Annotated in this window: 101 protein-coding genes, 1 tRNA gene, 1 other RNA gene, 1 pseudogene and 1 riboswitch (2 of these 105 only partly in view); of the genes and pseudogenes, 68 read left to right on the top strand and 36 right to left on the bottom strand. The window is 58.1% G+C overall.

The features are described 5' to 3' along the window. The 5 genes from orn to EKH79_RS04820 all read left to right on the top strand — a co-directional run. Positions 1–93, top strand: partial view of an oligoribonuclease gene (gene orn, locus EKH79_RS04840; RefSeq protein ID WP_126672651.1) — the 3' end only. The gene continues 468 nt to the left of window position 1, outside the view; 93 of the gene's 561 nt are visible here — the last part of the coding sequence; the start codon falls outside the window, past its left edge; its stop codon occupies positions 91–93. 6 nt (positions 94–99) lie between these two features. Beyond that, entirely contained in the window at positions 100–1,005 is a 906-nt protein-coding gene (folP, locus tag EKH79_RS04835) for a dihydropteroate synthase (protein WP_199754144.1), read from the top strand. 14 nt (positions 1,006–1,019) lie between these two features. Next, positions 1,020–2,378 (top strand): phosphoglucosamine mutase, encoded by a 1,359-nt coding sequence (gene glmM / locus EKH79_RS04830; protein ID WP_126672649.1) that lies wholly within the window; start codon positions 1,020–1,022, stop codon positions 2,376–2,378. Between the two features lie 120 nt (positions 2,379–2,498). Further along, on the top strand, positions 2,499–3,446 hold the full coding sequence (locus EKH79_RS04825; RefSeq protein WP_126672648.1) for an isopenicillin N synthase family dioxygenase: 948 nt from the start codon (positions 2,499–2,501) through the stop codon (positions 3,444–3,446). 123 nt (positions 3,447–3,569) lie between these two features. Next, positions 3,570–4,277: a VIT1/CCC1 transporter family protein gene (locus EKH79_RS04820; protein ID WP_126672647.1), complete on the top strand. Its 708-nt coding sequence runs from the start codon at positions 3,570–3,572 to the stop codon at positions 4,275–4,277. Positions 4,278–4,281: 4 nt separating this feature from the next. On the opposite strand, the gene EKH79_RS04815 is transcribed toward EKH79_RS04820, so the two are convergent. Then, positions 4,282–5,088: an SDR family NAD(P)-dependent oxidoreductase gene (locus EKH79_RS04815; RefSeq protein ID WP_126672646.1), complete on the bottom strand. Its 807-nt coding sequence runs from the start codon at positions 5,086–5,088 to the stop codon at positions 4,282–4,284. Between the two features lie 159 nt (positions 5,089–5,247). Between EKH79_RS04815 and EKH79_RS04810 the strand changes: the two genes are divergently transcribed. The 10 genes from EKH79_RS04810 (at position 5,248) to EKH79_RS04765 (ending at position 12,864) form a co-directional block, all read left to right on the top strand. After that, positions 5,248–5,793 carry an AAA family ATPase gene (locus tag EKH79_RS04810; protein WP_126672645.1) on the top strand — a complete coding sequence of 182 codons (546 nt, stop codon included), beginning with the start codon at positions 5,248–5,250 and terminating at the stop codon, positions 5,791–5,793. A 66-nt stretch (positions 5,794–5,859) separates the two neighbouring features. Then, positions 5,860–6,609, top strand: a complete 750-nt coding sequence (tpiA, locus tag EKH79_RS04805; RefSeq protein ID WP_126672644.1) for a triose-phosphate isomerase — start codon at positions 5,860–5,862, stop codon at positions 6,607–6,609. Between the two features lie 27 nt (positions 6,610–6,636). Next, positions 6,637–7,119 (top strand): preprotein translocase subunit SecG, encoded by a 483-nt coding sequence (secG, locus tag EKH79_RS04800; protein WP_126672643.1) that lies wholly within the window; start codon positions 6,637–6,639, stop codon positions 7,117–7,119. A 16-nt stretch (positions 7,120–7,135) separates the two neighbouring features. Next, a tRNA-Leu gene (locus EKH79_RS04795) sits at positions 7,136–7,220 on the top strand. A gap of 356 nt (positions 7,221–7,576) precedes the next feature. Beyond that, complete coding sequence (locus tag EKH79_RS04790) at positions 7,577–8,041, top strand: hypothetical protein (RefSeq protein ID WP_126672642.1); 465 nt, start codon at positions 7,577–7,579, stop codon at positions 8,039–8,041. Between the two features lie 65 nt (positions 8,042–8,106). Then, the gene (locus tag EKH79_RS04785) at positions 8,107–8,634 is read left to right on the top strand and encodes a GNAT family N-acetyltransferase (protein ID WP_126672641.1); all 528 of its coding nucleotides are present in this window, start codon (positions 8,107–8,109) and stop codon (positions 8,632–8,634) included. 18 nt (positions 8,635–8,652) lie between these two features. Continuing rightward, entirely contained in the window at positions 8,653–10,563 is a 1,911-nt protein-coding gene (locus tag EKH79_RS04780; RefSeq protein ID WP_126672640.1) for an ATP-dependent nuclease, read from the top strand. 215 nt (positions 10,564–10,778) lie between these two features. Further along, entirely contained in the window at positions 10,779–11,222 is a 444-nt protein-coding gene (locus tag EKH79_RS04775) for a nuclear transport factor 2 family protein (protein ID WP_126672639.1), read from the top strand. 100 nt (positions 11,223–11,322) lie between these two features. After that, positions 11,323–12,021, top strand: coding sequence for a hypothetical protein (locus EKH79_RS04770; RefSeq protein ID WP_126672638.1), 699 nt, complete (start codon positions 11,323–11,325; stop codon positions 12,019–12,021). A 573-nt stretch (positions 12,022–12,594) separates the two neighbouring features. Continuing rightward, positions 12,595–12,864: an XAC0095 family protein gene (locus EKH79_RS04765; RefSeq protein WP_126672637.1), complete on the top strand. Its 270-nt coding sequence runs from the start codon at positions 12,595–12,597 to the stop codon at positions 12,862–12,864. 107 nt (positions 12,865–12,971) lie between these two features. Here the strand turns inward: EKH79_RS04765 and EKH79_RS04760 are convergent, their stop codons facing one another. From EKH79_RS04760 to EKH79_RS04750, 3 genes are all read right to left on the bottom strand, one after another. Next, positions 12,972–14,105, bottom strand: coding sequence for a CHASE2 domain-containing protein (locus EKH79_RS04760; RefSeq protein ID WP_233590189.1), 1,134 nt, complete (start codon positions 14,103–14,105; stop codon positions 12,972–12,974). A gap of 66 nt (positions 14,106–14,171) precedes the next feature. Next, on the bottom strand, positions 14,172–15,824 hold the full coding sequence (locus EKH79_RS04755) for a FecR family protein (protein WP_126672636.1): 1,653 nt from the start codon (positions 15,822–15,824) through the stop codon (positions 14,172–14,174). Positions 15,825–16,014: 190 nt separating this feature from the next. After that, positions 16,015–18,885 (bottom strand): hybrid sensor histidine kinase/response regulator, encoded by a 2,871-nt coding sequence (locus EKH79_RS04750; RefSeq protein WP_233590187.1) that lies wholly within the window; start codon positions 18,883–18,885, stop codon positions 16,015–16,017. A 165-nt stretch (positions 18,886–19,050) separates the two neighbouring features. On the opposite strand from EKH79_RS04750, the gene EKH79_RS04745 reads away from it, so the two are divergent. Both EKH79_RS04745 and EKH79_RS04740 read left to right on the top strand, forming a co-directional pair. Further along, positions 19,051–19,770, top strand: a complete 720-nt coding sequence (locus tag EKH79_RS04745; RefSeq protein ID WP_233590185.1) for a response regulator — start codon at positions 19,051–19,053, stop codon at positions 19,768–19,770. Between the two features lie 552 nt (positions 19,771–20,322). Continuing rightward, a complete protein-coding gene (locus tag EKH79_RS04740; protein ID WP_158621201.1) occupies positions 20,323–21,735 on the top strand; it encodes a sensor domain-containing diguanylate cyclase in 1,413 nt (470 codons plus the stop codon). Positions 21,736–22,112: 377 nt separating this feature from the next. On the opposite strand, the gene EKH79_RS04735 is transcribed toward EKH79_RS04740, so the two are convergent. Beyond that, positions 22,113–22,367, bottom strand: coding sequence for a GlsB/YeaQ/YmgE family stress response membrane protein (locus EKH79_RS04735; RefSeq protein ID WP_126672634.1), 255 nt, complete (start codon positions 22,365–22,367; stop codon positions 22,113–22,115). 321 nt (positions 22,368–22,688) lie between these two features. Between EKH79_RS04735 and EKH79_RS04730 the strand changes: the two genes are divergently transcribed. From EKH79_RS04730 to EKH79_RS04720, 3 genes are all read left to right on the top strand, one after another. Beyond that, on the top strand, positions 22,689–24,131 hold the full coding sequence (locus EKH79_RS04730) for an MFS transporter (protein ID WP_126672633.1): 1,443 nt from the start codon (positions 22,689–22,691) through the stop codon (positions 24,129–24,131). After that, positions 24,128–24,568 (top strand): MarR family winged helix-turn-helix transcriptional regulator, encoded by a 441-nt coding sequence (locus EKH79_RS04725; RefSeq protein WP_199754143.1) that lies wholly within the window; start codon positions 24,128–24,130, stop codon positions 24,566–24,568. The genes EKH79_RS04730 and EKH79_RS04725 overlap by 4 nt, the downstream gene beginning before the upstream one ends. Positions 24,569–24,706: 138 nt before the next feature. Then, the gene (locus EKH79_RS04720; RefSeq protein ID WP_126672632.1) at positions 24,707–24,937 is read left to right on the top strand and encodes a hypothetical protein; all 231 of its coding nucleotides are present in this window, start codon (positions 24,707–24,709) and stop codon (positions 24,935–24,937) included. Between the two features lie 40 nt (positions 24,938–24,977). Here the strand turns inward: EKH79_RS04720 and EKH79_RS04715 are convergent, their stop codons facing one another. Further along, on the bottom strand, positions 24,978–26,660 hold the full coding sequence (locus tag EKH79_RS04715) for a DUF4231 domain-containing protein (protein ID WP_126672631.1): 1,683 nt from the start codon (positions 26,658–26,660) through the stop codon (positions 24,978–24,980). 282 nt (positions 26,661–26,942) lie between these two features. Between EKH79_RS04715 and EKH79_RS04710 the strand changes: the two genes are divergently transcribed. Beyond that, the gene (locus EKH79_RS04710; protein WP_126673064.1) at positions 26,943–29,153 is read left to right on the top strand and encodes a toll/interleukin-1 receptor domain-containing protein; all 2,211 of its coding nucleotides are present in this window, start codon (positions 26,943–26,945) and stop codon (positions 29,151–29,153) included. A gap of 35 nt (positions 29,154–29,188) precedes the next feature. Continuing rightward, positions 29,189–29,632 (top strand): hypothetical protein, encoded by a 444-nt coding sequence (locus EKH79_RS04705; protein WP_126672630.1) that lies wholly within the window; start codon positions 29,189–29,191, stop codon positions 29,630–29,632. An 8-nt stretch (positions 29,633–29,640) separates the two neighbouring features. Here the strand turns inward: EKH79_RS04705 and EKH79_RS04700 are convergent, their stop codons facing one another. The 3 genes from EKH79_RS04700 to EKH79_RS04690 form a co-directional block, all read right to left on the bottom strand. Beyond that, positions 29,641–30,420 carry a DoxX family protein gene (locus EKH79_RS04700; protein WP_126672629.1) on the bottom strand — a complete coding sequence of 260 codons (780 nt, stop codon included), beginning with the start codon at positions 30,418–30,420 and terminating at the stop codon, positions 29,641–29,643. 181 nt (positions 30,421–30,601) lie between these two features. Beyond that, positions 30,602–31,171 carry a hypothetical protein gene (locus EKH79_RS04695; protein ID WP_126672628.1) on the bottom strand — a complete coding sequence of 190 codons (570 nt, stop codon included), beginning with the start codon at positions 31,169–31,171 and terminating at the stop codon, positions 30,602–30,604. Between the two features lie 245 nt (positions 31,172–31,416). Beyond that, positions 31,417–32,109 carry a type 1 glutamine amidotransferase domain-containing protein gene (locus EKH79_RS04690; protein WP_126672627.1) on the bottom strand — a complete coding sequence of 231 codons (693 nt, stop codon included), beginning with the start codon at positions 32,107–32,109 and terminating at the stop codon, positions 31,417–31,419. Between the two features lie 483 nt (positions 32,110–32,592). On the opposite strand from EKH79_RS04690, the gene EKH79_RS04685 reads away from it, so the two are divergent. After that, positions 32,593–33,111 (top strand): PH domain-containing protein, encoded by a 519-nt coding sequence (locus tag EKH79_RS04685; RefSeq protein ID WP_126672626.1) that lies wholly within the window; start codon positions 32,593–32,595, stop codon positions 33,109–33,111. Positions 33,112–33,196: 85 nt separating this feature from the next. Here the strand turns inward: EKH79_RS04685 and EKH79_RS04680 are convergent, their stop codons facing one another. Beyond that, positions 33,197–35,293, bottom strand: coding sequence for a phosphocholine-specific phospholipase C (locus EKH79_RS04680; RefSeq protein ID WP_126672625.1), 2,097 nt, complete (start codon positions 35,291–35,293; stop codon positions 33,197–33,199). A 317-nt stretch (positions 35,294–35,610) separates the two neighbouring features. Beyond that, positions 35,611–35,883, bottom strand: a complete 273-nt coding sequence (locus EKH79_RS04675) for a hypothetical protein (protein ID WP_126672624.1) — start codon at positions 35,881–35,883, stop codon at positions 35,611–35,613. A 273-nt stretch (positions 35,884–36,156) separates the two neighbouring features. On the opposite strand from EKH79_RS04675, the gene EKH79_RS04670 reads away from it, so the two are divergent. The 3 genes from EKH79_RS04670 (at position 36,157) to EKH79_RS04660 (ending at position 39,596) form a co-directional block, all read left to right on the top strand. Further along, entirely contained in the window at positions 36,157–37,014 is an 858-nt protein-coding gene (locus EKH79_RS04670) for a DUF2306 domain-containing protein (protein WP_126672623.1), read from the top strand. Between the two features lie 186 nt (positions 37,015–37,200). Next, on the top strand, positions 37,201–37,578 hold the full coding sequence (locus EKH79_RS04665) for a hypothetical protein (RefSeq protein ID WP_126672622.1): 378 nt from the start codon (positions 37,201–37,203) through the stop codon (positions 37,576–37,578). Positions 37,579–37,919: 341 nt separating this feature from the next. Continuing rightward, positions 37,920–39,596 (top strand): PQQ-dependent sugar dehydrogenase, encoded by a 1,677-nt coding sequence (locus EKH79_RS04660; RefSeq protein ID WP_199754141.1) that lies wholly within the window; start codon positions 37,920–37,922, stop codon positions 39,594–39,596. 201 nt (positions 39,597–39,797) lie between these two features. On the opposite strand, the gene EKH79_RS04655 is transcribed toward EKH79_RS04660, so the two are convergent. Both EKH79_RS04655 and EKH79_RS04650 read right to left on the bottom strand, forming a co-directional pair. Next, positions 39,798–41,174 carry an FAD-containing oxidoreductase gene (locus EKH79_RS04655; RefSeq protein WP_126672620.1) on the bottom strand — a complete coding sequence of 459 codons (1,377 nt, stop codon included), beginning with the start codon at positions 41,172–41,174 and terminating at the stop codon, positions 39,798–39,800. A 46-nt stretch (positions 41,175–41,220) separates the two neighbouring features. Further along, positions 41,221–41,682 carry a GNAT family N-acetyltransferase gene (locus EKH79_RS04650; protein WP_126672619.1) on the bottom strand — a complete coding sequence of 154 codons (462 nt, stop codon included), beginning with the start codon at positions 41,680–41,682 and terminating at the stop codon, positions 41,221–41,223. A gap of 227 nt (positions 41,683–41,909) precedes the next feature. Between EKH79_RS04650 and EKH79_RS19025 the strand changes: the two genes are divergently transcribed. Then, complete coding sequence (locus tag EKH79_RS19025; protein ID WP_148108999.1) at positions 41,910–42,143, top strand: hypothetical protein; 234 nt, start codon at positions 41,910–41,912, stop codon at positions 42,141–42,143. A 280-nt stretch (positions 42,144–42,423) separates the two neighbouring features. On the opposite strand, the gene EKH79_RS04645 is transcribed toward EKH79_RS19025, so the two are convergent. Then, positions 42,424–45,366, bottom strand: a complete 2,943-nt coding sequence (locus EKH79_RS04645) for a bifunctional diguanylate cyclase/phosphodiesterase (protein WP_126672618.1) — start codon at positions 45,364–45,366, stop codon at positions 42,424–42,426. A gap of 498 nt (positions 45,367–45,864) precedes the next feature. Between EKH79_RS04645 and EKH79_RS04640 the strand changes: the two genes are divergently transcribed. Continuing rightward, the gene (locus tag EKH79_RS04640) at positions 45,865–46,170 is read left to right on the top strand and encodes a hypothetical protein (protein ID WP_126672617.1); all 306 of its coding nucleotides are present in this window, start codon (positions 45,865–45,867) and stop codon (positions 46,168–46,170) included. A 77-nt stretch (positions 46,171–46,247) separates the two neighbouring features. Here EKH79_RS04640 and EKH79_RS04635 read toward each other — a convergent pair whose 3' ends face one another. Both EKH79_RS04635 and EKH79_RS04630 read right to left on the bottom strand, forming a co-directional pair. Further along, positions 46,248–46,637, bottom strand: coding sequence for a nuclear transport factor 2 family protein (locus EKH79_RS04635; RefSeq protein ID WP_126673063.1), 390 nt, complete (start codon positions 46,635–46,637; stop codon positions 46,248–46,250). Positions 46,638–46,736: 99 nt separating this feature from the next. Then, a complete protein-coding gene (locus EKH79_RS04630; RefSeq protein ID WP_126672616.1) occupies positions 46,737–47,762 on the bottom strand; it encodes an aldo/keto reductase in 1,026 nt (341 codons plus the stop codon). Between the two features lie 436 nt (positions 47,763–48,198). Between EKH79_RS04630 and EKH79_RS04625 the strand changes: the two genes are divergently transcribed. Together EKH79_RS04625 and EKH79_RS04620 are read left to right on the top strand one after the other, a co-directional pair. Further along, positions 48,199–50,085, top strand: a complete 1,887-nt coding sequence (locus tag EKH79_RS04625; protein ID WP_158621200.1) for a S1 family peptidase — start codon at positions 48,199–48,201, stop codon at positions 50,083–50,085. 246 nt (positions 50,086–50,331) lie between these two features. Continuing rightward, on the top strand, positions 50,332–50,550 hold the full coding sequence (locus EKH79_RS04620) for a PspC domain-containing protein (protein WP_126672614.1): 219 nt from the start codon (positions 50,332–50,334) through the stop codon (positions 50,548–50,550). A 91-nt stretch (positions 50,551–50,641) separates the two neighbouring features. Here EKH79_RS04620 and EKH79_RS04615 read toward each other — a convergent pair whose 3' ends face one another. Together EKH79_RS04615 and EKH79_RS18855 are read right to left on the bottom strand one after the other, a co-directional pair. After that, entirely contained in the window at positions 50,642–51,070 is a 429-nt protein-coding gene (locus EKH79_RS04615; RefSeq protein WP_126672613.1) for an H-NS histone family protein, read from the bottom strand. A 309-nt stretch (positions 51,071–51,379) separates the two neighbouring features. Then, positions 51,380–51,736: a hypothetical protein gene (locus tag EKH79_RS18855; RefSeq protein WP_158621199.1), complete on the bottom strand. Its 357-nt coding sequence runs from the start codon at positions 51,734–51,736 to the stop codon at positions 51,380–51,382. A 490-nt stretch (positions 51,737–52,226) separates the two neighbouring features. Here EKH79_RS18855 and EKH79_RS04600 point away from each other — a divergent pair, with 490 nt between their 5' ends. Further along, positions 52,227–52,439, top strand: coding sequence for a cold-shock protein (locus EKH79_RS04600; protein ID WP_126672610.1), 213 nt, complete (start codon positions 52,227–52,229; stop codon positions 52,437–52,439). Positions 52,440–52,485: 46 nt separating this feature from the next. Here EKH79_RS04600 and EKH79_RS04595 read toward each other — a convergent pair whose 3' ends face one another. The 3 genes from EKH79_RS04595 to EKH79_RS04585 all read right to left on the bottom strand — a co-directional run bounded on the left by EKH79_RS04595 (position 52,486) and on the right by EKH79_RS04585 (position 54,187). Continuing rightward, positions 52,486–52,965 (bottom strand): YaiI/YqxD family protein, encoded by a 480-nt coding sequence (locus tag EKH79_RS04595; RefSeq protein ID WP_126672609.1) that lies wholly within the window; start codon positions 52,963–52,965, stop codon positions 52,486–52,488. A gap of 236 nt (positions 52,966–53,201) precedes the next feature. Continuing rightward, the gene (locus EKH79_RS04590; RefSeq protein WP_126672608.1) at positions 53,202–53,519 is read right to left on the bottom strand and encodes a YkgJ family cysteine cluster protein; all 318 of its coding nucleotides are present in this window, start codon (positions 53,517–53,519) and stop codon (positions 53,202–53,204) included. Next, positions 53,516–54,187 (bottom strand): class I SAM-dependent methyltransferase, encoded by a 672-nt coding sequence (locus tag EKH79_RS04585; RefSeq protein WP_126672607.1) that lies wholly within the window; start codon positions 54,185–54,187, stop codon positions 53,516–53,518. The genes EKH79_RS04590 and EKH79_RS04585 overlap by 4 nt, the downstream gene beginning before the upstream one ends. Before the next feature lie 384 nt (positions 54,188–54,571). Between EKH79_RS04585 and EKH79_RS04580 the strand changes: the two genes are divergently transcribed. Continuing rightward, on the top strand, positions 54,572–55,516 hold the full coding sequence (locus EKH79_RS04580) for an alpha/beta hydrolase (RefSeq protein ID WP_126672606.1): 945 nt from the start codon (positions 54,572–54,574) through the stop codon (positions 55,514–55,516). 19 nt (positions 55,517–55,535) lie between these two features. Here the strand turns inward: EKH79_RS04580 and EKH79_RS04575 are convergent, their stop codons facing one another. Both EKH79_RS04575 and EKH79_RS04570 read right to left on the bottom strand, forming a co-directional pair. After that, positions 55,536–56,885 carry a hypothetical protein gene (locus EKH79_RS04575; protein WP_126672605.1) on the bottom strand — a complete coding sequence of 450 codons (1,350 nt, stop codon included), beginning with the start codon at positions 56,883–56,885 and terminating at the stop codon, positions 55,536–55,538. Positions 56,886–57,106: 221 nt separating this feature from the next. Beyond that, entirely contained in the window at positions 57,107–57,523 is a 417-nt protein-coding gene (locus tag EKH79_RS04570; RefSeq protein ID WP_484481980.1) for a GFA family protein, read from the bottom strand. Positions 57,524–57,813: 290 nt separating this feature from the next. On the opposite strand from EKH79_RS04570, the gene EKH79_RS04565 reads away from it, so the two are divergent. From EKH79_RS04565 to EKH79_RS04555, 3 genes are all read left to right on the top strand, one after another. After that, positions 57,814–58,581: a TIGR00266 family protein gene (locus EKH79_RS04565; RefSeq protein WP_126672604.1), complete on the top strand. Its 768-nt coding sequence runs from the start codon at positions 57,814–57,816 to the stop codon at positions 58,579–58,581. A gap of 263 nt (positions 58,582–58,844) precedes the next feature. Beyond that, positions 58,845–59,981, top strand: coding sequence for an L-lactate dehydrogenase (locus EKH79_RS04560; RefSeq protein ID WP_126672603.1), 1,137 nt, complete (start codon positions 58,845–58,847; stop codon positions 59,979–59,981). Positions 59,982–60,355: 374 nt separating this feature from the next. Further along, the gene (locus EKH79_RS04555) at positions 60,356–61,009 is read left to right on the top strand and encodes a hypothetical protein (protein WP_126672602.1); all 654 of its coding nucleotides are present in this window, start codon (positions 60,356–60,358) and stop codon (positions 61,007–61,009) included. A 128-nt stretch (positions 61,010–61,137) separates the two neighbouring features. Here the strand turns inward: EKH79_RS04555 and ssrA are convergent. Beyond that, positions 61,138–61,489: a transfer-messenger RNA gene (gene ssrA / locus EKH79_RS04550) on the bottom strand. Between the two features lie 184 nt (positions 61,490–61,673). Further along, positions 61,674–62,168 (bottom strand): SsrA-binding protein SmpB, encoded by a 495-nt coding sequence (gene smpB, locus EKH79_RS04545; protein WP_126672601.1) that lies wholly within the window; start codon positions 62,166–62,168, stop codon positions 61,674–61,676. 78 nt (positions 62,169–62,246) lie between these two features. Between smpB and EKH79_RS04540 the strand changes: the two genes are divergently transcribed. After that, entirely contained in the window at positions 62,247–62,678 is a 432-nt protein-coding gene (locus EKH79_RS04540; protein ID WP_126672600.1) for a type II toxin-antitoxin system RatA family toxin, read from the top strand. Next, positions 62,671–62,946 (top strand): RnfH family protein, encoded by a 276-nt coding sequence (locus EKH79_RS04535; RefSeq protein ID WP_126672599.1) that lies wholly within the window; start codon positions 62,671–62,673, stop codon positions 62,944–62,946. The genes EKH79_RS04540 and EKH79_RS04535 overlap by 8 nt, the downstream gene beginning before the upstream one ends. A gap of 39 nt (positions 62,947–62,985) precedes the next feature. Here EKH79_RS04535 and EKH79_RS04530 read toward each other — a convergent pair whose 3' ends face one another. Then, complete coding sequence (locus tag EKH79_RS04530) at positions 62,986–63,477, bottom strand: outer membrane protein assembly factor BamE (protein ID WP_126672598.1); 492 nt, start codon at positions 63,475–63,477, stop codon at positions 62,986–62,988. An 80-nt stretch (positions 63,478–63,557) separates the two neighbouring features. Here EKH79_RS04530 and fur point away from each other — a divergent pair, with 80 nt between their 5' ends. Continuing rightward, the gene (gene fur / locus EKH79_RS04525; RefSeq protein ID WP_126672597.1) at positions 63,558–63,974 is read left to right on the top strand and encodes a ferric iron uptake transcriptional regulator; all 417 of its coding nucleotides are present in this window, start codon (positions 63,558–63,560) and stop codon (positions 63,972–63,974) included. A 322-nt stretch (positions 63,975–64,296) separates the two neighbouring features. On the opposite strand, the gene EKH79_RS04520 is transcribed toward fur, so the two are convergent. After that, complete coding sequence (locus tag EKH79_RS04520; RefSeq protein ID WP_126672596.1) at positions 64,297–65,889, bottom strand: MASE1 domain-containing sensor histidine kinase; 1,593 nt, start codon at positions 65,887–65,889, stop codon at positions 64,297–64,299. Between the two features lie 58 nt (positions 65,890–65,947). Here EKH79_RS04520 and EKH79_RS04515 point away from each other — a divergent pair, with 58 nt between their 5' ends. Then, positions 65,948–66,583, top strand: coding sequence for a response regulator (locus tag EKH79_RS04515; RefSeq protein WP_126672595.1), 636 nt, complete (start codon positions 65,948–65,950; stop codon positions 66,581–66,583). A 291-nt stretch (positions 66,584–66,874) separates the two neighbouring features. Here EKH79_RS04515 and recN read toward each other — a convergent pair whose 3' ends face one another. Further along, positions 66,875–68,548, bottom strand: coding sequence for a DNA repair protein RecN (gene recN, locus EKH79_RS04510; protein ID WP_126672594.1), 1,674 nt, complete (start codon positions 68,546–68,548; stop codon positions 66,875–66,877). 151 nt (positions 68,549–68,699) lie between these two features. On the opposite strand from recN, the gene hrcA reads away from it, so the two are divergent. The 7 genes from hrcA (at position 68,700) to EKH79_RS04475 (ending at position 76,371) form a co-directional block, all read left to right on the top strand. After that, the gene (hrcA, locus tag EKH79_RS04505) at positions 68,700–69,752 is read left to right on the top strand and encodes a heat-inducible transcriptional repressor HrcA (protein WP_126672593.1); all 1,053 of its coding nucleotides are present in this window, start codon (positions 68,700–68,702) and stop codon (positions 69,750–69,752) included. Positions 69,753–69,832: 80 nt separating this feature from the next. Beyond that, positions 69,833–70,366: a nucleotide exchange factor GrpE gene (gene grpE / locus EKH79_RS04500; protein WP_126672592.1), complete on the top strand. Its 534-nt coding sequence runs from the start codon at positions 69,833–69,835 to the stop codon at positions 70,364–70,366. Between the two features lie 120 nt (positions 70,367–70,486). Further along, complete coding sequence (gene dnaK / locus EKH79_RS04495) at positions 70,487–72,418, top strand: molecular chaperone DnaK (protein ID WP_126672591.1); 1,932 nt, start codon at positions 70,487–70,489, stop codon at positions 72,416–72,418. A gap of 62 nt (positions 72,419–72,480) precedes the next feature. Further along, entirely contained in the window at positions 72,481–73,059 is a 579-nt protein-coding gene (locus EKH79_RS04490) for a TMEM175 family protein (protein ID WP_126672590.1), read from the top strand. After that, a complete protein-coding gene (gene dnaJ, locus EKH79_RS04485) occupies positions 73,056–74,177 on the top strand; it encodes a molecular chaperone DnaJ (protein ID WP_126672589.1) in 1,122 nt (373 codons plus the stop codon). The genes EKH79_RS04490 and dnaJ overlap by 4 nt, the downstream gene beginning before the upstream one ends. A gap of 87 nt (positions 74,178–74,264) precedes the next feature. Beyond that, positions 74,265–75,080: a 4-hydroxy-tetrahydrodipicolinate reductase gene (dapB, locus tag EKH79_RS04480; protein WP_126672588.1), complete on the top strand. Its 816-nt coding sequence runs from the start codon at positions 74,265–74,267 to the stop codon at positions 75,078–75,080. A 52-nt stretch (positions 75,081–75,132) separates the two neighbouring features. Next, positions 75,133–75,362, top strand: a riboswitch (yybP-ykoY riboswitch). Between the two features lies 1 nt (position 75,363). Next, the gene (locus EKH79_RS04475; protein WP_126672587.1) at positions 75,364–76,371 is read left to right on the top strand and encodes a sodium:calcium antiporter; all 1,008 of its coding nucleotides are present in this window, start codon (positions 75,364–75,366) and stop codon (positions 76,369–76,371) included. A gap of 12 nt (positions 76,372–76,383) precedes the next feature. Here EKH79_RS04475 and EKH79_RS04470 read toward each other — a convergent pair whose 3' ends face one another. Next, positions 76,384–77,088, bottom strand: a complete 705-nt coding sequence (locus EKH79_RS04470; protein ID WP_126673061.1) for a 2OG-Fe(II) oxygenase — start codon at positions 77,086–77,088, stop codon at positions 76,384–76,386. 216 nt (positions 77,089–77,304) lie between these two features. Between EKH79_RS04470 and carA the strand changes: the two genes are divergently transcribed. Genes carA through greA form a run of 3 tightly spaced genes read left to right on the top strand, consistent with a single transcriptional unit; the run spans position 77,305 to position 82,134 of the window. Then, positions 77,305–78,432 carry a glutamine-hydrolyzing carbamoyl-phosphate synthase small subunit gene (gene carA, locus EKH79_RS04465; protein ID WP_126672586.1) on the top strand — a complete coding sequence of 376 codons (1,128 nt, stop codon included), beginning with the start codon at positions 77,305–77,307 and terminating at the stop codon, positions 78,430–78,432. A 1-nt stretch (position 78,433) separates the two neighbouring features. Beyond that, positions 78,434–81,661, top strand: coding sequence for a carbamoyl-phosphate synthase large subunit (gene carB, locus EKH79_RS04460; protein ID WP_126672585.1), 3,228 nt, complete (start codon positions 78,434–78,436; stop codon positions 81,659–81,661). After that, positions 81,658–82,134: a transcription elongation factor GreA gene (gene greA / locus EKH79_RS04455; RefSeq protein WP_126672584.1), complete on the top strand. Its 477-nt coding sequence runs from the start codon at positions 81,658–81,660 to the stop codon at positions 82,132–82,134. The genes carB and greA overlap by 4 nt, the downstream gene beginning before the upstream one ends. A 142-nt stretch (positions 82,135–82,276) precedes the next feature. On the opposite strand, the gene EKH79_RS04450 is transcribed toward greA, so the two are convergent. Continuing rightward, on the bottom strand, positions 82,277–83,056 hold the full coding sequence (locus EKH79_RS04450; RefSeq protein ID WP_126672583.1) for a CPBP family intramembrane glutamic endopeptidase: 780 nt from the start codon (positions 83,054–83,056) through the stop codon (positions 82,277–82,279). 129 nt (positions 83,057–83,185) lie between these two features. Between EKH79_RS04450 and EKH79_RS04445 the strand changes: the two genes are divergently transcribed. Further along, a complete protein-coding gene (locus EKH79_RS04445; RefSeq protein ID WP_158621198.1) occupies positions 83,186–83,764 on the top strand; it encodes a TetR family transcriptional regulator in 579 nt (192 codons plus the stop codon). 80 nt (positions 83,765–83,844) lie between these two features. Here EKH79_RS04445 and ykgO read toward each other — a convergent pair whose 3' ends face one another. The 4 genes from ykgO to EKH79_RS04425 form a co-directional block, all read right to left on the bottom strand. Continuing rightward, positions 83,845–83,970 carry a type B 50S ribosomal protein L36 gene (ykgO, locus tag EKH79_RS04440; RefSeq protein WP_008215056.1) on the bottom strand — a complete coding sequence of 42 codons (126 nt, stop codon included), beginning with the start codon at positions 83,968–83,970 and terminating at the stop codon, positions 83,845–83,847. Positions 83,971–84,033: 63 nt separating this feature from the next. Beyond that, positions 84,034–84,945, bottom strand: coding sequence for a LysR family transcriptional regulator (locus EKH79_RS04435; protein ID WP_126672581.1), 912 nt, complete (start codon positions 84,943–84,945; stop codon positions 84,034–84,036). Positions 84,946–85,178: 233 nt separating this feature from the next. Further along, on the bottom strand, positions 85,179–87,197 hold the full coding sequence (locus tag EKH79_RS04430) for an NADPH-dependent 2,4-dienoyl-CoA reductase (RefSeq protein WP_126672580.1): 2,019 nt from the start codon (positions 87,195–87,197) through the stop codon (positions 85,179–85,181). Between the two features lie 82 nt (positions 87,198–87,279). Further along, the gene (locus EKH79_RS04425) at positions 87,280–87,537 is read right to left on the bottom strand and encodes an acyl-CoA-binding protein (protein WP_126672579.1); all 258 of its coding nucleotides are present in this window, start codon (positions 87,535–87,537) and stop codon (positions 87,280–87,282) included. A gap of 108 nt (positions 87,538–87,645) precedes the next feature. Here EKH79_RS04425 and cmk point away from each other — a divergent pair, with 108 nt between their 5' ends. From cmk to EKH79_RS04365, 12 genes and pseudogenes are all read left to right on the top strand, one after another. Next, the gene (cmk, locus tag EKH79_RS04420; RefSeq protein ID WP_126672578.1) at positions 87,646–88,326 is read left to right on the top strand and encodes a (d)CMP kinase; all 681 of its coding nucleotides are present in this window, start codon (positions 87,646–87,648) and stop codon (positions 88,324–88,326) included. A 161-nt stretch (positions 88,327–88,487) separates the two neighbouring features. Further along, entirely contained in the window at positions 88,488–90,161 is a 1,674-nt protein-coding gene (gene rpsA, locus EKH79_RS04415; protein WP_126672577.1) for a 30S ribosomal protein S1, read from the top strand. 41 nt (positions 90,162–90,202) lie between these two features. Further along, positions 90,203–90,529: pseudogene (locus tag EKH79_RS04410) on the top strand (integration host factor subunit beta); the annotation flags it as partial. A gap of 151 nt (positions 90,530–90,680) precedes the next feature. Continuing rightward, complete coding sequence (locus EKH79_RS04405; RefSeq protein WP_126672575.1) at positions 90,681–90,941, top strand: DUF1049 domain-containing protein; 261 nt, start codon at positions 90,681–90,683, stop codon at positions 90,939–90,941. Then, positions 90,938–92,113 (top strand): lipopolysaccharide assembly protein LapB, encoded by a 1,176-nt coding sequence (gene lapB / locus EKH79_RS04400; RefSeq protein WP_126672574.1) that lies wholly within the window; start codon positions 90,938–90,940, stop codon positions 92,111–92,113. Before EKH79_RS04405 ends, lapB begins: the two co-directional genes overlap by 4 nt. Then, positions 92,106–93,152 (top strand): MraY family glycosyltransferase, encoded by a 1,047-nt coding sequence (locus EKH79_RS04395; protein ID WP_126672573.1) that lies wholly within the window; start codon positions 92,106–92,108, stop codon positions 93,150–93,152. Before lapB ends, EKH79_RS04395 begins: the two co-directional genes overlap by 8 nt. Beyond that, positions 93,139–95,034 (top strand): nucleoside-diphosphate sugar epimerase/dehydratase, encoded by a 1,896-nt coding sequence (locus EKH79_RS04390; protein ID WP_126672572.1) that lies wholly within the window; start codon positions 93,139–93,141, stop codon positions 95,032–95,034. The genes EKH79_RS04395 and EKH79_RS04390 overlap by 14 nt, the downstream gene beginning before the upstream one ends. Continuing rightward, complete coding sequence (gene galU / locus EKH79_RS04385) at positions 95,035–95,904, top strand: UTP--glucose-1-phosphate uridylyltransferase GalU (protein ID WP_126672571.1); 870 nt, start codon at positions 95,035–95,037, stop codon at positions 95,902–95,904. It begins immediately after the preceding gene. Positions 95,905–96,145: 241 nt separating this feature from the next. Further along, positions 96,146–102,190 (top strand): MG2 domain-containing protein, encoded by a 6,045-nt coding sequence (locus tag EKH79_RS04380; RefSeq protein ID WP_126672570.1) that lies wholly within the window; start codon positions 96,146–96,148, stop codon positions 102,188–102,190. Between the two features lie 56 nt (positions 102,191–102,246). Beyond that, positions 102,247–104,643, top strand: a complete 2,397-nt coding sequence (gene pbpC, locus EKH79_RS04375; RefSeq protein WP_199754140.1) for a penicillin-binding protein 1C — start codon at positions 102,247–102,249, stop codon at positions 104,641–104,643. Between the two features lie 63 nt (positions 104,644–104,706). Then, complete coding sequence (locus EKH79_RS04370; protein ID WP_126672569.1) at positions 104,707–105,996, top strand: NAD(P)/FAD-dependent oxidoreductase; 1,290 nt, start codon at positions 104,707–104,709, stop codon at positions 105,994–105,996. Then, entirely contained in the window at positions 105,993–106,346 is a 354-nt protein-coding gene (locus EKH79_RS04365) for a tRNA-binding protein (RefSeq protein WP_126672568.1), read from the top strand. Before EKH79_RS04370 ends, EKH79_RS04365 begins: the two co-directional genes overlap by 4 nt. A gap of 38 nt (positions 106,347–106,384) precedes the next feature. On the opposite strand, the gene EKH79_RS04360 is transcribed toward EKH79_RS04365, so the two are convergent. Continuing rightward, positions 106,385–107,314, bottom strand: coding sequence for an MBL fold metallo-hydrolase (locus EKH79_RS04360; RefSeq protein WP_199754138.1), 930 nt, complete (start codon positions 107,312–107,314; stop codon positions 106,385–106,387). 378 nt (positions 107,315–107,692) lie between these two features. On the opposite strand from EKH79_RS04360, the gene EKH79_RS04355 reads away from it, so the two are divergent. The 4 genes from EKH79_RS04355 to EKH79_RS04340 all read left to right on the top strand — a co-directional run bounded on the left by EKH79_RS04355 (position 107,693) and on the right by EKH79_RS04340 (position 113,031). After that, positions 107,693–111,148, top strand: a complete 3,456-nt coding sequence (locus EKH79_RS04355) for a hybrid sensor histidine kinase/response regulator (RefSeq protein WP_126672567.1) — start codon at positions 107,693–107,695, stop codon at positions 111,146–111,148. Positions 111,149–111,245: 97 nt separating this feature from the next. Continuing rightward, the gene (locus tag EKH79_RS19020) at positions 111,246–111,593 is read left to right on the top strand and encodes a hypothetical protein (protein ID WP_233590181.1); all 348 of its coding nucleotides are present in this window, start codon (positions 111,246–111,248) and stop codon (positions 111,591–111,593) included. Between the two features lie 153 nt (positions 111,594–111,746). After that, positions 111,747–112,514 carry a sulfite exporter TauE/SafE family protein gene (locus tag EKH79_RS04345; protein ID WP_126672566.1) on the top strand — a complete coding sequence of 256 codons (768 nt, stop codon included), beginning with the start codon at positions 111,747–111,749 and terminating at the stop codon, positions 112,512–112,514. Positions 112,515–112,659: 145 nt separating this feature from the next. Then, on the top strand, positions 112,660–113,031 hold the full coding sequence (locus tag EKH79_RS04340; protein WP_126672565.1) for an HU family DNA-binding protein: 372 nt from the start codon (positions 112,660–112,662) through the stop codon (positions 113,029–113,031). A gap of 85 nt (positions 113,032–113,116) precedes the next feature. On the opposite strand, the gene EKH79_RS04335 is transcribed toward EKH79_RS04340, so the two are convergent. Continuing rightward, the gene (locus tag EKH79_RS04335; RefSeq protein ID WP_126672564.1) at positions 113,117–113,821 is read right to left on the bottom strand and encodes a class I SAM-dependent methyltransferase; all 705 of its coding nucleotides are present in this window, start codon (positions 113,819–113,821) and stop codon (positions 113,117–113,119) included. Positions 113,822–113,938: 117 nt separating this feature from the next. Here EKH79_RS04335 and EKH79_RS04330 point away from each other — a divergent pair, with 117 nt between their 5' ends. Then, on the top strand, positions 113,939–115,111 hold the full coding sequence (locus tag EKH79_RS04330; protein ID WP_199754136.1) for an MFS transporter: 1,173 nt from the start codon (positions 113,939–113,941) through the stop codon (positions 115,109–115,111). A gap of 40 nt (positions 115,112–115,151) precedes the next feature. Next, positions 115,152–115,343 carry the 5' portion of an HdeD family acid-resistance protein gene (locus EKH79_RS04325; protein WP_126672563.1) on the top strand. It continues 1,197 nt past the right edge of the window, so only the first 192 of its 1,389 coding nucleotides appear in the window; it begins with the start codon at positions 115,152–115,154; its stop codon lies off the right edge, out of view.

The raw sequence follows: 115,343 nt of genomic DNA, 5'->3' as shown, positions 1-115,343 counted from the left end.
TCGGCGCATACGGCCCTCTCGGATATTCGCGATTCCATCGACGAGCTGCGTTACTACCGCCAGTTCATGGGCCAGCTCGGCGGCGCGGAGTAAGTGAGCATGTCGACGGATCTGTTTGCCACGGTGCTTGATTGCAATGGCCGCGCGTTGACGCTCGATCGTCCGCGCGTGGTCGGCATCATCAACGTGACGCCGGATTCGTTTTCCGACGGCGGCCAGTTTGCCGACGTGGAGGCCGCGGTCGCTCACGGCCTGCGCCTGGCAGAAGAGGGCGCGGATATGTTCGATATCGGCGGCGAATCAACCCGGCCCGGTGCCGACGATGTTTCCGTCGATGACGAACTCAAGCGCGTCATTCCGGTGATCGAACAACTTGTCGCGCGTACATCGCTACCCATCGCCATCGATACGTCCAAGCCGGAAGTGATGCGCGCTGCCGTCGCTGCCGGCGCGGGCATGATCAACGACGTCTATGCCTTGCGCCGCGAAGGCGCGATGGACGCGGTGGCCGAATTGCGCGTGCCGGTCTGTCTGATGCACATGCAAGGCGAGCCACGCAGCATGCAGGACGCGCCGCACTACGACGATGTTGTCGGCGAAGTGCATCGGTTCCTGACCGATCGACTGTTCTCCTGCGAAATATCCGGGATCGACCGGCGCAAGGTGATGGTCGATCCGGGCTTCGGCTTCGGCAAAGACCTGGAGCACAACCTGGCACTGCTGCGCCGGCTGGAACGTTTTGCCGATCTCGGTAGCGGTGTTTACGTCGGTTTGTCGCGCAAATCCATGATCGGCACGCTCACCGGCCGCAAGGAGCCCGCCGATCGCGCTGCAGGTTCCGTGGCTGCGGCGTTGATCGCCGTTCAGCGTGGCGCACGCATGGTACGCGTCCACGATGTGGCCGCCACGGTGGATGCGCTGAAGGTGTGGCATGCCGTGCAATCGGGCGACAAGCCCGAACGCCGCGACGCGCCCAATGTGCCGCGCTGGCCGGACGACGAATAACAAGCAGGTAAGTCATGACACAGCGTAAATACTTTGGTACCGATGGCATTCGCGGCCGCGTTGGCCAATGGCCCATCAGTGCGGATTTCATGTTGCGTCTTGGACGCGCGCTCGGCGTGGTGCTCCGTCAGCAGAAGAAAACGCCGGGTCATCCGCTGGTGTTGATCGGCAAGGACACGCGCGTGTCCGGCTACATGTTCGAATCCGCACTGGAAGCGGGGCTGGCCGCTGCGGGCGTCGACGTGCGTTTGTTCGGCCCGATGCCCACGCCTGCCGTCGCCTACCTTACGCGCAGCCTGCGTGCCGATGCGGGTTTGGTGATCAGCGCGTCGCACAACCCGCATCACGACAACGGCATCAAGTTTTTTTCCGCCCACGGCGAAAAACTTTCCGACGAGATCGAGCACGCGATCGAGCGTGAAGCCGATGCGCAATTCACCACCGTCGATTCCGACGATCTGGGCAAAGTGGTGCGCGTAACCGACGCCGTCACACGCTACGCCGAATTCTGCAAAACCACCGTGCCGGAAGATTTCACGCTCGCCGGCATGAAGATCGCGCTCGATTGCGCGCATGGCGCCACGTATCAGGCCGCTCCCAAGGTTTTTGCGGAATTGGGCGCGCAGTTGTACGTCATCGGCGATAAGCCCGACGGCTTCAATATCAATCACGATGTGGGCTCGATGCACCCGCAAGCACTGCAGCGCGCGGTGCTGGAAAACAAGGCGGATATCGGCTTTGCGTTCGACGGCGACGGCGATCGCGTACAGATGGTCGATCGCAACGGCGTCATCGGCGATGGCGATGACATGCTCTATGTGCTCGCGCGCAGCTGGCACAAACGCGGCATGCTCAAAGGCCCCGTCGTCGGCACGTCGATGAGCAACTTCGGTTTGCAGCAGGCCTTGACCGAATCCGGCATCGATTTCATCCGCGCCAACGTGGGCGATCGTTTCGTTCTGCAGAAGCTGAAGGAACACGATGGCGTGCTCGGCGGTGAAACCTCCGGTCACATGCTGTGCATGGACCGCGCGACCACTGGCGACGGTATTGTCGCGGCGCTGGCCGTGCTCGAAGCCCTGAAATTCGACGGCCAGGATCTCGTCGCCGCGCGTCAGGGGCTGCACAAGATGCCCCAGGTCATGATCAACGTCCGCGCCAAAGGCGCACGCGAAGCACTCCATAGCGAGGACGTGAAGAAAGCGCTTGCCGAGACCGAACAGGCCTTGCATGGCCGTGGCCGCGTCGTGCTGCGTGCGTCCGGCACCGAGCCGATGGCTCGGGTCACCGTAGAAGCGGCTGACGAAGCGGAAGTGAAACAATTGGCGCAAAAGCTGGCAGACGTCGTAAAATCCGTAGCCGAACGCTCGTGAACCAGCGGGGCCGATGCCCCGCACTCAGGTACCCAGGTCGCCAAGGAACAGGCCCGACGTGCAACGCCCCTGCGGTGGCGGAACACACATTGACCGCACGCCAATACCTGTGGAAAAGCTATGGACATTGCAACCAAACGAGTTCCGACTCTCGATATCCGTCGATTCGACACTGACCGCGACGCGTTCGTCGCCGAACTGGGCGCCGCCTATCGCGAGTTCGGTTTCTGCTGCATCAGCGGTCACGGCATCAATCCCGAATTGATCGACGGCGCGTACGACGCCTTCGCGCGTTTCTTCGCGCTACCTGCCGAAACCAAGATGAAGTACCACATGCCTGGTACAGGCGGCGCGCGCGGCTACACGCCCTTCAAGATCGAAACCGCCAAAGACAGCCGCTATCCAGATCTGAAAGAGTTCTGGCACATCGGCCGCGAAATCGATCGCAATTCGAAATTTGCGGACGTCATGCCGCCGAACATCTGGCCGGCCGAAGTCCCCGGTTTTCACGAATACGGCTACGAACTGTTCGAGGCGCTCGATTACCTTGGCAGCCGCGTATTACGCGCGCTGGCGCTGCATATCGATCTGCCGGAAGAGTACTTCGAGGGCAAGATCAACGAAGGCAACTCCATCCTTCGTCCGATTCACTATCCGCCGATCGCCGAAGCAAACATTCCGAACGTACGCGCCGGCGCGCATGAAGACATCAACTTCATCACGCTGCTCGTCGGTGCCAGTGCGGAAGGTCTGGAAGTGCTCACGCGCGAAGGCAACTGGCTGCCTATTACCACGGAAGGCGATGCCATTGTGGTGAACATCGGCGACATGCTGCAGCGCCTGAGCAACCATGTGTATCCGTCCACGACGCATCGCGTGGTGAATCCGCAGAACGCCAACGCACGCAAGCCGCGCTATTCGGTGCCGTACTTCCTGCATCCGAATCCGGATGTGATGCTCGACCCGTTGCCCCAATGCATTACCACGGACAACCCGCGCCGCTACGACACCGCCATCAGCTCGCATGAGTATCTCATGCAGCGCCTGCGCGAGATCAAGCTGATCTGATCGTTGCCATGCCTGTCTTTCGCATCACGTAACCGTGGTGCGAAAGACAATGCGTGTGTTTCTCATTGCCGCGTTTTTCGACGCTTGCCGTTAAAGTGGCGCGCGTCACAGGGAGCGTTTGCCATGTCACCCAAGCATCATCACCATCATACGGAACGCCATTTCATGGCCTCCGATGTCGTGCGCGACCTCGTCATCGGTATGGCTGACGGCCTGACGGTTCCGTTTGCATTGGCCGCAGGCCTTTCCGGCGCAGCCGTTGCCAGCCGTGTCGTGGTGGTGGCGGGCGTAGCGGAAATCGCAGCCGGTGCGATTGCGATGGGCCTTGGTGGCTATCTCGCGGCACGCGGCGATGCCGATCACTACGACGCCGAACGACGCCGCGAACTGCGTGAAGTGCGCGAACTGGCGCGCGAAGAAGAAAACGAAATCGTGCAGATTTTTGCGCAATACGGCCTGACGCGCGACGCATGCAAGCCGGTACTGGAACACTTCCACAACGATCACGAGGCGTGGGTGGATTTCATGATGCGCTACGAGCTCGGGCTGGAAAAACCACAACCTGGCCGCGCATTGCGCAGCGCATTGACCATTGGCGGTGCCTACATCGTCGGCGGCCTTGTCCCGCTGCTGCCGTACATGTTGATCGATGGGCTGCAGCCAGCGCTGCACCTGTCCGTCATCTGCACGCTGATCGCACTGGCGATTTTTGGCGCGGCCAAAGCCCGCTTCACCGGCATCAGCATGTTGCGTGGCGCACTGCAGACCGTCTTCGTCGGCGGCCTCGCATCGGCCGCGGCGTTCTTTCTCGCACGTTGGATCAGCGCGTAGCGAATTATTCCTGCGCGCGATACCGGCGCGACTGCTTCGCCGATATCCTCAAGGCGAGCTTGTCCGGCATCAATTTGAAGAGGCCTTTGACCGTACGATTGAAGCGTCCCGTCACGTGCACCGCTTCACCGCGCTCGACGGCCCGGATGCCTTCCTCGACGACATCCTCCGCGTTTTGCCACATGAAGCCCGGCATCTTGCTGACCAGCGGGCGCGTGCCCGTCACGTCGTGAAATTCCGAACGCGTAAAGCCGGGGCACAATGCCGATACGTTCACGCCGGTTTCCAGATTCTCCAGCGCCAGTGACTGCGAGAACTTGATCAGATACGCCTTACTCGCGGCATAGAGCGTATGTCCTGCCGAGCCAGGTACGTGCCCGGCTAGCGATGCGACATTGACGATGCGTCCGTAACCACGCTTGCGCATGCCGTGGATGAGACGCCATGCCAGCTCCGTCGGCGCCGTCATCAGCACACGAATGAAATCGGCATGGACTTGCCAATCGTTCGCATCGAAGCGGCCGGGCACGCCATAACCCGCGTTATTGATCAGCCAGTCGACGTGCAAATCCTGCTGATCCAACGTCTGGCACAACTGCTCCACCGCATGCGGATCAGCCAGGTCGGCAGTGAGCACCGTGCAACGTGTACCGTGCTCACGTTGCAGATCGTCAGCCAATGCTTGCAGACGATCCGTGCGGCGCGCCGTCAGCACAAGATCATGACCGCGCGCGGCGAGTGCGCGTGCAAAGGCAGCGCCGATGCCAGCCGATGCACCGGTAATCAAACTGAGAGGGCGCTCTTTGCTCATGAATGGCAGATCCTGGGGCTGTGAACAGGCAAGTTGGCTACGATAGACGTTCGCAGGTCGTTTTCAACCATCGGCCGTGTCGGATGCATGGGTCTTGAGTGTGTCACGACTCACGCGGATGATGCGCCGATGTAAACCGCTGGCTTTCGCGGAGGCGACGTGACTGATCGTTTGGGTACCGTCATCTATCTGGCTGGACCGATCGGCGCCGGCAAGACCACGGTTGCGCAGGAGTTGGTAAAGCAGCTCGCCGGCCCGCTCACGCATATCGAAGGCGACAAGTTCTGGCGTTTCATCGCCACACCCGCCGGGAAAGATCGACGTGAGCATTTCACGTTGCTGATGCGCTCGATGACGGCGGCAGCCTTACCCTTCGCAAAAAGCGGTTACACCGTACTGATCGACTTTTCGATACCGCCGCACTTTCTTCCCACCGCGCGGAAAATTCTCAAAGACATTCCGCTGGACTATGTCGTGCTGAAACCCGACCTGGATGTATGCGAAGCGCGCGCTGCGAATCGTGCGGAGGGAAAGATCGAGAATTACGCCCCTTATCACGACTTCTACGCACTATTCGATGCCCATCCGCGCCACGTCTTGAGCAGCGACAACGTCGATGCACGAAGCATGGCCACGCGCATCAAGGAAGAACTGGACATGGGCGCATTCCGCGTTCCCTCAGACGGTCTTCCATCCCAGGAATAGGGCGAACGTTGCTCCTATCGTTTCCGCTGGCTAAGCTGGCGCGTTTTCGCCGGGTGGGATGCTGCTATGCGCAAGAAGCTGGTCGCGGGTAACTGGAAAATGCACGGCAGCCGCTCGATGGCCGAAGGGCTCGTGCAAGAGATCGTGGAGGGCATGCCGGCCGGTATCGACGTGCTGGTGTTCCCGCCGTTCCCCTACATTGCCGCACTCGCCGCTGCGCACGTCGGGTCTGGTCTGGGCTTCGGCGCCCAGGACGTGAGCGAGCATGAGGGGCAGGGCGCCTATACCGGCGAAGTCTCCGCAGCGATGATCGCGGACGTGGGGGCAAAGTGGACGCTGGTGGGGCACTCAGAGCGCCGCCACCTTCACCGCGAAAGCGACGAGCGTATCGCCCGTAAATTTGCTGCCGCGCGCGCAGCCGGCGTTACCCCCATTCTCTGCGTCGGCGAGACGCTGGAACAGCGCGAGGCAGGCGAAACCGAAGCCGTCATCGCCCGCCAATTGCAGGCCGTGCTGGCGCTGAACGGCGTCGCCAGTTTCGACACCGCCGTGATCGCCTATGAACCGGTCTGGGCCATTGGTACAGGCCGCACCGCGACGCCCCAGCAGGCGCAGGAGATGCACGCCTTCATCCGTAGCCAACTCGCGCCTGAGGATGCTATGATTGCCCGTCTGACCCGGCTGCTTTATGGCGGCAGCGTCAAGGCGGCCAATGCTGCAGAGCTCTTCGCGCAGCCGGACGTAGATGGTGGTTTGATCGGGGGCGCCTCACTCGTGGCAGCCGATTTCCTGGCCATTTGCAACGCCGCTCACTGAGCAACACCCGACCCTACGCGAGACACCATGTTCGTCATCTTCAGTGTGTTCTACATCCTGATCGCTGCGGCCATGATCGTGCTGATCCTTATGCAGCGCGGTGCTGGTGCAGATGCAGGTTCCGGCTTCGGCGCCGGCGCCTCTGCAACGGTCTTTGGCGCCCGCGGTTCGGCCAACTTCCTGTCGCGTTCCACCGCGGTGCTGGCGGCGCTGTTCTTTGCGCTCAGCCTCGCCATGGGCATCTACCTCAAGATGCACGGCGGCCAGATTCAGCCCAAAGCCGCCAATGCCGATCTCGGCGTGATGGCAAACCTTGGCAACAACGCCGCCAAGCCGCAAAATGCGCAGCCCGCAACCCCGGCTCAGCCCAATGCGGCCGTTCCGGCAGCAGCTCCCGCCGCTCCGGCAGCAGGCAACGGCGACGTGCCAGCCGCCCAACCGGCGCCGGGCTCGGCCAAGACGCAAGGTGACGTTCCGGCGGCAACGCCAGCACCCACCGGCAAGCACTAAAAACGAAAAAACACCTGCCCAGGTGGCGGAATTGGTAGACGCACTACCTTGAGGTGGTAGCGACGCAAGTCGTGGGGGTTCGAGTCCCCCCTTGGGCACCAACAGAAGTTTTCGCTGGTAGGCATGGCGAAAACGTAGAGAAACCCACCGAGAGGTGGGTTTTTTTATGGGCGGCAGAGTGCGTTGTAGAAAAAAGGGCTCTGACCCCTTTTCTCGTTTTCTCGCTTTTCTCGTGTCAGGCACCAGCGGTTATCTTCTGAAAAGGTCTGCTTCCGACCCAGCGCGGACCTCCAGCGCCGGTAATCGACGTCAGCTTTTGCGCTTGATTGTTAGCCGGACGTGGGGCGAGTAAAGCTTAAAGAGCACAGTGCTTTTTGGGCTGCATTCAGCAAATGTGGGTAGGTGTATAACCGGACCTGCACGTCCGTCTATTGGGTAGTTAGCCTCAGGGGAAAACATGGATCTCGATTTGCTCACCTCAGTGCTTGCAGCGGTGTTGAGCATGGTTGCGGGAGGCGTTGCTTCAACCGAATTCATCCAAAAAATCCTAAGGACTGTTCTCAAACGTCCCGAGCCGCGGAAATCGTACAGCGAGCAATTGAACGAACTTACCGAAGCTCTTTCTGCAGCCTCGAAGAAGGTCGACGCAATTCTCGCTGAAATGGCGCAGGTTGCTAGTCAGCGCGAGAAAACAGTCCAGGGGTTGGAGGCAAGCCTTTTGGAGTTGGAATCGAAAGAGAAAGACGCCAGGCAGAGAATCGAGCAACTCAAGAAAGTGCCGCTTCCAGCGGCGGAATACTTCGCCGAGCTCATAGAGGCGGGCGAAAAGCGCAGCGCGTGGAGAGATTATTGGCTCTTCGGTGCCGGCGTTGTTGTCAGCACAGTCATTGCAATCTGCCTTAAGCTTTTGGGGATTGGTTAATCGGGCTAACAATTCGTTCAAGGCGGACGGCTTCGCCGCCGCTTAACTCAGGCGTCAGGCGGCACATGGACTACATTGGAAAGCCGGAATCCAAATCTCCAAGTAACTGCTCCGACGCAGAGATTGCTGATTTTATGGTGCTCGTTCTCGCTGGTGGCGAAGTGACGCAGCAAGGCCTTGAGAATCGCGTTAGATCAGCCGTGCGGTTGAGCTTTCTCCGTGAAGGTGAAAGTCTTGTAGGTGTTGCCGCGCTCAAGCGGCCGAATAGCGAATACCGTTCGAGCGTCGCGTCAATGGCCGGTTTCGCGCTACCCAGCTCAAATTTCCCCTACGAGCTTGGCTGGGTGTTCATTCTGCCTAGCGCTAGAGGTAAAAAGTACTCGTTGCTTATTTCAAAAGCTCTTCTTGCTTCTGCCGGCACTGAAGGTGTCTTTGCCACCTCCCGCGCTGACAATCCTTTGATGCATCGCACTCTTGGGAAACTTGGTTTTTCGAGTTCAGGCAACGCGTACTCTTCACGACGCGGCGGGTACAAGCTTCAACTATTCGTACGTGAGCCGCCTATTGGATATTTTCTCACCATCGATGGATAAGAAAAATTTGGGGGCGTAATGCTTCGGCTATCTAGCTGCAATTTCGAAGGCTTGAAAGGCTTTGAAAAACTTGAACTCACTGATTTGAAACGAGTGACCACGTTAATAGGCCCTAATGGAAGTGGAAAGAGTACGACTCTTCGCGCAATCCGTCTCGCCTTCGAGATTCTTAAAAAAAGAACTTGCTGCGACGAGCTTCCGGACCACGAAGATTGGTACCGGTTCTCCAAAGCGACACTCTCGTTCACTTACGATGAGCCCGCTTTCGGAAAGCTGGTTACAGATATCTTTTCAGGAGAAGAAGGACCGATCACCGTAGTCATTACGTGTGACGAAAAGACATCATTAATTGAATCGCTTACTGTCCGTGGCGTTTCAATGTCTTCGCCGCAATCCATTCCTACGAAGACTAACCTAAGTAAGGTTGAATCGGAGATAAGTCAAATAGAAGATGAGATAAAGAAAAACCAAGCCAGCATTCAGCAAAACCAACAAGCACAGCATATGATCAGCCAAGTCCAGGCATGGAGGGCGAACGCAACAACTCTTCAGAGCAATTTGGAGAGTGCGAAATCGCGGTTTAATGAATTTAATAAACTTGAATTTGAATTCAGTGATTTACGGCCAAGTCGTGAGTTGACGCGCGAACAGGCTGATCTTCTTCTTGGAGAAATTGGCTTTCCGATGTTTCGATACATTGGTACTGACGCAAATCACAATGATCGTATCCAAGGACTAGTCGATCATTTATTTGTTCAGAAGTCATCCCAGCGAAAAGAGTTCGATAAATACTTAGATGCTATAGAGAAGCTTAAGCACGTCCTTCAAGCGCAAGTCGATGTTTACCAAAGACATGGTAAAAATTTCCTAACCGTCAACGACATAGAGTATCGAAAAGCATCAGCGGGAACTTTAGTTGCGTTGTCGTTCTATGGCGTCACAAGGCTTGATGAAAGTAATTGCGTTGTTCTGTGGGACGAACCCGAAAATGGTTTGCATCCGACCCGCAGACACAGGTTGCTTGAATTGATGTTTGAGGATTCGAGACAATTCATCGTAGCGAGTCACGCTCCGGAATTTGCCCCGGTTTTCAATAACGACGGGCGAGTATTTCGCTGCACGTCCGCTTTCGACGATGCAAATGTCAAATTGTATGCAGAACGTATCGCCAATCGGCGCGATGCGTTCGACGCTCTCGAAATCCTAGGTGTTCATCCGGCCAGGACGCTTTTCACGGCCAATGTCGTAATCTGGGTGGAAGGACCTACTGAGCTTTTGTTCTATCGACATTGGCTTACGCCGCGTTTGAGCAGCCACAATTTGCATGAAGGATTTCATTACACGTACATGCAATATGGCGGAGCTCTTATCAACTACTTGTCTGTTGCAGATCATGATCAATTTGAGTCGACTTTTGATCTGTTAAGCGTTTGCCGACACCCAATTGTTTTGGTTGATTGGGATCGCGACTCTGGCCCCGGCGCCACTCCGATTCGTGAATTGTTGAAAACAGGCGCGCAAAAAATGCACGATGGAATCGCATCGATGAACAAAGATCGGGCGGAAGCAGGTTGCTTCCTGATTACGCAAGGCAGAGAGGTTGAAAACTATCTACCAAATGCTTCCATCAAACACGCCATGATATCGGTCTGGAAGTCGTCGAAGGACCATCACCAAAAGCTAGGGTCGACTGACTTCGATGTTGGTCAGTACGAATCCTTTGATGAGGTGTTAGATGAATACCTGGTGTCTCAAAGTATTACGAGCGCAGATGGAAAATCACTTGGTAAGAGTTTGTGGACAAACAAAGTTGCCATAATGCAAAGCGCACTCGAATTTCCTGGTCTAAAAGAAGAAGATTTGCGCTGGAAGTGCGTTGAGCACTTACGGGAAATTGAGCAATTTGTTCTTAAGAAAAGCCGGCCCTAGGTAAAACTGGATTCAGAGTGCACTTTCTGTCGTATCGCAGGGTTCAAAACAGGAAATGCACTCTGACCTCTGTTTTTGACCCCTGTTTTTGAAGTTTGTGTGCGTTGCCGAAGTGGGACGCTTATCACCTCATCCGAGGTTGCTTGCGTCAACGGTAATTTGTTGGGTTACGCTGCGCCAACCCATGACCAGCTGAGCGCAAAAGGACGTCTGCCATGAACCTTCGTTTATTCGTCTTCGCTGCCGCCGCGCTAGGGTGTGCATGGAGCTGTAGCGCGGCCGATCAAAACACCCAGGTGATGGATCCGGTGCTGCGTTTTTTCGAGGCCCTTAGCAAACAGGACAGGACCGGCTTGCTGGCCGTGGTCGCGCCGAATATCGAAATCACGAGCATGCACGAAAATGAATTGCATCGACTGAGTATTGAAAAGCTGGCCGATGCCATAGCGGCACACAAAAGTGGCCCCATCGCCGAACACATCCATGATCCACAGGTACACGTCGACCAGAACCTCGCGGTCGTGTGGGCGTCTTACACGTTCACCATCAATGGCCGCGTGGATCATTGCGGGACAGACGTGATCACTCTGGGCAAGCTTCAGGATCGCTGGGTCATCATTGGCTTGTCCGACAACGAGAGAAAAGAAAGTTGTCAGTGAGTTAAAAAAAGGGCGGAGGTAGTTAAGTACGATTTGCTCAATTACCTCCGTCCCCTTTTTCCGCAATGACACCAAGCGGTAAGACGATCTCGGGGGCGACATGAAAGCTTATCTTTACCGCTGGGCAACTACGCACATTGGGGCGTGCGCTATTGGAATCTTGATTGGTTGCGCAGTTTTTCATTTACCGCAATTCGCCTGTGGTCCGTTCCGCACTGAACAATTCCCTATCTGGCTTGCGGGGATTGGTGGCATTGCTGCGGCTATCGCCACCTTTCAAGCAGCGTGGGCCGCGCTCCACTCTGCTTCCATAGAGCGCACCGATAAAGTAAGGGAACTCAAGCTTAAGCAACAAGCTATAGCTTCGGCTTACCTCAATCCGATCTACGTCTTGGCATCTAACGGCGAGGCTTGGAAGATACTCGCAAAAGACTCAAGAATTACTCTCTACAACTTAGCCAGACGCTTGGCTATTTACGACACGTCGATGCTCGATTCGCTTCTCTCGAAAATAGATATTTTTGACGCCAACGAGGCTAGGATTTTTGGTCAGGCATACACGATGATTAACTTTCTATCGCTTCAAGCCAAAGCCATTTATGAAGAAATTCCAAAATGGCCAGATCCTAAGAAACAACAGCAGAGAGATTTCTTGGTGTCGGAACTAACGGATTTAGCTGACTATGCTAGGCATGCGTGGCTTGCCTTCAATAAGCTCGGCGAAGATCAGCCGCCGCTTAAGGATCCTGTAGTTCACGGACAGGAATACGCAGCACGTGAACTGTCTGCTACGACTTGATGAGAACTGGGGTCAGGTTAACTCTCCAAGTGTGCCGCGCCAATCTGTCATTCCCGCGAAGGCGGGAAACACTTTACAACGGCGCATGCCGGTCATCCGGTGTCTTTGCATATCAAGGTTAGAAATCGCGAACCGATGCAGCAGTCAAAGCACAGCCAATCAGCTTTCCCGTCAACACCAATCCGCGTCCCCTGACAGATGATCGCGTCGCATTTATGCGATGGTGCTTTCGTCGGGCGTGCCCATCCGAGCTTGATGAGCACGACACGCCCGACATGAGTGAAGTAGCGCGGATCGCCTGGGCTGGCACCCAAACGATCCGCTGGCCACAACCAACTACGGAAAAGTTGACCATGGTTATGCTCGATCATACGGCACGCACGCACATGCGTGCTCCCACCAAGCCGATATTTGTCCTGCTTCACCGCCGCTCATACTGCGCGGCGTCGAGCGATAGTGGGCAAACGTAGAAAACGAAATCAGAAAGTCCCATTTCTACGTGCAGGGTTTTTCCTGCAAGCCCTTCGCGCCACGCGCAATACGTGGCGCGACCTAACGTGATGGAAAACGTCCATGAATCAGAAACCCCACGAGCTGTTCCACCCGGCAAGCTTCGTGCTATCCCGCGATCACTACGACGAACTGTGCACGATTCGCGACAAGCTTCTGCTGATGGCACAACTCGCCGGCACCGCCACATCCAATGGCGATCACGACACGTTGCTTTTCATTCGCCGCAGCCTGATCGGCCAACTCTTCGGCGACCTGAGTTTTCAGATTGATGATGTATTGGAGGATGTCGCCAAGACCATGCCGTGCATGGATCACGTACAAGCGCATTGATTGACGATAAACAGTGAAATACGGATCAGGGTGCACCTTCTGTTTTGATATGCGATAGAAAGTGCGCTCCGCCCCTCTGCTTTTTTTAATGCGCGAGCGGTTGCCGTTTATACAGCGCGCGATGGGCCTCGGATAAACACGCTCCACGCTAGAAAAGCGATGCCGATGATGGATAGGCATGTGGTGGGTGGCCACCACAAATAGAAAACGCGAAGCAATACCACGCATACGGTGAGTGCCACCAGCGCCGAAAGCAGCAGCAATTGCCAGTTGCGTCGTAGCCCGGGCAATCCGTACAACAACAGCGGGATGACGAGTGCGACGCTCGCCACCACAAGTTGTGCGATGAAGTTGAGCGGCGTGACCAGCAGGCCGCGATGCAGGGATTCCAGCACGTTGGCTTGGTATTCCACGCCGGGCATTGGCGAATCGGGCGTCTGCAGAATATCGCCCAGGCCTTCCGCTGTTGCACCGATCAACACCCAGCGTCCTTTGAGCAAGGAAGCGGGAACGTTGCCGTTGAGAACATCGGTGAAGGATAGACGGCCGAACGTGCCGTCCCCGCCCGCGTAGCGCAGCAGGACATAATTGTCGCGCATCCAAAGATACGGCGAAGCATCATTGTCCAGCGGATCGCGCAGTCCGGGCAGGGCGGTAGGTGCGGTGTGATCGAGTTGTTGCAGCGCCAACGCCAGTGACGGCCAATATGCGCTGCCCAGGCCGGCTTTCAGATACGCGCCACGAACGATTTCATCCGAATCCTTGGCGACATCGACCTGGCCGAGCGCGGCAACGTTTTGCGCAATCGGCGGCACCGGCAGTGCTTCCTGCAATGCGCCGCCTAAGGCAACCGCTTCGGCGAACACCGGCATCACGACCTTGCCGTTGCGACGCATGGCATCGGCGAGCAGTTGATCGTTGTGCGGGTTGTCGGACTCGGGTGTGGACATGGTCACGTCCATGCCGATGCCGCGCACGCCATCGGCGGTCAGACGGTCGATGACTTGCGCGTACACGGAGCGCGGCCAAGGGAAGCGACCCACTGCATCGAGGCTCTTGGCGTCGATGGCTATGATGACGACGTCGTCATCTGGCGTGTAACGCCAGATGCGTGCGTGCAGATCGTAGATCGCGTTGTCGACGGGTGTTGTCACACCGCTGATCAGCAACAAGACGAGCAGGCCGGTGGCGGCCATCCACATCATGCTGCGCACGAGCCACGCGAAGGCGCTGTTGGGCATCAGCGCCTCGCGATCCGCGATGGATGGGGGCAGCAGGAATGGTTGTCGGTAACCCTCATGCCATCCTTATAGCAAGATCCACAACACCACGGCGCCACCGCCTGCGACGGCGGCGATGCGGCAGGAGATGCAGGCGATGTGGATCTTCTGCACTTCGCCCCAGGGGCCTGCATAGCCGTCCGTATCGATGGTCTGCACGCGCACGAACCACGTGCCGGAACCGGGCTTTTGGATTTGCAGGACAGGTTGATCCAGCGTCTGATCCACTTGCGGATGCGTAAAGTGGGAATCGCGATCCAACTGGATGTGATAACGCTGACCGGGTGTGCCTGTCTGCCAGCCCAGGCTCACCTGATGATGTGATGACGTCGATTTGCCAACCTCCGGCGCAGGCGGTTGCGGCACCAGATCGAAGGGCATGGGATCGCTGAAAGGCCCTTGTTTTCCGTTGCTGTCGCGACTGGCAATGCGCCAGTAATAGCGGCCGTATGGTAACGCTTGCGAGGCGCGCACGTTGTCGCCGGTGACTTTCGTTTCCGAATCCAGCAACTGGGTGAATTGCGTATCGCTGGCGAGCTGCCACACATACGAAATGGCCTGCAGGTTTTCGGTCCAGCGGAAACGTGGACGCGTATCGCGCACCTTGCTGCCAGGCAGCGGTTCCATCACCAGCGGCGGTTGCGGATGGCCGCTGATGTGCAGCACGCAGATGCTGTCCTCGCCTTCGAGTTTACTGGCGTCGATACCACGCACACGCACGGCGTAATCGCTATCCGGTACATCGGGCAACGCCGCTTGCGGCGAGCTGGTGATGTGATCGAGCAGCAAGGCTTCGAAGCGATCGTTGACGGCCATCTGCACGCGATAGTTTGTCGCGCCAGCGAGCGGCGCCCACGCAAAGGCATAGGGCAGTTGATTGATCGGTTGCGCGGGGCAGTGCAGGTCGGGCGCGGCGAGTAGCGGTTGTGCCTGTGTCGGGCGCGAACCGTTGGCAACGGCGACGCCGAGTCCTTTCTGCACGAGTACGCCCGCGTGATCACCCGCGACTTCGACGCGTCCGGTGATTACTTCCGTTTGCGACGTATCGGCATCCGCCGCCACGCGGAAATGCGTGCCGCGCACGCTTGAGACCGTGCCGGGTGTTTCCACGCTGAAATGCGCGGCGGCGCCGGTCATTGGTGTCACCGCGCTGGACACACGGCCGTGTTGCAGGCGCAGCCTTGTATCCACCATGCCGGTGCGTCCGTATGCTCTCATCTGATCGAGATCGAGCTCGCTGTTGTCCTGCATCAGCACGCGCGAGCCGTCGGCGAATTGCAGGGATAGGCTGGCGTTGGCGTCGGTGTTCAAGTGCGCGCCGTAGGCCAGCGTCATGCCCGTCGTTACGGGAACGGATTGCGTCTGGCCGGGCAGTTGTACGTGCGCGTTGCCGATCACCGCAATCACTTGCGCGTTGGCTGGTTGCACGCGCAACCATTCGATCGGCACATGCAGTGTCATGCCGGGCGGGAGGTGATACGGATCGGCGACCTTGTTGTAGTCCTGCAGCTTCTGCCACGGCACGTCGGGCTTCAGATAGCGGCTGGACAGATCCCAGATGTTGTCGTGCAGGCGAACGCGATAGGTCCAGTCCGCAGCCGAAACCATCGGCATGATCGACAAGATGAAAAGCATGAGGGCAAGCCGCTGCCATAGCAGCTTGTTCCGGGTGGGATGCATGGTGTTTCCCCCTGAAATCCCGTGCGGTGCGGAAACCGCACTAGCGAGACGCCCCCTACGTCACGGATCGATCGTCGACAGGTGACCTTGGTCCGGGGGTCAGCCAGTGTGGATCGAATGGATTGGGGCTAATTTTGATGCAGTTGCAGCACAAATACCAATGCGGCTGAAAGAGGGCCGCGGCGTTGATTCACGAAGCGGTGGTTTCTTGCGCCAACCTGACCAGGACGTTTCGCAGGTTTTTGAGATAGGCGGGCATCTCGCGAAGCGCTTGAGCGGCATCGTCACTGCTCAAACGTTCCAGCCAGGCGCGTCCATCGGCGATCACCCGGTCAGCGGTGAACAGTTGCAGCGCGCCCAGCAAGCGATGCAGCGCCTGCGTCGCTTGACGGCTGTCGCCATCGGCCACGGCTTGTTCGAGTTTGCGCAGGTCCGTATCGCCGGTCTGGACCAGCATCCGCAGCATCTCGGCGCGCATTTCCTGCATGCCGGGTTCGGCGAAGACGTCGTCGTGGTTCGGTGCCGTTGCCGGGTCTGTTGTGGCACGGGGCATCCACGACAGGATCTTTTCCTCGAGCTGGCGCAGTTGCACGGGCTTGCTCAGATGATCGTCCATGCCTGCTTCGCGGCAGCGTTCGATCTCGCCGTCGAGGGCGTTGGCCGTCATCGCGATGATTGGCAGGCGAGTGTGGCGGCGACCTTCTGATTCATGCAGGCGCCACGCCTTCGCCAACTCGTAACCGTTCATCAGCGGCATGTGGCAATCGGTCATGAGCATCGCGTACTCGCCAGCGCAGAGCGCGTCGTATGCGGCGCGGCCATCCGCGACGACATCGCAGGACCAGCCCAGCAGGTCGAGTTGGCGGCGTATCAACGATTGGCTGATGGGGTGGTCTTCTGCGACGAGAATGCGTCCGGTTTTGGGTGCGGGAGCGGCGATATTCGCAACAGCATCGATTGCCGTCGCAGGCAATCTGTCGTGCGTTGCGGCGCTGAGCGGCCTGAGCGCTTGCAGACAAACCCGCACGACGGCTTGCCATTTCAGCGGATTGGCATTGAGCCAGATGCGTTCGTCGTCGAGGTGACCGCTTGGGCTGCCCGCTTGCGTGTCGACCAGAATCGCTTGTGCCGCGATAAGCCCCGCGCTTTGCGAATCATCAGGATCAATGAACAGCACGTTGGCCGCAATGCCGCGCCGCATCGGTTGCTCCGGCGGTATCTGTTCGACAGTGAAACCCAGTGCGGTCAAATGCGCGGCCAGTGCGTTGGCGGTATCGATGGCTTTCAGTCGCACGATCGCGTGCCGGCCGGCGAATTCGGTGGCCTGTTCGATATCGCGCTGGGCGATCGGCAGGCGCAACTCGATCACCACCTTGGTGCCTTCGCCCAGGCGGCTGCTCAGTTCGATGCTGCCGTCCATCAATTGCACCAGATGGCGGCAGATCGCGAGGCCAAGGCCAGTGCCGCCGTAGCGGCGCGTGGTCCACGACTCGGCTTGCGAGAACGGCGTAAAGAGATTGGCTTGTTTGTCGGCGGCGATGCCGATGCCGGTATCCGTGACGCTCAAGCGTAGGCGCTGGAAATGACCGTCGTCACCGACGACACGCAGACTCACCGCCACGCCGCCACGCTCCGTGAACTTGCTGGCGTTGTTCAGCAGATTGAGCAGGATCTGCCGTATGCGCACACTGTCGCCCAGCAGCTTTCCGGCCAGTGCCGCGTCGGCGCCGACGTCGATCTGCAACCCTTTCTTGTGCATCGAGCCGGTCATCATGCCGACCACGTTGTCGACCAGCGTGCGCAGATCGAACGGCGCATCGTCCAGACGAAGATTGCCCGCTTCGAGTTTGGAAAAATCCAACACATCGTTCAGCACCTGCATCAGCACACCGGCCGAATCTTCGACCGCGTGCACCAGTTCGTGCTGCTCTGAATCGAGCGGCGTGCGGCCCAGCAATTCGAGCATGCCGATCACGCCGTTCATCGGCGTGCGGATTTCGTGGCTCATGGTGGCAAGAAAATCCGCCTTGGCCTTGGAGGCGCGTTCGGCTGCGTCGCGCGCAGCCACCAGTGCTTCGTTGTGCGCATTGATGCTGGTGGTGTCGATGAAATAGCCGATCCACTCTACGCCGTGGTCGGGCAGACGGCGCGCGCCCATCACGAGATGGATCCAGCGCAACCCATCGGCGCCATACGCGCGGAAATCCAGCGTCGAGGTGCGCATATGCCGCCTGGCGTGCTGCAGCTGCCGCCGCAATGCGGGGGCATCTTCGGCATGCACGCGATCATGGAACGGCCAATCGCGCAGTACGTCGCCCGTTTCAACCAGGTCCGATGTTTCCAGGCCAAACAGCGCGTGCAGGTTGCCGGCGATGAAGGCCAATCGCTGCAAACGGTCGTTGCCGCGGCGTACCGCAAAAACCACCACCGGAATGCGCCGCGTGATATCGCGCAGACTTTGCTCGGTGGCGCGGGCCTGGAGTTCTATCTGGCGATATTCGGTGATGTCGAGCAAGACGCCGGCCGTGCCGGTGAGGGCGCCGTTCGCTGCGTGGGTGGGTGATTCGAGGAATAGCCCGGTGCGCTGTTGGCCATCGGCACTGAGGTAGTCGAGTTCGCAGCGTTGTACCTTGTCGTCGCGCAAGGCGTCCAACCCCAGCTGATGCAGGCGTTGCATGACCGGCGTGCCGTCAGCCAGCGGAAGCCAGCGATGCGTATCCAGCCCCAAGCTTGTCTGTCCGATGGCCTGCGCCGTCGCAATGCCCAGCCTGCGATCGCACGCGGTGTTGAGCGCGCGATAGGTCGAGGTGGTGTCCTTGATCAGGATGGGAAACGGAATCGCGTCCAGCATCGCCTGCATCGCGGTTGCCTGCTGGTGCAAGGCCTGCTCGGCCTGCGCCAGTTTTTGGCGTTGCAGAAAGGCCATGCGAAGAATCAGCAACGCCAGCAGCGCGGTAAGGCTCAGCAAACCGGCAAGCACCGCCACGGTGACGGAAACGGACAGCGGGCCAGCATCGAACCAGCCCGTTTCTGCGGCACGAATGATGATGGCTAGGTGCACGACAATGGTTCGATCAAGTCAGCCGGATGCGTGGAAAGACCGCCTCGGCAATTGGGCGGCCACGCCGTTCATCATGCCTGTTTGACGCGCAAGATCAATCGATGCGCGAAATCACTGGAATGCAGCGCGTTTGGGTAGACTCTGGCCAAACAGGGGGCGCGATGCGTGCCGCCGGTTCTGGAGTCTGTAGCGACCTTGGCCATATCACACAGCAATCCGACCACCCGGATCGTCATCGCCGATGATCATCCCGTCGTGATGCTCGGCGTTCAGGCCTTGCTGAAGGGCCGCGGCAATATGGAAGTGGTGGGTGAGGCGAGCAGTGGTGCCGAATTGGTAGCCCTGCTTGCATCCACGCCCTGCGATTTGCTGATCACCGATTTTTCGATGCCCTACGAAGACGATGCCGGCGACGGCCTCTTGCTGCTGCGCAGGTTGCGTCGCGATCACCCGGCGTTGCCGATCATCGTGCTCACCATGGTGCATAACCCCGCATTGGTTCGCGGCATGCTGGCCGCGGGCGTCAATGGCATGGTCGGCAAGGTCGCGATGATGAAAGAGCTGCTGCTGGCGATCGGCGCGGTAATGAATGGGCGCATGTACATCTGCGAGAGCATGCGCGAGGACGTCGGCGACCGCGTGATCTCACGCACGCAGGCCGACGCGTCCCAGCCGGCGGCGAGCAACGATCCGGCGATCCTGTCTCAGCGTGAGGCCGAAGTGGTGCGGCTGTATGCGCAGGGGCTTACCGTTACGCAGATTGCCGAACACGTTCACCGCAGCGTCAAGACGGTCAGCCAGCAGAAGAACGATGCGATGCGCAAGCTTGGCATCACCAGCAATACCCAGCTATTCGAATACGCGCGGGCGTACGGATTGTTGTAGCGACTGTGCGGGTTACCGCGTGGCGCGACACCTCGCTTCATCATCGGTTTCCCCTGCAAAGCCGGTGCCTGGTGCATGCCAGGATGATGCGGCACCGAATTTTTAGGAATCGTCCGATACAGACGCCCCTCGCCGGGTCGCATTCTGCTTACCCATGAAGCGGTGTTTATCGGCGGTGTTTCGGGCGATTCGTCCGTTCCCAAAAGATGTTCATCCGGGTCTTCCCGTACGCCTATGGAAGGGTGTGTGTCGGCGAGTCTACGTCGGCAGCAGGCATGCAGCCCCCCTGTGTGACATGCCTGTTGGGATTCAGTTGTAGAAAGGGATCGGGCGTGAAGTGCCAGGACGCGGTGTGTCTATGCACATGGAAGTGACCAAGCGATGTACGCGCATTGCTTTGCATAAGCAGCATGGAAGACATGACCAAGACCGCCTCGGCGCGCAGCCCGGGCGGTCTTGGTCATGTCGCTCATCCGATGTGCCGAAGACCTTCGTTATGGTCGAGCCGTGGGTGTGATCGGCGGCGTAGTACGGCAAGGAGGTTGTAAATCCATGGCCCATGCAGCGACGCAAGCATTACGCGAGCGCATTGCACTGAAGCAAAGCCGCAGTGACAGCGTTACGAAGTTATCGCACATCACGAGACGTCCGATGTTTCCCGTACAGACCAAAGAGGGACTCGACCGGCTGCAGCAACTGATTCGCACTCATCCCGAATGGCGCTGGCAGGTCGACAAACAGTATCGCTACACCGACGTCGCGCAGAGTCTGCTGGCTTTGCTTGGCCGCGAACGCGATGACGTTCTGGGCAAGCACGTCGTCGACTTCATGACGCCGGAGGAAGCAGCACGCGTTTCCCGTCTGCTTCACGCGAAGGCGGGCTTGCCGTATTCCGGCGCGATCTCGCACCACCTGCGGCCGGACGGCACCACGGTGGCGATCGAATCGTGCGCCGTGCCCATGCACGACGACAACGGCGCGCTGCAGGGTTACTACGGCATCGCACACGCCGTGGCGCATTTCGATCCGATGGAGAGCGAAAGCGTGTATCGAATGAAAGCGATCTACGACACAGCGCCGGCTGCGCTATGCCTGGTCGGGCGCGATGGACGTTACCTTGCGGCCAACACCGCGTACGCATCGATCTACGGTCTGTCATCCGAAGCCTTGGTCGGGCGAAAAATGGAAGAACTCCAGCCCGGTGCGGCGGATTTCATCCGAAAAGATCTCAAATGCATGGATGCTGGTGTGGATGTGCCGGCGCACGAGATCATCTATCGCAGCAAGGTGTATCAGGTGTCGGTCAAGCCGTTGCTCAACCTGATGGGGCAGGTGACCGGTATTACGACGGCACTGATGGATATCACCGAACGCAAACGTGCGGAACAGGCGCTGGCCGAGACCAATCGGCAACTCGAGCACTACGCCATGCACGACTATCTGACGGGCCTGGCGAATCGTCGTCATGTCGATAGCATGCTGGTCGAAGAAGTCGGGCGCGCCGTACGCGACCGGCATCCGCTATCGCTGCTGATGGTCGATGTGGATTTCTTCAAGCGCTACAACGACCGCTACGGTCACCTGGTTGGCGACGAGTGCCTGCGCACGGTCGCGGCGCAGCTGAAGAGCGTGCTGCATCGGCATGGCGATTTCGTGGGGCGTTACGGTGGCGAGGAGTTCGTCGCCATCCTGCCGGGTACCGATGTGGTCGGTGCGGTGAAGATCGCCGAGTCGGTGCTTGAAGCAACCGCTGACATGAATATGCCGCATCCGGAAAGCGAGTACGGACGGGTCACACTCAGTATCGGCGTGGCGACGCTCGATCCATTCTCCGCGTCATGGGGACTGCTCGCCGACGCCGAAGCGCTCTTGTACGTCGCCGACCAGGCGCTTTATGCCGCCAAGCTTGCGGGCCGCAACACCGTCTACAGCCATTCGGTGGAAGGGGCGCTGTTCAATGCTTAATGCGATCGCAGGTGATCCGCACAGATACATGCCAACGGTTAGCGCAACGTCGCTTGTGCACCGCGTTGTGATCGGCCGGAGGCGCTGATTCGCCTATGTTCCAACGACAGGTGACACACGCACCGGGACTCTTCGCTGCGTGCGCGGCGTGTAGAAAAGAGCCACGCCATTACACGGCGCACGGAAGCGCCCGCCATGAGTGGCCAACCTTCGGAAACATGGATGACAGGCACCAGTTGGAATGCGTGTGCGAGCGGCGCACGGGTTGGTGCAGCAGTCTGGCCGAAGCCGTCAAAACGTGGGGCGAACTGGGCGAAACGTTGCCGCCCGCCAATGCGGACGGCAACGTGCATTACATCTGGCGAGCGGCGCGTTGCTCAGGCTCGCTTGAACAAGCGCACGATAAAAATAAGGATGATCGCGCCGATCGTGGCGGTGATGATTGATGCGATCCAGCCTGCACCCAGACTGATGCCCAGCACGCCTGCCAGCCAGCCACCGATAAAAGCGCCGACGATGCCGACGATGATATCGACCAGCAATCCGAAGCCACTGCCTTTTACAAGCTTGCCGGCAAGCCAGCCGGCGATGGCACCGATAATCAGCCAAGCAATGATGTCATGAGATCCCATTGACGCTACTCCGAAAGGGTTCGAACGGTGGGTACTACCCCATCGCCGGCGGCGAGGGACGAAAAGCGCGCACAACCACCGCCGACTCCGCAGGCGACAAAACCGGTAATGGCCTGCGCGCGACGGAACTCTAGTGCCCCCGGCCACGAATGGCCTTCAGACAATTCCTAGCCGAGTCATGCCTCGTCGCCAGAACCATTCAAACGGCGAAGGGAGCACGCGTGCAGCTTACGCGCATCGGCGTCGGCAAGGTCAAGCATGTCATTCGCGAGTCGCGGCCAGCCCGTTGACCGGAAATAGTTGTCAATCTACAATAGTTGTATGAACACAACTATTCGCGACGCCAGACGGGCTGAGGCCCATCCAAACCTGATTCTCGGCATTTGCTGCCTCAGCCTGCTGATGGTTGCGATGGACGCCACCATCGTCAATGTCGCGCTGCCGTCGATCCGGCACGATCTTGCCGCGTCGATATCGGGGCTGCAGTGGGTGATCGACGCCTACACGATGGTGGTGGCAAGCCTGCTGATGCTGGCCGGGTCGATGGCCGACCGGTTTGGGCGTCGCCGTGTGTTCCAGACCGGCATGGCGCTGTTTATGCTGGGCTCGCTGCTGTGCAGTCTTGCACCAAATATTCATGGCCTTGTGGCATTTCGCGTTGTGCAGGCGCTAGGCGCGACCATGCTTAATCCGGTCGCCATGTCGATCATTGCCAACACCTTCCACGAACCGAAAGCACGCGCACGCGCCATCGGCATCTGGGGGGCGGTCGCTGGTGTATCGATGGCGCTGGGTCCGGTCATCGGCGGAGCGCTGACAGAAAGCGTTGGCTGGCGCTCGATCTTCTGGGTGAACCTGCCTGTCGGTGCTGCGGCGATGCTGCTGGCTGCGCGCTACATTCCGGAATCCAAGGCACCGCATCCGCGGCGCGTCGATCCGATCGGGCAATTGCTCGTGTTTGCGCTGTTGGCGATGGTCACGTATGCGGTGATCGAAGGCCCGCATGCTGGGTGGAATTCACCGACGATCATTGGCCTGTTCGCGGCTGCCGCGTTTGCGCTGATCGCGTTGCTTGTCTACGAACCTCGCCGCCATGAACCGTTGATCGATGTGCGGTTCTTCCGCAGTGCGCCTTTCAGCAGCGCAACCGTGATCGCGGTGTGCAGCTTCTCGGCATTCTCCGGCTTCCTGTTTCTCAATGCGCTGTACTTGCAGGAAGTGCGTGGACTGTCGGCGTTCCAAACCGGTTTGTGCACGTTGCCGCTCGCATTGGCGACGATTCTCTGCTCGCCACTCTCCGGGCGGCTGGTCGGCACACACGGCACACGACCTTCATTGCTGACCTCCGGCACGGCTACGCTCGTCAGCGCGCTGATGATGACGCAGCTGACGGCCACGACGCCGCTGCCATTTCTGTTGTTGACGTATGTGATTTTTGGTATTGGTTTCGGCATGGTGAATGCACCGATTACCAACACGGCTGTGTCGGGCATGCCCAAGGCGCAGGCGGGTCTTGCGGCGGCGGTTGCTTCCACCAGCAGGCAGATCGGCGCGTCGCTCGGCGTAGCGCTCGCGGGCACCATCCTGGGTGCACACATCCATAACGGTTTCGCCGAGGCGTCGCATCCGTTCTGGTGGTTGATTACCGGTGGCGGCGCAACCGTGTTGTTGCTGGCGTGGTTGTCCAACACGCGCTGGGCGCATGACACCACCCGACATGCTGCGCACTTGCTGGAAGAAACGACGGTTGGAGCGACGACGTGATCGGGCGCACACCTAGTGGTAGCGAAGCCGATCGCATCTGGCAGATGATGGTTGCCCTGGTGTGGGAAACCCGCGGGGAGTGGCGCCGTAAAGTCATCGACGTCACCGGTTTGCCCTTCAGCCGCGCACGCATACTGTGGCGGCTGCTCGATGAGCCGAAGACCTTGACGCAGATTGCGTATATCACCAGTAGCGACGCACCCGCCACCACCGTCGCCATTAACGATCTTGAAAATCGCGGACTGGTCGAACGCAATCCCCATCCCGACAACCGGCGCACAAAACTGGTGTCGCTTACGTCCGCAGGCAAGGAGCTTGTCGAGTTGTTACAACGCACAGTACGCGACGATGCGCCGCCTGCGTTCCAGCACCTTTCCAAGACCGACCTTGCACACCTTCGCCGCATTCTCGCGCGAGTAAGCAGCCACGAGGGCTGATTCCATTCTCCGTGCACCCACGCGGGAAAACCATTTCAGCGCGGCGACCGCGTTGTTGTCGCTGTCTAAATGCTTGAGCTTCAGTTTTTGAACACGAACAGAAAGTAGGTAGTGATCATGCGTAATGCACGAGTGCAGATGAAACGTGATGAGAGTACACGCTCCGTATGGCCAGCAGTGCCGCAACGGCGCGATGTCCTTCGTCTGGCCTTGATGATCGACCGTGACAGCGGCCGGGTGCGCCGGTGGTATCGCGCAGAAACCATCGCCGAGTTTGGCGGCCGCACACCGCAGGAGATGTGCGCGTGTGGGTTCGGCGGACTGGTGGTGTATTACCTTGAACAGATTTTGCACGGAAACAGGGGTTAGTGCAGCAAGCACTCCCACGCCTTTTGCAGTCGTCGCGACGCTATAACTTGCTGTGCTCCACCTGCCGTTCGCGGTGCATCAATGTCCACTCGGCGTGTTCGGTGAGTGCGGCGTCGCCGAGTGACCGTAGAATGTCGCGTTGTTCGGCGGGTTCGCTGGTGCGGTCGAGCGCAGCGCGCGCACTGCTGAAAATGCGCTGCATGAATCGATATTGCCGGATCAACTCCTTGTCCGCTTTGCGATAAGCGTAGGCCTCGCGGACGGCCGCCATGATGGAAAGCACCGCCATGATCAGCACCAGGATCGTCTTGGTGCTTTCTGGAAGCCGCAGCGCGAACACGGCGAGAAATACGCTGATCGAGATGCCGCCCCACAGGCTGATAGAGCCGATGGTCTCGGTGATGTGATGCAAACCCGTGCGTTCGACCGTCTTACGTTCGAAATAATGAAGCTGCCCCGATTTCCCCGATTCGCCGACCCATTCCGCAATCACTTCGGCGAGTGCATCGGGTAACGGCTTGGCGGGTGGGTGCAAGCCAACCGTGCGCATGACGTTGCGGATCCATCCAAGCTCGATGTTCTGCCGCTGTAAGAAGTTGTCGTGCGCAAACTCATGATCGCTGCTGGTCGAAATACCAGCGCGGCGCCAGTACGACTGAATGCGCAAACCTTCTGCCAAAGCGCGGTAATCCAGATACTTGCGATGCCAGTCGCGGCGTCGGGCGACGATGGCAACGAAACCGCCGATCGCAAAAAGCAGCAGAAAGAGGTAGATCAGATTGTTCTGCGCGGCGAGATGCGCGTAGAAGGCGAAGGCGATACCCATCAGGGCCGCAAGCGTGTACGTCGCGCGCAGGGCTAACAACACGCGCCGCTGAAAATGGATGGCCAGCCAGTCGGCGCAGCGAAAAAGGTGTTCGACGTTATCGGGCGTTTCCGGTGAAGGATCGTGGTGCGCGCGTGCCGCATCCGCGATGTCGTCGCGATACTTCTCGCAATCGTCATTGAACTCCGCCATATGCTTGAACATCAGGCGGAATTCATCGGGTGTATCGCTGTTAGTGGAAAGCGTGTCGCTGGTGCGCCATATCGTCTGCAATGTAGAAAGACCTGGCGCGACGGTGGCATCGGCACCTTCGCGCGAACAGACGATGTGGTAGAGCAAGTGCTCATCGCCGACGGCGATCACATGACGCGCCTCGCGATGCCGCTCGATCAGTCCAGGCATCGCGCCGCTGAGGTAATACTTCACAATCTGCGCCGTGCCACCAAGCCGGCCGGAATCCTTGCCATCCCACATGGTCAGCAAGATATGGCAGTGACTGGCGATAAATACGCCGGCTTTTGCATACTGCCGGTCGCGTTCCAGCCCATGCGATTCGATATCGGCGCGCGAGTGGCCTTTCAGCAGCGGTAATCGAATGATCTCGGCCTGCTCGCACAACGCTTCGAATTCGCGAAGCACTGTTGGGTCGGTAAAGTCGTCGAGATATAAATCCTTCGGCAGCGGCAGCGGCACAACCAATCGCGCACCCGCTATCAGCGCCTCGGTTGCAAACAGCTGATCGCCGCCTTCGGCCAATGCAGACAATGCCACTAACGGGAGGGTGGGACATTCGTGTTGAATCAAGGAGAAGAAATCGCGAACGCGCTGCCGGATCGGCTCGATCTCGGACGCGGCGATATTGCGATGGCTGGTGACGCCGATGATCAAAGGAGTCATGGCCGCTTCCGAGCGAGATCGCAGAAAGGTCAGCCATCCCTTGCACGGAATCCCTGTCCATCGGACAGCAGACCAGTCGCTACCGGCCCGGACGTCCCATGGCTTGTCGCCGGGGAGGGTACCACGCGAAATGTGATCTACGTCACACTTTCTGTGGTAGGGTGCCCCTAGAAGGGCTCCCGATACAGCCCTTTGGCGGGATCGGCACCTGATCGCCGGTCGGATGAAACGGGCATTTCCTGGCAATGGAGGGCTGTGGCCCCAGCGGGAGTGCAATGCGTGATGACGCAGGCCCCCGTGGTATCGGTTTTCAGATACCACGCTTTCATCAGCTACAGCCACCAGGACAAGGCCTGGGCCGACTGGTTGCATAAGGCACTGGAAACGTATCGCGTTCCCGCGCGCCTGGTGGGTACGCAAACGGCCGCAGGTACCATTCCGCGCCGCCTCACACCGATTTTCCGCGACCGCGATGAATTGGCCAGCGCAACCGATCTCGGGCGCAAGGTCAACGAAGCGCTGGAACAAGCCGCGAATCTAATCGTGATCTGCTCGCCACGTTCGGCGGCTTCGCGCTGGGTGCAATCGGAAGTACAGGCGTTCAAACAGCTGGGTCGCAGCGAACGTATTTTCTGCTTGATCGTCGATGGCGAACCCAACGCCAGCGATGTGCCCGGTCGCGAAACGGAAGAGTGCTTCGTATCAGCGCTGCGTTTTCGTCTGGATGCAAACGGGCAACCCACTACCGAGCGCACAGAACCCATTGCCGCGGATGCGCGTGCTGGCAAAGATGGTCGTCGCAAAGCCAAGCTGAAACTGATTGCCGGCATGCTCGACATTGGTTTCGATAGCCTTAGGCAACGCGAGCTGCAACGTCGCAATCGACGAATGACTGCGATTACCGCGCTGGCGCTGATCGTGATGGCAGCGACGACCACACTGGCCATCGCCGCGCTGTTTGCACGTCACGCCGCCGACGTTGCGCGCATCGATGCCGAACGCCGTCAGAAACAAGCCGAAGACCTGGTCGATTTCATGCTTGGCGATCTCAACGACAAGCTATATCAGGTCGAACGCCTGGACATCATGGAGGCCGTCGACGACAAGGCGATGGCCTATTTCGCCTCGCTGCCTACGAAGGACGTGACCGATCAGGCGCTCGAGCAGCGCGCGAAGGCGTTCGAAAAAATCGGCAAGGTGCGGCAGTTGCAAGGGCATCTGCCCGAAGCCCTGACATCGTTTCAAGCCGCCGCCAAAATTGATAGCGCCCTGGCCGCGTCGGCACCTGCAGATACGGCCAGACAGTTGCACTACGCGCGCACGTTGTCGTTCATTGGCTATACGTATTGGTATCAGGGGCAGCTCGACGCAGCACAAAAGGTTTTTGACCAGGCGCAGAGCATCCTGTCGCACGCGGCCCAGCACGCTCCCAACGATCTGGCGTTGCAGTTTGAGCTTGAGATGCTCGACAACAACATCGGTCATGTGATGGAGGCGCGTGGTCAGCTCGATGAATCCGCGGTGCCTTACGGCAGCGCGCTTGCTTTATCCAAGAAACTGGTTGCGGCCGATCCGAACAACAGCCAATGGGCGGTGGAACTCGGCGGCGCGCACAACAACCTGGGAAAACTCGCGCTTCTGCATGGCGACCTTGCTACCGCCATCGCTGAGTACAGCGCAGACGACGCTATCGAATCCAGATTGTCGGCGCGCGATCCGAAAGACAACAGCCAGCGCGACACGATGCTTACCGTTCACGCGATTCTCGGGCGCACACTCGCACTCGCAGGGGAAGATGCCACCGGCATCCGTTATCTGCAGCAGGCCGTCGACATCGCGGCTGGCCTTATCAAGGACAACCCCGACAATAACGATCTGCGTGAAGATCTCGCCCGGTACATACAGCAGCTCGCACGGCTGAAACGTCTCAGCGGCGACCTTGATTCGGCGCGGGCACTCACCGCACAGGCGTTGTCGATGTTTACGGGACTCGTGCGAATCGCACCCAGCAACGCGGAATTGCAACGCGAGCTGGCCGAAGCACAAACGGAGCAGGCGGCTGAGTTTCTTGCTGTCGGAGACATTGAGGCCGCACGCACGCAAGTACAGGTCGCGCAGAGCACGCTTGATCATTTGCTGGCGCAAAAACCTCACGATCGCGCGACCTTGCTCGCCACGATGACCGCGCAGCTATTGTCCGCAAATGTCAGTACCGATTCACGCGTGGCCATGCAGCTACGCCGCGACGTCGTTAGAGAGGCGACTGCGCAATCGAGTGGGCGTAGCGATCCACGCCTGCTTTCGCTGCAGGTCGAAGCGACGTTGGCACTCGGCAATGTTTCCGATGCGAAACCACTGATCAGGCTGCTCTGGAATAGCGGATACCGTGACGCCGGGCTAATCGCCTTGTTGAATCGCGAGCACATCGACTACCCGGTGAATACGGCACTTCAAAGTCGCTTGCTGGCAGTAAGTGGCGAGCGTGATCGCTGACGCGGCATCCATCCCATCTCCGGTAGGAGTTCATCATGAGCAATAGCGGCGAGAAGCATATCGAGCTTAGTGTCGAGCTGGCACACGATTTTCGCGATGGCGGGGAAGACAATCTGCTGGTCGTCAACAGTGGAAATCACCACCAGATTTTTGAAAAAATCAAAGATGCCAATCATGCGCATACGATCACCTGGACGCTTACAGGTAACGCCAGTGGGGGTGAATTTTGTGCGCTTGATGAGGCCGACAATCCGGGGTTTCTATGGCTGGTGAGAACGCCTCGCGAAAAAATTTTTCACAAACTTCATTTGATCGGAAAGACCAAGTTGACCATCCATAACCATCACTACGACAAGAGCAGTGAAGGTCTATGGCAGTACCAGCTTTTCGCGAGATTTGGCGGCAAGGTGTACGGCGTGCCGCTGACATTCTGCTGCGGCGGGATGAACAGCCCGAATCCGTCGATCAAGAACACTTAGGTGCGGAATCAGCGCTTGCCGATAGCCAGCCACGGCATCCCGCGATAAGAATTCGCGACGACCCAGCCGCATGCCGTCAACGTCCAGGAGTCAACGCATTCGCTCCATTGGAAGGCATTAGCGCCAGTCATCACAATAGGTAGCCAGACAAGCAACGTGAGCGCGGCCATCTCCCACGCAGAAAGTGTCGCCGCCAAACGTGCATGCACGCCTATGAGCATCGCGATGCCGGTGGCGATATACGCACCGCCGGTGAAGGCCGCCCATCCTGCATGCCAGGGCAACCACGCAGGCACCAGGGATACGGTCTCATTGAAATAGATGAAGTGCCCCAGTCCGAAGAAAATCATCGCCAACGCGTACAGCACTCTGGCAATACGCACGCCGCTGTTGCCGTTAATGAAACGAAGAAGCGATGGCATCTTCCAGTTTGTTGCGAACCAGGCGAATAACACCCAGGTGGCGGCTATATACACCGCGCATTCGGCGATACCGTACCAAGGACCGGCGGTGGCGAGGGCCGCAAAGAGGATGGGTGCTCTGAACAGCAGCAGCCACGCCAGAAAATACACAAGTAACGTGAGCGCGGCGTCTGCCCGCTGCCAAAGCAGACCTATGCCGCATCCCAGCGTGATGAGGGCACACAGATAAGGCAATGCCGCGTTACCGGGAGCGCTAAGATCGAGCGGTTGCCAGAGTGCTGCGTAATGACCTGTGATCAGACACTGGATGCCCAGTGCGATCATGGTAACGGCGAAGACTGCGTGCCCCACGCTTGCGATGCGCATCCATCCGCCCCCTCTGGTGATGTTCGCCAGTGTAGGGGTTTCAGTGGGCGGCTTCAGAGGCCAAATAGTGTGTTTCGGAAGTAGCCAATTGGGGTTGATTCGCGTGGCTTTCACGGCCCGATTTGTTCCGTGCCTCAGCGCGGGGCCTTGTTCTTCAGGCGAAAGCGACTCGACGTGTTGATCAATCCCAACGCGTGTCCGCAAGCGATTTGGCGAGCTGATCGATAGGACGGACTTTTAAGGCTTCAAGATCCGAGGCAAGCATTTGCGCTATCGCGAGGGTGTCTTCTCTGGCTTGCCGACGCTCCGCCACAAACAGGCGCATCACCTTGCTCCACAACCGGGATTGCGCTTGAAGCTCGAACACTACGACCGCTGCAGCCAGGCGAGCCAGATCCGCGGTCATGCCGAGGTCGATGGCGGCCCGCGCCACTGCTTGCAGCCTCCCCGGCGAAACCAGGCGATTTACGCGTTTTTCAATGGACTGCGACTTCGATCCGCGTAGATCGGGTGACTCATGCAGGGAATGATAGAGAAGGGCCCATAGAACGCGCTCCAACCGCCTGGCCAGACGGCGATCCTGGGGCTCGAGATCAACGGTGTTTTTTCTCGCGGAAGGTGTGCCTACGATCCATGATCGTGAAAACGGCGCACTCGTCGTGCGTGTGTCGCGTCCGCGGAAGGGAAACGGCACGACGTTGCTCGGTGTTCCGTCGTCAGACGGTTCGGCAACGAATGGCAATGTCGTCATAACTCCCCCACGAACCGCATGTCTCAATTGGCGCTATGTAGTGGGTATCGACAAAATGCTGCGACTCTTGAATGTGAGGGGTATCGAGGAGGCGAGTGACGACGGTATCTCCACATTCTTCAAGCGATTGAAACGTATCGTATTGGCGCGAGCATCGAACGAGCTCACGCGTGCAAAAAAGAATCAGAGCACCTTTCCCAGATAGAAAAAGCACCCTGACCCTTTTCTCTCCGCCACGCAGTGGCTCAGGCTGCGGCTTTGTGCGCGTTCATTACACTCATCAGAGCCTTGGCCGAAGCTTCCGACGATGCGGGATTCTGCCCGGTGATAAGACGGCCATCGACGATGGCAAAGCTCTGCCAATCGGCAACCTTTTCAAATTTGCCGCCAAGACGCTTGAGCTCGTCCTCGACCAGGAACGGAACGACTTTTGTGAGCCCTACCGCTTCTTCTTCGGTATTGGTGAACCCCGTCACCCGTTTTCCTTTGACGATGGGTTCACCCTTGTACTTCACATGGTGAAGGACACCAGGCGCATGGCAAACCGTCGCGACGGGCTTGCCGCTGTTGTAGAAATCTTCGATCAATTTGATCGAGATGGGATCCTCTGCAAGATCCCACATGGGGCCGTGGCCGCCGGGGTAGTAAACCGTATCGTAGTCTGCTGCCGATACGGTGCTTAGAAGGCGGGTGTTGGCCAATACGTCCTGTGCCTTCTTGTCGGCCTTGAAACGAGTCTGTGCCGGCGTCTGGTTGTCGGGTTCGTCGCTCTTGGGATCGATCGGCGGTTGGCCGCCCTTGGGCGAGGCAACCGTCACCTCTGCGCCGGCGTCGGTAAATACATAGTAGGGAGCTGCAAACTCCTCCAACCAGAACCCGGTTTTTCGACCAGTACTGCCCAGCGTGTCGTGGGAGGTCAGGACCATGAGAATTTTCACTTCGGTTCTCCTGAGGTTGATTTCGAAACGGCGTACGGCACCCGTTGCCCCCAATTCGTCGACCGACTAACGCATATCGCACCGCCTAAGCGCGCACCGAAAAAGCAACAATGCCGCCAACGCCGACAGGTCCCCTGCGTTTGGCTGCAGACAACGGATGCCTAAGCGTCCGATAGTTCGCAGGCAAACACTTTTCTCCCGACCTTATTGAGCACGCGCAACTTAACTCGCTTTGTGTGTAGCCCCACAGCTCGACAGAGCTTGACGAGCGACCAGTAAGAGCGAGCAGCAAAGAGTTATGCGACTTGGTGCGTTACGTACACGCAAATAGTCCGTCAAGTAGGCATTTGCCAACGCAATGAATCACTTAAATGCTAGGTGGCGCATGATTCACGCGCCTTAGATGTTTGTGTGCTCGGGCTTCAACGTTGGTTCGGCCAATCTTCGATACGCTTGGTCACATTATTGGCCTGAAGGATCGTTATGGCAGCAAATATGAAGGCGTGTCCGGCATGTGCAGAGATGATCCAGGGGGCGGCGCGTAAGTGCCGCTATTGCGGGACGGACCTGGATGCGTACGTGGCTGCGCGGGAAGTGGTGGCGGAGCGCACTTTGTTTTCGGGTCACCCGAAGGTGATTTATACCTTCAGCCAATACTTCTTCGTCGTCATCACCGTTGGTATTGCGCTGCTCGTTTATTGGATACGCTCTCTCGCAACCACTTACGTCATCACCAGCCAGCGCATCCGTATCGAGCGCGGGGTGTTTTCCAAGGTGCAGAACAATCTCGAGCTATTTCGGGTCGATCACTTTGACGTCGTGAAACCTTTCGGCATGAAAGTGCTTGGTCTATGCGAGGTGCATTTGGACTCGTCCGACGAGGACATGCCGAAGGTGGTTCTCTATGGCATTCCCGATCTCGAACGTATGGCCGACGAGTTGCGCGATTGCTCGTTGCGGGAGCGCACGCGTCGGCGCGTCATGCCGGTGGAGCGTATGTAGCGAACGAGCCCGATGGTGATTTCCCAGCTGTATGACGAAACCCCGGCTTTTCGCCGGGGTTTTTCGTGCGAAGCTCGCAACGATGTCAGCCCGTCACCGATGCACTGCCGTTTTCCAGATGGCCCGTATAACGCCGAATCCAGCTGGAGTCGCCGCTGAGGGTCAGCGTGAAGTCATACCAGCCGTTCGTGTTTGCTACGGCCGAGAAATACGTATTGACGGTCGCGCCCGCTCCGACGGAGTACGTCCATGGGCCATCGGTCGTGTAGTTGTTGGAGGTGATGGTGAAGGTAACGGCTTCGCTACCCGTATTCGTCAAGGCGAAATAAATCGCGAGTTTTCCAGATACGGGATCGACGGCGTACGACGACGTAACGCTGCACATTTTACCGGAGTTATTGACGTCTCCCGCGAAGCGGCGCAGAAAACGGTTTGGCCCGACAACGGTCAGATCGTAACTGCCGCTCCCGTAGCCCGATCCGATATTGAAGAAATCGCTGACCGAACCGTTCGTGCCGCTGCTGTACGGGGCGACGGTGTATTGCCATGGTCCTCCGTTTCGGTAGGCATTGGCGTAAATCGCCAGCGGAATGGCGCTGGTTGCGATGGCGCCCACGTTGAGCATTTCTATCCACACTAGGATTTGACCGTTCGAGCCGTACTGGAACGACGAGATATTCGCATCGGGTTGATAAGGAAGCGCGCACGCAGTGCGTGTACCGGTTTCCTGTGACGGCAAGCTATTGGACGCGTTGCTGTCGGTGGGATTGGGCAACGGGTTGCAGGTGGTGGTCTGACTGATAACGGTCGTTGCGGCCGGCAGGTTTGCCGGCAAGCCATATACAGGGTTGGCAAAGTCGAAAGCGCCGGTGAGGTTGCCGCTCACCTGACGACGCCATGCACTGATGTACGAACACACGGCGGGCGTTCCCAGTGCGGACGTCCACGTCTCCAGGAATTGAATCACCGATGTGTGATCGTACACCTGCGAAGCGACGTTGCCGCCGCGCGTCCACGGCGAGCAGACAATCATGGGCACGCGAAAACCCATGCCGATGGCTTGCGTCACACCATCCACCGTAATGAATTCACCGGTCGTGCCACTTGGCGGACTGGGCGGCGGTACGTGATCGAAGAAGCCGTCGTTTTCATCGTAATTGAGCAGGAGGACGGTGGAGTTGAAGGTCTCTGTGTTCGCAGCCAGGGCCTGCAAGATCAGGTTGATGAAATACGCGCCGTCATCCGGCGGTGCGTCGGGATGTTCGGAGTAACCCTGGCTTGCAACCACCCAGCTGACTTGCGGCAACGTGCCGTTGATCACGTCATTTTGGATCGCCAACGCAATGTCGTTGGGCGTGGCGTTATCCACATTGGCAACGGAATCCATACCGTTGATGAAGAGCGGGCTGGATGTCGATGCATTCTCGAATTGGCTGAAATACGCCAGGCCGTTGTCGCTGAAATTATCGGCGGCATTCTGGTAAACCTTCCACGTCACGCCCGCAGCTTGCAGCTCCTCGGCGTAGGTTTCCCAGGTGAGTCCCGATTCATCGCCGCCGTCGTAAGCCGGGCCGCCGTAATCACCGGACGGATCGATCATGCCGCCCCAGAGATAGGTGCGGTTGGGGCCGGTCGAGCTGAGAATCGACGAGAAGTAGTGATCGCAGATGGTGTATGCGTCGGCAAGCGCGTAGTGGAAAGGAATGTCCTGCCGCGTGAGATAGCCGAGCGTGCGAACGCTGGCTTTCGCGGCGACCCAGGAATCCATTTTTCCGTCGTTCCACGCCGCATGTTGCGTGGCCCATGAGTGATCGAGGTTGCCGTCGCATTGCGTGAGCACTTCGCTGGTCTGGCCCGACGCAGGCGAGGTTGTATTGAATGCCCACGGATACTGGCGTGCCGATCCGTTGGGTTGATTGAACACCGAATAGCCACCCGAAAGCGTGATGCCGGCTTTATCGCCAAAACCGCGTACGCCCTGCAGGCTTCCGAAATAATGATCGAAGCTGCGGTTTTCCTGCATGAGGATAACCACATGCTTCACATCCGCGATGGTTCCGGTTGCCTTGATCGTTGCGGCTTGTGCAGGTTTGAGCACGCCGCCAACGGTGTATCCGGTGATGCCCAGTGCAGCGGCCTTGATCGACAACGTAAGAAATTTACGGCGATTGAGCTCGATCATGTGGAACCCATCCGTATGGTGTGGTGTTGCCGGAACGTATGGATGGTGTGTGCCACTTTGATGACGTTGAAGTGACGCGCATCACTTCAACTGCAAATTCTTGAAGCAGTCGGTAAAAAAACGCTTCTCAAAGAAACGGGGACAGGTTGCGGCTTAGCGCACACAACGTTGGCAAAAATGAAAGCGATGTGTACGTGTCAATCATGCATTGATCCGGAAATAGCAAAATCGCGGCGCCGCCATGCGATGTTTAGCCGCCCGGTTTATGGGAGTCCCTGCTCTGTAATGAATCCAGGGCATGCGTTCATGCGAGGGGGTCAGTGTTGCGACCCAGCGCGTTGCATCGGTTCGTTCAGTATGGGCGACAAGCTGCTATCGAATGTGCGCCATTGTCCGTCGAGACCTTCGATGCTGATCATCGCGGACTTGTCGCCAGCTGCGACGGCTTTGCGGCATTGATCGGTCGCAAAGGCAAGCGCTTCGCGGCGCGAGTGGAAGGTAAACGCCTTTCCATTGGCATAGAGCGACCAATCGGAAGATTCACTGGCGGAATAGGGGAGATAGAATTTTTTCAAGGTTGCAGTCCACATCAGGATTCCACTATGGAAGTTCATACGTGGAAAGCGCGTAGACGTTTGGGCGGAAAAGCTCTCTTTCGTGCCGAAAGCGTTGCGTTGCCGAGCTGGCCGTACTTTTTTTGTCTTTGGTCTTAACAGTTGCTGTTGCAACGTTCAGAATAGGCAGAAACGTAAATGAACGACTTTACCGTTTCTTGGGGCGCGTCAACATTTAGACGTCTAATTCAGTAGGTGCCGGCTGCGTGTACGCATGGTTGCGATGGCAAGGTATGGGGGGAGGACGTTATGGAAGACGCTAACGCGTTGACGATCGAAGAAGCGAAACAGTCATCGGCAAAAGTGACGCTTCCTTCACGCCTGTTCGGTTTCAGCAGCTACGTGCTTGCGGCGGTCACGTGGATCAGCTGCGGCCTGTTTGGGCTATATATCCTGATTTTCTATGCAGGCGCTTTGGTTTCGGGCACGGCATCCAGATGGAATGGCGTGCTGCCGGGCCTCTACACCGCGTCGAGCACGGCGTCGACTGTAGGCATCGGTCTGCACTTTGCCGCGGGCGGTGTGATTCTGGCCTTGGGTTTCATGCAATTGCTGAGCGCGATTCGGCAGCATGTCCCTGCGGTACATCGTTGGCTGGGGCGCATCTACGTCACCGCTGCTGCCGTGGCAGGTGTGGGTGGGCTTACCTTTATTGCCGTCACCGGCACGATTGGCGGCCTGGCGATGAACATCGGGTTTGGACTTTACGGTGTCTTGATGGTGCTGTGCGCTGTTCAGACGTATTGGTACGCACGTCGCCGGGAACTCGAAACGCACCGTAAATGGGCCATCCGCCTGTTCGCGTTGGCCATAGGTTCGTGGCTGTACCGCATGGAGTACGGCTTCTGGTTTTTGATGACGCACAAGCTTGGCCATACACATGATTTTCACGGGCCGTTCGACGTCGTGATGGCGTTCTTCTTCTACCTGCCCAATTTGCTCGTTGCCGAGGCGTATCTGCGGGGACGTTCGGAGCGGGCGAGCGCCGCGACCAAACTATTGGGGGCGGCGATCATGGGGATCGCCGTGTGCCTTTTGGTTGTCGCGACCTATTTTTTCGCCATGCGGTACTGGTGGCCCGCCATTGTCACTGGCGCCGCAACCTGACGTTCTTCGTCACATCAATCACTTAGGTCGACGCGCCGCCTCAGCGCGAAATTCCCTAAAGCTCTGTGCCAAATAGCCGATAAGACGTGCAGGTGGCAAGCGTCCTGCCGTTAGGCATGGACTATGCAAGGACTTTTAGACGGTGAGTTCTGCCTAGACGTACGTGCGGGGCTCTGGAGGTGCGACATGGGAAAGGCGCAGCTTGAGCATGCGATGCGGGGCGCGTTGGGATGGGTGCTTTGGTTAATTGGCGTGTCCCTGAATGTGGTGGCCATTTGCTGGCTGGGATTCCAGACGCTTCGCTGGTTGCAGACCGGCAACTGGATGAATCAGCCGACGTTGTTCTCCTGGGTGGGTGAAGTCTGCCCGGGAGCGTGTACGTTTGCGACGAACCCGCATTCGTGGTTCGGCGCGGCGAAACTGATCCGTTTGCTGCAGGAAATTCCGAGCGGCCTGGCGCTGGCCATTGTCGGCTTCGCGTTTGCAATCCTCAGCGTCTCGGTGACGGACAACCGGCCCGAGCCGCCGCCGGTCCGGAAGCCGCGCACGTTGCCGTCGTTCTGATTCGTCGCGACAAGTTTTGACTTGGTTTGGCCGTCCATCCGGGATGACGGCCAAACACGCCCGACTTTTGTTACCACGAAGTCCGTATCTGTCCATAACGCCCAGATCGGATGATTGGGCAACGATTCCGCAGCTTTGATCAGCCGTCCATCGATCGGCCACCCGACAATGCATGCGAGACTTTTGGCGCTGTTTCACATCGCCTGAATCTGTCACGGTATACAGGTTCAATACCCCTTGAGCGCAGACCACGATGAAAGATGTTGCGAACGTGGTTCGGCGCTCACTGCGTCAGCGATGACATTTCCCCGTTACTGACATCACGCGAGTGGAGACAGATCTTGGCCGCCCAATCGTTCGTGTTTTCCCCTTCATCCCGCCTGTCCATCGCCACCGTTTGTGCGATTGGTTTGCTCACTTCTGTAACGTGCAGTGCTGCGGATAACGCGGCATTTCACGGTGCGCCCGCGAGCGCATCGTCAGTCGCCAATCCGTATAGCGGTCAAGCCTCGGCCGTTAACGCAGGGAGTGCGCTCTATGCCGCGCATTGCGCGAGTTGCCACGGTGCCAGCGGGCAGGGCACCGGCAATATCCCATCGCTATCGCACGGCGACGCGCAACTGGCCACCGACGGCGCATTGTTCTGGTTCATCTCGAAGGGCGATGTAGCCAACGGCATGCCGTCGTGGGTATCGCTACCCGAGCAGCAACGCTGGCAGATCGTGTCGTATCTGAAGGTCTTGCCGACTGCCAAGCCGGTACAGGTCGCACAAAACCCGGCGATGGCATCACCGATTACTACGCCGCCTCCGCAACCGCCGTTTACCGACTTCCGCTACGAGGAGCCGGGCCGGTCGCGCAAGATCACGATTGCCGATTTACCTGCACCGTATGCCACCAGCTCTGCTGGCAATGCGCCGACGTTGGTGGCACGCCCTGAAGGTGCGATACCCAAGGCTCCGGCCGGATTCAAAGTGAATCTTTTTGCGGAAGGTTTGAATACGCCGCGCGTGATTCGCGTTGCGCCGAACGGCGATATTTTTCTTGCGGAAAGCGGTAACGGACAGATCCGCATCTATCGTGGTATGACAGCGGACGGCAAGCCGAAGCAAACAGCGGTGTTCGCCACGCATCTGGATCATCCTTACGGCATCGCGTTCTATCCGCTCGGCGCGAATCCGCAATGGGTTTATATCGGCAACACGAATGCCGTTGTGCGCTTCCCGTATCACAACGGCGATTTGCAGGCGCGCGGACCGGCGCAACATGTCGTCGATCTTCCGCACGGTCCCGGACATTGGACGCGCGACGTGGCGTTTTCGCTGGACAACAAAACCATGTACGTCGCGGTAGGCTCCGGTTCGAATGTGGATGATCCGGACACCACGCCGGCTGAAAAAGACCGTGCGGATATTCTCGCTTTTCATCCGGATGGCTCGAATATGCGCATCTACGCGTCGGGCATTCGCAATCCGTCCGGCATCGCGGTCGATCCGAACAACGGTCAGCTGTGGACAACGGTGAACGAGCGCGATGGACTGGGCGACAATCTGGTGCCTGATTACATTACGTCCGTGCGCGAAGGCGGTTTTTACGGATGGCCATGGTGGTATATGGGCGGTCATCAGGATCCGCGTCACGAGGGCAAGCATCCGGAATTGAAGGACAAGGTCATTACGCCGGATGTGATTCTGCAGCCGCATAACGCATCGCTGCAGATTACGTTTTATGAAGCCCATCGATTCCCGAGCGACTATCAGGGCGACCTGTTTGCGGCCGAGCATGGTTCATGGAACAAGGCGACGCGCGTAGGGTATGAAGTGATTCGCCTGCCACGTCATCATACGGACAAGGCAAGCGGCGATTACGAAGATTTTCTCACTGGCTTCGTGCTGCCCGATGGACGCGTGTGGGGTCGGCCTGTCAGCGTGACCGCCGCGCCGGATGGCTCGCTGCTGGTCACCGACGATGGATCGAATTCCATCTGGCGCGTGGATTACGTCGGCAACGCGCGTTAGCAATTCTGGTTACACGCAGCCTTACGCTCCCTCTACCCTCCGGGGAGAGGGCTGGGGTGAGGGGCAAATCTTGCGAAAAGGCATCAAGTAGTTCGCGAATTCTTTGCAGAATTTGACCGCGAAAAAAATTCTCCGCGCAGGTCTCGCACCCCTCACCCCAACCCTCTCTCGGAAGGGGAGAGGGAGCAAAGTGCGTTGCAATCAAATAGGCTGCAGATCGCCTACTAGCGTCGGCAACAATTCCGAGACGGTCGGATGAATCGGCACGGCCCATTTCAATGTTTCGTAGGGCTGATCGGCATTCATCAGATCGAGCACGCCATGGATTGCTTCATCACCGCTGATGCCAAGAATGGCGGCGCCGAGCATGCGGTGCGTATCGGCGTCGGCAATGATTTTCATGAAGCCTTGCGTTTCGCCGCGTTCGACGGCACGGCCGACGCGCGTCATCGGGCGCTTGGAAATCATCAACCGCTTGCCGCTCGCCCGTGCCTGGGTTTCGGTTAGCCCGATGCGGCCCAGCGGCGGGTCGATGTAGAGCGCATAACCCACGATTCGCGACGAAACCTTGCGGTTGTCCTTGTCGAGCAGATTGGCGGCGATGATTTCGTAGTCGTTATAAGCAGTGTGTGTGAAGGCGCCACGACCGTTGCAATCGCCCATCGCCCAGATGCCGGGCACATTGGTGGCGAGCGTGTCGTCTACAACAATGTCGCCACGCTTATCGGTGTGAACCCCGGCCTTGTCCAGCCCGAGGTCGTCGGTGTTGGGGCGGCGTCCGACCGCCAGCAATACATGGCTGGCGACGATTTCCGGCGCACCCGATGTGCAGTCCACTTTGACGGTAGCACCGTCCGGATGTTTGGCAAACGCGATGCATTCGGCGTCGGTGCGCACGTGAATGCCTTCTGCTTCCAATATCTGGCGAATCGTGACCGACACGTCTTCGTCCTCGCGTGCGATCAATCGCGACTGCTTTTCGACAACGGTGACTTCTGAGCCGAGGCGGCGAAAAATCTGTGCGAATTCCAGTCCGATGTAACTTCCGCCGATCACGGCAAGGTGGCGGGGAAGCGTGTCCAGTTGCAGGATCGACGTGTTGGTCAGGTAGGTGATGTCATCGACGCCAGGCATGGCAGGCACTGCCGCGCGGCCGCCGACATTGAGGAAGACGCGCGGCGCGGAAATCGTTTCATCGTTTACGCGCAGCGTATCGGCGCTTTCAAAGCGGGCGTGACCGCGCAGCACGGTCAGACGATCCATGCCGCCCAACCAGCGCTCGATATTGCCGCGCGAGTTCATCGTTACGGTGTGCGCACGTGCCATGGCGCGCGGAAAATCGATGGTCACGCCAGCGGGAACGTTCACGCCGTACTCGGCGGCGCGTTGTACCTGATGCGCCACTCGTGCGCTGGCGACCAGGGTTTTCGTCGGCATGCAGCCGGTGTTGACGCAGGTACCGCCGAACCAGTGGCGTTCAACAATCGCCACATTCATACCGGCGGCGGTAAGGCGGCCGGCGAGGGAAGGGCCGGCCTGTCCGGCGCCGACAATGATGGCATCGAAGCTACGGTTCATGGGAATCCTTCACCGAGCAGGGGATTGAGCGAAAAGGCGTCGTCAACTATGTCAGATCGAGTGTCATGAAAACGCTATGCGGATCGGCCTTGTAGTCGCCAAATGGTGGGCATTCGATAAAGCCGTGGTGTTGATAGAACGTACGCGCGGGAATGAAGTAGTCCCACGAGCCGGTTTCAAGACTCAGGCGTGTCATGCCGTTTTTGCGAGCGCTTTCAATGATGTGACGCAACATGGCGCTGCCAGCGCCGCGCCGGCGTGTGGACTGCGAGGTGTGCATCGACTTCACTTCACCCTCAGTGGGCGAGAGTTGTTTCAGTGCGCCGACCCCGAGCAGTTCGTCGTCTTCCCAGATTGCCCAGAAAAGGACATCGGGCGATTGCAGTCCAGTAAGGTCCAGCGCATGCGCACTGCCGGGTGCGGTTTGCGCCCGGGCACTGGTCACGTGGGTGTCAAGCAACGCGACGATACGCGGGTCGCTGAAGTCGCCGGGGACGATACGCAGCATCTTTACACGGCCTCATTCGTTACTCTGTAACCAGTCTACGGTGCCCGCAAAGTGGCGCCAATACTTGCTGGAAACGTTTTCTCTTGCGAAGGGTGCGCGTGACATTGTTTTTTCGTAACGGCGCCCATGCTGCTGCCGTTACGAATGCCTAACGAGCCGTAGCGCACATTGAATGTCCGGGCAGAGAGACGATCCTGCTGCGGGTAACCTTAGCGTGGAGGCCCAGTATGAATGCACCAGGCGCACCCCATTCTCCATGGCAGTTCAGCGTGTTATCCGACTACATCGCGCGCATCGTTCACCCGCATGGGAAAACATCGGTGCAGCAAGGGTCGGTCAGGATGACTCGCCGACAGGAACTGCTGGCTGCGCAGGAACAGAAACGACGCGAGCAGCGCGCACATGTGCTGGAGCTATTGCGCGAGGTCAAGGAAAAGCATCAACACGTTTCGCATGTTTGAGCGGTTGCGCAACGTTGTAGCGATCGATTCGCTCTGAATAACCCATTTGTTTCGGACGCCGGCCATTCTTTAGGAACGGTCGGCGTTTGCATGTCTGTTTGATCTTTTTGCTCGTCATTCCCGCGAAAGCGGGAATCCAGTGACTTTGAATCTTGTGAAATGCACAGACGCTAGATTCCCGCTTTCGCGGGAATGACGAGCAGGAATTCGGAGGATCTCGCACTTTTGGATGAGTTTTCGGGTCAGCGTCACTCTGTTAGTGCACTTTGCAAAACGACAACTACTCCGTCGTTTGCGGACCGACCCAGTGCTGTAGCGGCAGCGGATGGCCAAGCAGATAACCCTGTCCCATTTCGCAACCCATGCTCAACAGCGCGTTGCGCTGTGCCTGCGTTTCAATACCTTCCGCGATCACCTGGATATTGAGCGCGTGCGCCAGAGCGAGGATCGCAGCAACCACGGTGGTGCTATTACTGCTACCGGGTTTGTCTAGCTCTTGCACGAACGCACGGTCGATCTTCAGCATGCGCAAGGGCAGCGAGTGCAGATAGCTGAGCGAGGAATAGCCCGTACCGAAGTCATCCAGCGCGGCGCCGACGCCGGCGCTTCGTAAACGCTCCAGTGTGGCGCGCACACTCTCCGGATTATCCAGCAACGCACCTTCGGTGACCTCTGTAATAAGCCGCGAAGGATCGAGGCCCGCGCGCTCAAGCATTTTCAGAACGCGGATATCGAAGTCGACATGACGTAGATGTAGTGCGGAGACGTTGAAGGTAATGAACGGATCCTGCGGCGCTATTTGCACCAACAGGCGGCAACTCTGTTCGAAAAGACGCCAATCGATCGCTTCGATCAAACCGCTGTCCTGAGCAATCTTGACGAAATCGTGCGGTCTCAAAAGTCCGCGCTGCGGATGGTTCCATCGGATCAAGGCTTCGTAGCCCATCACCTTGCCATCGTTGAGCCGGCAGATGGGCTGGAAATAGGGCTCGAACTCGTTTTGCCGCAACGCCTTGCGAAGCTCGCTTTCCATGGCGAGTACGTCCACCATGTCCTTCGCCAGGGCTTCGTCGAATACGACAAAACGTTTGCGGCCCATCTGCTTGGCCTGATAAAGCGCCAGGTCCGCATCGCGGATCAATTCGTCTGCGTCCAGATAGGTGGCATCGCCGCACGCGATGCCTACGCTGACGGAAGGCTCCAACTCCTTACCGGCGATGCGCAGCGGTATCGCTACGGCTTGCAGCACGCGATCGGCAATCGCCGTGGCTGTAGCGGTGACTTCGATATCTTCGAGCAGAATGGCGAATTCATCGCCCGATAGTCGAGCCACCATGTCCGGCTCGCGCACGTGTGTCAGCAGACGCATGGCGATAGCTTTGAGAAATTCGTCGCCGGCGAGATGACCGAGGCTGTCGTTGATGACCTTGAAGCGGTCGATATCCAGATACAGGAGCGCGCAGCGTCGATTACGTTCGTGTTGGATCCGGTTGAGGATGCTGTCAAGGCGTTCGCGCAGGCAACCGCGGTTGGGCAGTCCCGTCAACGGATCGTGCATCACCTGATGATGCAGCTGCTGTTGCATCTGCTCGCGGCGTGCAATCTCGGCACGCAGCTCGCGCGTGCGCTCTTCTACACGGTGTTCCAGTCGCAAGTTCGCCTGATGCAGCGCCGCTGCCGAGCGTCGGCGATAAATACTGTTGGCAATCTGCAACGCAACGAAGCTCAGCAGTTCCTGATCGGATGCACTGTAGCGGGCGTCTTCGTCGTAGGTTTGAACGACGACAAGACCGATGACATCGTCATCCACTTTGAGCGGAACGCCGAGCCAGCTGGCGGAAGGTTGGCCGATGTGGCGTGGAACGACCTCGCCGGTCTGGGACAGCGCAATGATGTCCTCGCTCGTGCCCGACCACGCCTGACCACGCCGCATGACGTATTCGCTGAGGCCGCGGCCAACCGGCCGCGTGTGCCTGCGATGTTCGCCGGCGTCGATGTAGTAAGGGAATTCCAGGTTTGCGTGATCGTCGCTCAATAGCGCGATGAAAAAATTTCGTGCATCCAGCAAGCCGCCGACGACATCGTGGACGCGTTCGTAGAACGACTTTTCATCGATGTCCGCGGTGGCCAGCTGGGCGACTTTGAATAGCGCCTCCTGCAGTCGTTCGGCGCGCAGGCGCTCGCGCACTTCCTGGCGCAATCCCCGGTTTACCTGATCGAGTTCTTCGGTGCGTTGCCGTACACGGCGCTCCAGCTCGTCCTTGCTTTCCTTGCGTTCCAGCGATGTAAGAATGTGGCTGCCGACGAATTCAAGCAGTGAGAGATCGTCACGTGTATAAAGTTTGTGATTGCCGTAACTCTGCACGACCAGCGCGCCGTGCACGACGCCGCTGTGTAGCATCGGCACACCCAGCCAGTCTTCGCTATCCGGGCCGGAAATTCTAAGCGGGCCGTATTCGATCTGTTCGAGCAGCTGCTCGTTGCTGCCCATTAACGGCGCGCCCCGAGTCAGCAGATACCAGGTCAGGGTGTTCCTGCGATCGTCCAGACGCATCTCGTGCATGGTGTCGGGTTGATCGTCGTCATTGATGTCGGCGTAGTAGAGAAAACGAAGCGTTTCGCGCTCGGGGTAGTAGCGGACGATGAAGAAGTTTTCGGCGTACATCAATCCGCCGACGATGCGATGAATTTCGCGCAGCATGTCCGGCATGTCGAGATTCGAGCCGGCAAGATCGGAGATGGCAAAGAGGGCGCGTTGCAGGTTTTCCGAATGTTCCAGCTGGCTGTGCGAGGCGTAAAGCTTGGCGAGCTTCAACGCATGGCCGAGTTGGCGCACTGCCAGCTGCAAAAAAGTATCGAGGTTAGTCAGGATTGCGCGTGCGGATGTGTCTGCCGTGACGCTGATAACAAGCACCACTTGCTCTTGCAGCAAAAGCGACACAGCCAGTTTCTGGCCATCCGCAGATGCCAGCTTGCCGTCCAGTGCTGCAAGCGCTGCTTTCGAGAGGCTTACGATGGCAGGATCGTCCGGGAGCCGGTCGGTTCTACCGCGAGGGTTGAGCCAGAAAACCTGCGCCCGCGTGCACCCGTATTGAGCTTCGAGCAGTATTTCGATGAGCGTACTGACTTCTTCTGGCGTAGTTGCCTCGATAAGGCGCCCCAGCCACTCCACATCATGGGAGCCGCTTTGGGTTTGCACGGGAAGGGAAAGTATTCGGCTCATGTCGACGTATGCAGCCTGCCCACTCCTATCACCGGTTAATGGTTGTGTACGGTATGTGAAATTTAGAAATTCGGGCGCTGTGACTCACTAGTCATCCATGGAGACCCCATCACCATGGAACGCCACTTAGGCCAAACAGGCAACCCTAAAATTGAAGCAAAATTCGTGCCTTGACGAAGCTTTTTACAGCGTAGCGCGGTTGAACACGGCCGCTTTAGTTTTCATCTTCACCGTTTCTTGACCCCTCCCAGACTTGGTGCTTTTATCGGGGATCGCGGGTCCGGGTTTACGGCGTGACTTAAGGCACGCGCTCCATATGTTCAGCCCTGAAAATATGCCTAGGCATGTTTTCAGCGTTTTTCTGTTTTTCAGGACGTAATCAGGAGAAGGGCAATGGCGAGGGGTTTTGCAGCAGCACTAGCAATGCTTGTTTTGGCAGGTTGTGCAACAACGGGGGGTAGTTCGAGCTCGTCGGCGATTAATTCATTCAAGCCAGGTGTGACGACTGTCGCCGACGCCGAAGCCGCACTGGGTCAACCGTTTCAGGCAACAAAGCTGCCCGATGGTACGCAGCAGTTGCAGTATGTGACCAAGGTCAACAGCCTGGCGCAGGACAGCACGCCCACGACCGGTTCGTCGATCCCCAAGCATCAGCAGACGACCGTGTCGACCATGCTGAGCTTTGACCAGAATGGTCACTTTATTCGTGCATGGTCCAATTCGAAGACGAATAGTGCCAATAATGGTCCGACCGATCTCGGCCATCTGAACCAGGGCGACATCAACCGGGGCACGGGCGGCTGACCTGTCCGGCAGGTTCGATCCATGATGCAAAAGCCCGCCAGAGTGCGGGCTTTTTCGTTTGCCAAGTGCGGTGATGTCTAATCGCTCACCACGGTGCCCTGGTGATAAACAATCTTCCAGTCGTCCGACGTGTACCGCCAAAGCGTGCAACGGCGTGTGATGCGCCGATCCTGTTTTAGCGTATAGGTGAGCAGGTAAAGATTCACGGCGATCTCGCGCACATGAAACTCGCTGGTTTCCCAGTGATCGTCGTGCGGATGTTGGTGGCGTTGCTCAAGCGTGTCGAGCACGTAGTCGCGGCTATAGCGCCGGCCGGATGCGCCGACTTCCCAGAAATCGGGATCGCACATGGCATCGAAGTCTCGGCGTGTCGTGCCAAATTCGGGGCGATGAAAGATCGGCTCGCGTGACTTCAGCGCGTCGAGTATCGGCAGCAGCTTCGGATCGGTGATCAGTCGTGGTTCCATGTGGGCATGCTCTGCATCGCTCGCGAGAAGCATACCGTTGTCGTATTTACCTGTGGTTGCTACGGGCGTCGTGGCCCGTAGCAACATGGTCGTGTTCGGTCAGACCGGTGGCGGATTGCGTTCGCCGAAACCACGCTGGTGCCAATAGGGATAAATAGGCGTCACATTGCTGGCGGCATCGAGCTTGGCGACCTGTTCGGTAGTGAGATTCCAACCCACGGCACCGAGGTTCTGCCTCAATTGTTCTTCATTGCGCGCACCGATTACCAGCGTCGAAACGGTGGGACGCTGCAGCAACCAGTTCAATGCAATCTGCGGAACGGTTTTGCCGGTTTCCCTGGCAATTTCGTCAAGCGCGTCGATCACGCCATATAAGTATTCGTCGCTTACTTGCGGGCCCATATCGCCGGTCTTGTGCAGACGGCTGGTCTCCGGGAGTGGTTGGCCGCGGCGAATCTTGCCAGTGAGCCGGCCCCAACCCAACGGGCTCCAAACCACGGCGCCGACGCCTTGATCCAGGCCGAGCGGCATCAGCTCCCATTCGTATTCGCGGCCGATCAACGAGTAATACGTTTGATTGGCGACATAACGTGAGTAACCGTAACGATTGGCTACGTCGAGCGATTTCATCAGATGCCAGCCTGAGAAATTCGACACGCCCAGATAGCGAATCTTGCCCGCGCGCACCATGTCATCCAGCGTGGAAAGCGTTTCTTCCACCGGAGTCACGGCGTCGAAGCCGTGCAACTGGAACAAGTCGATGTAATCCGTGCCAAGGCGCTTGAGCGCGCCGTCGACTGCGTTGATCAGATGAAAGCGGGATGAGCCGACGTCGTTGGGTTCGTCGCTGAAGCGGAATGTCGACTTGGTAGAGATCAGTACCTTGTCGCGGCGACCTTTGATCGCTTCGCCCAGGATGGATTCGGCCGCACCGCGGGAATAGATATCCGCGCTGTCGAACATCGTTACGCCGGCATCCAGGCAGATATCCACCAGACGACGCGCCTCGGCCACATCGGTGTTGCCCCATGCACTAAAAAATTCACCCTTACCGCCGAATGTTCCGGTTCCGAAACTCAGCACAGGGACCTTGAAACCTGATGCGCCAAGACGCCGATATTCCATGCATGCATCCTCAGATGTGAAAACAACAAAAGCATTTGAAAACCCGTTACGTACTTTGGTATGTCATTGCGCGATTGCAACAGACTTTGTGCGCGTACGGAGGATCGGGCAATAACTGTATTCAATTGGGTATCACGATTTTCTAACCCATTATGGAGAAAACCGTGACAAAGCCCGATGCAAAACGCATGAAAGTGCGCGGAATCTACCAAGAACATGCTGGAAGATCGTGGCATCATCCGCGCGGCTTGGTGCAAATGTGGATGCCCGGGCGGGTATCCGGTACCGGCTATCGATGTCAGGGATGCTTATGTCTACGTCAATTCGTCACGCTCTTGGCACATCCATCGTGTGTCGCATGGGAATAGCGGCGCTCCTTCTGGCCAGCACTACGCTGATATGCCCGGTATATGCAGGAACGCTGGATTCTTCAGTTATGTCGAAGGTGCAATCCGCGACGTTTGAACTCGTCGCTGCGAAACCGACCGCCGATCCACTGACCTATGAACGGCCGTTACCGCTGGACCAGCTGCCTTATGCGCAGCGCAACGACAAATACATATCGATTGCGACGGCGTTTATCATTGGCCACAACCGTTACGTTACGGCAGCGCACAGTCTGGCCATGCTGATGGGCGACAATCTGTGGGGTAGTATCGAGCTGCGCGATACGCAAGGCCACGTCTACGCCATCGACAAATTCGAGAAATTTTCTCTGGCCAGAGATTTCGCGGTCTTCTCTCTGAAAGACGATCCCGCGCCGACGCCGCTGTCGGTGGATGCCAATCCCGCGCTCAATCAAGCGGTCTATGCGATAGGCAATGCCGAAGGTCAGGGTGTCATTGCGCGAGATGGCCTGTATACCTCGACAACGCCCGAGGAAGAGAGCGGCCGCTGGAAATGGATTCGCTTTTCTGCTGCCGCGGAGTTCGGTAGTGCTGGCGGTCCGTTGCTGGACAAGGATGGCAAGGTGATCGGCGTGATCGTGAAGAAATCGCCGAACGAAAACCTCAACTATGCGTTGCCGATCGATGAGGTGATCAACGCGCCCGACAATGTGGCCAATCTCGATTCGCGTGTGCCGTATCAGTTGCCGATGTTCGACACGACAATCAGTAACGAGTGCAAGGGGCAGGTCGCTCTGCCGTTGAGTTACGACGCATTCGAATCGTCCTTTGTGCAGTGGGAGAACGCGTGCATCGATGCGCTGCACGCCGCATTGCTGAGCCAGGAATTCGACAATATTTTTCCGAAGGGCGCTGGATCGGATCTGTTTCTCCACGCCGAGCCGCCGACACGTTCATTTCCCAGCCTTATGGTGTTGACCGATTCCAGTCAGTGGCGGCTGCTTCCAGTCGCCGGCGGTACGAAAAAGAACCCGCTTCCGCACAACGGCTTCATCATGAACGGCTTTGCCAAAAACACTTATTTTGAGCACATCGGCAGGCCCGACAATATCTCCGCAAACCAGTACTACGGCGATCCCAAATTTCTGATTGATACGCTGGCCACACAGGGCTATATCCAGCGCAATGTGGGCACCGAGAATGTGAAAGTAACCTCGCTTGGCGAACCGAGTCAGACCGCCAGTTATACCGACGCGTGGGGACGCCATTGGCGTCAGTATGCATGGCCTATGCCGTTCGCCAATTGGTACGTGATGGTCAGTTCATTGCCGGTGCCGGATGGCTACGTCGCGCTTATCCAGTTCTTGCCCGCATCAGCGAAACATCAGCACACGCTGGAGTTGCGCGAAATGAGCAGCTACGTCTTTGCGGCTTACGACGGTTCGCTGGCTCAATGGAAGGATTTTTTGCAGCAGACACAACTTCTGCCTGATGCGTTCAAGAATATCCACGTGGCGTTCGATTACGACCAAAGTTTCAGTTACACATCGAACCGCATCCATTTTGCATTTACGCCGCAGCTTCAGAAAATTACCCCGGATAGCAGCATGACGCTTACCTTCGGCTATCTGAAAGACGGCGATAAGGTCGTATGGGACGTGTCGGATGTGCGAGTCAAACCGGATGCGCATACGCAAAGCCGCATCAACATTCGCCGCAACATTCCCCCGACCGATGATCTGGATAGCAAATACAAAGAGGAGTGGTCGAAGTACGCGCTATCTCAACATCCTTATGACGGCATCTCATCCGAGCACAATGACGTGGCTGAAATCGCCACCGTGATCAACTCCCACGCAAACCCGCAGCCGCAGGTGCTTTACAGCGCGTTTTACGGGGTGGAGGGCAATCAGCCGCAGGACCAGATGAAATCGAAGTTGGACATGTTGGTCAGTGGTTTCAAGGTTAACGAATAAACCCTGGCCGGAAATAGGCTTGTGGTGTTTCATGGGGTGAAAACATCACGAGTCTTTTATTTGACGATCATTTGCTTTCTTCAGCCGGGATGCGCGCCGTTTTAAGGTTGTAAGGTGTTCGCTCACGATAGCCTCAAGCCAAAAGGCCCTGGACTATCGCGCTGGCGACGCATAGGACTTCCTTCACTGGCAGGTAGAATCGGTTGACCTAGGATCGAGTTGACCTTTCCGCAGAGGGCCGCGCTTATGGAACGTCCGTTCAAACGTGTAAAGAAAGCCGCGTGGATCGGTGGCATTTGCGCCGGTCTGGCCTATGCCTTGGGTACGCCGACATGGGTGATCCGCGGTCTGTGGCTGTTGTTGTTTCTGGGTGCCGGCTTCGGCGGCTTGCTCTACATCGTTCTGTGGATAGTCGTGCCGCAGTGGCCGGCCGAACCACTCGACTACGAAAGCGTCACCGCTTGATCATGCATAGCGTTTAAGTGGGCTTTTCTGTCAGGCCTAAAAAAGCCCCAGTGCAAGCCTGGGGCTTTCTTGTTTGCATAATTCGCTTGGCTTAACGGCGAGCCTTTTTACGGGTCGCCTTCTTTGCCGTTTTCTTTGAAGTCTTTTTTGTAGCCTTGGTAGAAGCTTTGGATGCTCCACCAATGAGAAGGCTATCCAAGCTAACGCCGCGTTTCTTGACGGCAGCGGCAACCCATAGCGGTTGGCGTCCGCGCCCAGTCCACGTTTCGGACGGGTTCGCAGGGTTTCGATACTTGGGCGGAACGGAGCCCTTACCACCTCGCTTACCTACTTTAGCCTTACCCGCAGCACGGGTAGGGTAGATATCCGCGAGAGTCAGCCCGCTATTCTTAAGAATGGCATCGATCTTTTCCCTGACCGTCTGGACTTGTTTAGCCTGTGCTTCCTGCATTTGAGACTCCGCATTGGCGATGAGCGCTTGAAGTTCCTTGGGTGAAAGGGATTTCAAATCTATTGCCATTGATGTACCTCATGGGTGTGGTTTAAGCGCAGATTGTTACATGATTTGAGTCAAATCGTGGACTGCGCATTGGGTTAAAGCAGAATCAGCGCAGATTGATTTGTCGAGTAGGATTATTGGAAAGCACGCGCTTATTTTAGATGTATGAAACAAAACGCCCAGCGAGTTATCGCCGGGCGTTTTGTTTTTCATGCGCAATATGACGTTTGGGTCGGAATATGTAGTCAGACAGATGCCGAGCCTATTTGGAAAAGCGTAAGCCGCGATTGGAGCCGAAGCTCTTCGAGATAGCTTTTCTACGCTGACGGATCAAACCGCAACCGACGCGTACATCACACCCCGTGCAGTCAGTTTCCACTGTCCGCTATCACGCACCACCATGCCTTTTTCCTGCAGGCAAAACATCCGGTCTGCGGTCATGAGTTCACGGTCCCAGCTGCTGTGAAAACGTCCCATCAGTGAGCGCATGACCCGATATTCGGGCTGGGATAGCGATGAGTTGGTCACGGGCGCCTCCGAAACGAATGTGTTGCTGTCAATCCCGTTGTGGCGATGTCCGGTGCAACTAGCGCCGGCCTTTCTTTCCTTTGGATTCCGGCGGCGGCGGCGGGTGTCCTGGATGACCAGGCTCCCGGCCTGCGAAAGACGTCCTTGAATAGTAGACATCCTGAGCGTTGCCGGTTGTTTTGCCCGTTGGTTTTGCCTCGGGAGCGTAGACGCTATGTATCTGCGCCAGTGACAGGGGCGCAATGCGATGAGACATGATGGGGCGGCCTCTATGGGCGGGCGGGGATGCCGCTCGGTGATAATCGAAGGGCCTTGCGCAAAGGCAAGGTGCAGGTGGCTCAAAGGCGAGGGAACGTCAGTCTCAGACGGAGATGGTCGGCGTCGCATCCCGACCATAGCAGTCATCTTGCGCGCACGCACGTTAGTTGACGGTAATCCTGTTTAGCGATGCCAATCTGAACAGGAAGTTGCCCCAGATTTGCTATTTGCGGCAATCAGCTCTACGCTGCGCGGGCTGAGTTTCAAGGGTCACCATGAATTGTGGCCCGATGCTGAAGACAAAAGTCTTACTACACCGTGTACCCGTTTCCTCCTTGTAACCAGCTTTTTGCCGCTAACGCGGCCTCATCTGATGCACGGAGATATAAAAATGTCCCAGACCGAAACCGGTACAGTGAAGTGGTTCAACGACGCCAAAGGCTTTGGCTTTATCAGTCGCGATAAGGGCGGTGACGACGTGTTCGTTCATTTCCGCTCGATCCAGTCCGCGGGCTTCAAGAGCCTGCAGGAAGGCCAGAAAGTGTCCTTCACGGTGACCCAGGGCCAGCGCGGCCTGCAAGCCGACCAGGTCCAAGTGGTCTAAGTTTTACTGGTTGTTAGTAAAGAGCCCGGCCTTGTGTCGGGCTTTTTCATTTCTGTCTGGAACGTTCTACCAGCCAGCCATCGAGTTCATTGGCGAACGATTGGCGCTCGCGTGCATGCGACGCAGAACGGTTGTTCGTGTACACGCCAATGTTGCGTAGGTCTTCCATGAAGTTTCGCATCGACAGGCGTTCGGCCATGTTGTCGCGGGTATAGCGTTCTCCGCGCGGGCTGATGGCCACGCCACCTTTTTCGATCACGCGCGCCGCCAATGGAATGTCCTGAGTGACGGCGAGGTCGCCGAGTTTAAGACGCGCGACGATTTCACTGTCGGCTACATCGAAACCATCGTGCACTTGCAGTGCATGGATGTAGCGCGAAGGCGGGCAGCGCAATGCGCGATTGGCGACCAGGGTGACGTGCACCTGCGCGCGTTCGGCCGCCCGAAACAAGATGTCTTTGATGACGGTCGGGCAGGCGTCGCCATCGACCCAGATCTTTGCATCCGTAGCGTCTTGCGCTGTCACGGGCGTCCTGTGGATGGATCACGCTCGCCGCTGGGTGATTGAGGCGGTTCTCGTGTAGCTTTTTTCTTCGCGAGCTTTTCGTCTTGCAGTTTCTTTTTAGCAAGTTCGCGTTGGCGCTTTTCGTAGGAGTAATTGATCTTTACCAAGGGGGCGTTCTCACAGAGTGGGTAGAAGAGGGGGTATTACTGTTTTGTGGCTTTACGTGTTCGCCAAGCATCGGGCGCATGTCTTTGTGGTTACTCACCTGGCTTGCGATGAACACCCTGTTCGGCATAGTCGGCGCGAATGGCCTTGCAGTAAGGGCCATTCATCACGAATCGCCGGCACACGGCGGGGCGGGTTTCATAAATCCCGCAATTCATGCGGGTACCATCCACGGCCACACACCAGCCTTCTTTATCTTTGGCCATCACCAGCAGACCATTTTCCAGATGCGTGGTGAGGTGCGCCGGAATGTTGTCCTCGGGTTGCAAAACTACCGTCAGGCGGCAACAGACGGCATCGCACCTGTCGCAATGGGCTGCGCCTGTTGATCGGCCCGTCGGCGGCTTCATGTCAGCGCCTCTTCTTGCATGCGTGTGTAATGCAGCAGACGACCGCGAAACGGAGGTACGTCGCGATCATCCATCGGGCATCGCTCTTCGGCTGAGGCGAATCCCTGGTCTGCCAGCAGTCGGCTGAAACGGTTGCTATGGCCGCGACCGGGATCGGTCACCAGCACTTCCGCATTGGGATAAGCGTGCCGCTCGACAACACCGGCCAAAAGTTCGGCGTGGTCGATTTCGTAAAGCACATCGCTCGCGATGATGAGATCGAAATGACCCAACGTCAGCAGCGGCTCGTTCCAGCGCAATTGACGATAATGCAGTGCAGGCAACTCATTCAGCGCAGCGTTGTAGGCCAGGAAAGGTTCGGCTAACGGATGCATATCCGACGCGACGACATCAATGCCACGACGTTGTAGAACCAGGCTGGCAAGGCCAATGCCACAGCCCAGTTCCAACACCCGTTTGTTGCTGGCGTCGAAACGGTTCATCGCTTGTGCGAGCAGGCGGCCAGACGGCCATACCTGTCCAAACAGACTCCATTGCGCAGAGGAGATCCCCAGCCGGGCGCCATGGCCGTCCGGGTCGGAAAATTGCTGCTTGTCGCTGAGAACCCGTAAACGATAGGTGTGTCCACCAATGGACACCCGCTCGTTGCGGGTGGAATAACCTGACATGAGCACTCCCAAAGGGCCATTCCACAGACGAAATGGGGAGACAACGTGAAGGGGAGCGAGGCAAGCGGTCAGCGGGCGACCGTGTGTAACGCACGATTTAAGCGCGGTATCGATGGGGCCATGTTACACCATACGGGGCCTCGGAACCGGCGAGCATCCTCGTGTTGCGAGGCGCTGGAGGCTGAATCAGGGCGTTCTTTGCGAGGCGGGGAATGATCCCGATTCTGTTTTTTTGGATGGTGTCTTCAGCCAGCTCGCCCTAAAAAATCCATCGAAGCCGCCGCTGCAGGACCGATGCAGCATGCAGGATTGGTAAGAGGGGTGTTACCCGATTCCTTTTCTTGATCGTGCAACGTTAGCCGAGCGCTAAAACGGAGGGATGTCATGAAGCGATGGATCATGGTGCTGTGTCTGTTCAACGTATGCGCAAGCGCGTATGCGAGCACGGATACGATGGTGTGGCAGCCCACTGCCGGGCACACACAAATACCGATATGGCCGGGAGTCGCGCCTGATCTGCAAGCAGTCCCAGCGCCGGAAACTGCGAGGCTGAGCAAGAAGTTATTGGTCGGCAAACCGGTGACTGCGGTGACCAATGTGACCCAGCCCACGATGACGGTGTACGCGCCCACGGGGAAAAATACCGGAGCCGCTGTGGTTGTGATTCCGGGTGGCGGGTTCGAGATACTCGCGATGGATCTGGAGGGCACCGAAGCCTGCGACTGGCTGACTTCCAAAGGCATCACCTGCGTGTTGTTGAAGTATCGAGTGCCAAGCAAGCCCTACGATTGGAAGTGCGACTGCCGTCCGCACAACCTGGAACTTTCAGTACCGTCGCTGCAGGACGTGCAGCGAACGATGCGGCTGGTACGCTTTCACGCGGCGCAGTGGCATGTCGATCCGCACAAGGTAGGTGTGCTGGGCTTCTCGGCAGGCGGATACCTGGTGGCGGAGATCAGCACGAACTTCGATCGACACCTTTATGCATCGGTGGATGCGGCAGACAAAGAGAGTGCGCGTCCGGACTTCGCCATGCCGATTTATCCAGGGCATCTCACCGAGGATGACGGCAAGTTGAATCCTAATGTGCCGGTGTCCAGCAACACGTCGCCCACCTTTTTGGTACAGGCGGAAGACGATTACGTGGATGGCGTAGACCAGTCGTTGGTCTATTACACCGCGCTAGCAAAAGCGCGGGTGCCGGCGGAGATGCATCTGTATGCCCACGGAGGGCATGCATTCGGGTTACGGCCGACAGCGAACCCGATCACACAATGGTCTCAGCTCGCCGAGGTGTGGCTGCATACGATCGGTATCGTCCAAAATTGATCTGCTGTCGAATTCCAACTCAGTAGGAAAACGATAGCGACGTCATCCAGGTCAATGCTTCCGGTTGTTTCGGCGATGGAATCGGGTTGACGGTATAGCTCAGCTGGTTGGACAGATAAATACCACGCGACAGCCGATGGACATAAGACAGCGAGTAATTGCGGCTGAAATCCACAGCCGTAAAACCGCTCGCCTGTCGCATGCGCTCAAACGATCGGCTCAATTCGTCGAAGGTGTAGCCCACCGCGAACGCGTCATTGGGTTGGTTAAAAGGACCCAACACGTAAAACGTCACACCGGTGTCGCCGGTGTAGACGTTTCGATCAGGCGGCGCGTAGTCGGCCTTTACATTGACGTAAACGCCGCGAAATGGTTGCGCAGCATCGGTTTGGATCAACTGATAATCGCCGACCAGGTAATAGGCGTAGTTGTCATCGGCGTAGCCACCGTGGAAGTCGGGGAATCGGCTTGCGTTGTACATCACACCCTGACGTATCCACATCATGTGCTGCTGAGGCGCAGCATCCGTCTGATAACCCAACTCGTTGATGTAGAGCGCGTCGGCACCGGGAATGTGCCACTTCAATCCCCAGAAATTATTGTTTTCCCAATCCGCTTGAGGCCCCTTGGGATCCACACTACGGGTGACGCCGAAACGATCGTAAAAATGCTTGCTATCTGTGGCCAGGCGCAGATTGATCTCGGGTGCGGACTTGTTGAAGATGAATCCGACTTCGTAGGGAATGGAACTTCCTACACCCGCCGGTGATGTCGTCGAACTGGTGCCTAGGGCGAAGCCATAAAACTGGTTTCCAATTTCGTCATAGCCATATTGCACCTGCACCCGACCGTCGTTGAAGCGTTGACTGACATAGAGACTGTTGATGGCGAATCCGGTCGGATTTTCCTGTGCATAGGAGAACGCCTGCACATTCGCGTTAAACACCAATTGCGAAGTGCCCGCGAAGCCTATTCGCGATAAATCGTAGGTGGCGTAGACGAATGTATTGGCCCGGTAAGTGGGGTCTTGTCCAATATAGAGTTGAGGGCGGGCGCCATGATTCAACACATCGAACGTGCCACCCAGGTAAGTGCCGCCTTGAATCAGCCAGCCGTGATCAGCCAGCTTGTCGCGAAGCCCGCCTAATCCAGGCGACATCGTGTCGCAGGTGCTGATGATGGGGTTTGTCGTGCCTTGCGGCTGCAGCGTGTCGTAGCGATGGCAGCGGGCGACATCGATATCGACATTTGCATTGGAGGATTCCGTCAACGCTACGTACTTGGCATGCGCATCCTCGCAAACGACCGACAAGCCCAGCAGTACACAACATGCGAGTACGAGCGCACTACGATAAGAATTCGGAGACATAGTCGTCTGGCGCACCTGCGCAGTTGGCAGGTACGAAAAGCACATGGCATCGATGTGGAGGGACGGGGACTCGCTCGCTACGGTAATTACGCAGGCGACCTGTATACAGTGCCAGATGGCATGTTTAGTTCAGCAAATCAGGCTTCGTTTTACCTGCCAAAGCACCTATGTCTTTGTCTTGCATCGGATCGATTTGGGTTCGCGAAACGATCGGGTTTTGCTCAAGGTAATTCTTCGTGTTGCGGGAGATTGTCGGTGATGGTGTACCACGGAGCTTTGGACCCGACAAAGATATGCGCGGTGGGGCGAATGGTTGGCTCATCCACAAGCGTTCCCATCGCAACATGGATCAGCGCGCCATCATTGACCACCGAATAGAGCAGCGAGCAGCAAGCTTTGCAATGAGCGTCGTGGTTGTCCCCATCGCCGAAGATCAAAAGGTTGCCTTCGCCTTTGGTCACACTCAACTTGTCACGCTCGATGCCGGCGAATGGCTTGAAAGCGGATCCTGTCGTGCGGCGGCATTTGGAACAGTGACAATTCATGGCGTAGATAAACGCATCGCTCACCGCGTATTCGACACTGCCGCATAAGCAAGTGCCCGCTAGCGTGCGATCGGATATTGCCTGGCGATTCACGATGGGCGCTCCTTTAATATCAAAAAAAGGTGGGTGCTTTTCCTTGCCATTGCAATGCGTCGCCGTGATTCGACGACCACACCCAGGGCACGAGTCTAAACTGGCGAGAGAATTGTCGAAAAGGGCGATTTACTTATCTTGGGTATCCTTAAAAGACATTTTAAAAAACACGCCGATCCATTTTTTTCAGGCGTAATATCCGCGAGCTATTGTTGAACTGCCGGTGGTCTCCCGACATGCTGTCGCCAGGATGACGTATCGGCCACTACTAACCATCAGGAGAACACCTCATGCAGACCCGCATCCAGGGCACGGTGATGCCCGTACTGGAAGTGCAGCTCGATCCCAACGAAAGCGTCTTCGCCGAGAGCGGCGAGCTTTCATGGATGACTGCATCGATCCAGATGACCACGCACACCCAGATGGGCGGCGGTGGGGGGCTGATGGGTATGTTCAAGCGCGTAGTCGGCGGCGGCAGTTTTTTCATGACCGAATACCGCGCCATGCAAAGGCCAGGCGAGGTCGCCTTTGCCACCAAAGTGCCCGGTCACATCGTGCCGGTGCCAGTGAGTCCAAACAGCGAATACTTCGTGCACCGTCATGGCTTTCTGTGCGCGACGCCGCAAGTCACCATCGGCGTTGGCTTCCAGCAGTCGCTGGGTGCCGGCATTTTCGGTGGCGATGGTTTCATGCTGCAACGAATCGGCGGCTCGGGCACTGCGTGGCTCGAACTCTCCGGAGAACTCATCCGTAAGGATCTGGCGCCCGGCGAAACCATGCGTGTTCACCCAGGTCACGTCGGTGCGTTCCAGGCATCCGTCAGTTTTCAGATCACCACTGTCCCTGGTATCAAGAACGCAATCTTCGGCGGCGATGGCATTTTCCTCGCAGCGCTTACCGGCCCCGGCACCGTGTGGCTGCAAACGCTACCCATCTCGCGCCTTGCGCATCAGATTGCCGAATATCTGCCCAGAAACGAGGGTAACGGCCGAGCGGTAGTTGGCGGCGGTCTGCTCGGGGGTATCGTTGGATCGATGTTGAACGGCGATAACAACTAATCATCATCGGAAAATAAAAAGGACGGAGGTTGTTGATAGGCGCGTTGTGGCGCCTCTTAGCTGCCTCCGTCTTTTTGATTAGATATCGAAAAAGAGCTTGGAATTCTCATCGCTTAGCTCTTTAGCCTCTTTTAATCCACGTAGTTTTTATCCATATCCAATCAATCGCGTACAAGCCAGAAATAGTGCCCCACGTTAGCTTTATCCAAAGTCGTGGCAGCCACCTTCGCTAAGGTGATCGCTTCACTATGTGAGGGGACGGCGTGAACATTGCGAATATTGAAGACTATCGCAAACTGTGCGAAGCGCGGCTTCCGCGATTCTTGTACGACTACATCAGCGGCGGTTCCTATCAGGAGAACACGCTGCGCGCGAATATCGCCGAGCTACAGGCTACGCTGCTGCGCCAACGCGTGATGGTGGACGAATCGCATCTCAACTTGTCGATTGACTTGTGGGGGCAGGCGATGTCACTGCCCATCGTCCTTGGGCCTGTCGGTATGGCCGGAATGTATTCGAGCCGCGGTGAAGTCAAAGCGGCCAATGCGGCGAAGGCAGCTGGTATTCCATTTACGTTGTCGACCATGGGCGTGTGCGATGTGCACGAGGTCGCGCAAAAGACTGGCATTCCCCCTTGGTTCCAGCTGTATATGCTCAAAGACCGCGGTTTCGTGAAGAGTGTGATCGAACGATCCGTTTCCGCCGGTTCGAAGGTGTTGGTATTTACCGTCGATCTCGCGACGCCTGGGCGACGGTACAGCGAAGTGCACGATGGCATGGAGAAGGATCCGACGTTTCTCGGAATGCTAGGGTTCGTAGCTCAAGGTGCGACGCATCCGCGCTGGGCGCTCGATATCATCATGAAAGGCCGGCCGCTGAAGTTTGGTACGGTGGCCGAGGCGATGCCCAAAGGCGTGCCATATGGAAAATTTGTTCACGACAATTTTGACGCATCGACAACCTGGAAAGACATCGAGTGGATACGTTCGATCTTTCCCGGAAAGATTATTTTGAAAGGCATTCTCGACCCCGAGGATGCCAAACGAGCCGTACAGACAAATATCGACGGGATTGTGGTGTCGAACCACGGTGGCAGACAGCTCGATAGCGTGACATCGACGATTCGCGCGTTGCCGAAGGTTGTGGATGCCGTTCAAGGTAGCGTTCCGGTCTTTATGGATGGCGGCATTCGCTCGGGCCTGGATGTGTTGAAAGCGCTGGCGCTTGGTGCCAAGGCATGCTTCGTTGGGCGTGCGTGGGCCTATGCATTGGGGGCGGCAGGCGAATCCGGCGTGCGGGATATGTTGGAGATCCTTAAAGAGGAACTCAGGGTCGGCATGATTTTGACCGGATGCAATGATGTCAACCGAGCCACTCCGGACTTGTTGCTCAAGGATTGACGGACGCCGTGGCAAAGCAGGTTTAGGTTCGCCTTCGTATTGCTTACGTTTGCCAGTCACGATCCCACAAGCCCGGCATCTGATGCCGGGCTTTTTGTTTGCGATGAGCGGGTTTGGCGAAAATCGAACCGACATTCGAAGGGGTTTGAAGCCGGTACCCCACGCTCGAAACATCGTTCATTTTCCAGCCAGCTACTGAGCATATATCCGCGTAATCTTGCGTTGTACTTAAGCAACTTCGTTGCTCGTGAATACGAATATTTTTGACCCGTGCACGCGTGCGACGGGCTCGCTTTTGCCCTGGATTGCCGCTAGGTGGATCGGTACTGCAGTAACTCAAGTCTTCTCGTAACTCATAGCGTTCGGGAACCGCCATGCCAATCACTTACGGATGTGACGAACAGAAAAAGATTCACCTATTGACTCAATACCGCTTGTATCCAGTGGTGCACACGGTATTGCTGCGGGGGCGATCCATAACCTGTTGCTGCGGTCAGGCGATAACTGGCGAGTTCTATCAGTTTGATGCAATCGACCTGGCTGGCAATATCCTCAATGTTCTCTTTGCGAGTGATGCGTGCGCGCAAGACTTGTTGCGCCTATCTCAAACACACGGTTCCGGGCCCATCACGCTGTTGCCCTTGTTCAACCCGATGCAACAGATGCACAGAGAGATTCATGATGAATCGGTGGTGCAAGAGCATTCCTCGCGAAGGCATCCGCTAAATGCAGAAGTAGAAGAGGCGATTTATCTGGCTGTAATGTGTGAGGACTGGCCCCCTCAGCAGAGACGTGTTTTCACCGAGCTATTGGATCGGATCCGCCGCAATCCAACTCAGCCTGTCATGGACTGGGAAGTCAAAACGATGAATACAGCCATCTCAAAAGGCGGCAAATGTCTGGCGGCGATGTTGAACGTACAACGAGAGAGAAACGCAGGCTTGAAGCACTACGCGTTTCCGGAAATAAGCGCGGCACTAAAGCGTGAAGCTGCGCGTACGGGACTGCGAATTCACTGCAATCTGTGATTGTCTGTATGAAGGTTATGACCTGCTTAAAGAAAGAGAAGCGGGTTCATCTTCGTGTTGTTTTGTATTCGCCGACCTCGATCCAAACAAAAAGCCCGACACCATGTGCCGGGCTTTTTGTTTGCTATTGGTGGAGGTGGCGGGAGTCGAACCCGCGTCCGAAGGCGCTTGACGCCCGGTACTACATGCTTAGCTCACTGTTAGATCTCGTCCCGCGACAGCACAGAGTGCGAGGCGCATCGAAGGACCAGTCCGCTTGATTTAACCCTTACCGGCAGACGGCAGTTTTGGGCGATCCCGTGATAATGACCCTACATCCACTAGCACAGGCACACGTGGGTTCGGGGCTAGGCCTTAAGCGGCCAGAGCGTAGTTGTCGTCGTTGGCAACTATAAGTTTGCGGCTGGTTTAACGAGGAAAGCTGCCCCCTCGGCATGCACCAAGCTATCTCACTACCCCCGTCGAAGCCATGACACCCCCGGGGAAATCTAAGATTGCTTTAAGCAGGTGAATTGTAGCAGTTCGGGTTGGTTAGATGGTTGATGGCGTATTTGTGTTGCGTGTGAAAGGCGCTGGACCCCAGCTTTCGCTGCGGTGACGGCGTTGTTGCGGTGTTGGGGGAGGGAGCACCCCAACACTTCCCACGGAGGGGAGAGGGGCTTCTTTAGGCGTTGCGGTTATGGGAGCGCATGGTGCGTTGTTTTTCGCGTTGCCAGTCGCGCTCTTTTTCGGTGTTGCGCTTGTCGTGTTCCTGCTTGCCGCGCGCCAGGCCGATTTCCACTTTGACCTTGTTGCCTTTCCAGTACATGGCGATGGGCACGAGGGTGTAGCCCTTGCGCTCGACCGCGCCGATGAGCTGGTCGATTTCCTGTTTATGCAGAAGCAGCTTGCGGGTACGCCGATCAGCCGCGATCACATGCGTGGACGCGCTGATGAGCGGGGGAATCGAGGTGCCGACCAGGAAGATCTCGCCCTTCAGCACCACGGCGTAACCGTCGCCGAAATTGATGCGGCCGGCACGCAATGCCTTCACCTCCCAGCCTTGCAAGGCAACGCCTGCCTCGTAACGCTGGTCGATGTGGTATTCATGCCGGGCGCGCTTGTTCAGCGCGATGGTGCCGCCCGCATTTTTTTTGTCTTTGTCCTTCGCTTTTGCCATGTCCGTTAAACTTCGGGCCTGTTGCCCCCTGCTGGTTTGACCGCGGGTGGTCAGACCCGATTATTCAAAGAGGCTACTGTGATCGAAATCCGCCGCAGCGCCCTGGTGAAATACTCGCCGGCGCAAATGTTCGACCTTGTGAATGAGGTCGAAGCATACCCAAAGCGCTTCGCCTGGTGTGCCAATGCCGAGGTGATCGAGCGTGGGGAGAACATGTTGGTGGCGCGGCTCGATCTCAAGTTCGCCGGCTTCCACCACAGTTTCACCACACGTAACACGATCGACCGGCCACGACGCCTGCAAGTAAGTCTGGTCAATGGACCTTTCCGCAGCCTAGAGGGTTTATGGGATTTCATCCCATTGGGCACCGATGGCTGCAAGGTCGCACTGGAACTGGATTTCGATTATGCCGGCCGCCTGGGCGGCGCAGCGTTGAAACTGGGTTTTCAGGGTCTGGCCAATCGCATGGTCGATGACTTCTGCCGCGAGGCGGAGCGCGTGTATGCCTGACAGCATTTCCGTGGAGGTGGTATGCGCCACGGCGGAGCGTCAGTTGCTGCGTAAGGTCACACTGCCTGTGGGTAGTCGCGTTATCGAAGCGGTGAAGCAGTCGGGCATCTTGCAGGCGATGCCCGAGGTCGCGTTCGATCCATCACGTCTTGGCGTTTTTTCGCGTCGCGTGTCGCCGGACGATACGTTGCGCGATGGCGATCGTGTCGAAATCTATCGACCGCTGACGCTCGATCCGAAAGATGCGCGCCGTCGTCGTGTGCGTTAGGTGACCATGCCTCGTTGAATAGAGGCATGGCTGGACCGATCAGTGGCCGCCGTTGTCGCCGCCGTTATCGTCACCGTTATCGCTGCCACCACCACTATCGCCACCGCCGCTACCACTACCGCCGGTCTTGTCACCGGAAGTGTCGTTGACGTTGTAGTTGGTCTTGTACTTGTTGCTTTGCTTGACCAGTTTCTGCGCGTCTTGCAGATAGAGCTGACCTTCGGTGCGGACGAGCACGTCGTTGTTGAAGAACAGGCTGACCGTGTTCAGCTGCATCTTTTCGCCACGATGCGAATACGTGGAGACGTAATCCCAGCGGTTCTGATCGAACGGCGATGCAACCGACGGCGTACCCAGCAACACCAGCACCTGACGCTTGGTCAGACCGGGCTTGAGCTGCGAGGCAAGGTTCTTGTCGATGACTTTATCGAACAGATTGCCCTGGGCCACGTCGGGGGTATACACGATATGGCAGCCGGCCAGGGAAATGGCCAACGTGGCGAAGCCCAGCGTGCGAATCAGCTTTTGCATTCGTAGTGCGTCCGTCCGGAACGTGAAGATATCGAATGATACACTAATGGCCTGATTTGACCGCGTATCGGGAGCATGCGATGGAGCAAGAAACTCAAGAACTCCGTAAGGCCGGTTTGAAGGTCACCCACCCCCGGATGCGCATTCTCCAGATCTTCGAGGAAGACGGGGTTCGGCACCTTACGGCCGAAGACGTCTACAAGAAGTTGCTGGCGCATCAGGAAGATATCGGCCTTGCCACCGTTTACCGCGTGCTGACCCAGTTCGAGGCCGCCGGCATCCTCAGCAAACATAACTTCGAGGGCGGGCAGGCGGTGTACGAACTGGATCGAGGCCAGCATCACGATCACATGATCGATGTGGACAGCGGAAAGGTGATCGAGTTCGTCAGCGAAGAGATCGAACGCCTGCAGCGCGACATTGCGGCCAAGCACGGCTACGAGATTCAGGACCATAGCCTGGTGCTTTACGTCCGGCCAAAAAGCCGGGGTAGATAAGCCCTGGCTGCGGGTCGGGCTCCCGGCGGGGCCCGACCGGTTCGGCCAACGCCCAGACAAACGCCCAAAAAAAAGCCGCGGGAGGACTCCTGTCCGCCCAGCGGCTTACCGTTGTCTCTTGACCTGCCGCATATTCGAGTTGCTCGCAATATGCGCGTTTGTCCAGACTCCGGCGGAACGGCATCCTGCCGCTCTTCGGGCCGCGCCGTCCCCACGGCTGACCCGCGCTCACCATCTTGCGATGGCGGCTCCCCCACATCGATTGACGAATCCTAACGAACGCTTTACGTGGCCGATATCAGAAAATTTCCTAGTTACAGTGTCACAAGTCACTGGTTTCCCTACGAGAAATGCTGCTTCGCAACAAGATGCGCAGGTGTACGCCCTGGCCGTCCGGGCGCAGGCGGAAGAGGCCGCCCAGGGAGGTGACGCGGTCGCGCATGCCCTGAAGGCCGCGTCCGCCACGGGGCACGCGGTCGGGCAGGCCGACACCGTTATCGCGGATATCCAACAAGGCTAAGGCCACGCCCGCACGTTCGCCAATGCGAAGGCGCAAGCGGAACTCGCTCGCCTGCGCATGTTTCACGGCGTTGGTCGCACTTTCCTGCGCGAGGCGATAGATCACCGTTCGAATGTCTTCCTCGACCAGGCGCGGATCGCCGTGCAGTTCGGTGGTGTAGGTCATTCCCGCGGTGCTTAAAAGATCGCGGATGGGGCCTTCATCCAGCGCACGCATCAAACCGAATTCGTCGAGCACGGCGGGGCGCAAATCGTCCAGCAGTCGATGCAACGCGCGACGCATGTGGCCGAGAATGCTGTTGATCGACAAGCTCACGTCTTCCAAACCAGCGTGCTGCAGACGGGTCTGTGCGAGCTTCACATGCGTCTGGATGGCGGTGAGGTTTTGGCCGAGCTCGTCGTGCAATTCCGCGGCCATGTGGCGGCGTTGATTTTCTTCCGCTTGCATGTTGCCGCGCGCAGCATCGCGAAGTTGGCGGGCAAGATGATCGAGACGCCGATTGACGGCGGCGAGATACACGTTCTGTTCGGCGACGCGCGCGCTGCTGCGACGTAGTGCATCGGTAGCCGAACCAAGCATCAACGCGCCGGTGCCCGCAACCGCCAGAAACAAGTGCGAATTGGCGGTAGGGATGACGTGCGTAAACACGCGATCGACCAGTGCCATGCCAAGACTCGATACAAGCATCGACAAACTCGCGCCGCGCCAGCCGTGACGAAACGCGAAGAACAACACCGGCGCCAATGACAGCACACGCGCGAATTCACGTTGCGGCGCCGCCTGTTCGGTGAGGATAAGAAGAATGACCAGTGCAGGTAGCATCACCAGCAAACCATCCATCGCCAGTTCGGACAGCTCTTGTTTGGACGGCCGTGCACGCCACACCATGATCAACGGGGGCACCAGCAGCAACAGACCGACATAGTTGCCGAGCAACTCATCGCCTAATGCATGTAGCAGGCCCGTCGGCGGCAGCTCGTGCACGAACGCCATCATCAACGCATCGGTGGCTGTCGCGGCGACCACGGTGAATCCGGCGGAGAGCAGCAGTCGCGACACTTCTTCCGGATCACGCAAGCTCGGGCGCAAGTTGGCGCGGCGCAGCAGACCCAGACACAGTGCTACGACGAGCGGCTGCGGCAAATCGCCATACAGAAACATGCGCCAGCCGAGGGCGTAGCCATGCAGGTAGTCGATCAAACTCGCCGCGATCAGCTCACCGCCGATCAGCCACGGCCAGTAGCGGATGGGAGAAAGCAGCAGCACGCCGAAGCGAAAACCGAATTGCAGCGTCCAGTCCGGTTGCGTGGTCGGCCAGAGGAGTGCCCAGAGCACGGCATAGCCAAGGCCGAAGAGCGGCCCGGAGCTTAGGCTGAGTAGTGGTTTCAGTCGCATGCGCCGATGTTACATGTGGACCGCTTACGCAAGGCCGCCGGACTGATACAGTTGGGTCATGCACAGTATTGTTCTGGTCGACGATCACGCCATCGTCCGCGAAGGGTTCAAGCGACTGATCGAAATGGAGCCCGACCTGGAGGTGGTGGCCGAGTGCCGCAACGCCGACGATGCGGTCGAGGCCATCAGCCAACGGCGCCCCGATCTGGTGGCGCTCGATCTGTCGCTACCGGATGGCAGTGGTTTGCCGTTGATCGAGCATTTGCGCAGCGTGGCCACCGACACACGCATCGTGGTGCTGAGCATGCACGACGGTGAGCCTTATGTATCCGAAGCTCTGCGTCGTGGGGCGAGTGGTTACGTCACCAAGGGCGCAGCGCCGGAAGAACTTGTGGCTGGTCTGCGCGCGGTGATGCGGGGCGAGCAATTCTTGAGCTCCGATTTACGTCAACGCCGTGCTGAGCGTCCGAATGAATTGCTGGATCCGGTCGATCGCCTGACGGCACGTGAGCGCGAGGTGTTTCTGCTTCTCGCAGCGGGACGTGCACCGAAGCAGGTGGCTGGGGAGCTGGGGATTGGGCAGAAGACCGTCTACATCCATCGCGCAAGTTTGATGGGCAAGCTGGGCGCGGGATCGGAGTTGGATCTTTATCGGATTGCCAGTGAGCGTGGGTTGTTGCCTGCTCGGGGATGAAGCCGATAGGCGGACTTCTTTCCCGTAGCGCGGAAGTCACCGCTCCCTCAAGAGCAAAAAAACCTCAACGTCATTCCGGCGCAGGCCGGAATCCAGTACAAATATGCGTCCGAAGGACACGAAATAATATTTTGAGTGCTTCGCACTACGTACTAAGACTGGATTCCGGCCTGCGCCGGAATGACGGTGGGGTGGGATAGAAGTGTGGGGCGAGATTGGAGGGGCAGCGGAGCGCCGCGAGCACTCTCAGTGTTACGTCCAACGGGCGAAGCTATGCGGCTGAGAAACCACTTAAGCCGTCTGCGCCCGCTCCAGCATCTGCTTCGCATGCGCACGTGTTTCGCGCGTAATTTCGACGCCCCCCAACATACGCGCCAACTCGTCACGACGGCCATCCGTATTCAACGCTTCAATGCGCGTATGAGTCGAATTACCTTCGCTATGTTTGCTCACGCGCAAATGCGAATGCCCTTGCGCAGCCACTTGCGGCAAATGCGTCACGCACAGCACCTGGCAACGCGAACCCAGCGCACGCAACTTTTGTCCGACGACTTCGGCCACTGCACCGCCAATGCCGGTGTCTACTTCATCGAAGACCATGCTACCGATGGTGTCTTTGCCCAGCGTCGCCACTTCGATGGCAAGACTGATGCGTGCAAGTTCGCCACCCGAGGCGACTTTACGCAGCGGGCGCGGCGGCTGACCGGGGTTGGCGCTGACGAGCAATTCGCAACGTTCACGGCCTTGCGGATCGGGTTCGGTGCTCTCGGCCGGTTCGAGCGAAACCTGCACTACGCCGCCAGCCATACCCAGTTCGGTCATCAGCGCGCTGACATCTTTGCTCAGTTTCTTCGCGGCGGTCTGGCGTGCCTTGCTCAGCGCTTCGGCGGCTTTGGCGTAGTCGCGTTGCAATTGATCGCGTTGGGTGCTCAATCGCTCCAGCGCTTCGCCTGCGTTTTCCAGTTCGTTTAACTCGGTCTGGATTGAGGTGCGCTTTGCGTCGAGTTCGGCCGCCGGCAGTCGATGCTTGCGCGACAGTTCGTGCAGGCGCGTCAGATGTGTATCGACTTCGGCATAGCGATCGGGGTCCAGATCGACATCCTGGGCGTAGCGCTCCAGGCCATCGACGGCTTCGTTGAGCTGGATTTGCGCGCTGTCCAGCAGTTCGAGGAGGGGGGCGAGGCGATCATCCAGCGCCGCCAGGCGACCCAACTCCGCATGCGCGCGGCCTAGTGACTGGCGAAGCGCCAGCTCGCTGTCGCCATCGAGCATTTCAACGACACCCGTCAAACCCTCGGTGAGCTTGCTGGCGTTGGCCAAACGCTTATGACTGGCTTCCAGCTCGGCCAGTTCGGCGGGCGGAAGCGCCCACTTTTCCAGTTCGGACAGTTCGTGCCGCAGCAGTTCCAGGCGGTGACCACGATCGTCGTCACCGCTCAGTTTGCGCATGCGCGTGCCGATCTCCCGCCATTGCAGGGCGAGATCGCGAACCTGTTCAACCCGCTTTTCGTTTTCAGCGTAGGCGTCGAGCAGATTGAGTTGATGCGTACGTTCAAGCAGCGCCTGATGTTCGTGCTGACCGTGAATCTCTACGAGCAACGCGGCAAGGTCGCCCATCTGGCCAATAGTCGCCGGCCGGCCGTTGATCCATGCGCGCGAGCTGCCTTCAGCGCGAATCACACGACGAAGCTGGCAGGCGCCGTCTTCGTCCAGCTCCTCCTGCTTGAGCCACGCGGCGGCCTCGGGCAGGCCTTTGAGGTCGAACTCGGCGATCAGCTCGGCGCGATCGCTGCCGGCCCGCACGATATTGCTGTCTGCGCGTGCACCGGCAAGCAGCATCAAAGCATCCACCAACAAGGACTTACCGGCGCCCGTCTCGCCGCTGACCACGGTCAGGCCAGGGCCGAAGGTGATGTCGGCTTCTTCAACGACTGCAAGGTGGCGGACGTAGAGAGAGGTGAGCATGAGTGAAGGCGGCAGTGGTTCGTGCGATTGTAAGGGGGCGGGGCAGGCGGTGAGTAGCGAGACGGAAGGCGTTCGGCCTCCCGTTTGGGCTTTCTTGCATTCTCCCCGCGCAAACCTTATTTCTTTAGCGTCTCACGGATTGCCACAGTGCATGCCTCATCGTCACCCGGAACTTGATATTCGCGCGCGGCGTTTGCTGCGCACGTTGATTGCGCAATACCTGGCTGATGGCGAGCCGGTAGGATCGCGCACGCTTTCGCGTTCCTCCGGGTTGGATGTCAGCCCGGCGACCATCCGTAACATCATGGCGGATCTGGAAGAGGCGGGATTGGTCGCTTCGCCGCATACCTCCGCGGGGCGCATTCCCACGCCGCGCGGTCTGCGTCTGTTCGTCGACAGCCTGATCGAACTACAACCGCTGCCGCGCGATGAAATGGTGCGCCTGCAACGGGAGTTGCCGCCCGGGCCGACCACCGCGCGCGATCTGGTCGGCAACGCCTCGGCGCTGCTTTCTGCGATGACGCACTTTGCCGGCGTGGTGACGGTGCCTCGCCAAACCGATTTCCCGCTGCGGCACATCGATTTCGTGCCGCTGCCCGATGCGCGCGTGCTGGTGATTCTGGTGTTCTCGGACAATCAGGTGCAAAACCGCGTGATCCAGCTGGCCAAGCCTCTGGATGGCAGCGAGCTGGAGCAGGCCGCCAACTACATCAATGAACATTTCGTCGGCCTGCGCGTGGACGATATCCGCGCGCATTTGTTGCGTGAGCTGCGCGAAGCCAGCAGTGAGCTGCATCAGATGCTATCCAGTGCGGTCGAGCTGGCGGCTGCCTCGTTCGCGCCGCAGAACGAAGACGTGCTGATCAGCGGCCAGACCAACCTGATGGCGTATTCGGAACTGGCCAATCTGGATCGGCTGCGCGAGCTGTTCGAGGCATTCCACAAGAAGAACGAGCTGCTTCAGCTGATGGAAGTCTGCGCCAAAGCGCCAGGCGTGCGATTATTTATCGGTGAGGAATCGGGTTTCGCCGCGCTCGACGGTTGCAGCGTCGTCACGGCCAGTTACGGTGCTCAGGGTAGATTGTTGGGTGCCGTCGGCGTTATCGGCCCAACCCGAATGGCGTACGAGCGGGTGATTCCCGTGGTGCAGGCCACCGCCGGGTTGTTGAGCGAAGCCTTGAATAGGGCGGCTACGGCCTTATAAAACGCCCCGGGAGGCGGGTTTGCCCGCAGATTTTGATGGTCGGTACCGCGTACCGGCCCAGGACGACGTTGGAGTTATTCATGCATAACAGCGATTCGCAGTCGCCCACCGGAACGCCGGAAGGCGCACAGACTGAGTTGTCGGGCGCCGAGCTCGATGCCCTCAACGCCAAAGTCGCCGAACTGGAAGCGAGCAACAAAGATTTGCGCGAGACCGTGCTGCGCGAGAAGGCCGAGCTGGAAAATCAGCGCCGCCGGCTGCACCGCGATCTGGAGCAGGCACGCCGCTTCGCCAACGAAAAGCTGCTGAACGACCTGCTGCCGATCTACGACAGCCTGGAACGTGGCCTGTCGGTCGAAGGCGGCGATGTGAACGCGGTACGCGAAGGCCTCAGCCTCACGCTGAAGGAGCTCTTGCGTATCGCCAGCAACAATGGCCTGGTGCAGGTCGATCCGGTCGATCAGCCGCTCGATCCGGAGCGTCATCACGCCGTGAGCATGGTCGAAGCCCCGGGCAAGGCGCCGGGTACCGTCGTCACCGTGCTGCAGAAAGGCTATGTATTGAATGATCGCTTGCTGCGCCCGGCACTGGTGGCTGTGGCCAAGGACGACTGAACACTTTCCAGTAATTCCAGTACTGCAGGGTTCAGCTGGTATTGAACGCTTTCAGCGCAACCCCATCTCTCAACCATTCGCGGCCGAGGGGCTGCCACAAGAGATTTCCGGAGCATACATATGGGCAAGATCATAGGCATCGACCTGGGCACGACTAACTCGTGCGTCGCCATCATGGATGGCAGCACCGCCAAGGTGATTGAGAATTCCGAAGGCGATCGCACCACCCCGTCGATCGTCGCCTTTACCAAGGATGGCGAAGTACTGGTCGGTGCGCCCGCCAAGCGTCAGAGCGTCACCAATCCGAAGAATACGTTCTATGCGGTGAAGCGCCTCATCGGCCGCAAATTCACCGACGCCGAAGTGCAGAAAGATCTGCACATCGTGCCGTACAGCATCCTCGCGCACGACAACGGTGACGCATGGGTGGCAACGGCCGACGGCAAGAAAATGGCACCGCAGGAAATCTCTGCAAAAGTGCTGATGAAGATGAAGAAGACCGCTGAGGATTACCTCGGCGAGCCGGTGACTGAAGCCGTGATCACCGTGCCGGCCTACTTCAACGACAGCCAGCGTCAGGCGACCAAGGACGCCGGCAAGATCGCGGGCCTGGAAGTGAAGCGCATCATCAACGAGCCGACCGCGGCCGCACTGGCCTACGGTCTGGACAAGAAAGGCGGCGATCGCAAGATTGCGGTGTACGACTTGGGTGGTGGCACGTTCGACGTGTCGATCATCGAAATCGCCGAAGTCGACGGCGAGAAGCAGTTCGAAGTGCTGGCCACGAACGGCGATACGTTCCTGGGTGGCGAAGACTTCGACATGCGCGTCATCGATTACCTGATCGAAGAATTCAAGAAAGATCAGGGCATCGACCTGCGCAAGGATCCGCTGGCGCTGCAGCGTCTGAAGGATGCCGCCGAGCGCGCGAAGATCGAACTGTCGTCCTCGCATCAGACCGAAGTGAACCTGCCGTACGTCACGGCCGATGCTTCCGGTCCGAAGCATCTCAACATCAAGCTCACCCGCGCCAAGCTCGAAGCGCTGGTCGAAGACCTGGTCAAGAAGACCATCGAACCCTGCCGCACCGCGTTGAATGACGCTGGTCTGCGCGTGTCCGACATCGACGAAGTGATCCTCGTCGGCGGTCAGACCCGCATGCCGAAAGTGCAGGAATCGGTGAAGGATTTCTTCGGCAAAGAGCCGCGCAAGGATGTGAATCCGGACGAAGCCGTGGCTGTCGGCGCTGCCATTCAGGGCGGCGTGCTCGGCGGTACGGTCAAGGATGTGCTGCTGCTCGACGTCACCCCGCTGTCGCTCGGTATCGAAACGATGGGCGGCGTGATGACCAAGCTCATCGAGAAGAACACCACGGTGCCGACCAAGGCGTCGCAGATCTTCTCGACGGCCGACGACAACCAGACCGCCGTAACTGTGCATGTGCTACAGGGTGAGCGCGAGCGTGCGAGCGCCAACAAGTCGTTGGGCAAGTTCGATCTGCAAGGTATCGATGCTGCGCCGCGCGGTCAGCCGCAGATCGAAGTGACCTTCGACATCGACGCTAACGGCATCCTGCATGTGTCGGCGAAGGACAAGAAGACCGGCAAGGAACAGAAGATCGAGATCAAGGCCGGCTCAGGTCTGTCCGAAGAAGAAATTGCACGCATGGTGGCGGACGCCGAAGCGAACAAGGAAGAGGACAAAAAATTCCAGGAGCTCGTCGGCACACGCAACAAGGCCGATCAGCTGGTGCACTCGACGCGTAGCGCGCTGAAGGAGCACGGCGGCAAAGTGCCGGGTCAGCTCAGCGAAATCGAAGGCGCACTGTCCGAGCTGGAGAAGGTGAAGGACGGCGACGATAAGGCAGCCATCGAGTCGAAGATCGCCAAGCTCGAGCAGGTTGCACAGTCGCTGTATGCCGCTGCACAGGGCGGCGGTGCGGGCGATGCCGGTGCGCAGCAGCATGGTCCGGGCCCTGGCGGTTCGTCGCAGCCCGACGACGTGGTCGATGCGGAATTCACGGAAGTGAAGAACGACGGCAAGTCGTCTTGATCGGTTAAAGTAGTCCAGAACGAGCGCCCTTTCGGGCGCTCGTTGCCGTTGGAGGGGAGGCGATGGAAAAGGGGCGGCTCGAAGCCTTCAGCGATGGCGTGTTAGCCATCATCATTACCATCATGGTGCTGGAACTGAAGGTGCCGCACGGCGACAGCTGGGATGTGCTGTTCCCGCAGTGGCCAGTGTTCCTGAGCTACGTGTTGAGCTTCATCTACGTAGGCATTTACTGGAACAACCACCATCACCTTCTGCAAGCTGCCGAGAAAGTGAGTGGCGGCGTGCTCTGGATGAATCTCCATCTGTTGTTCTGGCTATCGTTGATGCCGGTGGCAACAGGCTGGATGGGCGAAAACCATTTCGCCCGATTGCCGGTGGCCTTGTACGGCGTTGTACTGTTGATGTGCGCGGTTGCCTGGGTGCCCTTGCAGTACTGCCTGATCGCCGCCAATGGCGGCCGTGAATCCTTGCTGGCGCAGGCGATAGGCCGCGACTGGAAAGGCAAGGTCGCCGTCACCATGTACCTGATTGGCATCGTGCTGGCGTTCGTGGCGCCGTGGGTGTCGTGTTTACTTTATGCCACGGTGGCTGCGATCTGGTTCATTCCCGATCGGCGCATCGAATCGCGGATCAAGCAATGAGCAAGCGTGACTATTACGAAATTCTGAGCGTTGAACGAACGGTTACCGAAGGGGAGCTGAAAAAGTCCTTTCGCCGTCTGGCGATGAAGTTTCATCCCGACCGTTGCCCGGACGATCCGCACGCGCAGGAAAAATTCAAAGAGGCCAAGGAAGCCTACGAAGTTCTGTCCGATCCGCAGAAGCGTTCGATGTACGACCAGTACGGTCATGCCGCTTTCGAAAATGGTATGGGTGGTGGCCGTGGCGCCGGTGGCTTCGGCGACATGGGCGACATCTTTGGCGATATCTTCGGCGACATTTTCGGCGGTGGCCGTGGACGTCCGCGTCGCGGCTCCGATCTACGCTACATCATGGAGCTGGATCTCGAAGAGGCCGTGTTCGGCATCGAGAAGAAGTTCGACATCCCCACGCAGGTGAATTGCCATCACTGCAATGGCAGTGGCTCGGACGATGGCAAAACCGTCACCTGTAAAACCTGCGGCGGCCACGGTCGCGTGCGCATGCAGAACGGCATTTTTTCCATCCAGCAGGCGTGCCCGCATTGCGCGGGCAGCGGCCGCACGATCGAAAAGCCGTGCAAGGAATGCCACGGCGAAGGTCGTCTGGAAGAAACACGTACGCTGTCCGTGCGTATTCCGGCGGGCGTCGACAATGGCGATCGCATCCGTCTGAACGGGCAGGGTGAAGCAGGTCCGGCGGGCACGGAACCTGGCGATCTGTATGTGGAAGTGCGCGTGCGCGAGCACGCTATCTTCCAGCGCGAAGGCAATAATCTCTATTGCGAACTGCCCATTCGCTTTGCGCAAGCGGCATTGGGTGCGGAGTTGCAGGTTCCCACGCTCGAGGGCGAAGTGCCGATTGCGATTCCGGCTGAAACGCAAACGGGTCAGCAATTCACGCTACGCGGGCGCGGTGTGAAATCGGTGCGCGGCGGTCGTACCGGTGATCTGGTCTGCCGTGTCGTCGTCGAAACACCTGTGCGTCTGACGCGCGAACAGCGCGACTTGTTCGAGCAGTTGGAAGCGACCTTTGCCAATGGCGAGGCGGACAAGCACACGCCTCGCGCCAAGACCTGGGTCGATGGCGTCAAACAGTTCTGGTCGCGCGTTACCTCGTAAGGCGCCAGCGACGCTGGATTCCGAGCGGGCTTGTTGCCAGTTCGGTCAAACGCGCTACCCTGTTCCAGTGAATCGAGGAACAGTCGCATGACGCAACCTATCCGTGTTGCCATCAATGGTGCGTCCGGTCGCATGGGCCGGGCGTTGCTCGCGCTCATACGCGAAGACCGGCGCTTTGAGCTGGTGCATGCGGGTGTTTCCGCGGGATCGGATCATGACGGCAAACCGGTGTTCGGTGAGCTGTCCACGTCGATTCGCTATAGCCATGATTGGCAGTTGGCTCGCAACGCCAATGTGGTTATCGACTTCAGCGGTCCGGATGGACTTGCTGCGGCTTTGACACATTGTGTCGAACACGGTGCGGCGCTTGTCACCGGCACCACCGGCATCGATGCATCACTTCAAAAGCAATTGGCAGATGCCGCTTCGCACATTGCTGTCTTGCATGCCGCGAACTTCAGCCTCGGCGTTGCAGTACTCACACGCTTGTTGCGCGAAGCAGCCGCGGCGTTGCCGGACTGGGATCTGGAAATCGTCGAATCGCATCACTCGCGAAAAGAGGACGCGCCTTCGGGTACCGCGCTCGCCCTCGGGCATGCCGCGGCGGATGCACGCGGTACCACGCTCGAGAAAGACGGCGTGTTCGCACGTGAGGGGCGTCCCGGCGCGCGCCACCGTGGTGCAATTGGCTTTGCCGTCGTGCGCGGTGGCGATGTCGTTGGAGAGCACGAGGCGTTGCTGCTAGGTCAGGGCGAGCGCGTGGAATTGAGCCATCGCGCGACCGACCGCTCGATCTTCGCGCGCGGTGCATTGGAAGCGGCCGCATGGCTGGCCGGTCACAAGCCCGGCGCTTACAGCATCGATCAGATGCTGCAGTCGCGGCAGGCAAAAACAACCGCATAAGCCGTCGATAAACACCCCGGTTGTTCGTATTCTCCGACCCCTGTACCATCCGCCCGTTGTCATTGGGGAGTAGCCATCCTCGCTGCACAGGGCGCCACGCCTTCGCATCGGGGAATCCGCGTCAACACACTTGAAGCCTTGATGCTTCGTGGCGCGGATGGTTGTCGCAGATGCTCACGTCAGCGATGGTTCGGCGAGACCTTTGGCCACACACGACTCACCCGGCCGGGCGAGCACGTGCGTGCGCCATTGGTTTTCTCGCTCGCCCGGCCCGGAATGTTCCATGCTCATCACGACGCTGCTCTTCCTGCTGTCTGCCGGGGTCATTTATCTGGCCTGCGAGTATTTCGTCAACGGCATCGAATGGCTGGGGCAAAAGCTCAATCTGAGCGCAACCGCGACGGGCACCGTACTTGCCGCATTCGGTACGGCGTTGCCGGAGAGCGCAGTCACCTTCGTTGCGGTAATCCTTGGGCGCACGCCTGAAGTTCGCGATATCGGTGTCGGCGCGGCGATGGGCGGTCCGCTGGTGCTTGCCACCATTGCCTATGCCGTGGTCGGCGTCGCCTTATGGATCAATCGCCGTCGCCTGGGCCGACACGACACGCGAGTGCGCGCGGGAGAAACGCGGCTTGCGCGCGATCAGGCGTGGTTTCTTTCCATTTTTGTCGTGAAGTGCACGCTTGGTCTGATCGCCTTTGCGTTCAAGCCATGGTTGGGCGTGCTGTTTCTCGCTGCCTATGCGCTCTATGTGTGGCGGGAACTGAATCACAACGATGAAACGTCCATCGACGAAGCCCTCGAGCCGCTGAAATTCCAGCCTCGTTCCGAGGTGCCGTCGTTGACGATGGTCGTGATACAGACGGTATTCGCGCTCGTGATCATTGCTGTCGCGTCGCACGTTTTCGTATCGCAAATCGAATCGATTGGCGTGGCGATGCATTTGCCGCCGCATCTGGTCGCTCTTTTGCTCAGCCCCGTCGCGACGGAACTGCCTGAAACGATGAATGCGCTTATCTGGGTGCGTCAAGGTAAGGAGCGCTTGGCACTCGCCAACATTTCCGGTGCGATGATGATTCAGGCCACTGTGCCTAGCGCGCTCGGTCTGTTCGCGACGCCATGGATGTTCGACAGGCCGCTGATCGCATCAGGCATCGTCACGGCGCTTGCGATCGTCTATCTGTGGTGGTTGTTCCATCGCGGCCGCGTCGACGGGCGTTGGCTGGTGCCCGTCGGATTGCTTTACGGTGTATTCGCCCTTTACGTGGGCTGGCACTTTTTCAGCGCGTGAAAAGCGAAAGGCTTATGCGTCGCGCGTCTTGTGCGACGCGCTGCGATCGCGATCGGCGCCCAGCTTGCGATCCAGCACGCCGAAGATTTTCTTGAAGGCGCGCGAAAACTTTCCGCGCTTGGTCTTGCGCAACTTCTCTTCTTCGCTGGTCAGCCATGCGACTTGAATGACGCGGCGCTCGCCTTCGTAGGGCAGGTGACCATGGAATGAGTTGTCGCAGCGCTTGAATACCGCGAACTCGCCATACAGCGGCTTCAGTTCGGGCGCGGCCATATCGTCGATGTTGTCGATGCGATTCAAGAAGCGCAGGCAGCCGTCGCTGGTGTCGGGCCACTGCGTGTTCAAGTAGAGCAGGGCAGTGGCAACCTTGGAGCGACTATCCGTATGAATCGTGCCGTGACGCTTGTTCAACGCGCGGCACAAGGTCACCAACGTCGGGTACTGACCCAGGTTTTCGATGCCCAGATGGCGCCCGATCGCGCTGGCGAACTGCGGCGTGGTCATCTGATTGACGAGGGCGTTGACCGACGGGCCACAGTCCACCGGGTCATAAGGGAAAAAGCCTGCGCTGGCGTATTTGGGGAAATCGCGTTCCAGGTCGCCACGCGCTTCATCGGGCAGCTGGCCGTGCGCAATCATGAACGGAAAGGGTTGCTCCCGGATATCCGTATCGGGACGGTCCAGTCGGATCGGATCGAGCAACACGGTCGCATTCATGAAGTTTGGCAGGTTCACCGGCTAAGTTGCCGCCAGTCTAGCGCGAGCGCGGCGCATATGACGTGCCGCGGCGCGTTTTTCAATGGCTGGTTTAGGTGGACAGAAAGGCTGCCAACGCTTAAAATTTATACCCGCCCGAGACTCTCCATGACCCAAGGTCCACAAGCCTGCTTTGATGCGGCTTGCGGACTTTGCTGCACCTAAAGGCGGCCCCACATGCCCATTTCCGCTCTGCTTGCCCTCGAAGACGGCAGCGTATTTCACGGACACTCCGTGGGTGCGACTGGCGACACCGTTGGCGAAGTTGTTTTCAACACAGCGATGACGGGCTACCAGGAGATCCTTACCGATCCTTCCTATGCCCGCCAGATCGTCACCCTCACATACCCCCACATTGGCAACACCGGTTGCAATGAGGAAGACGCCGAATCGACAGCCGTCCACACGGCCGGCCTGATCGTTCGCGATATCCCCCGCCGCGCAAGCAACTGGCGTAGTACGGAAAGCCTGCCCGACTACCTCAAGCGCAACGGCATCGTCGCCATCGCCGGTATCGATACACGCCGCCTGACGCGCATTCTTCGCGACAAGGGCGCGCAGAACGGTTGCATCGTTGCTGGCGAATCGATCGATGTCGACGCGGCACTCGCCAAAGCCCGCGCGTTCCCCGGCTTGAACGGTATGGATCTGGCCAAGGTGGTCAGCGTCGACAAGCCTTACGGTTGGAACGAAGGCGTGTATGACCTCGATCGCACGGCGTTCAATCAGCCCGCAAAGCGTTTCAAGGTTGTGGCGTATGACTTCGGCGCCAAGCGCAACATTCTTCGCCTGCTCGCCGAGCAAGGTTGCGAGATCACCGTAGTGCCCGCGCAGACGCCTGCCGCCGACGTGCTGGCCATGAAGCCCGACGGCGTGTTCTTGTCGAACGGCCCGGGCGATCCGGCCGTGTGCGATTACGCGATTGCGGCCACGCGCGAATTTCTCAATGCGAAGATTCCGCTCTTCGGCATTTGCCTGGGCCATCAGATCATGGGTGCTGCGCTCGGCGCGAAGACCTTGAAGATGAAATTCGGTCATCACGGTGCAAACCATCCGGTGAAAGATCACGACGATGGTCGCGTGCTGATCACCTCGCAGAACCATGGCTTCGCGGTCGATGCCGCAACGCTGCCTTCCAATGTACGCATTACGCATACCTCGTTGTTCGACGGTTCGCTGCAAGGCTTCGCGCTCACCGATCGTCCTGCCTTCTGCTTCCAGGGTCACCCGGAGGCAAGCCCAGGTCCGCACGACATTGGTTATCTGTTCGACCGCTTCGCCAAGCTGATGCAGGAGGCCCGCTAAGATGGCCAAACGTACCGATATCAAGAGCATCCTCATCATCGGCGCAGGCCCGATCGTCATCGGCCAGGCGTGCGAGTTCGATTACTCCGGCGCACAAGCATGCAAAGCGCTGAAGGAAGAGGGTTACCGCGTCATCCTGGTGAATTCCAACCCCGCCACGATCATGACCGATCCGGAGACGGCCGATGCCGTCTACATCGAGCCGATCAACTGGCAGACGGTGGAACGCATCATTGCGAAAGAACGTCCCGATGCCGTGCTGCCGACGATGGGCGGCCAGACCGGTTTGAACTGCGCACTCGATCTTGCCGACAACGGCGTGCTTGAAAAGTACAGTGTCGAACTGATCGGTGCGTCGCGCGAAGCCATTCGCATGGCAGAAGACCGCGAGCTGTTCCGCGTCGCGATGTCGGAAATCGGTCTGGAGTGCCCGAAGGCAGCGGTGGCGCGTTCATTCGAACAGGCCGTCGAAATTCAGACCACCGTGGGTTATCCGACGATCATTCGCCCCAGCTTCACGCTTGGCGGTTCGGGTGGCGGCATTGCGTATAACCGCGAAGAATTCGAAGAGATCGTCAAGCGTGGTCTGGAGCTTTCACCGGTGCACGAAGTGCTGGTGGAAGAATCCGTGCTCGGCTGGAAAGAATTCGAGATGGAAGTAGTCCGTGACAAAGCGGACAACTGCATCATCGTGTGCTCGATCGAAAACCTCGATCCGATGGGCGTGCATACGGGCGACTCGATCACCGTCGCGCCGGCGCAGACACTCACCGACAAGGAATACCAGCGCCTGCGCGATGCCTCCATCGCCGTGCTACGCAAGATCGGTGTGGATACCGGTGGCTCCAACGTGCAGTTCGGTGTGAATGCCGAGACTGGCCGTGTGGTGGTCATCGAGATGAATCCGCGCGTGTCGCGTTCGTCGGCGCTGGCCTCCAAGGCCACGGGTTTTCCGATCGCCAAGATCGCGGCGAAGCTCGCCGTCGGTTACACGCTCGATGAATTGAAGAACGACATCACCGGTGGTCTTACGCCAGCGTCGTTCGAACCGACCATCGACTACGTCGTCACCAAGATTCCGCGCTTTGCCTTTGAGAAATTCCCGCAGGCCGACGCACGCCTCACGACGCAGATGAAGTCGGTGGGCGAGGTGATGGCGATGGGCCGCAGCTTCCACGAATCGCTGCAGAAAGCGTTGCGCGGCCTGGAAATCGGTAAGACGGGTCTCAATCCGACGGGTCTGAACATCGACACGGAAGATGGTCTGGCCACGCTCAAGCGCGAACTGCGCGAGCCGCGTCCGGATCGCGTGTTCCATCTGGCCGATGCTTTCCGCGCCGGTCTCACGCTGGAAGAAGTGCACGATCTGAGCCGCGTCGATCCGTGGTTCCTCGCTGCTTTCGAAGACATCGTGCTGACCGAAAAAGAAGTGCAGGAACACGGCCTGACTGCGCTGGATGCATCGCGTATGCGCGAGCTCAAGCGCCTTGGTTTTTCCGATGCGCGTCTCGCCGAGCTGACCAGCACGGACGAAGCGGCGATTCGCCATCTGCGCCGCACGCTGGGCGTTCGTCCGGTCTACAAGCGCGTGGATTCCTGCGCTGCTGAATTTGCCACGCATACGGCCTATATGTATTCGACCTACGAGGAAGAGTGCGAAGCCAACCCGACCAACCGCGACAAGATCATCGTGCTGGGCGGCGGTCCGAATCGTATCGGTCAAGGTATCGAATTCGACTATTGCTGCGTGCACGCTGCACTCGCGCTGCGTGAAGACGGATTCGAGACCATCATGGTCAACTGCAATCCGGAAACGGTCTCGACCGACTACGACACCTCCGACCGCCTGTATTTCGAGCCGCTGACGCTCGAAGACGTGCTGGAGATTGTCGATCTCGAAAAACCGAAGGGCGTGATCGTGCAGTACGGCGGTCAGACGCCGCTCAAGCTCGCGCGTGCACTGGAAGCAGCGGGCGTGCCGGTCATCGGTACATCGCCCGATTCGATCGATCTGGCCGAAGACCGCGAACGCTTCCAGCAGATGATCACCAAGCTGGGTCTGACGCAACCGCCGAACCGCACCGCACGCAATGCCGATGAAGCGTTGGCGCTGGCGCGCGAGATCGGTTATCCGCTGGTTGTGCGTCCCAGCTACGTGCTGGGCGGCCGCGCGATGGAAGTCGTGTACGACGATGCCGATCTCTCGCGCTACATTCGCGAAGCCGTGCAGGTATCCAACGACTCGCCAGTGCTGCTGGATCGCTTCCTCGATCACGCCGTCGAAGTGGACGTCGATATCATTGCCGACACCACGGGCAATGTGCTCGTTGGCGGCATCATGGAACACATCGAAGAGGCCGGCGTGCACTCGGGCGATTCATCCTGCTCGCTGCCGCCGTACTCGCTGTCGCCGGCCATCCAGGACGAACTGCGCCGACAGGTCGGCCTGATGGCGAAGGAACTGAAAGTCATCGGCCTGATGAACACGCAGTTTGCGATTCAGGGCGACACGGTGTTTATTCTGGAAGTGAATCCGCGCGCATCGCGCACGGTGCCGTTCGTCTCCAAGGCGACCGGTGTGCCTCTTGCGAAGATTGCCGCACGTTGCATGGCAGGCCGCAGCCTGGTGGAGCAGGGCACCACACGCGAAGTCATTCCAGCTTATTACTCGGTGAAGGAAGCGATCTTCCCGTTCCTGAAGTTCCAGAACGTCGATCCTATCCTCGGGCCGGAAATGCGTTCGACCGGCGAAGTGATGGGCGTGGGCCGCAGCTTCGGCGCTGCGTTTGCACGCGGTCACGACGCCGCGGGCATCAAGACACCGCCCAAGGGCAAAGTGTTTGTCTCTGTACGCGATGCCGACAAGGATCGCCTGCTGTCTGTCGCGAAGGACATCACGGCGCGCGGTTTCAGTCTTGTCGCCACATCCGGTACGGCAACCTATCTGACTGGTCACGGTGTTGTGTGCGAGCGCATCAACAAAGTGCTCGAAGGTCGCCCGCATATCGTCGACCTGATCAAGAACGGCGAAATTGTCTATATCGTCAATACCACTGAGGGCAAGCAGGCGATCGCAGACTCGTTCTCGATTCGCCGCGAAGCCTTGCAACATCGCGTCACCTATTCAACCACTGTCGCAGGCGCGCGTGCGCTGGTTCATTCGCTGGATTACCACGACACCGGTGAAGTACACAGTCTGCAGGAACTTCACAAGGAGCTGAGCGCATGAGTCGCGCCCCCATTACCAAGGTAGGTTCGGAGCGCTTGCGCGGCGAACTGGAACGCTTGAAATCCGTCGAGCGTCCAAAAATCATTGCGGCGATTGCCGAAGCGCGTGCGCATGGCGATTTGAAAGAAAACGCCGAGTATCACGCTGCGCGTGAGCAGCAGAGCTTCATCGAAGGCCGCATCGCCGAGCTCGAAGCGGCGTTGTCGACGGCTGAAGTCATCGACGTGTCGCGCCTGACGCCAGGCAACAAGGTGGTGTTCGGCGCCACGGTGGATTTGGAAGATGAAGACAGTGGCGAGGCAGTGACGTATCAGATCGTTGGCGATCTTGAAGCAGACATCAAGCAGCGTCTGATTGCAGTGTCTTCGCCAATCGCACGTGCACTGATCGGCAAGAGCGCAGGCGACAGTTTCGAGTTCAAGGCGCCCAACGGTGTGAAGCATTACGAAATTACCGGCGTCAGCTACCAATAAGTCATCCGGCGCATTGACGCGTTTGTGCGCCGGCGATGTAAGTAGTTGAGGCTCTGTAAAAGCACAGAGCCTCATTTGTTTTAAGCAGCGACGTTATGAGTTGCGTGCAAGCTTTTAATCGCGTGCCGCTTCATCAGCGTGCCTATTGATTTTCAGGGCGGAATCCGGAAGTAAGGACAGGTACTTCTTCCGGAGTGTCTTTGATTGGGTTGTACATAAGAAGAACTTGCAGATCTAAGACGCAGTGAACCACGATCGGCAACAAAAGATTTCCAGTGAGAATGGCGAGCAGACCAAGCATCAAGCCCGCGATGGTCGTTCTCACGACACCGGCGGCTCCTTGGTAGAGATGACCGAACCCAAAAACGAGCGAGCTAAGCAGCCACGCGAACGTGAGGCCGAGTGCGGGGCCGCCATGGAGATGCCCTTGCAGATATTGGAGCAGGAATCCCCTGTATAGCAGTTCTTCGCATATGCCTGCGGTGAGGCAGACCAGCGACCACCGGAGACGTTCTGATGGCGTCACCGGTAACATAAAAACTAACGAGTGCATGGCTTTGCGATAGCGTGATCGAACGCTCGGCTTGAACGCACATTGGATGCCGGGCCAGAGCGCCAATAGGAAGAACACGGTTACGCATGCGGCAAGAGCGTAGTGAGCGATCGGGTTGTGAAAGAGCGATGCTCCTTCGCTGGTTTGCGGCGTCACCCAAAACAAGGTTTTGAATGAAGTAAGGGCAAGCGCGATGACCGTCGCCACCCAAGTCGAAATGATTATTTTGCGATAGGTGGCGAGTCGCGCGGCACTGCTGCTGAACTGTTTGAGTCGTTTTATCGACCGCAAATCGGCGAAAGGCGCAACTGCCACAAACGCGATGGCCAATATGTCTTGAGCGAGTCCAACGGTGCGTTGTACGTCCATGAACTTCTCTATAAGTAAATGTGAATTTACATTTACATATCTCCACCTTACTGTCTAGTCATGCCGAGAACAAAAAAGCGCCTTGATCACGAACCCAAGCAGCAACGAAGCCGCGAAACGCTGGAGCGCTTGCTGGCAGCCACCATCAAAGTCCTCGACGAGGAAGGCCTGGAGGGCGCTGTGATCCCGAAAATCGCCGCTGCTGCCAAGGTTGCCCCCGCCAGTGTCTACCGGCGATTTGCGGACAAAGATGCATTGTTGCGATCGGCATTCCTGCACATGTTGCGCAAGAGCAACGAGACAAATCGCGAACGTATAGGAAAGGCACTTCTGCGAAAAACGTTGGAGGAAAGTGCAGCCCAGCTGATGAATTCGCTGCTTGAACAGTACAAGCGTCACCCGCGCCTGTTGCGAGCGTTGGCGAAATTCATAGAGACAGACACGGACCAGGATTTTGCTACGGAGAGCAAATTATACGTAGCCGAAAACATCAGCCTGGTCGTGGATGCTTTGCTGACTTTCAGGGCTGAAATTGAACATCGTTTCCCGCGTCGCGCGTTGCAGTTTGCTGTGCTTACGGCGGCGAGTGCTGCCGAAGGCTATGCACTCGATCCATCATCCATGTGGCACGTAGTAGCTCCCGTTTCAGAGAAAGAACTGAAGGCGGAGCTGGCGCGAAGTTTTGTGGCTTATCTGCGGCACCGCTGACAAGCGCATCTAATGGGGCATATATCCGGGCATAAAAAAAGCCGCTTCGCAGCGGCTTTTTCATGCATTCGTAGCGCGGATCAACGCTGACGCGCTTTGAAGCGCGGGTTGCTCTTGCAGATCACGAACACTTTGCCGCGACGGCGCACAACCTTGCAGTCACGGTGCCGCTGCTTGGCGGACTTCAAAGAGGAAAGCACCTTCACGGCAGGCTCCTGAAACGATGTGAGTCAAAGAAAGCGTAGAAGTATAACTATTTGAATCACTTATCACAAGCCTAAGACTTGCTTGGCTTCAGAAACCGTTTGCAGGAACTGCTGGACCACCGGCGAGGGGTTTTCGATGCGGCTGGCGACGGCCAGCAGCAGATAGGCATCTGGATCGGCTAGGGGTACATAGCTGACGCCGGCGAGCTGGACGGCCCGCATGCTGGCAGGAACAAGCGCCATACCTATGCCGGCGGCAACCAGCGCGATCAGGCCATTGATCTGCTGGGCCTGCTGCCGTACCAGGGGATGAAAACCGGCCCTGGCAGCGAGCAGAACCAGCCTGTCGTACAGCGTCGCGGCGAGTTCACGAGGTTGGATCACGAACGGCTCGCCAGCGATCTCGCCTATTTCGAGGCTTTCACGATCCGCGAGGCGATGACCGGAGGGTAGGGCGAGCAGCAGTGGCTCGCGATCGATGACGTCCAGCCGCAACGCGTGAGCATCTTCCTCGTGGCTGGGTTCATCGCGTACGAAGCCGACGTCGATCTGGCCGGCGCGCAGCGCGGTGAACTGAGGCTCGGTATACATCTCGCTCAGCCATACGCGGACATTGGGTGCGTTCTGGCCGAGCCGCAACAGGGTCTGTGGGAGAGCAGGGTGGAAGGACACCGATACGGTGTAAGCCAGCTTGAGATGCCCGCTGAACCCCGCCGCAGCCTCCGTCACCTTAACCCGCGTTTCCTCGGCCATCGCAAGAATCTGACGCGCCTGTTCGAGGAAGATTTGCCCCGGCGCGGTCAAACTGACGTTCCTCTTGTCCCGGTCCAGCAAGCGGATACCCAGATCCTGCTCGAGCGCCTGGATCTGCTGGGATAACGGAGGTTGTGACAAATACAGCCGTTGCGCAGCTCGCGTAAAGCTGAGCTCCTCGGCTACCGCTACGAAATAACGCAATTGGCGAAAATCAAACATATATGACTTTCGTATAAATGGAGGGCTAAATATATATTTGATTCTGTATCGCGTCGATCATAATATAACTCTTGTCGCGGCACTGACCCCCTCCCCCCGAGTGCCGCAGACCCTCGCCCCGCAGCGACGCTACCCCCGCGGTATTCGGCCTCCCTCCCCAGAGCCACTACCGACGCGTCGCTGGCGGGGCGCTTCCTTTTCTACCTTTTGAAATAGAGCCTTACAGAACTCTTTTAGAGTTCTGCGGCAAGTCGTGTGCCTTGGGCGATAGCACGTTTGGCGTCCAGTTCGGCGGCGACGTCCGCGCCTCCGATGACATGCACGCGCTGGCCCTGGGAGGTCAGTGCATCAGCGAGGTTGCGGTTCGGTTCCTGGCCGGCGCAGACAACGACGTTATCGACAGGTAGGACCTGCGGCTTGCCATCGACCGTGATGTGCAGCCCTTCGTCGTCGAACCGGTCATAGGTGACGCCGCCGACCATCGTGACTTTCTTGTTCTTCAACGTCGCGCGATGCACCCATCCGGTGGTTTTGTTCAAGCGCGCGCCTGGACGACCTTCCGAGCGTTGCAGCAGCCATATCTGACGTGCCGGAGGTTCTGGGTGCGCCGGTTTCAAACCGCCGCGTTCCTCCAGCGTCATATCCACGCCCCATTCGCGTGCCCACCGCGTGACATCCGTGGTGGGCGAGGGCGCGTGTTCGGTGAGGAATTCCGCAACGTCAAAACCGATACCGCCCGCACCGATGATCGCAACCCGATGTCCGGCGAGTTTGTCGTGAGCGAGGATGTCGAGATAATTCAGGACACGCGGATCATTGCTTCCCGGAAAACTTACTTTGCGCGGGGTAATACCCGTCGCAATTACGACGTCGTCAAAACGCTGCGCGCGAATGGATTCGGCATCGGCGCTTTCGCCCAATTGAACGCGCACGCCAACATCGGTCAGACGATGGCGGAAATAGCGCAACGTCTCGTGAAATTCTTCCTTTCCGGGGATGCGTTTCGCGTAGTTGAACTGGCCGCCGATTTGATTCGCTGCATCGATCAGCGTGACATCGTGACCGCGTTCGGCAAGCGTTGTTGCACAGGCCATGCCCGCGGGGCCCGCACCGATGACGCCGATACGCTTGCGCGTTTGAGCAGGCACGATTTTCAATTCGGTTTCATGGCACGCGCGTGGATTGACCATGCAGCTCGCGCGCTGATTCTGAAACACGTGATCGAGGCATGCCTGATTGCACGCAATGCACGTATTGATGCGATCGCTGCGATCGGCTTTTGCCTTGATTGCCCATTCCGGATCGGCGAGCAACGGACGCGCCATCGACACCATGTCGGCTTCGCCGCTTGCAATGATCTGCTCGGCCACATCAGGCATGTTGATGCGATTGGTCGTGATAAGCGGAATGGAAACTTCGCCTTTCAGCTTCTTCGTCACCCATGCAAAACCTGCGCGCGGCACACTCGTGACAATCGTCGGTACACGCGCTTCGTGCCAGCCGATACCGGTGTTGATGATGCTCGCACCGGCCGCTTCAATCGCTTTTGCAAGCGTGACGATCTCTTGCCAATCCTGCCCGTTCTCGACGAGATCAAGCATGGACAAGCGATAGATGATGATGAAATCCGGACCGACAGCCTTGCGCATGCGCCGCACGATTTCCGCTGGAAAACGCATGCGCCGCGTTGCATCGCCGCCCCACTCATCGTTGCGCTGATTGGTGCGCGCTGCGATGAATTGATTGATCAAATAGCCTTCCGAACCCATCACCTCGACACCGTCGTAGCCGGCGTCTTGCGCGAGCTTGGCGCAGCGAACGAAGTCGTTAATGGTGCGCTCGACGCCGCGCGCGCTGAGTGCGCGAGGGGTGAACGGTGTAATGGGCGATTTGATACGCGATGGCGCCACGGACAACGGGTGATAGCCGTAACGGCCCGCATGCAGAATCTGCATGCAGATGCGTCCGCCCTCCGCGTGCACGGCTTGAGTAACCTTTCGATGTCGCGGTTTGTGCCATGGCATCGTCAGGCGTCCGCCGAAGGGCTTCAACCAGCCCTGGACGCTGGGCGCGATGCCGCCTGTCACGATCAAGCCAACGCCACCACGTGCACGCTCGGCGAAATACGCGGCGAGTTTGTCGAAATCGGCGGCTTTGTCTTCCAGCCCGGTATGCATCGATCCCATCAGGATGCGATTGGGCAAGGTGACGTTGCCCAGCTGGAGCGGGGCGAAGAGATGGGGGTAGCTCATGCGACGACCGTGTTCAAACGATCGTATGAATGTGCCGATTTATCTCTGTGGGCGCAAGTGGCCCACATGGGTCAGGTGACCCTTACGGCAGCAATTGTCGTACCAGCGAGATGTACTGCCGCATGGCTTCGTCTTGCGGCATACCCTTCAGTTTTGCCCAGGCTTCCTGCTTGGCCGTGCCGATGAAGTCGAAGAAGCCCGGCTGGCAGCCATGGACATCGCCATCGGAACCTTGCTTGTAGAAGGCGTAGAGCTGCAGGAGGGTGTCGTTGTCGGGGCGTTCGCCAAACCGCTTGATGTCCCTAGCGGCCTGTTCGAACTCGCTACGGAGATCATTCATGGCGGGTGCTTGCGGTAAAACGTCGATGAGTTGAGAGCTGGCTAGCATGTGCTTAGTACCTCAATAAACAAGTTAAGCTAAGCACTTCCCGTGCCATCAGGTCATCCCATGCCGACGAGTCCGCCTGCGCCCGTACTGACCATCGACGGACCTTCCGGATCAGGCAAAGGGACCATCAGCCGGCTGGTAGCCGACCATCTGGGCTGGCGTTTGCTTGATTCGGGGGCGTTGTATCGGGCGGTGGGCTATGCAGCGGGCATGGCAGGTTTGGACCTGTCCGATGCCGAGGCAGTCACCCGTTGCGCGGAAACGACCAAAATCCAGTTCCGCGCGGGGCCTGATGATGGCGAGACGCGCGTGATTGTCAATGGTCACGATGCCACAGACGAGCTTCGGACCGAGACAGCGGGGGCGGCGGCGTCGGCCATTGCCTCGGTCCCCTCCGTCCGCCAGGCCTTGGTAGCGCTGCAGTTGAGCTTCCGCAAGCAGCCTGGGCTTGTGGCCGATGGCCGGGACATGGGGACGGTGATTTTCCCTGACGCCCGGTTCAAGGTGTTTCTGACCGCCAGCGCGGCCGAAAGGGCGAAAAGGCGCTATAAGCAGTTGAAGGAAAAGGGGCTAAGCGTTACACTTGCATCCCTTCAGAGCGAAATTGAAGCGCGTGATACCCGTGATGCATCTCGGGCTGTCGCGCCGCTCAAACCCGCCCGCGATGCGGTGTTGGTGGATACCACCGGCATGGGGATCGAGGATGTGGTCGCAAAAGTTTTGACCGTCGTCAAACCGTGAAACGGTGGCGGCGGTATTGGTGCTCCATGTCACGGCATGGGGTTGTGGTCAACGGTGAGAGGAAGCGATTTCCGAATCACCCATAACCGGTGGGCCTCGCCCATGCGCGAATATCCGACGGCGCATGTGCACAAGGGCCTTTTCTTATTTACGGAATCAACATGACTGAAAGTTTTGCCGAGCTGTTTGAACAGAGCCAACAGGCCATCTCCAAGCTGAAGCCGGGTGCCATCGTCACGGGCATCGTTGTGGAAATCCGCAACGACGTCGTCGTGATCAACGCTGGCCTCAAGAGCGAAGGCATCGTCCCGATCGAACAGTTCAAGGACGAGAAGGGCGAGTTGGAAGTACAGGTGGGTGATGAGGTGAAGGTTGCCCTCGACGCCCTGGAAGACGGCTTCGGCGAGACCAAGCTCTCCCGCGAGAAGGCCAAGCGTTCGATGGTGTGGGACGACCTGGAACAGGCGTTCGACAAGGAAGAAACCATCACCGGCATGATCTCGGGCAAGGTAAAGGGTGGCTTCACCGTCGACATCAAAGACGTCCGCGCGTTCCTTCCCGGTTCGCTCGTCGACGTGCGTCCGGTGCGCGATCCGGTCTACCTCGAGGGCAAGGCACTCGAATTCAAGATCATCAAGCTCGATCGCAAGCGCAACAACGTTGTGGTCAGCCGCCGCGCTGTGGTGGAGACCGAGTTCTCCGAAGAGCGCGAGAAGCTGCTGGAACGCCTGACCGAAGGCGCAGTGGTGAAGGGCACCGTCAAGAACCTCACCGACTACGGCGCGTTCGTGGATCTGGGCGGTATCGATGGTCTGCTGCACATCACCGACATGGCGTGGAAGCGCGTGCGTCATCCGTCCGAAGTCGTCAACGTCGGCGACGAGCTGGATGTTCGCGTGCTCAAGTACGACCGCGAGCGCAACCGCGTTTCGCTGGGCCTCAAGCAGCTGGGCGACGATCCGTGGGTCAACATCTCGCGTCGTTATCCGGTCGGCAGCCGTCTGTTCGGCAAGGTCTCCAACGTTACCGATTACGGTTGCTTCGTTGAGATCGAACCGGGCGTCGAAGGTCTGGTCCACGTGTCCGAAATGGATTGGACCAACAAGAACGTCAATCCGGCCAAGGTTGTGCAGGTCGGCGACGAAACCGAAGTGATGGTGCTGGACGTGGATGAAGAGCGTCGCCGCATCTCGCTGGGTATCAAGCAGACGCGTTCCAATCCGTGGGAAGCGTTCGCAGCGATGCACAAGAAGAACGACAAGGTGTCCGGTCAGATCAAGTCGATCACCGACTTCGGCATCTTCATCGGTCTGGACGGTGGCATCGATGGTCTCGTGCACCTGTCCGACATCTCCTGGCAGGCGTCGGGTGAAGACCTCGTCCGCAACTTCAAGAAGGGCGACGAGATCGAAGCCGTCGTGCTCGCCGTGGATCCGGAACGTGAGCGCATCTCGCTCGGCATCAAGCAGATGGAGCAGGATCCGTTCGGTCATTTCATGGCCGTCCATCCGCGCGGCACCATCGTCAACGGCACCGTGAAGGAAGTTGACGCGAAGGGCGCCGTGATCGATCTGGGTGATGGCGTCGAGGGTTACCTCCGTGCAAACGACATCGCCAAGGAGCGCATCGAAGATGCTACGCAGCATCTGAAGGTGGGCGACGCGGTCGAAGCCAAGTTCACGGGCATGGACCGTAAGGGTCGTCAGTTGTCGCTGTCGATCCGCGCCAAGGACGAGGAAGAGCTGCAAGACGCGATGGCGGAATATTCGTCGGCGTCCGGTGGCACGACCAAGCTTGGTGCGTTGCTCAAAGAGCAGCTCAACAAGGCTGACTAAGTAGTGCTTGCAGTGGGGCGGCGGTTACGCCGCCCCAACTCGTTCCACGTCACGGACATTGGGGACCCATGACCAAATCCGAGCTCATTGAGGCGCTAGCTAGGCGCCAGACCCATCTTGCGTTTGGCGACGTCGAGTTGGCAGTCAAGAACGTCATCGAACAGATGAGTCAGGCCTTGGCTACCGGCGAACGTATCGAAGTACGCGGTTTCGGCAGCTTTGCGCTGCATTACCGTCCGCCACGTATGGGCCGCAATCCGAAAACCGGCGACGCGGTTGCGTTGCCAGGCAAGCATGTTCCGCATTTCAAGCCAGGCAAAGAGCTGCGCGAACGCGTCAACATGCATCTGGAGCAGAAGAACGGTTAAGCCGTTCCATGCCCGAATCGTATTCCGACAGGCAGGCGACTTTTAGTCGACCCTGCCTTTCTTTTTTTGCGAATGGCGCAACGCTGACTGCGACTGAATCGACGTGCAGTCATACCTGTGCCACTCACAGTCAATCAGGTAAAGTTGTGCAATGCGATTGATCGTGACGCTACTACTGCTGTTGTTCATCGCCGGGGGTGTTGTACTCGGGGCGCTTAATGCCGATTTAGTCGGCTACGACCTTGCCTTCGCGCGTGTCCAGGTTCCCAAGGGAGCAGCCTTGCTCTCTGTGCTGGCACTCGGCTGGGTGCTGGGCGGATTGACCGCATGGCTTGGCGTGACGACCCGACATCGGCGCGAACGTCGGCATTCTGCCAAGGCTCAGGGCGCCAAGGTACCCAAGACATCATGAGCGCCTTCTACCCGCTGCTGGCTCTGCTCATACCGGCGGCCTTTCTAAGTGGCTGGTGGACAGCCCGCCGCGCCGGTGTGCGCCGCTCGGGTGCGCAGGTCAGCGAGCTGTCTTCCGATTACTTCCGTGGCTTGAACTATCTGCTCAACGAGGAGCAGGACAAAGCTATCGAGGTGTTCCTCAAGCTCGCCGAATACAACCGGGACACCGTAGAAACGCACTTAGCATTAGGTAATCTCTTTCGGCGTCGAGGCGAAGTGGACCGCGCGATTCGTCTTCATCAGCATTTAGTGTCCCGGCCCGGCTTGTCCGAAGGCATGAAGACCGTTGCCTTGCTTGAGCTTGGCGAGGATTACATGCGTGCCGGTTTGCTCGATCGCGCGGAAGCTTTGTTTTCCGACCTCGTTGCGATGAACGCGCACGCGCCATCCGCGTTGCGTCACCTGATCGCCATTTATCAGCACGAGCGCGACTGGCATAAAGCAATCGAACACGCACGTCGTCTCGAAACGATGACGGGCGAAGAAGAAGAAACCACCATCGCGCAGTTCTATTGCGAACTTGCCGAACAAGCGCGTCAACATGGCGCACGTGCGGAAGCACGCGACTATTTGCAGCATGCCTTTGCGTGCCAGCCCGATTGTGTGCGCGCCTTCATGCTCACGGGGCGTCTGCATGCCGAAGAAGGGCAACACGCTGAAGCGGTCGAGGTCTACGAACGCGCGGTCGATGCTGACATCGCCTTCGTGCCTGAGATTTTGCCACCGCTGCTGGACAGCTATGCGCGCTCTGGTCAAATGGAGCGTGCAGAGCGCTTCCTGCGCGACATTCTTGCGCGCTATCACGGTATTTCACCGGTTCTCGCATTGACGCATCTCTACGAGCAGCGGGATGGCGAAAAACCTGCGATTGAATTTCTTACGTCGCAATTGCGTCAGCGCCCCTCCGTACGCGGCCTGATGGCGCTTATCGATGCGACGATGGACAAGATCGAAGGCGAGGCGCGCGAGAACTTCCTGATCCTTCGCGACCTTACGCACAAGTTGCTCGAAGGGCAGGCGATGTATCGCTGCAGCCATTGCGGTTTCGGTACGAAAGCACATCACTGGCAGTGCCCTAGTTGCAAAGGGTGGAGCACTATCAGGCCAATTCACGGTGTGGCCAATGAGTAATGCCGTCGTGGCTACGTTCGCCCCGATCGCACTTTACGTTCTGATTGCTTTTCTTCTGGCGCTGGGCGTCGTGCGCGCTGCGATTGCCTACGCGCATCGCCGTGGCATGTTCGATCAACCCGGTCAGCGGCGCTCGCACAAAGTGCCCACACCACGTGGTGGCGGCATCGGCATTATTGTTGCCGTCGTGCCAACGATGCCGTTGTGTCTGCTGTTTGTACAACCTGTGTGGCCGATATTTACGGTTGTTGCATTGATCGTCGCGGTCGTGATGGTCGCGTGGATTGGTTGGTGGGACGACCATAGTTCTTTGCCCGCACTTCCACGTTTTGGTGTGCAAGTTCTTGCTGTCGCTATTTTTTGCGTCGCGTTGCTCATGGATGGTCCTAGCTGGTTCTGGCTACCGTTGCTCGTTTTGGCGGGAGCATGGAGCATCAATCTGCACAATTTCATGGACGGTATAGATGGCCTGTTGGCGCAACAAGGCGTCTTTGTCGCATGTGGCATGACAGTACTGTCATGGTTTGCCGGTCAGCCCGCGCTGGCCACAGCATCGGCCTGTGTTGCAGCGGCATGCCTGGGGTTCTGGTACTTCAACCATGCACCTGCCCGTATTTTTATGGGGGATGTTGGCAGCGGCAGTCTTGGCCTGCTTGTTTTCGCTCTAACTACCATGCTCTGGAAAGCGAGCTGGCCACTGGTTTGGGCATCCCTGATCCTCAGTTCAGCTTTTGTGACGGATGCGACCCTTACTCTTCTTACACGTATTCTGCGCGGACGCCGCTGGTACACTGCCCACCGCGAACATCTGTATCAATGGATTGTACGCAGGGGGCACGCACATGCTGTGGGGGCGGCGTGGTATTTCGGGTGGAATCTGTTGGTAGCGGTGCCATTCGCAGCGTGGGCGTTCGAAAAACCAGGGATGGGGCTAATCGCTTGCGTCCTTATTTATTCGATCGCTTCGGCTGTTTGGCTCGTTGCTAAGCGTCGTTACATCCAGCGAGATCGATACAAGGTTCGGCATGTCCATACGTAAACTAGTAGGCGTCGTTCACCCGCGAGTGGCCGTGGTTGCCCACGACCTGCTGGTCACAGCGCTCGCTTGGTGGGTGGCCAAGGAACTTCGCTACGCTATCGACCCGCAACTCCCGGTTACCTTCGGTTTCTTCGAATTTCCGATTGTCCTTCTTGTACAAGGTCTGATCTACGCGTGGACCGGGCTGTACAAAGGCGTATGGCGATTCGCCAGTCTTCCTGATCTGTGGAACATCTTGCGCGCCGCCATCGTCGGAACGGTGGCCATCGGTGTAGCACTCTTCCTGTATGGACGTTTGGAAGGTGTGCCGCGCTCCGTATTGTTGTTGTATCCGTTCGTGCTTGCGCTGTTTCTTGGCGCTCCGCGCCTGGCGTATCGATTCTGGAAAGACAGCCGCATCGATCTTTTCATGAATGCCAAAACACAGCGTGTGCTGATCGTCGGTGCGGATCGTGCCGGCGAAGCGCTTGCGCGCGATCTTCATCGCGATAGTCGTTATGTGGTGGTCGGCTTCGTCGACGATCAACGTTCGCTGCGCGGCGCGCGCATCAACGGCAAGCCTGTGCTCGGCACTCTGGACCAGCTTCCGGATGTCGCCAAGGAAGCCGCGGTACAAATGCTGTTGATTGCGTTGCCCGGTGCAAATGCACGACTGATGCGACACGTGGTCGATTTGTGCGACCGCACGGGTTTGCCTTACCGCACCGTGCCCAAGCTGGAAGATGTCGTCGCAGGGCGTGCCCAATTCAACCAAATCAAGGAAGTATCGATCGAGGACTTGCTGGGTCGCGATGCGGTGGAGCTCGATTGGACACGTATTCGCGAAACGTTGACGGGGCGTCGCGTGCTGGTGACGGGGGGCGGTGGCTCCATCGGCTCGGAGCTTTGCCGCCAGGTCGCTCGGCTGGGCGTCCAAGCACTGACCATCGTCGAATCCAGCGAATACAACCTCTATCAGATTTCACAGGAATTGCGTGCTGCTTATCCAGAGCTTCTGCTTAACAGCGTGCTCGCCGATTGCGGCGATCCCATCGCTATGCGCCGCCTGTTTACGGAGGTAAGGCCGCAGGTGGTTTTCCATGCGGCGGCGTATAAGCATGTTCCGATGTTGCAAGGACAGTTGCGCACCGCGGTTCGGAACAATGTGCTGGCAACACGCAACGTGGCCGATCTCGCGCACGAAACGCGCGTCGAGTGCTTCGTGCTTATCTCGACGGACAAAGCGGTCAATCCCACCAGTGTGATGGGTGCTTGCAAACGCATTGCCGAAATCTGGTGTCAGAATCTCAACGCAAATTCCAGCACGCACTTCATTACGGTGCGGTTCGGTAACGTACTTGATTCGGCTGGATCGGTCGTGCCCCTGTTCCGTCAGCAGATCAGTTCGGGTGGCCCGGTGACGGTAACGCACCCGGAAATCTCGCGTTACTTCATGACCATTCCGGAAGCCACGCAACTCATTTTGCAGGCGGCAGCCCTGGGCAAAGGCGGCGAAATCTTTGCACTGGATATGGGTGAGCCGGTGAAGATACGTGACCTCGCCGAGCAGATGATTCGTCTTGCTGGCAAGAAGCCCGGCACCGAGATACCGATTGTGTATACCGGTTTGCGTTCCGGTGAAAAACTCTTCGAAGAGCTGTTTCATCCGCTGGAGAACTACAGCGCAACCGCGCACAACAAGATCTTCCTTGCGCAACATCGCCCGGTCTCATGGGATCTGTTGCAGGTACAGATGACCCGAGCAGCTGACTCGGTGCGCAGTTACGATGAAGAGGAATTGCGGCGCTGCGTCTCCAACCTGCTGCCGTCGTTCTGCTGGACCGATGTGGCACAGCCGGATAACGTTGTTTCGATTCGTCGCAATGAAATGGGAGAGAAGTGAGTGAGTAAGCCCTTGCGCAAAGTGGTATTTCCGGTTGCCGGTCTAGGTACTCGTTTTCTTCCCGCGACCAAAGTTGTTGCCAAGGAAATGCTCCCGGTATTGGATAAGCCGCTTATCCAGTACGCGGTCGATGAAGCCGTCGACGCTGGTGCCGATACGCTGATCTTTGTCACCAATCGTTACAAACACGCTATTGCCGATTACTTCGACAAGGCTTATGAGCTTGAAGCGAAGTTGCAGGAGAAGGGCAAGGACGAACTCCTGGCGCTGGTGCAAGGCACGCTTCCCAAACATGTGCGTGCGATTTTCGTGACCCAACCCGAGGCGCTTGGACTTGGTCATGCGGTGCTTTGCGCCAAACCGGTGGTAGGCGATGAGCCGTTTGGAGTCGTGCTCCCCGATGACCTGATCTGGAATCAGGGCAAGGGCGCTTTGCGCCAGATGGCCGAGCTGGGTGAGACGGAAAAAGCTGGCGTCATTGCGGTGGAAGAAGTACCGCACGATCAGACCGACAAATACGGCATCGTCGATGCCGAACCCATCGACACACGAAGCGCGCGCATCCGCTTCATGGTCGAGAAACCCAAGCCGGCCGATGCGCCGTCCAACCTCGCGGTGGTCGGCCGTTACGTGCTGCCCGGCCGCATCTTTCAGCTACTCGAACAGACGACGCCTGGTGCAGGCGGCGAGATACAGCTCACGGACGCCATCGAGGCGCTTTTGAAGGAGCAGGGCAAGGTGCTTGCCTATCGTTTTGAAGGCACCCGTTTTGACTGCGGGAACAAAGCCGGCCTGGTGCGCGCCACCATGCATATGGCCATGCAGGACCCGACACTCGCCAAAGTCGTCCGAGAGTTCAAGCAACACTGACGGCAGGCCTGGCGCCGAGCCGATACGGCGCCTGCTATTTTTTCGTCATGCTTCTGCCCGAGGCCGTACGGTCGTGCCAGAATCCTGACCGCAAGCTGCCATTTTCAATGCGCAGTATGTGCATGGGGAATCTTGTTCGTAGTGGTTCATGCCTGTCGGCGTGAGCCTTCCCTACAGCTGGGCGAACGCCGCGGCGTGCAAAACGCCGGGGTCATACACGGATTGAATATCGGAAGGCATCATGGATCTGCTGCGTTTTCTGCTTATGCTGCCCGTGCGCCTCGTGCGCGGTGTGCTCAGCGCACTGGGCTGGATATTGGCGCCGTTGGTCGGCAACGTCACCTGGGCAGCCCCAACGTGGATGCACGTCGTGCGCCGACGCCCCTTACGTTCGGCTTCGGCCGTTCTCGTCGCGGTACTGGTTGCTGCTGGCAGCTGGTACGGATGGCAGTGGTATAAGCATCGCCCGCGGCCGCCCGAACCGCTTCGCATCACCTGGCAGATCAACGCGCCTGCGATCACCGATTACACCAAGCTGCCGCTGGTCATCCAGCCGCTTGAGGTTGATTTTTCGGCCTCTGCCGCACCCATTGAACTGGTTGGCAAGCAAGTAACCACCGGCATCACCATGCAGCCCGATACCAAGGGGCAATGGACCTGGGTGGATGACAAGACATTGCGCTTTACGCCCGCCGCCGACTGGCCGGTCGGACAGCATTACAAGGTTCGTTTCGATATCCCGCAGGCGTTTGCGCATCACGTACTGCTCGCGGACGATCACTTTGAATTCGATACGCAGCCATTTTCGGCGACGCTTGGTCGCGGCGAGTTTTATCAAGACCCGCAGGACCCAACAGCAAAAAAGACCATCATCCCCGTCAATTTCAACTATCCAGTCGATAGCGCGCAATTGGAAAAACGTATCGAGCTCGCACTGGACGGACAGGGTGGTAAAGCCTCTACGCCGCTCAAGTTCAGCGTTACGTACGATCAATACAAGTTGCACGCATGGATTCATTCACAGCCGCTGGATTTGCCGCGCGACGACGGTTCGGTGTCGCTGAAACTTGATAGCGGCGTACAGAGTTCCCGCGGCGGCGAGGGCACTAACGCCGACCAAAGCGCCAGCGTGCGCGTGCCGGGCCTCTATAGTTTAGCCGTGCAGGACATCAATCCAACACTCGTTGATAACGACAAGTACGAACCCGAGCAGGTGATGGTCGTTAACTTGAACGGTGCCGTGCGTGACAGCGATCTCGCAGGTCTCGTTCATGCATGGGTATTGCCCGCGCACAAACCGGGTGTCGATAACGCCGATGACGGCCAATACGACTGGAGTACGGGCGAAGTTGGTGTAGATACGCTGCGCAAGTCGCAAGAGCTGCCGCTGGAAGTCGTGCCCACCGAGAACGACTACCAGGAATTGCAGAGCTTCAAGTTCCACGCCGATCCGGGTCAGCGGATCTACGTTCGTGTGGACAAGGGACTGAAGTCGTTTGGCGGATACATCCTTGGTGCGCCTTCGGTGCAAATCGTCACCGTGCCCGACTATCCGAAACTCTTGCGTTTCATGGCTGACGGTTCGCTGCTTTCGCTCAGTGGCAGCAAACGCATTTCCGTCGTGTCGCGCAATATGACCGGCATGCGGCTGGAAGTCGGACGCGTGCTGCCGGATCAATTGCAGCATCTGGTCAGTCTCAATCAGGGTAACTACAGCCATCCGCAGCTTATTTACGGATTCGGTGAGGAGCACATCGTTGACCGTTATGAGGTTAAACGTGCGTTCCCGACCGGCGATCCCGCGCACGCGCACTACGAAGGTGTGGATCTGGGTCAATACCTCCAGGAAGGCAAGCGCGGTGTATTCCTGCTGCACTTGTACGACTTCGACCCGGCCGCTGAGAAGAAACAGGCTGACGAAGCGGCGAAAGCCAAGGCTTTTGCAAAGCAGGGCATTGCGCCGCCGCCTGCGGGCGCGCAACCGGACCCGGATGCATCGAGCGACGACAGCAGCGCAAACGATGACTCCAACGACAGTGCCGAAGACAGCCGCCTGATTGTCGTTACCGATCTGGGCATGCTGGTGAAGCGTGCGCTGGATGGAAGTCAAGACGTCTTCGTGCAATCCATTCGTACCGGACAACCCGTCGCCGGTGCGGAAGTATCCGTGCTTGCCGTCAACGGCCAAACCTTGTTTACCGAAAGCACCGGCGCCGATGGCATGGTGCATTTCCCAACGTTCAAAGGTCTGGATCGGGAAAAGCAGCCGTCCCTGTATGTGGTCAAGAAAGCCGACGATCTTTCCTTCCTGCCGATTGGCGGCAGCGACAGGCAGCTGGACTATTCGCGCTTCGACATTGGCGGCGAAGCCAGTGCGGTGAATCCTGGTACGTTGTCCGGCTACCTATTCTCCGATCGCGGCATCTATCGCCCGGGTGATGACATCCACATTGGTCTGATCGTCAGAGCCGCGAGCTGGGTGCGCGATGTAGCAGGTATTCCGCTGCAAGCGGAGGTGGTCGATCCACGCGGTGTGACCGTCAAGCAAATCCCGCTGAAAATGGATGACTCCGGCTTTGGCGAATTGACGTACACACCATCCGAAACCGCGCCGACCGGCACTTGGACGGTCAATCTGTACATCGTGCGCGACGGCAAAGCCGATACGCAGATTGGCAACACCACCGTGCAGGTGAAGGAATTCCTGCCGGATCGCATGAAGGTCGAAGCGAAGTTATCGAGCCAGGTGACCGAGGGCTGGGTGAAGCCCGCTGGGCTGAAAGGCATCGTCGATGCGCAGAATCTGTTTGGCACTCCCGCTGCCAATCGTCGTGTGGAAGCGTCGCTTACCTTGCGTCCGGCATGGCCTGCGTTCCACAGCTGGCCCAACTATCACTTCTACGATGTGCATCGTGCGAAGGATGGTTATGACGAAGCCTTGCAGGATGGCAAGACCGACGACAACGGCCATGCCGAATTCGATCTGGATTTGAAGAAGTACGCCGATGCGACGTATCAGCTTTACTTTCTTGTCAAGGCGCACGAAGCCGACGGCGGCCGCAGTGTGGCCGCCGCAACACAGAGCCTCGTATCCAGCAACGATTGGCTGGTGGGTTACCGCAGCGATGACGACCTCGATTACGTCGATCGCAATGCTGTGCGAAAAGTGCATCTAGTGGCGATCGATCCGCAGGCTAAATCGATCAAGCTCGATGGCCTAAAAGCGCAGTTGATCGAGCGCCGTTACGTTTCCGTACTCACCAAGCAGGATTCGGGCGTCTACAAATACCAATCGCGTCTCAAGGAAATTCCGGTCAACGAACAGCCGCTACTGATTCCCGCGGGTGGCCTAGATTACGCATTGCCAACCGACAAACCTGGCAACTATGCGCTAGTGATCCTGCGCGGCAGCGATCGCATCGAAGTCAACCGCATCAGCTATTCGGTGGCCGGTGCCGCCAACCTGTCGCGTTCGCTCGATCGCAATGCCGAGCTTCAGCTCAACCTGGAAAAGCCCGATTACAAGCCCGGCGACACGGTGAACATTTCCATCCACGCGCCATATGTTGGCAGCGGCCTGATCACCATCGAGCGCGACAAGGTGTACGCGCATGCGTGGTTCCACGCCGACACCACCAGCTCCGTCCAGCAGATCACGATTCCGAAGGACTTCGAGGGCAACGGCTACATCAACGTGCAATTCGTCCGCGATCCATCGTCAGATGAGATTTTCATGAGCCCGTTGAGTTACGGCGTGGTGCCGTTCTCGGTGAATCTGGATGCACGCCGCGATCCGATTACGGTGGAATCGCCCAATCTGGTCAAACCGGGCGATACGGTCACCTTCAAGCTGCATGCGGATCATCCGGCCAAAGCGGTCGTCTTTGCGGTGGACGAAGGCATCCTGCAAGTGGCGCACTACAAGCTCGGCGATCCGCTGACGTATTTCTTCCGCAAAAAGATGCTGGAAGTTCAGACGTCGCAGATCCTCGATCTCATCTTGCCGGATTTTGAAAAGTTGATGGCTAGCGCGGCAGCGCCCGGCGGCGATGCCGATGCGGCTATCGGCAAACAATTGAATCCGTTCAAGCGCAAGCGCGACAAGCCGGTGGTGTTCTGGTCGGGCATCGTCGATGTCGATGGCGAGAAAGATTTCACGTATACCGTGCCGGACTATTTCAACGGCAAGCTTCGCGTGATGGCGGTCGCTGTCTCGCAGGATCGCGTGGGCACCTACGAAGGTGCGACGACCGTGCGCGGCGACTTCGTGCTGTCGCCGAACGTGCCGACTACGCTGGCTCCGGGCGATGAGGTGGATATCAGTGTCGGTGTCGCCAACAATCTGACTGGCCTGGGCGGTAAGCAGGTGCCGGTTGCGGTAACGCTGAAAACCGGCCCGCAGCTGCAAGTAGTCGGTGCGCCGACGCAAAACATCAGTCTCGCCGAAATGCGCGAGGGCGTCGTGAAGTTCCGCGTCAAAGCAACGGATCAGCTTGGCTCGGGACATCTGGCCTTTACTGCCGCGTACGGCGACAAATCGGCAGGTCAGGCGGTGGATGTGTCGGTACGGCCGGCCTCGGCGTATCGCACTCAGGTCGATGTTGGCCAGGTTGCCACGCGAAGCCAGATCGATACCGCGTCACTCAGGCCGATGTACGACGCCTACGCAACGCGCGACGCGGCGATCTCGCCGTTGCCCGTCGTGCTGGCACAGGGCATTACCAGCTACTTGGTTAACTATCAAAATTATTGCAGCGAGCAGATCGTGAGTGCAGCGATGCCGCGCCTGATCATGGACAAGTGGCCGCAGGTTCCGGTCTTCAATCACGTGCTGCAGCCGGTTTTCGCCGAAAAGAAAATCAGCAACGCAGAAGCCGTCTCGAAGCTTCTGGATGTGCTCCACTCGCGTCAGAACAGCGAGGGCGGATTTGGTCTCTGGTCGGCGACACCTGATTCAGAGCCGTTTGTTTCCAACTACGCCATGAACTTCATGCTGGAGGCGCGCGACCGCGGCACGCCCGTTCCACAGGACATGCTCGATGCAGGCAATAAGTATCTGCAACAGCTCGCCAACGACAACGGTATGGACTCGCTCGATTTACTACGTCAGCGCGCCTATGCCGCGTATCTGTTGACACGTCAGGGCAATGTCACCACCAATGCCTTGGCGTCGATCCAGAAACGCTTGCAAGAAGCCTATCCGGAAGATTGGAAGAACGATCTTGCGGCAGCTTGGCTGGCCGCGTCATACAAACTTCTGAAGCAGGATGATGAGGCGAATCGTTTGATGGCCGGCCCCGAGAAAGCACTTGTGCGCTCGGAAGCTAGAGAGAAGTATTTCTACAGCTACTACTACGATCCGCTGGTTCGTGACGCTACGGTGCTGTACCTGCTGTCCAAGCACTTCCCGGATCGCGCCAAGGCACTTCCGCCTCGTGTGTTCGAAAATCTCGCGTGGCCGATGGCACATGACGACTACAACACGCTATCGTCATCCATGACGATTCTTGCGCTGGACAGCTACGCCGATCAGACGTCGGCAGAGTTGGACAAGCTCGGCATTCAGGAAGTGCATGCGGACGGAAGCACGAAAACCATTTCCAGCATTGAAGGCAATCTGCTTCAGGCGGGAAGTTGGGATGTATCCGCCAGCAAACTGCGCTTCGTGAACCAGAGTACGTTGCCTGCATGGCATGTCGTCAGTCAGGGGGGCTACGACAGCAGGCAACCGTCGGATGCCATCAAGAATGGCATTGAGGTCATACGCGATTACACCGATGACCAAGGAAAAGCGGTCGATACGTTGACCGTTGGCCAGGAGATCAACGTGCATGTTCGCATTCGCGCAACGGGCGACGATGGTATCGGCAATGTGGCCGTCGTCGACTTGTTGCCGGGCGGTTTTGAACCGGTTATCGAGCCGCCCCCGCCGGTCAACGCGCCGCAAAATGCCGACAACAGCGGCGGCGACAACAGTGGGAATGACAATAGCGATAACGGCAACAATGATTCGGGCAACGGCAATCCACCACCCGCTCCCGCGTGGCGCTCGACGATCGGCTTGCCGCAGTCGACATGGCAGCTCGACTATGCGGACATCCGCGAAGACCGCGTCGTGATCTACGGCACGGCGACGCCTGATGTCCACGAGTTCGTCTATCGCATTCGTGCAACCAACGCAGGCAAATTTGCCGTACCGCCAGCGTATGCCGAATCGATGTACGACCGCTCCATCCAGGCGCGTTCCGCTGGTGGCGCAACGTTGACCGTGACGGATAAGCCCTGAGCAGACAGGCGCCCTCTCTTCGGATGGAGAGGGCGCTTTACACGCGCATTGCAGACATGCCAACCGTCATTCGCAGCTCGCTGAAAACTGTCACACGCTGGATCCAGCGCTGGCAGAACTGGTTGATGGGTACGGCACTTATTCTTGCTGTTCTCGTCGGCTGTCGTCTGTGGCCACATCAGCCACTACGGGGATGGTTTCCCTCATCGACGGCTGTCTACGATGACAAAGGGCGCTTGCTGCGATTGACGCTTTCAAGCGATCAGCAATATCGCTTGTGGGTGCCGTTGAAAGACATCTCACCTCAACTGGTTCAGGGCGTGCTGCTGCACGAGGATCGGTGGTACGCGTGGCATCCGGGTTTCAACCCTTACGGTTTGCTGCGTGGCGCGTGGGTGACGTACGTGCGTCATGGCGCGCCGCAAGGCGGTTCGACCATCACCATGCAACTGGCGCGACTGCTGTGGGGGCTAAACACCCGCACGCCGATGGGAAAACTTCGCCAGCTGGGCAGGGCAGTCGAGCTGGAACTGTTTTATTCCAAGCGCGAGATTCTCCAGGCTTATCTCAACGATGCGCCTTACGGTGCCAACGTGCAGGGTGTTGGTACGGCAAGTCTTGTTTATTTCGGCAAGCCTGCAAGCCAGCTCACACTGCCTGAAGCCTTGACGCTGGTCGTCATTCCGCAAGATCCATCGCGTCGTCTGCAGGCGGGACAAGGCGCATCTAACGATGCATTGATCAGTCGCGGCGTGACGGGTGCACGAAACCGCCTTTATGACGCGTGGGTTCAGAAGTACCCGCAGGATGCGTCATGGAAGCCGCTCTTCGCACTACCGTTGACGCTGCGGCCACTCAATCGCCTTCCGTTTGAAGCACCGCATGCCGTTGAACAAGCGCTGGCCAGTCAACAAATCAGCGACGATAGCGGTAAACCGATGCTGACCACGACGATCGATCTCGATCTGCAAAAAAGCGTGCAGCGTCAGATCGCGCTATACGTCAAACGGAATGCGTCGCGCGGCATCAACAATGCATCGGCGATTCTGATCGATACGCGCGATATGGGCATCAAGGCCATGGTCGGCTCGGCCGATTACCGCGACGCGTCGATCCAGGGGCAGGTCAATGGAACACTGGCGAAACGTTCGCCCGGTTCGACATTGAAGCCATTTATTTACGCGCTGGGTTTCGATCAAGGTATTTTGCAACCCCAGACTGTGCTGCGAGATGTGCCAACGGCGTTTGGTCCATACACACCCGAAAACTTCGACGGCAATTTTCTGGGGCCTATAACGGCGACGCAGGCGTTGATTCGAAGCCGCAACATTCCTGCTGTGTGGGTGGCGTCGCAACTGCATCAGCCGAGTCTTTATGACTTTCTGCAGCAAAGCGGTATCAGCCGGATGGCGAGCGAGCAGCACTACGGCCTATCGCTCGTGCTAGGCGGCGGCGAAGTCAGCATGCAGGAACTGGCTGGTCTTTACGCGATGCTAGCCAACCACGGTGTATTGCGCCCCTTGCGTTTGCGTGCCGATGAGCCTGAAGTGGCAGGCACGCGCATGCTTAGCGAAGAAGCCACCTTCATGGTGATGGATATTCTCCGGCAGAATCCTCGGCCTGATGATTCCGTAAGCATGCAATCCATGCGCATGCCGGTGTATTGGAAGACTGGCACGTCATGGGCCTTTCGTGATGCATGGACGGCAGGCAGCGTGGGTCCCTACGTGCTGGTGGTTTGGGTCGGCAACTTCGACGGCAGCGGCAATCCGGCGTTTGTCGGTGTCGATACGGCGGCACCGTTGTTTTTCCAGATCATCGATGCGCTACATGCCGAACACGTGCCCATGGATGAACCTATCGGCCATATGCCAGCCAATCTCAAGCGCGTGCAAATTTGCCTGGCCAGCGGAAACCTGCCAACGCAATGGTGTCCGCAGAAGGGCATGACGTGGTTCATCCCCGGCAAGTCGCCGATCAAGGTCGACGACATCTATCGTCCGGTCGTCATCGACGATGCGACGGGCGACGCGGCGTGTCCTCCCTATGACGGTAAGCGTACACACGTGGAGGTCTATGAGTTCTGGCCTTCCGATCTTCAGCACGTTTTCCAGCAAGCAGGTATGCCTCGCCGGGCGCCTCCGACCAATCTGGCCTGTCAAGGCGGCCAGCGTATCGACGGCAGCGCACCCAGCATTACCTCGCCTTTGCGCGGTAGCACTTACACGTTGCGGCTGAAGCAGTTGGACGAAGAGCGCATTCCGTTCACCGCGACCAGCGACGCCGACGCTCATGCGCTTTACTGGTTTGTGGACGACGCCTACGTAGGCCGCAGTTCTCCGAACGAATTGATGTATTGGCAGCCGCATAGCGCAGGGCGGTACACCATCCGCGTCGTGGACGATCACGGCCGCGCCGACCAGCGGCTGCTGGATATCAATCTGGTCGACTGAGCGCACCAAGGCACTTCCGCGCTATGCTCGGCCGTCGAACCGCCCCGACCCTATGCAACAGGCATGAATCAGTCACCGGTACTGTCGTACTACCAAGCGACCGCAACACCTTACGAGCGCTTTGCACCGCTGGAAGGGCGGCATGAAGCGCGCGTGGCGATCATTGGCGGTGGCTTCGCTGGCCTGAATACGGCGCTTGGTCTGGCCGAGCGTGGCGAGCGCGATGTGGTGGTGCTGGAAAGCAAGCAGATTGGCTTCGGTGCGTCGGGCCGTAACGGCGGTTTTGTCTTTGGCGGTTACTCGCTGGGTGAAGAAGCACTTCGCAGTCAGTTAGGCGAGGAGCGCGCTAAGAAGATCTTTGATCTGACCACCGCTGCCGTGCATCGCATACGCGAACGCGTCAAACGCTACACGATTGCTTGCGATATGGTCGACCAGGGCATCATCTGGGCGAACTGGTTTCGCGATCCGAACGTGTTGCGCCAGCGCCAGAAATCGCTGGCCGATCACTATGGCATTCATTGGGAATGGCTGGCCGAAGAGGAGCTGCGCGAGCTTGTGCGAAGCGAGCGTTACCATGATGGTCTCTACGAACGTAACGCATTGCACCTGCATCCGCTCAACTATGCGATTGGGCTGGCTGCCGCAGCATCAACGCTGGGTGTTCGCATTCACGAAGAGAGCGACGTATGGCGTCTTCGTCGGAATAACAATCGCTGGCTTATAAGCACGGCATCAGGCGAACTGGAGGCCGAGCACGTGATTCTCGCGTGTGGCGGTTACCTTGCCGGGCTGCGCAAACAGATCGATCGCGCCGTGCTTCCCATCGCCACGTACGTCATGGTGACGGAGCCATTGGGCGATCGGCTGGATGCATTGCTGCAGACTAAGGCAGCCGTTTACGACACACGGTTTGCCTTCGATTATTACCGGCCATTACCCGACAAACGGCTCTTGTGGGGCGGCCGCATCTCGGTGCTCAATCGCTCCGCGCGCGCCGTGCAACGTGTTCTGACGCGCGACTTGTTGCGCGTATTTCCATCATTGCGGGGTGTGCGCATCGACTATGCCTGGTCGGGCTTGATGAGCTACGCCCGCCACCAGATGCCGCAGATTGGAAGCAGCGGCGACGGCCTATGGTGGGCACAGGCATTCGGCGGTCACGGTCTGGCGCCGACATGTGCCGCGGGCGAGTTGCTCGCATCGGCCATTGTCGACGGCGACGAAAGCTGGAAACAGTTCGCCGATTACGGCCTTAACAACACGCTCAAGCCGTTTGGATTCATCGGTGCGCAAGCGAGTTACTGGTGGTATGAATGCAAAGATTGGTTCAAGACGAGTCTGGAAGGATGAGCGAGCGCACAGCAAAGGAAAACGAAATCAGCTGGGCCGATTTCGATAAAGTGTTGATGGTTGCCGGCACCGTGACACGCGTGGAACCTTTTCCCGAAGCGCGAAAACCCGCATGGAAGGTCTGGGCGGATTTCGGTCCGTATGGCGAACGCAAGACCAGTGCGCAGATCGCCGCGCTGTACAGCGCAGAATCATTGGTTGGACGTCAGATCGTTGGGGTAATCAATTTTCCGGAAAAGCAAATTGGCCCGTTCCGATCCCAGTTTTTGCTCACCGGTTTTCATACGGAGCAGGGTGTTGTGATTACTACGGTCGAGCGCCCCGTTCCCAACGGTTCACGATTGGCCTGACTGGACCAGTTCGACGTGTCAGCATGACGTGCGCTATCTCAAGCACGGTCGCGATCAAGCCATACACCGAGTCCTTGTGCATTGAGTTCGATATCCATGCCAAGCCAGTGGATTAGCGCATCGCGATCGCCGTGCCAACCGTGCTTGGCTGTCCGATCGGCATAGAGTTCAGTCAGTCCTTGGGTCAGTTCGGCGTGCCGATCGGGTTTGCCTTGTGCTTTTTGTGCAACCGCAACCATCGCATCAATCGATGCATGTAGATCTGCAGCCAGACGCGGGACATCTTCAATGCGCCCATAATGGGTGACATACATGGCGTCTGGCTTCAGTGCGACAAGCCGGTCAATCGATGCATGCAGCGCGTTTGGATCGAACTGCACGGGCGTCGTCGTAGGCAGGATGAAAGGGCCATTGTCCGTATCGAATTCGCGATAGGAAAGGCCGAACGTGTCGCCCGTGAAACACACATTGGCCTGCTCGTCGTAAATGGCCATGTGATGGCGAGCGTGGCCGGGCGTGTCGATGCAACGTAACTTGCGTCCGCGTAGATCGATGACATGACCATCCGGTGCCTCCGCTACGCGCTCTGCTGGTACGGGGCGCAGACGGCCATAGGACTTCAGCATCACCTCTTCGCCATAGACGGCCATCGCACCGGCCCAGAGCTGCGACGGATCGATCATGTGCCGTGCGCCACGCGGATGAACGGCCAGCCGCGCATTCGGCAGCTGCGCCATCAGCTCACCGGCGCCGCCTGCATGGTCGAGATGAACGTGGGTGAGGATCAACCAGTCGACATGCGCGGGATCCAAACCCGTTTCTTCGAGGGCGCTGAGCAGTCGCGGCACCGAGTGGTTGGTCCCGCAATCGATGAAAGCGCCGTGTCCGTCGTGGATGAGAAGGTAAGCCGCATCGAATCGCGGTCGGACGAACCCGGTATCAATGGTGTAAATGCCATGTGAAGTCATGATGTTTCCGTCGGTCAATGGCGCCGTTCACTCCACCCAAGTCCCGTTAGGTGGCGAAAGGCGCGAGGTACCACTAGTACGTCCGATTTTAAGAAGTGTCCGATATTTCTGGGTGCGATTGCCTCGTACGATCCTCAAAATCGCGTTAATTCCTTAATCGTCCTTTCGACTTGGGACGGCGCGATAACAGGAAGCTTTCCTACAGGGTAGGGCTAGGCGAATCGAGGCAAGACTGACGCCTTTAGTTGCCTATGCCAATACAGGCATGCGGGGATTTAAACTGCCTGCGTGTCGATGCTTCCGCTTCGTGATCGGTAGAACCTTTCTTACTCTGCCGCGCCGTGCTGAATTCCCAACCAGAATGACCGGACCATCGAGATGACAAACGCCGAGCCCGCACATCGCGACGCCCCGACAGGCCAGCAAGACATTGCTGCCCTGGAGCGGCATCAGCGGCATCTGCTCTATGGCGGCGGCGCTTTTCTGTCGGCGGTCATCCTGCTGATCATGCTGGCTTCGATCTTCTTAAGCATCGAGGACTACAAGGCCGATCAGCTGGACGATTTTCGCAAGGCCAAACTCGCGCTTGATTCGGTCTTTATCCAGCGCGATGCCGGCTATGTGCGTTCGCTCAATTTGATCGAGTATGCGTGGCAAAACAAATCCGCCGATTTGGTGGCCACGGGCGAGAAGGAGGTCGACAATTTTGTCGCGCATGATGATCAGGCGGTGATGCAGGCTAGCCCCAACGCCATACCGTATCTCGTTGTGGGTAGTGGCGTGGACAATTGGCCGCGAGAGAAGATCAGCCGCTATCTGGGTCTTGCCGAAGAGCTTTCCGTGGTGAGCGGTACGTCTATTACCGTTCGCGGTAAACGTCCCGGGACGATGGGTTATTTCTACGATCCGAGCGAAACGTTGTTTGCGTTCGGAAAAAGCCTGGATGGCGTTGATCTGAATGCAGCGGCAGGTCGCACCGATCATGCGGCACTGTTTTCCAAGCTGGCCGCTCCCGGCATCGACTTCAACGATTTGCAAGCGCTGAAAGAACTGCATCAAGGGAATCCAACGTTGCCCTTTTTTGGCACGGGTTTGCCGAAGATACTTTCTTCCATGGGTACCAATCCTTCGACCGGTCAACCCGCTATCGTCGGGTCTCTTGTCGCCATGGACGGAGATACACCCATCGGCGCCTTTGTGATCTACGAGCCGATCGAGCCGTTTGTCGATCAAATGCGATTGGTTTCATCCACGGATATGGCTGTCATCACCCATGATGGTCAAGTGGTATTTGGAACGGGTGCTGCGGAAAAGAGCGAGAGCATTGCAGCAGCCATTAAACCGTTGCTGGTTTTGCAGCCATCAGAAGACAGGATCGTTCGTTACCGCAAGGCAGGCTCGTTTTTCATTGCACAGAGAGTCCCAGGAACGTCCTGGATACTCGTACGCGGGTATGGCTGGCCGGACATTTTGCAAGGAGAGAAATGGCCTTTCCTCGCAACGATAGCGCTGGCGATGTTGCTGCTCGCTGCACTGTGGTTATTGCTGATAAGGCAGGATCGTAGCGTATTCGCGCCTGCACTGGCTCGCGCAAAGCGCGTGTATCAGAGCGAAGAACTCAACCGCACGATGATAGAGACGTCGCCCATTGGTCTGTGCGTTATCGGTTTGGACAACGCAGCGCCGCTCTTGCAGAACGATGCCGTGCGCAGTTTCGCAATCGCCATTCCTGACTCGGATGCAACGCTCTATCGGCAAGTGCTTCGTGAATACGCGCACGCGACTGAGGCTCTCACAGGTCGCCCCGATGCCCGCGAGTTCGAGCTGGCACTACCCAGTCACGACAGCGATGCGGATCGGCATCTGCTCATCGCGGCCATGCCCATCATCTATCAGAACCGTGCCGCGCTGTTTTGCGTATTCCGTGATGTCACAGCGCGAAGAGAGATTCAGGAGAATTTGCGCAAGGCTCGCGAGGATTCGGAACAGGCCAAGTTGGCGGCGGAATCCGCGAGCCGCGCAAAAACAGCTTTCGTGGCAACGATGAGCCACGAGATACGTACGCCGCTCAACGGCATTCTTGGCCATCTGGAATTGCTTGGGCGATCGAAACTGGATCCGTCTCAGCGCGAACGTCTGGAACGCATTCGCTTTTCGGCCGATACGCTGCTGAGCATCATCAGCGACGTACTCGACTTCTCGCGTATCGAAGCGGGTCAATTGGACATTGATCCGGTGCCATTTGAAATCAGGCCGCTGATCGAACAAGTCGCGTTGCTTTATGCGCCCGCTGCAGAGCACAAAGGTCTGAAGCTTTATTATGGGATCGATGCGGATCTTGAAGACGCTTATATCGCCGATGTGCACCGAATCCGACAGGTACTCAACAACCTGATCAGCAATGCCGTCAAGTTTACGGAATCCGGTCGGGTCATTCTGCGTGTTCGATCGGCATCGCCCCACAGTGGCGAAGTGGCTCGTCTGCGTTTCGAGGTGATTGACTCCGGCATCGGTATGACGGAAGAGCAGCGAGAACAGGTTTTTGCGCCATTTTCGCAGGCCGATGCCAGCATCTCCCGACGGTTCGGCGGCAGCGGTTTGGGGCTGACGCTGTGCCAGCAGATCAGCGAGCTGATGGAAGGAACTATCGACGCACAAAGTACGCAAGGTGTCGGCAGCGTATTCGCATTCGAAGTACCGGTTGCGATAGATGAGTCGTATCGAGCGGTCAATCCTCACCCTTTGACGAAGCGTCGGGTGGTGTTCCTGTCCGCGGCGGCAGAATGGCGCACAGAGATCACGGCGCTGCTCACCCATTGGGGTGCCCGCTTGCAAGTCGCCACCAAGCCCTCGGAAGTGGACGCCGAATGGCTCAAGCAGGCCGATGCACTGGTGATTTTTGGCAAGCAGCGTCCGTGGGACGAAGAGGAAGAACGGGCGCTGGTTGAAAGCGCCGGGCGCGTAGTGCTGGCGACAGCGGATGGACCGTTGCTGCCAGAGCAACACGGCGTTATGAGTTTCATTTCCTGTTATTCGAGCGATGCGCTTCTCACGAGCATCCTCGGTGATGCGGCCGATGAAATTCTTCCGTCGTTCGAAATGGCATCACCCGAAACATCAGAGCGCGATCCAGAACGCGGTAGCGTCATTCTGCTGGTTCATGACAATCCCGTTAATCGCGAATTGATTCAGCAGCAGCTCGAGACCTTGGGTTATGCGGTGGAAGCCGCGGAAGACGGTGTGGCCGCGTTGCATTTGTGGCGCGATGGCCGGTATAGCGCTGTGCTCACCGATATCAACATGCCGAATATGAACGGTTACGAATTGGCGAAGGAGCTGCGTGGCCGCGGCGTCAAGATGCCCATCCTTGCCGTTACTGCAACAGCGTTGGCGAGCGAAAAAATCCAGTGCAAGCGTGCAGGCATTACCGACCTGCTGCTCAAGCCGCTTTCATTGGAAACGCTTCGTGAGGCGTTGATCCAGCACCTTCCACGCATGAGCCATTCGGACGCTCCACCTGCCAGCGCGCCATGGAAATCCAAGTTTCCCGAGAAAGTCTGCCGTGTTTTTGTGGAGTCGGGCACGCGTGATCTCAATGCCATCCTTCATGCGACGCAAGAGCGTGACCAGGAAGGGCTGCTTGCACGCATTCACTCTTTGAAAGGTGCCTTGTTGATGCTTGGCGAAAGAGATGTCGCCGATCAGTGTGTCGCACTCGAAAAGTTGATTGAATCACAGGGTATCGAAGAAGCCGCTCCGCACTTGGATAAGCTTGAATCAGACATGCGCGATGTGCTTCAGCGTTACGCTGGAGCATGCGGGATTAGCGGTTAGAAATTGTCTGTCTTGCTGACAATTTCAGGCCGTCTGAACATTCAGGCCCGCATACTGCAGGCCTGAATGTTTTTATCGTGCGATGAGCAAACAAATCATGAGCAAAATGTTCACGTGTCTTTTGTTGTCGTTGTTTGGCGCGTTGCTCTGTGGCTTTGTAGGCGCGCAGGACACTGCACCACCTGGTTCCATACCCAGTGCGGGGCAGGCCGTCGGCGTACATATGACGCATACGCCACGAACGATCGCCATGGTCAACATGCATGGCATGCACACGATGCCCGCCACGGTCACTCACACTGACCCGCAGACCGGCATCGTCGACGTCATGGCCAGCGGTATGGCGCTTAGGGTGCATTTCCCGCCGGATTCGATGGCCAATCTGAAGGCGGGCGACAAGATCGGCCTTTACATGGCTTACAGTCAGGCGGCGGTGGTGCATTGAGCCGATTGGGCCGGAATTAAGCACATTTGGTTTTCGACATGCATGCTTCGTTCGACGATCGGTGGGGGTGTGAGCGGCCAAGTGGCTTACGCCATGCATCACCTCAAAGTGAGGTTTAATGAGCGCTATCCAGGCAGCTTAAGCGCCATCTCCATGCCCTTGTTACACAACCTGCTCACCGTCCTCTGCGGATCCCTGGTCGGTTTCTCGCTCGCACTCATAGGTGGCGGCGGATCGATTCTGGCCGTGCCATTGCTGCTTTATGTGGTGGGAGTGCGCGATCCTCACATGGCCATCGGTACGAGTGCGCTGGCCGTGGCCGCAAATGCCTACGCCAATCTGATTCCCCATGCACGCGCAGGGAATGTGCGCTGGCCCGCCGCTTTTACGTTTGCCGCAACGGGTGTCGTGGGTGCATTTCTGGGATCAAGCCTCGGTAAAGTGATCGATGGGCACCGGCTGCTGGTGTTGTTTGCCTTGCTGATGATCGTCATTGCCGTGCTGATGTTGCGTGGCCGCCGTGGGCATGACGGAAGTGGTTATCCGCGAGCGCACATGTTTCCCCGATTGGGAGCCGTGGGGCTAGGCGCTGGTTGCCTCGCGGGTTTTTTCGGTATCGGCGGTGGTTTTTTGATCGTGCCTGGACTGGTTTTCGCCAGTGGAATGGCACTGATCGAAGCAATTGGCACGTCGCTATTCTGCGTGGGTTCCTTCGGTCTTACCGCAGCGCTCAACTATGCATCGTCGGGTCTGGTGGCATGGCCGATCGCCATCGAATTCATCGTCGGCGGTGTTGCCGGGGGATGGCTCGGCATGTTGGCTGCTAAAAAATTGTCCAAAACACGTGGGGCGCTCACCGTACTTTTTGCCGCGGTCATCATCGCCGTCGCCATCTTTATGCTGGCAAAAAGCCTGCCTTAGGGATGCTCTGAGCGTGCCAACAGCCACTGAATGCATCTTTTATGCGTTTTTTTGCATTTGCTAGTTGGCGAGACCACAAATTTCCCCTACATTTCTGCTCGCCGAGAGGCATTTCTCTACAAACCAATAAACGATGGGGTAGTCCATGGCAAAGACGAAGGCAGCAAAAGGTAAGTCGGCATCCAAAGCCGCAGCCGCTCCGAAGCCGATCAAGGAAGCACTGAGCAAGTCCGGTCTGGTGGCCCACTTGGCCGAATCGACGGGTGTTGCATCGAAGGACGTGCGCGCAGTGCTGTCTGCACTCGAAAGCACCGCTCACGCATCGGTCCACAAGAAAGGCGCTGGCATTTTCACCTTACCGGGCCTTCTGAAGATCACCGCCGTCAGCGTAGCGGCCAAGCCGCGCCGCAAGGGCATCAATCCCTTCACGAAGGAAGAGCAGTGGTTCGCTGCCAAGCCTGCAACCGTGAAGGTCAAGATCCGTCCGCTGAAGAAGCTGAAGGACGCTGCGCTCTGATCTTCGTTCCAGGCCGGGTGCTTAACGCTCCGGCCTGGACATCACGGAATGCGTTACCTTACGGCAGCGCATTCTGTGTAGAGGTTCAAAGCAAGATATCCTGCGTACCATCCTGCAGGATAAACATCACCGAAGCCGGCCGGCCTGTTCCCGGATGCAGCGGTTCGCGTATCTCGCATAACCGCCAGCCGGATGCGGTAAACATCGCGATCCAGCTGGATAATGTCCTGAAATACCAGGGCGCATGCGCGGGAAATGCAGCGCAAAATCCGGCCCAGTTTTCCTCTCGCCAGCCATCGACATAAGCCTGGTCGCCGCATGCGATCACCGGGTGTACCGTTTGCACAATGAAGCGGCCGCCTTCTTCTAGCAGTGACGGTAGACACGCGACCAGACGTTCGGTCGACTCCTTGCCGAGCAGGGCGAAATTGCAAACGAGCGTATCGACACGTAGCTGAAGCCGCCCGTGGATGACGTCCTCGAAGGATGCGACTCGAAAATCACCGCCTGCTTGGGCAGCTCGATCGATGAGCTCGGGTACCGCATCCACACCGATAGCCTGCACACCTTGCGCTGCCAGTGCGCGAACCAGCCAACCTTCACCACACCCAAGATCGAGCACGGAGTGCGGCCGTGTTTCCAGTACCGCATCAAGGATGGATTGATTGGTGATCAGGCGTCGGCTTTCGATACCACCCTCACGCACGGTTTGCGTCCATGCGCCGGCATTCTCGTGCCAGCTTTGCAATATCCCGCTTTCATAAACCTGATCGTTAGGGGCTGACGACATGCCTGGGCCTCGGTAGATGCTGCTCGGCATCCTACGGCGTACCGCTACGACGTGATAGCCGGCTCTTTTCGGTTATAAAGACGGTACCTATTGCGAACCGGCGGGGACGGCAGTCGCATGCAGGCTTCCACGCAAACCACGGCAGCGATGACGTCGCCGCGCTGGAGACGGCAGTTATCCGTAGCGGCCGTGGTCGCCGCGGCAACGACCTTTGGATTGACGTATAGCCTTTCCGCGCCGTTGATTGCGATGAGCCTTGTTGCGCGCGGTCACTCCAGCCTGTTTATCGGTATCAACGCGGCGATGCATGCGCTGGGCGTGTTGTTAGCTGCTCCGCTGTTACCCGGATTGGCGGCGCGATTCGGCGCACGCACATTGACGGTATGTGCGTTGGTTCTCGCTGGCATCCTGCTCTTTCTTTTCCAGCTATGGCCGATCATCTGGCTTTGGTTTCCCTTGCGTATCGCACTAGGCGCCTCAGCCGAAGTGTTGTTTGTGATGTCCGAAACGTGGACCAATGTCTTGAGCGACGAGCGTACGCGCGGACGGACGATGGCGATCTATACCGCCGCGTTATCCCTCGGCATGGTGCTCGGCCCCGCTTTGTTATCTCAGGTCGGCGTGAACGATCGGGCCTTTACCATCGGTGCAATCATCGCCGTTGCTGCGGTCGTCTTTGTGATCCCGCCCTGGGTGCTTGCGCCAGCGCGCAGCGAACCCGAACGGGCTCAGCCCATGCGTTACGTGAAGCTCGCGCCGGTGGCCATCGCCACAACGATACTCAATGCCGGTGTGGAAACGGCCGGTTTATCGTTTATCGCCTTGTATGCCACCGGTATGGGGTGGAGTGAGCACCGTGCGATGCAGCTCATCTCCACGCTGATGCTTGGTGCGATCCTTCTGCAGATCCCCATCGGCTGGCTGGCCGACAAGATGGACAAGCGGCGCCTTGCACTGATACTTGCCTGGATTTCCGCCGTGACAGCGCTGTTGTGGCCGTTCGCACTGCAGGAGACGCAGCTGGCATTCGCGATGGTCTTCGTCTGGGGCGGGCTGTTTGTAGGTATTTATACGGTGATGCTTGCGATGGTTGGCAGCCGTTTTCAGGGCAGCGATCTTGTCGGTGTGTACGCGGTCATGGGGCTGGCATGGGGCGCTGGGGCGTTGATCGGGCCGACTATGGCCGGCGTGGCGATACTTGGCAGTGCGCAATTTGGATTGCCCGGCATGATCGCGGTCGCCTGCGCCTTGTTCGCCGTTTTCATGATGCGCTCGCGGAGCAGCACATGAACGTCATTCGTTGGTCAAAAACCGTGCACGGGGTGACATCGTGGTTCGCCTGATTCTGCTGCTCTTGGGCCACGATTTCATTCGGCGCCGCTGGTTGATGCTGGCCTTGGTCGGGTTCGTCTGGGCCGCGTTAGGCGCAGCCATTTTCATCGATGCCTTGGATGGCGTGACGTACTTCCCCATCCATGTTTTCGGCTATCTGTTGTTGATCGAGGCGGTCGTCACATTGGTA

The organism is Dyella dinghuensis, assembly GCF_003977615.1.
Classification (GTDB): domain Bacteria; phylum Pseudomonadota; class Gammaproteobacteria; order Xanthomonadales; family Rhodanobacteraceae; genus Dyella_B; species Dyella_B dinghuensis.
This window is presented reverse-complemented; position numbering and strand designations above follow the sequence as displayed.

Bases quoted from the DNA above. Each gene is read 5' to 3' on its own strand.
- EKH79_RS04340 (WP_126672565.1), top strand. From the start codon at position 112,660: ATGGCAAAGACGAAGGCAGCAAAAGGTAAGTCGGCATCCAAAGCCGCA.
- greA (WP_126672584.1), top strand. From the start codon at position 81,658: ATGAGTCGCGCCCCCATTACCAAGGTAGGTTCGGAGCGCTTGCGCGGC.
- carB (WP_126672585.1), top strand. From the start codon at position 78,434: ATGGCCAAACGTACCGATATCAAGAGCATCCTCATCATCGGCGCAGGC.
- EKH79_RS04405 (WP_126672575.1), top strand. From the start codon at position 90,681: ATGCGATTGATCGTGACGCTACTACTGCTGTTGTTCATCGCCGGGGGT.
- EKH79_RS04760 (WP_233590189.1), bottom strand. From the start codon at position 14,105: ATGCCCAACAGCGCCTTCGCGTGGCTCGTGCGCAGCATGATGTGGATG.
- dnaK (WP_126672591.1), top strand. From the start codon at position 70,487: ATGGGCAAGATCATAGGCATCGACCTGGGCACGACTAACTCGTGCGTC.
- EKH79_RS04490 (WP_126672590.1), top strand. From the start codon at position 72,481: ATGGAAAAGGGGCGGCTCGAAGCCTTCAGCGATGGCGTGTTAGCCATC.
- EKH79_RS04755 (WP_126672636.1), bottom strand. From the start codon at position 15,824: ATGCATCCCACCCGGAACAAGCTGCTATGGCAGCGGCTTGCCCTCATG.
- EKH79_RS04515 (WP_126672595.1), top strand. From the start codon at position 65,948: ATGCACAGTATTGTTCTGGTCGACGATCACGCCATCGTCCGCGAAGGG.
- EKH79_RS19020 (WP_233590181.1), top strand. From the start codon at position 111,246: ATGAGCAAAATGTTCACGTGTCTTTTGTTGTCGTTGTTTGGCGCGTTG.
- dapB (WP_126672588.1), top strand. From the start codon at position 74,265: ATGACGCAACCTATCCGTGTTGCCATCAATGGTGCGTCCGGTCGCATG.
- EKH79_RS04425 (WP_126672579.1), bottom strand. From the start codon at position 87,537: ATGAATGATCTCCGTAGCGAGTTCGAACAGGCCGCTAGGGACATCAAG.
- EKH79_RS04700 (WP_126672629.1), bottom strand. From the start codon at position 30,420: ATGCGCATCGCAAGCGTGGGGCACGCAGTCTTCGCCGTTACCATGATC.
- EKH79_RS04575 (WP_126672605.1), bottom strand. From the start codon at position 56,885: ATGTCTCCGAATTCTTATCGTAGTGCGCTCGTACTCGCATGTTGTGTA.
- EKH79_RS04675 (WP_126672624.1), bottom strand. From the start codon at position 35,883: ATGTGGACTGCAACCTTGAAAAAATTCTATCTCCCCTATTCCGCCAGT.
- EKH79_RS04635 (WP_126673063.1), bottom strand. From the start codon at position 46,637: ATGGAACCACGACTGATCACCGATCCGAAGCTGCTGCCGATACTCGAC.
- EKH79_RS18855 (WP_158621199.1), bottom strand. From the start codon at position 51,736: ATGTCTACTATTCAAGGACGTCTTTCGCAGGCCGGGAGCCTGGTCATC.
- carA (WP_126672586.1), top strand. From the start codon at position 77,305: ATGCCCATTTCCGCTCTGCTTGCCCTCGAAGACGGCAGCGTATTTCAC.
- EKH79_RS04330 (WP_199754136.1), top strand. From the start codon at position 113,939: ATGCAGGCTTCCACGCAAACCACGGCAGCGATGACGTCGCCGCGCTGG.
- EKH79_RS04715 (WP_126672631.1), bottom strand. From the start codon at position 26,660: ATGACTCCTTTGATCATCGGCGTCACCAGCCATCGCAATATCGCCGCG.
- EKH79_RS04670 (WP_126672623.1), top strand. From the start codon at position 36,157: ATGGAAGACGCTAACGCGTTGACGATCGAAGAAGCGAAACAGTCATCG.
- grpE (WP_126672592.1), top strand. From the start codon at position 69,833: ATGCATAACAGCGATTCGCAGTCGCCCACCGGAACGCCGGAAGGCGCA.
- EKH79_RS04580 (WP_126672606.1), top strand. From the start codon at position 54,572: ATGAAGCGATGGATCATGGTGCTGTGTCTGTTCAACGTATGCGCAAGC.
- EKH79_RS04395 (WP_126672573.1), top strand. From the start codon at position 92,106: ATGAGTAATGCCGTCGTGGCTACGTTCGCCCCGATCGCACTTTACGTT.
- recN (WP_126672594.1), bottom strand. From the start codon at position 68,548: ATGCTCACCTCTCTCTACGTCCGCCACCTTGCAGTCGTTGAAGAAGCC.
- EKH79_RS04680 (WP_126672625.1), bottom strand. From the start codon at position 35,293: ATGATCGAGCTCAATCGCCGTAAATTTCTTACGTTGTCGATCAAGGCC.
- EKH79_RS04775 (WP_126672639.1), top strand. From the start codon at position 10,779: ATGAACCTTCGTTTATTCGTCTTCGCTGCCGCCGCGCTAGGGTGTGCA.
- EKH79_RS04435 (WP_126672581.1), bottom strand. From the start codon at position 84,945: ATGTTTGATTTTCGCCAATTGCGTTATTTCGTAGCGGTAGCCGAGGAG.
- EKH79_RS04535 (WP_126672599.1), top strand. From the start codon at position 62,671: ATGCCTGACAGCATTTCCGTGGAGGTGGTATGCGCCACGGCGGAGCGT.
- EKH79_RS04790 (WP_126672642.1), top strand. From the start codon at position 7,577: ATGGATCTCGATTTGCTCACCTCAGTGCTTGCAGCGGTGTTGAGCATG.
- EKH79_RS04650 (WP_126672619.1), bottom strand. From the start codon at position 41,682: ATGCTGCGTATCGTCCCCGGCGACTTCAGCGACCCGCGTATCGTCGCG.
- EKH79_RS04730 (WP_126672633.1), top strand. From the start codon at position 22,689: ATGAACACAACTATTCGCGACGCCAGACGGGCTGAGGCCCATCCAAAC.
- EKH79_RS04780 (WP_126672640.1), top strand. From the start codon at position 8,653: ATGCTTCGGCTATCTAGCTGCAATTTCGAAGGCTTGAAAGGCTTTGAA.
- EKH79_RS04450 (WP_126672583.1), bottom strand. From the start codon at position 83,056: ATGGACGTACAACGCACCGTTGGACTCGCTCAAGACATATTGGCCATC.
- EKH79_RS04370 (WP_126672569.1), top strand. From the start codon at position 104,707: ATGAATCAGTCACCGGTACTGTCGTACTACCAAGCGACCGCAACACCT.
- pbpC (WP_199754140.1), top strand. From the start codon at position 102,247: ATGCCAACCGTCATTCGCAGCTCGCTGAAAACTGTCACACGCTGGATC.
- EKH79_RS04625 (WP_158621200.1), top strand. From the start codon at position 48,199: ATGTCGAAGGTGCAATCCGCGACGTTTGAACTCGTCGCTGCGAAACCG.
- EKH79_RS04520 (WP_126672596.1), bottom strand. From the start codon at position 65,889: ATGCGACTGAAACCACTACTCAGCCTAAGCTCCGGGCCGCTCTTCGGC.
- EKH79_RS04565 (WP_126672604.1), top strand. From the start codon at position 57,814: ATGCAGACCCGCATCCAGGGCACGGTGATGCCCGTACTGGAAGTGCAG.
- smpB (WP_126672601.1), bottom strand. From the start codon at position 62,168: ATGGCAAAAGCGAAGGACAAAGACAAAAAAAATGCGGGCGGCACCATC.
- rpsA (WP_126672577.1), top strand. From the start codon at position 88,488: ATGACTGAAAGTTTTGCCGAGCTGTTTGAACAGAGCCAACAGGCCATC.
- EKH79_RS04615 (WP_126672613.1), bottom strand. From the start codon at position 51,070: ATGGCAATAGATTTGAAATCCCTTTCACCCAAGGAACTTCAAGCGCTC.
- EKH79_RS04705 (WP_126672630.1), top strand. From the start codon at position 29,189: ATGAGCAATAGCGGCGAGAAGCATATCGAGCTTAGTGTCGAGCTGGCA.
- EKH79_RS04555 (WP_126672602.1), top strand. From the start codon at position 60,356: ATGCCAATCACTTACGGATGTGACGAACAGAAAAAGATTCACCTATTG.
- EKH79_RS04585 (WP_126672607.1), bottom strand. From the start codon at position 54,187: ATGTCAGGTTATTCCACCCGCAACGAGCGGGTGTCCATTGGTGGACAC.
- EKH79_RS04720 (WP_126672632.1), top strand. From the start codon at position 24,707: ATGAAACGTGATGAGAGTACACGCTCCGTATGGCCAGCAGTGCCGCAA.
- EKH79_RS04815 (WP_126672646.1), bottom strand. From the start codon at position 5,088: ATGAGCAAAGAGCGCCCTCTCAGTTTGATTACCGGTGCATCGGCTGGC.
- EKH79_RS04430 (WP_126672580.1), bottom strand. From the start codon at position 87,197: ATGAGCTACCCCCATCTCTTCGCCCCGCTCCAGCTGGGCAACGTCACC.
- EKH79_RS04685 (WP_126672626.1), top strand. From the start codon at position 32,593: ATGGCAGCAAATATGAAGGCGTGTCCGGCATGTGCAGAGATGATCCAG.
- EKH79_RS04335 (WP_126672564.1), bottom strand. From the start codon at position 113,821: ATGTCGTCAGCCCCTAACGATCAGGTTTATGAAAGCGGGATATTGCAA.
- EKH79_RS04390 (WP_126672572.1), top strand. From the start codon at position 93,139: ATGTCCATACGTAAACTAGTAGGCGTCGTTCACCCGCGAGTGGCCGTG.
- secG (WP_126672643.1), top strand. From the start codon at position 6,637: ATGTTCGTCATCTTCAGTGTGTTCTACATCCTGATCGCTGCGGCCATG.
- tpiA (WP_126672644.1), top strand. From the start codon at position 5,860: ATGCGCAAGAAGCTGGTCGCGGGTAACTGGAAAATGCACGGCAGCCGC.
- EKH79_RS04770 (WP_126672638.1), top strand. From the start codon at position 11,323: ATGAAAGCTTATCTTTACCGCTGGGCAACTACGCACATTGGGGCGTGC.
- EKH79_RS04470 (WP_126673061.1), bottom strand. From the start codon at position 77,088: ATGAATGCGACCGTGTTGCTCGATCCGATCCGACTGGACCGTCCCGAT.
- EKH79_RS04820 (WP_126672647.1), top strand. From the start codon at position 3,570: ATGTCACCCAAGCATCATCACCATCATACGGAACGCCATTTCATGGCC.
- EKH79_RS04530 (WP_126672598.1), bottom strand. From the start codon at position 63,477: ATGCAAAAGCTGATTCGCACGCTGGGCTTCGCCACGTTGGCCATTTCC.
- EKH79_RS04665 (WP_126672622.1), top strand. From the start codon at position 37,201: ATGGGAAAGGCGCAGCTTGAGCATGCGATGCGGGGCGCGTTGGGATGG.
- dnaJ (WP_126672589.1), top strand. From the start codon at position 73,056: ATGAGCAAGCGTGACTATTACGAAATTCTGAGCGTTGAACGAACGGTT.
- EKH79_RS04740 (WP_158621201.1), top strand. From the start codon at position 20,323: ATGGCCCATGCAGCGACGCAAGCATTACGCGAGCGCATTGCACTGAAG.
- EKH79_RS04735 (WP_126672634.1), bottom strand. From the start codon at position 22,367: ATGGGATCTCATGACATCATTGCTTGGCTGATTATCGGTGCCATCGCC.
- EKH79_RS04600 (WP_126672610.1), top strand. From the start codon at position 52,227: ATGTCCCAGACCGAAACCGGTACAGTGAAGTGGTTCAACGACGCCAAA.
- lapB (WP_126672574.1), top strand. From the start codon at position 90,938: ATGAGCGCCTTCTACCCGCTGCTGGCTCTGCTCATACCGGCGGCCTTT.
- EKH79_RS04695 (WP_126672628.1), bottom strand. From the start codon at position 31,171: ATGACGACATTGCCATTCGTTGCCGAACCGTCTGACGACGGAACACCG.
- EKH79_RS19025 (WP_148108999.1), top strand. From the start codon at position 41,910: ATGAATGCACCAGGCGCACCCCATTCTCCATGGCAGTTCAGCGTGTTA.
- EKH79_RS04765 (WP_126672637.1), top strand. From the start codon at position 12,595: ATGAATCAGAAACCCCACGAGCTGTTCCACCCGGCAAGCTTCGTGCTA.
- EKH79_RS04630 (WP_126672616.1), bottom strand. From the start codon at position 47,762: ATGGAATATCGGCGTCTTGGCGCATCAGGTTTCAAGGTCCCTGTGCTG.
- glmM (WP_126672649.1), top strand. From the start codon at position 1,020: ATGACACAGCGTAAATACTTTGGTACCGATGGCATTCGCGGCCGCGTT.
- EKH79_RS04380 (WP_126672570.1), top strand. From the start codon at position 96,146: ATGGATCTGCTGCGTTTTCTGCTTATGCTGCCCGTGCGCCTCGTGCGC.
- folP (WP_199754144.1), top strand. From the start codon at position 100: ATGTCGACGGATCTGTTTGCCACGGTGCTTGATTGCAATGGCCGCGCG.
- EKH79_RS04590 (WP_126672608.1), bottom strand. From the start codon at position 53,519: ATGAAGCCGCCGACGGGCCGATCAACAGGCGCAGCCCATTGCGACAGG.
- EKH79_RS04710 (WP_126673064.1), top strand. From the start codon at position 26,943: ATGACGCAGGCCCCCGTGGTATCGGTTTTCAGATACCACGCTTTCATC.
- EKH79_RS04345 (WP_126672566.1), top strand. From the start codon at position 111,747: ATGCCCTTGTTACACAACCTGCTCACCGTCCTCTGCGGATCCCTGGTC.
- hrcA (WP_126672593.1), top strand. From the start codon at position 68,700: ATGCCTCATCGTCACCCGGAACTTGATATTCGCGCGCGGCGTTTGCTG.
- EKH79_RS04645 (WP_126672618.1), bottom strand. From the start codon at position 45,366: ATGAGCCGAATACTTTCCCTTCCCGTGCAAACCCAAAGCGGCTCCCAT.
- EKH79_RS04825 (WP_126672648.1), top strand. From the start codon at position 2,499: ATGGACATTGCAACCAAACGAGTTCCGACTCTCGATATCCGTCGATTC.
- EKH79_RS04365 (WP_126672568.1), top strand. From the start codon at position 105,993: ATGAGCGAGCGCACAGCAAAGGAAAACGAAATCAGCTGGGCCGATTTC.
- EKH79_RS04475 (WP_126672587.1), top strand. From the start codon at position 75,364: ATGCTCATCACGACGCTGCTCTTCCTGCTGTCTGCCGGGGTCATTTAT.
- cmk (WP_126672578.1), top strand. From the start codon at position 87,646: ATGCCGACGAGTCCGCCTGCGCCCGTACTGACCATCGACGGACCTTCC.
- fur (WP_126672597.1), top strand. From the start codon at position 63,558: ATGGAGCAAGAAACTCAAGAACTCCGTAAGGCCGGTTTGAAGGTCACC.
- EKH79_RS04620 (WP_126672614.1), top strand. From the start codon at position 50,332: ATGGAACGTCCGTTCAAACGTGTAAAGAAAGCCGCGTGGATCGGTGGC.
- EKH79_RS04355 (WP_126672567.1), top strand. From the start codon at position 107,693: ATGACAAACGCCGAGCCCGCACATCGCGACGCCCCGACAGGCCAGCAA.
- EKH79_RS04785 (WP_126672641.1), top strand. From the start codon at position 8,107: ATGGACTACATTGGAAAGCCGGAATCCAAATCTCCAAGTAACTGCTCC.
- EKH79_RS04360 (WP_199754138.1), bottom strand. From the start codon at position 107,314: ATGACTTCACATGGCATTTACACCATTGATACCGGGTTCGTCCGACCG.
- EKH79_RS04655 (WP_126672620.1), bottom strand. From the start codon at position 41,174: ATGAACCGTAGCTTCGATGCCATCATTGTCGGCGCCGGACAGGCCGGC.